95 protein-coding genes, 5 tRNA genes, 2 other RNA genes and 7 pseudogenes (1 of these 109 cut by a window edge) are annotated in these 115343 nt (G+C 63.0%); 39 read left to right on the forward strand and 70 right to left on the reverse strand.

Annotated elements, in window-relative coordinates; genetic code table 11:
- On the reverse strand, positions 1-1780 hold the 5' portion of the coding sequence (locus tag KWO_RS11275; protein ID WP_010378833.1) for an efflux RND transporter permease subunit. Its footprint begins 1733 nt before the window's first position; only the first 1780 of its 3513 coding nucleotides appear in the window; it begins with the start codon at positions 1778-1780; its stop codon lies off the left edge, out of view.
- Positions 1777-2910, reverse strand: a pseudogene (locus KWO_RS11280) (efflux RND transporter periplasmic adaptor subunit). The gene KWO_RS11275 and the pseudogene KWO_RS11280 overlap by 4 nt, the downstream one beginning before the upstream one ends.
- Before the next feature lie 204 nt (positions 2911-3114).
- On the opposite strand from KWO_RS11280, the gene KWO_RS11285 reads away from it, so the two are divergent.
- The 6 genes from KWO_RS11285 (at position 3115) to KWO_RS11315 (ending at position 5236) form a co-directional block, all read left to right on the forward strand.
- Positions 3115-3513, forward strand: coding sequence for a c-type cytochrome (locus KWO_RS11285; protein WP_033006673.1), 399 nt, complete (start codon positions 3115-3117; stop codon positions 3511-3513).
- An 8-nt stretch (positions 3514-3521) separates the two neighbouring features.
- Positions 3522-3983 (forward strand): c-type cytochrome, encoded by a 462-nt coding sequence (locus KWO_RS11290; protein ID WP_010373262.1) that lies wholly within the window; start codon positions 3522-3524, stop codon positions 3981-3983.
- A gap of 91 nt (positions 3984-4074) precedes the next feature.
- Positions 4075-4150 (forward strand) — tRNA-Ala (locus KWO_RS11295).
- A 47-nt stretch (positions 4151-4197) separates the two neighbouring features.
- A tRNA-Glu gene (locus tag KWO_RS11300) sits at positions 4198-4273 on the forward strand.
- Positions 4274-5036: 763 nt separating this feature from the next.
- Positions 5037-5112 (forward strand) — tRNA-Ala (locus KWO_RS11310).
- A 48-nt stretch (positions 5113-5160) separates the two neighbouring features.
- Positions 5161-5236: transfer RNA gene (locus KWO_RS11315), tRNA-Glu, on the forward strand.
- 296 nt (positions 5237-5532) lie between these two features.
- Here KWO_RS11315 and KWO_RS11320 read toward each other — a convergent pair.
- A complete protein-coding gene (locus tag KWO_RS11320; RefSeq protein WP_010373260.1) occupies positions 5533-5709 on the reverse strand; it encodes a hypothetical protein in 177 nt (58 codons plus the stop codon).
- Between the two features lie 378 nt (positions 5710-6087).
- A tRNA-Leu gene (locus tag KWO_RS11325) sits at positions 6088-6174 on the reverse strand.
- A 138-nt stretch (positions 6175-6312) separates the two neighbouring features.
- Here KWO_RS11325 and KWO_RS11330 point away from each other — a divergent pair.
- Both KWO_RS11330 and KWO_RS11335 read left to right on the forward strand, forming a co-directional pair.
- Positions 6313-6693, forward strand: coding sequence for a response regulator (locus KWO_RS11330; RefSeq protein WP_010373258.1), 381 nt, complete (start codon positions 6313-6315; stop codon positions 6691-6693).
- A gap of 212 nt (positions 6694-6905) precedes the next feature.
- On the forward strand, positions 6906-10307 hold the full coding sequence (locus KWO_RS11335) for a hybrid sensor histidine kinase/response regulator (protein WP_017113576.1): 3402 nt from the start codon (positions 6906-6908) through the stop codon (positions 10305-10307).
- 792 nt (positions 10308-11099) lie between these two features.
- On the opposite strand, the gene KWO_RS11345 is transcribed toward KWO_RS11335, so the two are convergent.
- Together KWO_RS11345 and KWO_RS11350 are read right to left on the reverse strand one after the other, a co-directional pair.
- Positions 11100-13463 carry a Tex family protein gene (locus KWO_RS11345; protein WP_010378839.1) on the reverse strand — a complete coding sequence of 788 codons (2364 nt, stop codon included), beginning with the start codon at positions 13461-13463 and terminating at the stop codon, positions 11100-11102.
- A gap of 103 nt (positions 13464-13566) precedes the next feature.
- Positions 13567-13794, reverse strand: a complete 228-nt coding sequence (locus tag KWO_RS11350) for a hypothetical protein (RefSeq protein ID WP_010373249.1) — start codon at positions 13792-13794, stop codon at positions 13567-13569.
- 190 nt (positions 13795-13984) lie between these two features.
- Here KWO_RS11350 and KWO_RS11355 point away from each other — a divergent pair, with 190 nt between their 5' ends.
- On the forward strand, positions 13985-15196 hold the full coding sequence (locus tag KWO_RS11355) for an NAD(P)/FAD-dependent oxidoreductase (protein ID WP_010373246.1): 1212 nt from the start codon (positions 13985-13987) through the stop codon (positions 15194-15196).
- Here the strand turns inward: KWO_RS11355 and KWO_RS11360 are convergent.
- The 5 genes from KWO_RS11360 to KWO_RS11380 form a co-directional block, all read right to left on the reverse strand.
- Complete coding sequence (locus tag KWO_RS11360; protein ID WP_010373243.1) at positions 15154-15642, reverse strand: hypothetical protein; 489 nt, start codon at positions 15640-15642, stop codon at positions 15154-15156. The genes KWO_RS11355 and KWO_RS11360 overlap by 43 nt on opposite strands.
- Positions 15639-15836 carry a PspC domain-containing protein gene (locus tag KWO_RS11365; protein ID WP_010373240.1) on the reverse strand — a complete coding sequence of 66 codons (198 nt, stop codon included), beginning with the start codon at positions 15834-15836 and terminating at the stop codon, positions 15639-15641. Before KWO_RS11365 ends, KWO_RS11360 begins: the two co-directional genes overlap by 4 nt.
- A 114-nt stretch (positions 15837-15950) precedes the next feature.
- Positions 15951-17027 carry a class III poly(R)-hydroxyalkanoic acid synthase subunit PhaC gene (locus tag KWO_RS11370; RefSeq protein ID WP_010378847.1) on the reverse strand — a complete coding sequence of 359 codons (1077 nt, stop codon included), beginning with the start codon at positions 17025-17027 and terminating at the stop codon, positions 15951-15953.
- The gene (phaE, locus tag KWO_RS11375) at positions 17024-18247 is read right to left on the reverse strand and encodes a class III poly(R)-hydroxyalkanoic acid synthase subunit PhaE (protein ID WP_026113245.1); all 1224 of its coding nucleotides are present in this window, start codon (positions 18245-18247) and stop codon (positions 17024-17026) included. The genes KWO_RS11370 and phaE overlap by 4 nt, the downstream gene beginning before the upstream one ends.
- A gap of 55 nt (positions 18248-18302) precedes the next feature.
- Entirely contained in the window at positions 18303-18917 is a 615-nt protein-coding gene (locus KWO_RS11380; RefSeq protein ID WP_010373231.1) for a CDP-alcohol phosphatidyltransferase family protein, read from the reverse strand.
- A gap of 132 nt (positions 18918-19049) precedes the next feature.
- Between KWO_RS11380 and KWO_RS11385 the strand changes: the two genes are divergently transcribed.
- Entirely contained in the window at positions 19050-19808 is a 759-nt protein-coding gene (locus KWO_RS11385) for a 3-hydroxybutyrate dehydrogenase (protein WP_010373229.1), read from the forward strand.
- Between the two features lie 367 nt (positions 19809-20175).
- Here the strand turns inward: KWO_RS11385 and KWO_RS11390 are convergent, their stop codons facing one another.
- The 3 genes from KWO_RS11390 to ppsR form a co-directional block, all read right to left on the reverse strand.
- On the reverse strand, positions 20176-20664 hold the full coding sequence (locus KWO_RS11390) for an NUDIX hydrolase (protein ID WP_010378864.1): 489 nt from the start codon (positions 20662-20664) through the stop codon (positions 20176-20178).
- Positions 20665-20750: 86 nt separating this feature from the next.
- Positions 20751-21260: a DUF1249 domain-containing protein gene (locus tag KWO_RS11395; RefSeq protein ID WP_010373224.1), complete on the reverse strand. Its 510-nt coding sequence runs from the start codon at positions 21258-21260 to the stop codon at positions 20751-20753.
- A 206-nt stretch (positions 21261-21466) separates the two neighbouring features.
- Positions 21467-22288 (reverse strand): posphoenolpyruvate synthetase regulatory kinase/phosphorylase PpsR, encoded by an 822-nt coding sequence (ppsR, locus tag KWO_RS11400; protein WP_010373220.1) that lies wholly within the window; start codon positions 22286-22288, stop codon positions 21467-21469.
- Between the two features lie 142 nt (positions 22289-22430).
- Here ppsR and ppsA point away from each other — a divergent pair, with 142 nt between their 5' ends.
- Both ppsA and KWO_RS11410 read left to right on the forward strand, forming a co-directional pair.
- Positions 22431-24809 carry a phosphoenolpyruvate synthase gene (gene ppsA / locus KWO_RS11405; protein ID WP_017113190.1) on the forward strand — a complete coding sequence of 793 codons (2379 nt, stop codon included), beginning with the start codon at positions 22431-22433 and terminating at the stop codon, positions 24807-24809.
- Positions 24809-25795, forward strand: a complete 987-nt coding sequence (locus KWO_RS11410; RefSeq protein ID WP_010373215.1) for a mechanosensitive ion channel family protein — start codon at positions 24809-24811, stop codon at positions 25793-25795. Before ppsA ends, KWO_RS11410 begins: the two co-directional genes overlap by 1 nt.
- 210 nt (positions 25796-26005) lie before the next feature.
- Here KWO_RS11410 and orn read toward each other — a convergent pair whose 3' ends face one another.
- The 3 genes from orn to mntR all read right to left on the reverse strand — a co-directional run bounded on the left by orn (position 26006) and on the right by mntR (position 27650).
- Entirely contained in the window at positions 26006-26590 is a 585-nt protein-coding gene (gene orn, locus KWO_RS11415) for an oligoribonuclease (RefSeq protein WP_010373214.1), read from the reverse strand.
- Positions 26591-26661: 71 nt separating this feature from the next.
- Positions 26662-27117, reverse strand: a complete 456-nt coding sequence (gene tadA / locus KWO_RS11420; protein WP_116678119.1) for a tRNA adenosine(34) deaminase TadA — start codon at positions 27115-27117, stop codon at positions 26662-26664.
- Between the two features lie 65 nt (positions 27118-27182).
- Positions 27183-27650, reverse strand: a complete 468-nt coding sequence (gene mntR, locus KWO_RS11425) for a manganese-binding transcriptional regulator MntR (protein WP_010373212.1) — start codon at positions 27648-27650, stop codon at positions 27183-27185.
- 142 nt (positions 27651-27792) lie between these two features.
- On the opposite strand from mntR, the gene KWO_RS11430 reads away from it, so the two are divergent.
- From KWO_RS11430 to KWO_RS22565, 3 genes are all read left to right on the forward strand, one after another.
- Positions 27793-29127, forward strand: a complete 1335-nt coding sequence (locus KWO_RS11430; RefSeq protein ID WP_010378875.1) for an Nramp family divalent metal transporter — start codon at positions 27793-27795, stop codon at positions 29125-29127.
- Between the two features lie 554 nt (positions 29128-29681).
- Complete coding sequence (locus KWO_RS11435) at positions 29682-30506, forward strand: alpha/beta fold hydrolase (protein WP_010378881.1); 825 nt, start codon at positions 29682-29684, stop codon at positions 30504-30506.
- A 155-nt stretch (positions 30507-30661) separates the two neighbouring features.
- Entirely contained in the window at positions 30662-30877 is a 216-nt protein-coding gene (locus KWO_RS22565; RefSeq protein WP_159102204.1) for a hypothetical protein, read from the forward strand.
- Positions 30878-30984: 107 nt separating this feature from the next.
- Here KWO_RS22565 and KWO_RS23005 read toward each other — a convergent pair.
- The 6 genes and pseudogenes from KWO_RS23005 to KWO_RS11465 all read right to left on the reverse strand — a co-directional run.
- Positions 30985-31186 (reverse strand): annotated as a pseudogene (locus KWO_RS23005) (xapx domain-containing protein); the annotation flags it as partial.
- 5 nt (positions 31187-31191) lie between these two features.
- On the reverse strand, positions 31192-32820 hold the full coding sequence (locus KWO_RS11445; RefSeq protein ID WP_017113192.1) for an MFS transporter: 1629 nt from the start codon (positions 32818-32820) through the stop codon (positions 31192-31194).
- Positions 32821-32914: 94 nt separating this feature from the next.
- Positions 32915-34762, reverse strand: a complete 1848-nt coding sequence (locus KWO_RS11450) for an amidohydrolase (protein WP_010378888.1) — start codon at positions 34760-34762, stop codon at positions 32915-32917.
- Between the two features lie 113 nt (positions 34763-34875).
- On the reverse strand, positions 34876-35304 hold the full coding sequence (locus KWO_RS11455) for a DoxX family protein (RefSeq protein ID WP_017114469.1): 429 nt from the start codon (positions 35302-35304) through the stop codon (positions 34876-34878).
- A pseudogene (locus KWO_RS11460) lies at positions 35301-35940 on the reverse strand (hydrolase). The gene KWO_RS11455 and the pseudogene KWO_RS11460 overlap by 4 nt, the downstream one beginning before the upstream one ends.
- Positions 35937-36377 (reverse strand): helix-turn-helix domain-containing protein, encoded by a 441-nt coding sequence (locus tag KWO_RS11465; protein ID WP_026112475.1) that lies wholly within the window; start codon positions 36375-36377, stop codon positions 35937-35939. Before KWO_RS11465 ends, KWO_RS11460 begins: the two are co-directional and overlap by 4 nt.
- Positions 36378-36883: 506 nt before the next feature.
- Here KWO_RS11465 and KWO_RS11470 point away from each other — a divergent pair.
- From KWO_RS11470 to KWO_RS11485, 4 genes and pseudogenes are all read left to right on the forward strand, one after another.
- Positions 36884-39977: pseudogene (locus KWO_RS11470) on the forward strand (sensor histidine kinase).
- Positions 39970-40611, forward strand: coding sequence for a response regulator (locus KWO_RS11475; protein ID WP_010378904.1), 642 nt, complete (start codon positions 39970-39972; stop codon positions 40609-40611). The pseudogene KWO_RS11470 and the gene KWO_RS11475 overlap by 8 nt, the downstream one beginning before the upstream one ends.
- Positions 40612-40968: 357 nt before the next feature.
- The gene (locus KWO_RS11480; RefSeq protein ID WP_026113244.1) at positions 40969-42123 is read left to right on the forward strand and encodes a Cache 3/Cache 2 fusion domain-containing protein; all 1155 of its coding nucleotides are present in this window, start codon (positions 40969-40971) and stop codon (positions 42121-42123) included.
- A 42-nt stretch (positions 42124-42165) separates the two neighbouring features.
- Positions 42166-42780, forward strand: a complete 615-nt coding sequence (locus KWO_RS11485; RefSeq protein ID WP_010373184.1) for a DUF8082 domain-containing protein — start codon at positions 42166-42168, stop codon at positions 42778-42780.
- Between the two features lie 207 nt (positions 42781-42987).
- Here the strand turns inward: KWO_RS11485 and KWO_RS11490 are convergent, their stop codons facing one another.
- Positions 42988-43911, reverse strand: coding sequence for a LysR family transcriptional regulator (locus KWO_RS11490; protein WP_010378912.1), 924 nt, complete (start codon positions 43909-43911; stop codon positions 42988-42990).
- 114 nt (positions 43912-44025) lie between these two features.
- Here KWO_RS11490 and KWO_RS11495 point away from each other — a divergent pair, with 114 nt between their 5' ends.
- Complete coding sequence (locus KWO_RS11495; RefSeq protein WP_010378915.1) at positions 44026-45144, forward strand: YeiH family protein; 1119 nt, start codon at positions 44026-44028, stop codon at positions 45142-45144.
- Positions 45145-45163: 19 nt separating this feature from the next.
- Here KWO_RS11495 and KWO_RS11500 read toward each other — a convergent pair whose 3' ends face one another.
- Positions 45164-45946: an SDR family oxidoreductase gene (locus KWO_RS11500; RefSeq protein ID WP_017113196.1), complete on the reverse strand. Its 783-nt coding sequence runs from the start codon at positions 45944-45946 to the stop codon at positions 45164-45166.
- Positions 45943-46269 (reverse strand): nuclear transport factor 2 family protein, encoded by a 327-nt coding sequence (locus KWO_RS11505; protein WP_010378921.1) that lies wholly within the window; start codon positions 46267-46269, stop codon positions 45943-45945. The genes KWO_RS11500 and KWO_RS11505 overlap by 4 nt, the downstream gene beginning before the upstream one ends.
- A 101-nt stretch (positions 46270-46370) precedes the next feature.
- Between KWO_RS11505 and KWO_RS11510 the strand changes: the two are divergent.
- Positions 46371-47281 (forward strand): annotated as a pseudogene (locus tag KWO_RS11510) (LysR family transcriptional regulator).
- A gap of 37 nt (positions 47282-47318) precedes the next feature.
- Here the strand turns inward: KWO_RS11510 and KWO_RS11515 are convergent.
- Positions 47319-48209 (reverse strand): LysR family transcriptional regulator, encoded by an 891-nt coding sequence (locus KWO_RS11515; protein ID WP_010373162.1) that lies wholly within the window; start codon positions 48207-48209, stop codon positions 47319-47321.
- 109 nt (positions 48210-48318) lie between these two features.
- Here KWO_RS11515 and KWO_RS11520 point away from each other — a divergent pair, with 109 nt between their 5' ends.
- Together KWO_RS11520 and KWO_RS11525 are read left to right on the forward strand one after the other, a co-directional pair.
- Positions 48319-49890, forward strand: coding sequence for a proton-conducting transporter transmembrane domain-containing protein (locus KWO_RS11520; RefSeq protein WP_017113197.1), 1572 nt, complete (start codon positions 48319-48321; stop codon positions 49888-49890).
- Between the two features lie 23 nt (positions 49891-49913).
- Positions 49914-52352 carry a YbcC family protein gene (locus KWO_RS11525; RefSeq protein ID WP_026112473.1) on the forward strand — a complete coding sequence of 813 codons (2439 nt, stop codon included), beginning with the start codon at positions 49914-49916 and terminating at the stop codon, positions 52350-52352.
- A 247-nt stretch (positions 52353-52599) separates the two neighbouring features.
- Here the strand turns inward: KWO_RS11525 and KWO_RS11530 are convergent, their stop codons facing one another.
- The 7 genes from KWO_RS11530 to mads1 form a co-directional block, all read right to left on the reverse strand.
- On the reverse strand, positions 52600-52797 hold the full coding sequence (locus KWO_RS11530) for a hypothetical protein (RefSeq protein WP_010373154.1): 198 nt from the start codon (positions 52795-52797) through the stop codon (positions 52600-52602).
- A 61-nt stretch (positions 52798-52858) separates the two neighbouring features.
- Complete coding sequence (locus tag KWO_RS11535; protein WP_010373152.1) at positions 52859-54034, reverse strand: RNA-binding domain-containing protein; 1176 nt, start codon at positions 54032-54034, stop codon at positions 52859-52861.
- A complete protein-coding gene (locus KWO_RS11540) occupies positions 54016-56643 on the reverse strand; it encodes a TrlF family AAA-like ATPase (protein WP_010378939.1) in 2628 nt (875 codons plus the stop codon). Before KWO_RS11540 ends, KWO_RS11535 begins: the two co-directional genes overlap by 19 nt.
- A gap of 38 nt (positions 56644-56681) precedes the next feature.
- Complete coding sequence (locus KWO_RS11545) at positions 56682-57893, reverse strand: GIY-YIG nuclease family protein (protein WP_010378940.1); 1212 nt, start codon at positions 57891-57893, stop codon at positions 56682-56684.
- Complete coding sequence (locus tag KWO_RS11550) at positions 57890-59929, reverse strand: DEAD/DEAH box helicase (protein WP_010378941.1); 2040 nt, start codon at positions 59927-59929, stop codon at positions 57890-57892. Before KWO_RS11550 ends, KWO_RS11545 begins: the two co-directional genes overlap by 4 nt.
- A complete protein-coding gene (locus KWO_RS11555; RefSeq protein ID WP_010378942.1) occupies positions 59926-62700 on the reverse strand; it encodes a class I SAM-dependent DNA methyltransferase in 2775 nt (924 codons plus the stop codon). The genes KWO_RS11550 and KWO_RS11555 overlap by 4 nt, the downstream gene beginning before the upstream one ends.
- Positions 62701-62758: 58 nt before the next feature.
- Positions 62759-62959 carry a methylation-associated defense system helix-turn-helix domain-containing protein MAD1 gene (gene mads1, locus KWO_RS11560; RefSeq protein ID WP_010378957.1) on the reverse strand — a complete coding sequence of 67 codons (201 nt, stop codon included), beginning with the start codon at positions 62957-62959 and terminating at the stop codon, positions 62759-62761.
- A gap of 329 nt (positions 62960-63288) precedes the next feature.
- On the opposite strand from mads1, the gene KWO_RS11565 reads away from it, so the two are divergent.
- Both KWO_RS11565 and KWO_RS11570 read left to right on the forward strand, forming a co-directional pair.
- The gene (locus KWO_RS11565; RefSeq protein ID WP_010378959.1) at positions 63289-63657 is read left to right on the forward strand and encodes a helix-turn-helix domain-containing protein; all 369 of its coding nucleotides are present in this window, start codon (positions 63289-63291) and stop codon (positions 63655-63657) included.
- Positions 63654-64013, forward strand: coding sequence for a helix-turn-helix domain-containing protein (locus KWO_RS11570; RefSeq protein WP_010378961.1), 360 nt, complete (start codon positions 63654-63656; stop codon positions 64011-64013). Before KWO_RS11565 ends, KWO_RS11570 begins: the two co-directional genes overlap by 4 nt.
- A 245-nt stretch (positions 64014-64258) precedes the next feature.
- On the opposite strand, the gene KWO_RS11575 is transcribed toward KWO_RS11570, so the two are convergent.
- The 10 genes and pseudogenes from KWO_RS11575 to KWO_RS11620 form a co-directional block, all read right to left on the reverse strand.
- Positions 64259-64489 (reverse strand): type I toxin-antitoxin system ptaRNA1 family toxin, encoded by a 231-nt coding sequence (locus tag KWO_RS11575; RefSeq protein WP_010378963.1) that lies wholly within the window; start codon positions 64487-64489, stop codon positions 64259-64261.
- Between the two features lie 62 nt (positions 64490-64551).
- Positions 64552-64824, reverse strand: coding sequence for a hypothetical protein (locus tag KWO_RS11580; protein ID WP_227479913.1), 273 nt, complete (start codon positions 64822-64824; stop codon positions 64552-64554).
- A gap of 2 nt (positions 64825-64826) precedes the next feature.
- The gene (gene trbL, locus KWO_RS11585) at positions 64827-66407 is read right to left on the reverse strand and encodes a P-type conjugative transfer protein TrbL (protein WP_017113203.1); all 1581 of its coding nucleotides are present in this window, start codon (positions 66405-66407) and stop codon (positions 64827-64829) included.
- Positions 66404-66673: an entry exclusion lipoprotein TrbK gene (trbK, locus tag KWO_RS11590; protein WP_017113204.1), complete on the reverse strand. Its 270-nt coding sequence runs from the start codon at positions 66671-66673 to the stop codon at positions 66404-66406. Before trbK ends, trbL begins: the two co-directional genes overlap by 4 nt.
- A gap of 15 nt (positions 66674-66688) precedes the next feature.
- Positions 66689-67489: pseudogene (gene trbJ / locus KWO_RS11595) on the reverse strand (P-type conjugative transfer protein TrbJ).
- Positions 67490-67643: 154 nt separating this feature from the next.
- Positions 67644-68063, reverse strand: a complete 420-nt coding sequence (locus tag KWO_RS11600) for a type II toxin-antitoxin system VapC family toxin (RefSeq protein ID WP_010373126.1) — start codon at positions 68061-68063, stop codon at positions 67644-67646.
- Complete coding sequence (locus KWO_RS11605; RefSeq protein WP_010373123.1) at positions 68064-68318, reverse strand: FitA-like ribbon-helix-helix domain-containing protein; 255 nt, start codon at positions 68316-68318, stop codon at positions 68064-68066.
- Positions 68319-68385: 67 nt separating this feature from the next.
- Positions 68386-70194, reverse strand: coding sequence for a TraI/MobA(P) family conjugative relaxase (traI, locus tag KWO_RS11610; protein WP_017113207.1), 1809 nt, complete (start codon positions 70192-70194; stop codon positions 68386-68388).
- 34 nt (positions 70195-70228) lie between these two features.
- Complete coding sequence (traJ, locus tag KWO_RS11615) at positions 70229-70600, reverse strand: conjugal transfer transcriptional regulator TraJ (protein WP_010378981.1); 372 nt, start codon at positions 70598-70600, stop codon at positions 70229-70231.
- A 786-nt stretch (positions 70601-71386) separates the two neighbouring features.
- Positions 71387-72489 (reverse strand): IS3 family transposase gene (locus tag KWO_RS11620; protein ID WP_100243780.1). Its coding sequence is split into 2 segments (ribosomal slippage): positions 71387-72231 and positions 72231-72489, totalling 1104 coding nucleotides; the frame shifts between segments, so codons are not numbered across the junction.
- A gap of 141 nt (positions 72490-72630) precedes the next feature.
- Between KWO_RS11620 and KWO_RS11625 the strand changes: the two genes are divergently transcribed.
- Both KWO_RS11625 and KWO_RS11630 read left to right on the forward strand, forming a co-directional pair.
- Positions 72631-73677, forward strand: coding sequence for a hypothetical protein (locus KWO_RS11625; RefSeq protein ID WP_020434441.1), 1047 nt, complete (start codon positions 72631-72633; stop codon positions 73675-73677).
- A gap of 103 nt (positions 73678-73780) precedes the next feature.
- Positions 73781-74026 (forward strand): helix-turn-helix transcriptional regulator, encoded by a 246-nt coding sequence (locus tag KWO_RS11630; RefSeq protein WP_026113189.1) that lies wholly within the window; start codon positions 73781-73783, stop codon positions 74024-74026.
- A 92-nt stretch (positions 74027-74118) separates the two neighbouring features.
- Here KWO_RS11630 and KWO_RS11635 read toward each other — a convergent pair whose 3' ends face one another.
- The 4 genes from KWO_RS11635 to folD all read right to left on the reverse strand — a co-directional run bounded on the left by KWO_RS11635 (position 74119) and on the right by folD (position 79872).
- Positions 74119-75321: a tyrosine-type recombinase/integrase gene (locus KWO_RS11635; RefSeq protein ID WP_010382153.1), complete on the reverse strand. Its 1203-nt coding sequence runs from the start codon at positions 75319-75321 to the stop codon at positions 74119-74121.
- A gap of 306 nt (positions 75322-75627) precedes the next feature.
- The gene (gene guaA / locus KWO_RS11645; protein ID WP_010382157.1) at positions 75628-77193 is read right to left on the reverse strand and encodes a glutamine-hydrolyzing GMP synthase; all 1566 of its coding nucleotides are present in this window, start codon (positions 77191-77193) and stop codon (positions 75628-75630) included.
- A 121-nt stretch (positions 77194-77314) separates the two neighbouring features.
- A complete protein-coding gene (gene guaB / locus KWO_RS11650; RefSeq protein ID WP_010373039.1) occupies positions 77315-78772 on the reverse strand; it encodes an IMP dehydrogenase in 1458 nt (485 codons plus the stop codon).
- A 188-nt stretch (positions 78773-78960) separates the two neighbouring features.
- Positions 78961-79872, reverse strand: coding sequence for a bifunctional methylenetetrahydrofolate dehydrogenase/methenyltetrahydrofolate cyclohydrolase FolD (folD, locus tag KWO_RS11655; RefSeq protein WP_010382160.1), 912 nt, complete (start codon positions 79870-79872; stop codon positions 78961-78963).
- Positions 79873-79921: 49 nt separating this feature from the next.
- On the opposite strand from folD, the gene KWO_RS11660 reads away from it, so the two are divergent.
- A complete protein-coding gene (locus KWO_RS11660; RefSeq protein ID WP_010382162.1) occupies positions 79922-80242 on the forward strand; it encodes a DUF1244 domain-containing protein in 321 nt (106 codons plus the stop codon).
- Positions 80243-80403: 161 nt separating this feature from the next.
- On the opposite strand, the gene KWO_RS11665 is transcribed toward KWO_RS11660, so the two are convergent.
- The 10 genes and pseudogenes from KWO_RS11665 to cmk form a co-directional block, all read right to left on the reverse strand.
- Positions 80404-80478: non-coding RNA, sX9 sRNA (locus tag KWO_RS11665), on the reverse strand.
- 59 nt (positions 80479-80537) lie between these two features.
- A pseudogene (locus KWO_RS23015) lies at positions 80538-80827 on the reverse strand (monovalent cation:proton antiporter-2 (CPA2) family protein); the annotation flags it as partial.
- Between the two features lie 166 nt (positions 80828-80993).
- Positions 80994-81887: a UTP--glucose-1-phosphate uridylyltransferase GalU gene (gene galU / locus KWO_RS11670; protein WP_010373029.1), complete on the reverse strand. Its 894-nt coding sequence runs from the start codon at positions 81885-81887 to the stop codon at positions 80994-80996.
- The gene (locus KWO_RS11675; protein ID WP_010382166.1) at positions 81887-83794 is read right to left on the reverse strand and encodes a polysaccharide biosynthesis protein; all 1908 of its coding nucleotides are present in this window, start codon (positions 83792-83794) and stop codon (positions 81887-81889) included. Before KWO_RS11675 ends, galU begins: the two co-directional genes overlap by 1 nt.
- A 13-nt stretch (positions 83795-83807) precedes the next feature.
- Positions 83808-84776 carry an MraY family glycosyltransferase gene (locus tag KWO_RS11680; RefSeq protein ID WP_010373023.1) on the reverse strand — a complete coding sequence of 323 codons (969 nt, stop codon included), beginning with the start codon at positions 84774-84776 and terminating at the stop codon, positions 83808-83810.
- The gene (gene lapB, locus KWO_RS11685; RefSeq protein WP_010373020.1) at positions 84776-85954 is read right to left on the reverse strand and encodes a lipopolysaccharide assembly protein LapB; all 1179 of its coding nucleotides are present in this window, start codon (positions 85952-85954) and stop codon (positions 84776-84778) included. The genes KWO_RS11680 and lapB overlap by 1 nt, the downstream gene beginning before the upstream one ends.
- A 6-nt stretch (positions 85955-85960) precedes the next feature.
- Positions 85961-86266, reverse strand: coding sequence for a lipopolysaccharide assembly protein LapA domain-containing protein (locus tag KWO_RS11690; protein ID WP_010382169.1), 306 nt, complete (start codon positions 86264-86266; stop codon positions 85961-85963).
- A gap of 67 nt (positions 86267-86333) precedes the next feature.
- Complete coding sequence (locus KWO_RS11695) at positions 86334-86645, reverse strand: integration host factor subunit beta (RefSeq protein WP_010382171.1); 312 nt, start codon at positions 86643-86645, stop codon at positions 86334-86336.
- Positions 86646-86733: 88 nt separating this feature from the next.
- Positions 86734-88419 (reverse strand): 30S ribosomal protein S1, encoded by a 1686-nt coding sequence (gene rpsA / locus KWO_RS11700; protein WP_003489652.1) that lies wholly within the window; start codon positions 88417-88419, stop codon positions 86734-86736.
- Positions 88420-88602: 183 nt separating this feature from the next.
- Complete coding sequence (cmk, locus tag KWO_RS11705) at positions 88603-89286, reverse strand: (d)CMP kinase (protein ID WP_010373008.1); 684 nt, start codon at positions 89284-89286, stop codon at positions 88603-88605.
- A gap of 172 nt (positions 89287-89458) precedes the next feature.
- Here cmk and ykgO point away from each other — a divergent pair, with 172 nt between their 5' ends.
- The 7 genes from ykgO (at position 89459) to KWO_RS11745 (ending at position 94363) form a co-directional block, all read left to right on the forward strand.
- A complete protein-coding gene (gene ykgO, locus KWO_RS11710; RefSeq protein WP_005913193.1) occupies positions 89459-89584 on the forward strand; it encodes a type B 50S ribosomal protein L36 in 126 nt (41 codons plus the stop codon).
- 241 nt (positions 89585-89825) lie between these two features.
- Positions 89826-90167 carry a hypothetical protein gene (locus KWO_RS11715; protein WP_010372985.1) on the forward strand — a complete coding sequence of 114 codons (342 nt, stop codon included), beginning with the start codon at positions 89826-89828 and terminating at the stop codon, positions 90165-90167.
- A 235-nt stretch (positions 90168-90402) separates the two neighbouring features.
- Positions 90403-91437, forward strand: a complete 1035-nt coding sequence (locus tag KWO_RS11725; protein WP_010382177.1) for an agmatine deiminase family protein — start codon at positions 90403-90405, stop codon at positions 91435-91437.
- A 62-nt stretch (positions 91438-91499) separates the two neighbouring features.
- Positions 91500-91576, forward strand: a non-coding RNA gene (locus KWO_RS11730) — sX9 sRNA.
- A 144-nt stretch (positions 91577-91720) separates the two neighbouring features.
- Complete coding sequence (locus KWO_RS11735) at positions 91721-92605, forward strand: carbon-nitrogen hydrolase (protein ID WP_010372975.1); 885 nt, start codon at positions 91721-91723, stop codon at positions 92603-92605.
- Between the two features lie 4 nt (positions 92606-92609).
- A complete protein-coding gene (locus KWO_RS11740; RefSeq protein ID WP_010382179.1) occupies positions 92610-93131 on the forward strand; it encodes a GNAT family N-acetyltransferase in 522 nt (173 codons plus the stop codon).
- A complete protein-coding gene (locus tag KWO_RS11745) occupies positions 93131-94363 on the forward strand; it encodes a TraB/GumN family protein (protein WP_017112707.1) in 1233 nt (410 codons plus the stop codon). Before KWO_RS11740 ends, KWO_RS11745 begins: the two co-directional genes overlap by 1 nt.
- 99 nt (positions 94364-94462) lie before the next feature.
- Here KWO_RS11745 and KWO_RS11750 read toward each other — a convergent pair whose 3' ends face one another.
- The 10 genes from KWO_RS11750 to KWO_RS11795 form a co-directional block, all read right to left on the reverse strand.
- On the reverse strand, positions 94463-95374 hold the full coding sequence (locus KWO_RS11750) for an endonuclease/exonuclease/phosphatase family protein (protein WP_010372966.1): 912 nt from the start codon (positions 95372-95374) through the stop codon (positions 94463-94465).
- Positions 95375-95436: 62 nt separating this feature from the next.
- Entirely contained in the window at positions 95437-98571 is a 3135-nt protein-coding gene (locus KWO_RS11755; RefSeq protein ID WP_010382185.1) for a discoidin domain-containing protein, read from the reverse strand.
- 26 nt (positions 98572-98597) lie between these two features.
- Positions 98598-99434 (reverse strand): carbohydrate ABC transporter permease, encoded by an 837-nt coding sequence (locus KWO_RS11760; RefSeq protein ID WP_010382188.1) that lies wholly within the window; start codon positions 99432-99434, stop codon positions 98598-98600.
- The gene (locus tag KWO_RS11765; protein ID WP_017112706.1) at positions 99431-100315 is read right to left on the reverse strand and encodes a carbohydrate ABC transporter permease; all 885 of its coding nucleotides are present in this window, start codon (positions 100313-100315) and stop codon (positions 99431-99433) included. The genes KWO_RS11760 and KWO_RS11765 overlap by 4 nt, the downstream gene beginning before the upstream one ends.
- A complete protein-coding gene (locus tag KWO_RS11770) occupies positions 100312-101682 on the reverse strand; it encodes a sugar ABC transporter substrate-binding protein (protein WP_026112471.1) in 1371 nt (456 codons plus the stop codon). The genes KWO_RS11765 and KWO_RS11770 overlap by 4 nt, the downstream gene beginning before the upstream one ends.
- Positions 101683-101685: 3 nt before the next feature.
- A complete protein-coding gene (locus tag KWO_RS11775) occupies positions 101686-103305 on the reverse strand; it encodes a glucoamylase family protein (protein WP_017112705.1) in 1620 nt (539 codons plus the stop codon).
- 103 nt (positions 103306-103408) lie between these two features.
- Positions 103409-106387: a TonB-dependent receptor gene (locus tag KWO_RS11780; RefSeq protein ID WP_010382195.1), complete on the reverse strand. Its 2979-nt coding sequence runs from the start codon at positions 106385-106387 to the stop codon at positions 103409-103411.
- A 136-nt stretch (positions 106388-106523) separates the two neighbouring features.
- Positions 106524-107546 (reverse strand): LacI family DNA-binding transcriptional regulator, encoded by a 1023-nt coding sequence (locus KWO_RS11785; RefSeq protein WP_010382198.1) that lies wholly within the window; start codon positions 107544-107546, stop codon positions 106524-106526.
- 620 nt (positions 107547-108166) lie between these two features.
- Entirely contained in the window at positions 108167-108436 is a 270-nt protein-coding gene (locus tag KWO_RS11790) for a BolA family protein (protein WP_010382200.1), read from the reverse strand.
- Positions 108433-108732, reverse strand: coding sequence for a YciI family protein (locus tag KWO_RS11795; RefSeq protein WP_010372935.1), 300 nt, complete (start codon positions 108730-108732; stop codon positions 108433-108435). Before KWO_RS11795 ends, KWO_RS11790 begins: the two co-directional genes overlap by 4 nt.
- A 366-nt stretch (positions 108733-109098) precedes the next feature.
- Here KWO_RS11795 and KWO_RS11800 point away from each other — a divergent pair, with 366 nt between their 5' ends.
- The 3 genes from KWO_RS11800 to KWO_RS11810 are packed head-to-tail and all read left to right on the forward strand — an operon-like array spanning position 109099 to position 112868.
- Positions 109099-110004 carry a segregation and condensation protein A gene (locus KWO_RS11800; protein ID WP_010372932.1) on the forward strand — a complete coding sequence of 302 codons (906 nt, stop codon included), beginning with the start codon at positions 109099-109101 and terminating at the stop codon, positions 110002-110004.
- A gap of 13 nt (positions 110005-110017) precedes the next feature.
- A complete protein-coding gene (gene scpB, locus KWO_RS11805; protein WP_010382202.1) occupies positions 110018-111220 on the forward strand; it encodes an SMC-Scp complex subunit ScpB in 1203 nt (400 codons plus the stop codon).
- Positions 111213-112868: a pseudouridine synthase gene (locus KWO_RS11810; RefSeq protein ID WP_017113700.1), complete on the forward strand. Its 1656-nt coding sequence runs from the start codon at positions 111213-111215 to the stop codon at positions 112866-112868. The genes scpB and KWO_RS11810 overlap by 8 nt, the downstream gene beginning before the upstream one ends.
- A gap of 207 nt (positions 112869-113075) precedes the next feature.
- Here KWO_RS11810 and KWO_RS11815 read toward each other — a convergent pair whose 3' ends face one another.
- Positions 113076-113513, reverse strand: coding sequence for a hypothetical protein (locus tag KWO_RS11815; RefSeq protein ID WP_010372925.1), 438 nt, complete (start codon positions 113511-113513; stop codon positions 113076-113078).
- A gap of 163 nt (positions 113514-113676) precedes the next feature.
- Between KWO_RS11815 and KWO_RS11820 the strand changes: the two genes are divergently transcribed.
- On the forward strand, positions 113677-114447 hold the full coding sequence (locus KWO_RS11820) for a glutaminyl-peptide cyclotransferase (protein ID WP_278023071.1): 771 nt from the start codon (positions 113677-113679) through the stop codon (positions 114445-114447).
- 79 nt (positions 114448-114526) lie between these two features.
- Here the strand turns inward: KWO_RS11820 and KWO_RS11825 are convergent, their stop codons facing one another.
- Positions 114527-115339: an amidohydrolase gene (locus KWO_RS11825; protein WP_010372920.1), complete on the reverse strand. Its 813-nt coding sequence runs from the start codon at positions 115337-115339 to the stop codon at positions 114527-114529.
- Between the last annotated feature and the right edge of the window lie 4 nt (positions 115340-115343).

The raw sequence follows: 115343 nt of genomic DNA on the forward strand, positions 1-115343 counted from the left end.
CGCGCCGCCCGGCCGCCACCGGCTTGAGCCAACGCTGCTCGGGACGCCAATCCGGATGGCTCGGCTCGTCCGGGAACGCCATCGGTGGCGCACCCTTGAGCGAGCTCAGCATCGGGATCAGGGTCATCGACACCACCAGCGAGATCGCAATCGCAATCGCCACCGTCAATGCCTGGTCGCGGAACAACTGCCCGGCGATGCCTTCGACGAACACTAGCGGCAGGAACACCGCAATCGTGGTCAACGTGGAGGCCATCACCGCCATGCTCACTTCACGGGTGCCGGCAATCGCCGCATCCAACACGCTCAAGCCCCGCTCGCGCGCCTTGGCGATGCTTTCCAGCACCACGATCGAATCGTCCACCACCAAGCCGGTGGCCAACGCCAACCCGCCCAGCGACATCACGTTAAGGCTCAGTCCCAGCTGGCCCATGAAGAAAAACGTAGTGATGATCGACACCGGCAACGACAGGCTGATCACGAACGTGCTCCAGCCATCGCGCAGGAACAGGAAGATGATCAGGATCGCCAGCACGCCGCCGATCACCGCATCTTTTTTGACATCGCTGATCGCATGTTCGATGAAGTGCGATTGGTCTTCGATGGTGGTGATTTCCACATCGCCCGGCACCGTCGCCTTGAGTTGCTCCAGGCGCTTGCGCAGCGCCGCCGCGGTGGACACGGTGTTGGCATCGCCTTCCTTGTAGATCGCCAGTTCCACCGCTTCCTTGCCGCCCAGGCGGATGATGGCCTCGCGCTCCTTGTAGCCTTGGCGCACCTGCGCCACGTCTTTCAGCCGCACCGGCATGCCGCCGGCGATGCTGCTACTGGACGACGAGGACGTGCTTTGCACTTCGGCCGCTGCCGCCAACGCCGCCTGCGAGCCAGTGGACGCCGCAATGGCATACATCTGCTGCATCGCCGCTTCCGCCGCGCTGCCGCTGCTGCTCTGCGTGGTCACCAGCATGTTGCGGATCTCGTCCAGATCCACGAACTGATTGACCGTGCGCACCAAATAGCGCTGCGCGCCTTCTTCCAGACGGCCGCCAGAGATATTGACGTTCTCTTCCTTGAGCCGGGTGATCACGTTGTCGATCGGCAGGTTGAGCTGGGCCAGCTTCTGCTGATCGATATCGACCTGGATCTCGTCTTCCAGTCCGCCACCCACCTTCACCGCCGCCACGCCGGCCACCGGTTCAAGCTTCTTTTTCAGGTCTTCGTCGGCATAACGACGCAAGCTGGTGAGTTGGCGGATCGCATCGGTATCAGAAGCCGGAGCCTGCTTGGGTGACAACGCCAGCCGCATGATCGGCTCGGTGGAGGGATTGAAGCGCAGCAGCACCGGCGGCTTGGTTTCCAGCGGCAGCGACAAGGCTTCCATCTTGTCGCGCACCTCCAGGCTGGCCTGGTCCATGTTGGTTCCCCAGGCGAACTCCAGCACCACGTCGCTCTGACCGGTGCGCGAGATCGACTTGAGCTTGCGCAGGTTCTTGACCACACCGACGGCTTCTTCCACCGGCTCGGTCACCAGCGTTTCGATTTCTGCCGGTGCCGCACCGGTGTATTCGGTGCGCACGGTGAGCGTGGGATAGCTCAGATCCGGGAGCAGATTGACCTTGAGGCTGCGCAGCGCGATCAGGCCGAACAGCAGCATGGTCACGGTGATCATGGCGATGGTCACCCGCCGCCGCGTGGCGAAGGCCACCAGGCCGCCACCACCGTCAGGCAGTGGCGCGTGCGGATGATGCACGGGTCCGTGCGGCTTGCCGTGGTCGCTCATGCGTGCGTCTCGTCGTGCGCGTGCACAGCAGCCTTGGTCGCGACCGGCTTGCGATCAGGCTGACCGATCACTTGCACAGCAGTGCCATCGCGCAGCGCCACCTTGCCGGCCGTTACCACCTGATCGCCTTCCTTTAGACCCTGACGCACTTCCAGCCACGGGCCTTCGGCATAGCCCAGCTTCACCGGTACCCGGCTGGCCTTGCCATTGCGCACCACGAACACCGCCGGCTCGCCATCGTCCAACAATGCCAGGCGCGGGATCATCAAGGCATCCTTGCGCTGGTCGTAATCGATGCGGATGCGCCCAAACATGCCGGGCTGCAGCGCTTCGGCACCCTTCCCGAACGCGCACACCACACGGAATGTACCGCTGCCCGAATCCACCACCGGCGCAATGCGATCCACCTTGCCGACGAATTGCTGACCCGGCAGCGCATCGGCCAGCAGAGTCACCGGCTGGCCGGATTTAAGCGTGGCCAGTTCGCGCTCGGGCACATTGAGCGTGGCTTCTAACTGCGAATCGTCGACGATGCGGAAGATCGGTGTGTTGATCTGCACGAAGTTGCCGGTCTTGATCGAGCGCGATGCGATCACGCCGGAGATCGGCGCCTGCACCGTGGTGTAGGAGAGTTCCAGCGACGCAAGCCGATGCTGCGCCCGGCTGTTCTCGACATCGAATTTGAGCTGGTCTACATCTGCGGCGCTGACCAACTGCTGGCCCACCAATTGCGTGGCGCGGCGATAGCTATTTTCCAGCTTGCGCAGTTGCGCTTAGCTCTGCGCCACCGCCAGATGTGCACGATCCGGATCCAGCCGCACCAGCGCCTGGCCTGCCGAAACCTTCTGCCCTTCTTCCACCATCACCGACAATGCGACCCCCGAGGTCTTGGCCACCACCTGCGCCTCGGCGCGCGGCTCCAGCGCGGCGGTGCCCGTGTAACTGGCGGCCACCGCACGACGCGCGGCCTTGGCAATTTCCACCGGCACCGCATCCACCGCCTTCTTTTCCTCGGCGGCCTTGGCCTCGCCCTCTCCTGCCTTGCAACCGCCCAGCAGCAGGCTCGTGATGATCAACAATGCAGCGGCGCAGGTTCCGCTGCGGCCCGGCAAAAAGGAGAGTGGCGACATCGTCGTGTCCTAGTGGATGCGTGAACAGGTGTTGTAGGCAAGTAAACCACCCGAATGTACATGTCGCCAATGCGCCAAAGGTCATGGTCTGTTCAAGTTGGCCTATTCACCCGGTTTGCGCCGCGCCAAATCGCAGGCATACTCGGTCCGGTTCCGTCACGCCCCCACGTGCGGACGCTCAATCAGTCTTCCGGATACGAAACCATGCGCCCGCAGCCGCTCGCCGCTTGTCTCGCTCTGGTCGTCTTCCTGCCGTTTGGGGGCGCATCAGCAACACCATCAGCCACACCTGCAGCTCCGGCCACGCCGGCGCCCGCTGCCGTGGCGGCAACACCCGCCGCCACATCGCCGACCGGCAATCCTTCCAATGGGCGCCTGCTGGCCTACACCTGCCAGGGCTGCCACGGCGTCACCGGCTATAAGAACGCCTATCCCAGTTATCGCGTGCCCAAAATCGGCGGCCAGACTAGCCAGTATTTGACCCAGGCGCTGACCGAATATCGCCAGGGCAAGCGCAAACATCCGACCATGCAGGCACAGGCGCAGAGCTTCTCCGAGCAGGACATCGCCGACATCTCCGCCTACCTGTCCACCCTCAAATAAGCGCCCACATGCCGAACGCCCTAAACGCTCCGCGTCTAGCCATCGCTCTGGTCGCTGCCCTGATGATGGCGGCCTGTTCCCAATCCCAGGTCGAATCCACCGACCATTCCGCTGGCGATGCCGGCCACGCCAGCGGTGAGCACGGCTCCGGCTCTTCGGCAGGCCTGCCCACCGGCCGCGCCGAAGCCGGCGACAAACTCGCGCATGCCAAGGGCAAGGCCACCGGCCAAAGTTGCGTGGACTGCCACGGTGCCGACGGTAATGCGCCGATCGATCCCAGCTACCCCAAACTGGGCGGCCAATATGGCGACTACCTGGCGCATGCGCTGCAGGCGTACCGCAGCGGCGACCGTCAGCATCCGTTGATGACGGCGCAGGCCACTGCGCTGAGCGATCAGGATATCGCCGACCTGGCCGCGTATTTCGGCGCACGCCAGACGCAGTTACGCGATCTGCACGGCGTCAACTGAGCCCATCGCGCACGCCGCCCGGTCTTATTCGGAATAAAAAAGCGCTTGCGCGCACATTAACAGGCCGCTATCATTTCGTTCTCAGTTTCGTGGGGCCATAGCTCAGCTGGGAGAGCGCCTGCATGGCATGCAGGAGGTCGGCGGTTCGATCCCGCCTGGCTCCACCACTCCAGACATTAGGCCGTCTGGAATGGACAACGAGGTTTTGATACGCGTCCCCATCGTCTAGAGGCCTAGGACACCACCCTTTCACGGTGGACACCGGGGTTCGAATCCCCGTGGGGACGCCAATCATCTGAAAGCCCTGGCACTGCCGGGGCTTTTTTTTGCGTGTTTTGGTGGCGTAATCGACTGCGGCGCAGCGTCGGGCGCGCCACTATGCATGCGCGTGACGCGATGGATAGAGAGTTAAATCTCTTTGCTTGGATGGCACAGCGCCTTGGTGCGATATCGGCTCGCCGGCACGTGTGCAAGCCATCGCTTTCACTCTGCCAACCGACCTCCATTCAAGCGCGACGACTTCGCCACATCACTCAAACGCACAAGCATTCGCACGTCAGTTCTTTTGCCGTCTAAAATTTCTGCCAGCGCATTGCCGCTGCTGCGTTGACGTCATCATTGCGAACGATCGTGCCGCTAGAAAGGCAACGTGCGCGATGGCGATGCTGCACGCATGCAGTGAATGGCAGCGAGCACAGAACGCGACATCCATCGGCGCTCGCAAACAAGATGCATCGGACGCGACCCGCTGCGCTGCACGGCAAACAGCTGGCGGCGCGCTACATTAATAGATGTCGAAACAAACGCGCACTCACGTTGAAGCTCATGTGTCGATCACACCGTGACCGCAATCCGCTGCGCAGAGGACACTGAGAAACTACGGTTGATCTAGACGCACTGCGGGGGCGCTGCCCTGCGGTTCGATCTTCGCACTCCACGGGTACGGCCTTGCAGCTCGCCTGACAGATGACATCGCTTGCTCAGTACAACTTTTGCATAGACCACTTCCCATGACGTAAAGATATCGCTATGATTGCCGGCTCGCAGCAACGCGGGGCCATAGCTCAGCTGGGAGAGCGCCTGCATGGCATGCAGGAGGTCGGCGGTTCGATCCCGCCTGGCTCCACCATTTCAGACATTAGGCCGTCTGAAAATGGACAACGAGGTTTTGATACGCGTCCCCATCGTCTAGAGGCCTAGGACACCACCCTTTCACGGTGGACACCGGGGTTCGAATCCCCGTGGGGACGCCAATCATCTGAAAGCCCTGGCACTGCCGGGGCTTTTTTTTGCCTGTGCTTGGCCTGGGCATCAGGCGGATATGCGGCGATTGCGAGATCAGACCAGTCGCACATAGCCGCGACCCATTGTTGCGGCTCGTCTGCAATAACGCCGCTACAGCCACACGCGTTCGCACCGTCGGCGCGATATCAGCTAATTCCCACTCGATACGCACAACTGCGACTCCAACCCCACCACCAACCATCGCGCTGCATCAAAGCTCTGCTCGATTTGTACGCCGACTGAGTGGCGTACCGCACGCAACGCTTCAGACCTGCCCGCTATCCAGTGCCTTGCGGCCTTCGTGGGTCAGATCGATGTCGCCATCTTCGGCCTGCGTGGCATAGCCGGCGCGTACCGCCCAATTCCCCTCTTCGTCGGCCACCGGCTTGGTGTCGTGGATGTCACGCAGGATGCGCAGCTGTTGCGAAGAATCAAAGTCCATGGAGGCCACCTACTCGAAAGAGACGTCCAAGGTACGCACGCAGCGTGATGGTTGCGTGCCTGCAACGTCATCCATTGACTGTGCACCGCATCGCACGTGTGCACAGAAGCAGTTGTGTTCCTGATGCACTTGCGCGGCAATGGAGGAACTCGGTACACAAGCATTCGCATCCTGCAGACAGGTTCGCTAGGCGCTGCATTCCTGACGACCACGAGTGCATCCCACGATCTGCACTCTGCCCTTATCCAACAGACTGACGGTCGTCAGCGTCGCGGATTGCATCGCCGCTAATCGCGGCCTGCATCCCGCCAAAACGATACACAGCAAAAAGCCCCGCAAGATTTCTCCAGAAGGGCTTTCGCTGATACTGCAACAACTTGGTGCCGAAGGTGGGACTCGAACCCACACGCTTTTAAGGGCGGCGGATTTTGAGTCCGCTGCGTCTACCGATTCCGCCACTTCGGCGTGGCCACGCAGTATAGCGACTTGTTGGTGAAACGAACAGTGTCAGTTCGCGCCTGACGAATTCAGGTGCAAGCGGGGTCTGCAGCGCTGGGGAGAAGCAGTCTCGATATACTGGCGAACTTGGTGAAGGAGTAAGCAATGTCGGTGTTGCGTGGAGTTCGGGTACTCGTGGTCGAAAACGATGACATGAATGCCATGCTGCTCGACCTGCAGCTTGTCCAGGCGGGTGCCATCGTCATGGGGCCGGTCGGCGAAGTGCACGATGCCTTGCAGCTGATCAGCGCCGACGCTCCGGACATCGCAGTGCTGGACTATCGCCTGGGCAACGGCGAAACCAGCGAACCGGTTGCACGCCTGTTGTCCGAGCGCGGTATCCCGTTCGTGCTGGCGACTGGCGTAGCCACAGGCAGCATTCCGAGCGGTTTCGACCGCGGGGTCGTTCTGACCAAGCCTTACCTGTCCGAAGAACTGGTTGGCGCATTGTCCAGGGCGCGCGAGTTGAGTGGCGCCAATGGCTGAGCTGCGCGACCTGCTGCGACGCTAGCCCGCTAATGTACGAGTGCCTGGGCCGGCGGCATGCCACCTCTTTACCACCCTACCCTCGCGCCTACAGCGTGCTTGATGGCCTGCGCAGCAAGCCGCTTGGCTGAATCGTGACCTCCTCGACGCCGCCGTTGCCATCCCGGTTGCTACTAGAATCTGGCATCGAAGAATGTCGGGCGGGTCGTTGGATGGATATCGCCGTGTCGCCGTTGGCCGGCTTGCTGCCGGAGACGAGCGAAACTGCAGCATTGCTGACCGCATCCGCGCACGCTGCGGACGCCCTGCTGTGCGAAAGCCCCGCACTGCGCACAGCGGTGTCGGTCTGCTTGCATGCGCAAGCTCCGATGCTGTTGATATGGGGCTCCGACGCTCGCTGCATCTACAACGACGCCTGCATTGCAGTGCTTGGGCCGCGCCATCCGGCGGCGTTCGGGCAGCCGCTTGCGGCGCTGACGAACGCAGGCGATGGCGATGGCGAAAGCGAGCAAGTGACCACAACAACCCTGGATCTGGCGACCTGGTCATGCAGCCCGGTGCTGCAAGCCGGCGAGCGGTTGGGTGCCTTGTACGTCGGCGTTGCGGCTTCAACTACTGACGTCAGCGAACAACGCCACAGTGACTGTCGCGACAGCTTTTTATTGATGCTGGAGGACGCGCTACAGAACGTATCCGATCCGCGACAGATCATCGACACCAGCGTGCGCTTGCTCGGTGAACACCTGCACGCGAACCGTTGCGCGTTCGGACTGGCAGCCGCCGATGGCAGCACCATGCATGTGATCAGCGACCATGTGCAGGACATGCCGAGCCTGCAAGGTGACTTCCCCTTGGAAGCGGCGCAGGGCCTGCGCGATGCGTTGCTGCAAAATCGTCCCTGGTTCACCACCGATGCCATGGCACCGGGCGCACCGGACTATGTGGCCGAGCAGTACCGACGCTCCGGCTTGCGTGCCTCGCTGGCCATTCCATTGCACAAACACGGCCGCCTGGTGGCAGCGATCGGCGTGCATCAGCGCGCACCGCGGCAGTGGCTGTCAACCGAGATCGAACTGGTGCGGTTGGTGGCGGCACGCTGCTGGGAGTCAATGCAACGGGCCATGGCGCAGCAGCAACTGGCCGCGAACGAAGCGCGCCTGCGTCGCCTCGCCAACACGCTGCCGCAGATTATCTTCATTGCCGATCCAGACGGGCGACCGCACTACTTCAACCAACGCTGGTACGAGTACACCGGCCTGTATCCTTCTAACAGCGAAGATGCCACGTGGCACCGCGCGCACACTGCCGACGGCCTACGCCTGTCCGCGCAGGCCTGGACACTGGCGTTGAGCGGCGAACGCGCATTCGAGGTGGAATGCGAACTGCTGCGTCACGATGGGCAGTCGCGCTGGCACCTGGCGCGCGCCCTGCCGGTGCGCGGCGACGATGGCAGCATCAGCGAGTGGATCGGCACCTATACCGATATCCATGACCGGCGCGCGTTCGAACAGCAATTGCGCGAGAGTGAGGTGCGCTTCCGTGCGCTCTGCGAAACCGTGCCGGCAATGATTTGGATGTCCGACGCGCAAGGGGATTGCGTGTACTGGAATCCACGCTGGTACGACTTCACCGGACAGGGCGAAGATCAGGCGCTGGACCAGGGCTGGTGGGATGTGATGCATCCCGACGACGCGGCCCGCGTGCGATATGCCTTCGAACAGGCACTCAATCAACGCGGCGAATTCCTCGCCGAATACCGCGTGCGCCGCCACGATGGGCAATACCGTTGGTGTATCGATACCGCATCGCCGCACTTCGCCAGCGATGGACGCTTTCTCGGGCACATCGGCTCGCTCACCGATATTTCCGAACGCAAACATATCGAAGATGCCACTGCATCGGACCGGGCAATCCTGAGTTTGATCACCACCGGCGCGCCATTGCCGGTGGTGCTGGACGCGATTGCGTTGAGCGTGGAGGCACGCGGCGAAATCCCGCTGTACTGCTCGGTGATGGTACGCGATGAGATCAGCCACACCTTGAGCTTCGGCTCGGCAGCCCATTTTCCAATCGAATACCGCGGGCACTTCGAACCATCGCCGATCGGTCCGGATGGGCCGCCCTGCGCGCGTTCGGCACATCTGGGCCGTCAGTTGATCTGTGCGGACATCCAGGCTGATGCCAGCTTCGCTAGCCATCATGCGATCTCGGCGGCGATGGGCATCGCAGCGTGTTGCGTCACTCCGATCCTGGCCAGCAACGGGCAGGTGCTGGGCACGCTCAACATTTATTACGACCGCCCGCACCTGCCTTCGTTACGCGAACAAGCAATGGCGCGCTCGGCGTCGCATCTGGCCGGCATCGTGATCGAACGCACCCGCGTGGATGCCAAGCTCAAGTTGTCGTTGCAGGCAGAAACCGCCGCACGCGGCCAAGCCGAGCATGCCAGCCGGGTCAAGGACGAATTCCTGGCCACGCTTAGCCACGAGTTGCGCACGCCGCTCAATGCGATTCTGGGTTGGTCGCGGTTGATGCAATCCGACGTGGCGGAATCTGCCAATCTGGGCCGGGGTCTGGTGATCATCGAGCGCAGTGCGCGTGCGCAGAAGCAGATCATCGACGACCTGCTGGACATGAGCGCGATCATGTCCGGCAAGATCCGCCTGCAGGCTGAGCATTTCGACATCGCCGGGCTGGTGCGCAGCACGCTGGAACTGATGCAGCCGACCGCGTTAGCACGCGGAATTGCGCTGGAACTGGACGCGCCTTGCGATGGCGAATTGTGGTTCTTCGGCGATGCCGGGCGACTGCAGCAGGTGCTCACCAATCTGCTCAGCAATGCGCTCAAGTTCACCCCGACCGGCGGCACCGTGCGAGTGGCGATGGACATCGAAGACGAGCGCCTGCGCCTGTGCGTACAGGACACCGGCATCGGCATTGCGGCCGAGTTTCTGCCGCATGTCTTCGACCGTTTTCGGCAGGCCGATGCCGGCACGACACGCCGTGTCGGCGGCCTCGGGTTGGGCTTGTCGATCTCACGTCAGTTGGTGGATCTGCATGGCGGCAGCCTGGGTGCATCGAGCGCGGGCGAAGGCCAGGGCGCGCTGTTCACCATCGTGTTGCCGTTCCGGAACGGGGTCAGCGACTTGCGCCCTGCGTCGGCAGACACCGCACACGCGGGCACGTTGCCGGACGACTGCCGTCACCGTCTGGCTGGCGTGCGCCTGTTGCTGGTCGACGACGATCAGGATTCGCGCGAAGCAGTGATGCAGTTCCTGATGCTGGCCGGTGCGCAGGTGCAGGCTGCCGGCTCGGTGGATGCGGCTGAGCAGTGTTTGGCAAATGCGCACTTCGATGTCTTGGTGAGCGATATCGCAATGCCATTGCGCGATGGTTACGACCTGATCCGCACGGTACGTTCGGGAAGCGCCGATCTACCGCGGCACATTCCGGCCATCGCACTCACCGCGTATGTCCGCGAAGAAGACCGTGACCGCGCGGTGGTGGCCGGCTTCGACGCGCACATGGGCAAGCCAGTGGAACCGCCCGGCCTGGTCGATCTGATCGAACGTTTGATCTTGCCGACGCGTGCGGTGCGGGATGCGGTGGAATAGCGCCGCAGCGTGCTTGGTCGATGACTTGGTCACCGATCGGCACATTGAGGATGCTTGCCTGCATCGACGGCTTTTACTTACTACAGGGCTGAGATGGTGGAACGCTCAGTGAGTCTAGGGCGTGATGCCCCGCCACTTGCGGAAAATGCTAAGCAAATTACTTGTCACTGATCGGCGAAATTGACGAAGCCTAGCTGCACCGCGTGTGCGCTTCCGATAGCGCTCAGAGAGCGAAAAGCTTGGCTGCTCGAGCGTGCGGTGCTCTCGCCGCTTGCGGGACACACCGCGAACCCGTGGGGCCTCAATAGTGGTATCCATGCCGCAAGCGGCAAGGACACCGCACCAGAGACTGTGTTGGTAGCTTAAAAGGCTAGCTTGTCATGCGGAGAGATATCCGCTTCTTGCTTGGGCGCTCCTAACCTGCCGCCCCTAGTGACATCGTCAGCGAACGTCGTCTGCCGCTCCCACCGACCTGCCCACCATCTTGACTGGTCCTTGCCCGCTCACTGTCGCACGACCCTTGGCGGCATGGATGCCGCCAAGTTTACAAGGACGTCCTTGCAACGTGTCCCGCGATGGTGGGCCGGCAAGGGGCCTGCAACCAAGCCGCAGATCTACCCAGGACGTTGGGCGGCCTACCCGCTAGCAAAGAGACCAACTAGAGCTGCTCTCCACCTATCTCATCATGATCTGCGGCGACATCTAAGCCAAACCGCAGACCAGTCCATTGCGATGTAGATCCATGCCGCGCTACCCAACCACGCCGATCAACCAAACAATCAAAAGCGCGCCTTAACTACGCTTGGCACGTGCAAACGCCGCCGCCAACGCATTGTCGGCCGGCGGCGCGGTGATACGCGGTTTGCTGTTGGCTTGCACCTGACCACGCCCGCCACCGTCGCGCCTGCCCTGCCCCGGGCCGCCATTGCCGCGGGCCTCGCGCGGTTGCGCAGAGCCATCGGCCGGTGGCGGCGTGTCGGACAAGCGGCAGGTCAGCGCGATGCGCTTGCGCGCCACATCTACTTCCAGCACCTTGACCTTGACGATGTCGCCGGCCTTGACCACATCGCGCGGGTCTTTGACGAAGCTCTCTGACAATGCCGAGATGTGCACCAAACCATCCTGGTGCACGCCGATATCGACGAACGCACCGAACGCGGCCACGTTACTCACCACGCCCTCGAGCACCATGCCGGGCTTGAGGTGCTTGATGTCCTCGATGCCTTCGGCGAACTGCGCTGCCTTGAACTCGGGACGCGGATCGCGACCGGGTTTTTCCAGTTCTTTGAGAATGTCGCGCACGGTCGGCACACCGAATTGTTCGTCGGTGAACAACTCCGGCTTCAGGCTACGCAGAAAACTGCCGTCGCCCAGCAATGCCTTGATCGGCTTGCCGCTGCTGCTGACGATGCGCTCGACCACTGGATAGGCTTCCGGATGCACCGCCGACGCGTCCAGCGGCTCGTCACCATCGGCAATGCGCAGGAAACCGGCGCATTGCTCGAAGGTCTTGTCGCCCAGGCGCGGCACCTTGAGCAGATCCTTGCGACGCTTGAACGGGCCATTGTCGTCGCGGTGACGCACAATATTTTCCGCCACCGTGCTCGACAGCCCGGACACGCGCGACAGCAACGCCGCCGAAGCGGTATTGACGTACACGCCGACCGCGTTGACGCAGTCTTCCACACGCGCTTCCAGCGCCTTGGCCAGACGATACTGATCCACATCGTGCTGGTACTGGCCTACGCCAATCGCCTTGGGCTCGATCTTCACCAGCTCGGCCAGCGGATCCTGCAGACGGCGCGCGATCGACACGGCACCACGCAGCGATACATCCAGATTCGGGAACTCCTTGGCCGCGAACTCGGACGCCGAGTACACCGACGCGCCCGCTTCGCTCACCACAACCTTCTGCAGCTTGGCCGCGCCGCACAGCGCAATCGCCTCGCCGGCCAGCTTGTCGGTCTCGCGGCTGGCGGTCCCGTTGCCGATCGCGATCAGCTCCACGTTGTGCTGCATGCACAATTTTTTGATCGTCTGCAGCGACTGATCCCACTGCCGCTTGGGCTCGTGCGGGTAAATAGTTTCGGTAGCCACCAGCTTGCCGGTGGCATCGACCACGGCGATCTTGCAACCGGTACGGATGCCCGGATCCAGCCCAAGCACCACGCGCGGGCCGGCCGGCGCCGCCAGCATCAGGTCCTTGAGGTTGTCGCCGAACACCGCAATCGCCTCGGCCTCGGCCTTTTCGCGCGCCTGGTTGAACAGGTCCAGCAGCAAATGCATGTGCAGTTTGGCGCGCCAGGTCAGCCGGCAGGCATCCAGCAACCAGCGATCGGCCGGGCGGCCTTCGTTGGAAATGCCGGCATTGCGCGCCACGCGGCCTTCGGCATATTGGTGTCCGGCCTCGGCATCGCTGCCAGGGTCCAGATCCAGGTACAGGATTTCTTCGCGGCGTGCGCGGAACAGCGCCAGCAAGCGGTGCGATGGAATCTTCGCCAGTGTTTCGGCGTGATCGAAGTAGTCGCGGTACTTGGCACCGGCCTCTTCCTTGCCTTCTGCGACGCGCGCGCGGATCACCCCGTTGTCGTTCAACCAACTGCGCAGCTCACCGACCAATGCGGCGTCTTCACCCCAACGCTCCATCAGGATGGCGCGCGCGCCTTCCAGCGCGGCCTTGCTATCGGCAACGCCCTTTTCGGCGTCGATGAAGGCTGCCGCAGCGACTTCCGGGGTCTGCGTCGGATCCGACAACAGGCCATCGGCCAATGGCTCCAGCCCGGCTTCGCGCGCGATCTGTGCGCGGGTGCGGCGCTTGGGCTTGTAGGGCAGATACAAATCTTCCAATCGCGACTTGGTGTCGGCCGCCACAATCTCGTTGCGCAATTCATCGCTGAGCTTGCCTTGCTCGCCAATGCTGGACAGGATCGCCGCGCGGCGTTCTTCCAGCTCGCGCAGGTAGGTCAGGCGGGTTTCCAGATTGCGCAGCTGGGTATCGTCCAGCCCGCCGGTGGCTTCCTTACGGTAGCGGGCGATGAACGGGACGCTGGCGCCCTCATCGAGCAGTGCAATGGCGGCGCGCGCCTGGGCGGGCTGGGCACCGATTTCGTCGGCGATGGTGCGAGCAATCTGCTGGGCAAGCTGGCTATCGTGCATGACGGCGCGGCGTGAACCGCTTCACTGAAAAAAAGCATTTTCGCAGTGCAGGCCCGCCACGGAAACCCGTTGACAGCGCCGTCGTAAACCTATGCCGCCGCGCTCAGCTGACGCGGCGTGCGTAATGGGTGGCGGCGCGTTCGACCAGGATGCTTTCCTGCAGCGATTCCAGCGCCATCACGCGAATCTTGCCGACGTCCTTCAGCGGCACCATGCGTTCGACATACACCTCCGGGCCAGCGTCGGTCATTGCACGCGACTTGCTGAAACCGTAAGGCACCACGCCCTTGTCGCCATCTTTGCTGCCACCGACGTACAGGACAATCGACATACCGACACCCTCTTCTGCTGCTGTTGCTGCGTTGTGGCGGAAGGATAACCAGCGCGCCGTGAGGAGCTTTCCACGCACGTTAACGCCGGCTGTTTGCGGTTTGGTGACGGCAGCAAGGCCGGGCTCGCCTCACGGCCGCTTCACCCCGGTTGGCCGTCAATCGCGGTCCGCCCACTCTTTACGACACCGCATGGACCTCAAAAGTGGCTATCCGTTCTGGTCGATCCGCAATGGATTGATGCGCGCTTACCCGCGCCTGGAGCAAGACACCCAATGCGAGGTCGCCATCGTCGGTGGCGGTGTCACCGCCGCGCTGATTGCGCATGAACTCCTGCGCCACGGCCATGAAGTGGCGGTGATCGAACAGCGCGACATCGGCTGGGGCAGCACCTCGGCCAGCACCGCCTTACTGCAGTACGAAATCGATACGCCGATGATCGAACTGGCCAAACAGCACGGCATGCCGGCAGCGGCGCTGGCGTATGGCGCTTGCGCGCAAGCCATCCTCGACCTGCAGGGCCTATGCAACACCCTTGGCGGCACCGATTTCACGCGCCAGGACAGCCTGTACTACGCCAGTCGCGCGCGCGAGTTGAAGGACCTGCGTAGCGAGCTGGAGACCCGCAAAGCACACAAGTTGCCGGTGGAATGGATCGAGCGCGCGCCGCTCTGGCACAACTACGGTGTGCATTCGGAAGGCGCGATCCTTAGCCGCCTGGCCGCCAGCGTGGACCCGTACCGGCTGTGCTACCGCCTGTTTGCCGAGTGTGAGCAATACGGTGCACGCATCCACGACCGCACGACCATTGCCGCGATCGATCCGCACGACCAGCACGTCGAACTGCGCACAGCAGAGGGCGTCAGCGTGCGCGCACGTCATGTGATCCTGGCGGCAGGCTATGGCAACCAGCGTTGGCTGTCGCAGCAGGTGGCGCGCAACCGCAGCAGCTACGCCTTCGTGACGGACCCCTTGCACGATAGCGAGATGGGCGCGCTCAAGCACACGATGATGTGGGAGACCGCGCGCCCGTATTTGTACGTTCGCAGCACCCCGGACGGACGTGTGGTCGCCGGTGGCGAAGACGACACTATCGACATCCCCGCGCGCCGCGATGCGCGGGTGGAGAGCAAGCTGAAAACGCTGCTGAAGAAAATTGCCAAGACCATGCCCGATGTGAGCCTGCGCCCCGCGTTCGCATGGGCCGGTACCTTCGCAGAAACTGCCGATGGGTTGCCGTTCTTCGGGCCGCATGCCGAACTGGGGCCACGCGTCTCGTTCGCCATGGCCTATGGCGGCAACGGCATTACCTACAGCGCGATTGGCGCGGGATTATTACGCGCCCAATTGGAGGGCACGCATCACCCCTTGTCCGAGTTGTTCGGCTTCTCGCGTCTGAGTTGAAGGCGCCACGGCCACCAACCGTGGCCATGCATCGCGTACATATCGGCGGCCCGCTCCAGCGGGTTGCGCACATGGATGCCGCCGCACAAAAAATACACCGGTAAAAACAGCGGCCCCAGCAGCATGTACTGATAGACATGCGCGCGCTCGTGGTCGCCCAGGCGCACCGCTGGATGTTTGCAACGGCCTGCGGCGTGCGCGTAAGTGCTGCACTGCAGGTCGAGCGAGGCACCTTTGAGCAGAATGACGTTTCCCAACGTCATCGCCCCGCCCGGCCCCCATGGCCAGGCGTGGAAGACCACCGCATATTCTCGCGGGGACCAGACTGCGCGTGCGCCAAAGCAACACCCGGCCGCGCCGATCGCCAGCCCGAGCAAGGTATTGGGCAGCGTCCATAACGCGCCCAGCGCCTGCAGTGCAGGCCGCCCGCGCGTTGCCGGATTCAATCGGCCTGGTTGGGAATCAGCAGCCACAGGATCAGGTAGACCAGGATGCCGGGGAATGCGGCCGAGGCAATCGACACGATGACGAACAACACCCGCAGCAACGTGGAGCTCCAGCCAAAACGATGCGCGATGCCGCCAACGACACCGGCGATCATGCGGTCATTGAGGGAGCGGGACAGTGTGGTGGTGGACATGACAGGACTCCTGCAAACGTAGCCAACAGTCTAAAAATCGCGACAGCAGCACATGGTGATGGCTGCACGACCTGCTCAGCGCAGCGTCACCTGCGCGTGCGGCAGGCCGCGATGTCACCCATTCCCGCCACGTTCCTGCAACCAGCGATGGATCGCCACCGGCACCTCGCGCTGCGCACGCCCGGAGACGTAGATCCCGATATGTCCACCGCGGAAGCTCAGTTCACTGTAATCGTCGCTGCCGACCAGAGCACCCAGTGCCCGCGAGGCATCCGGCGGCACCAGGTGATCGTGTTCGGCATAGATATTCAGCACCGGCATGTCGAGCGCCTGCAGGTCGACCGCCTGCCCGCCGATGCTCACCTGCCCGGTGACCAGCCCATTGCGCTGGTAGAACAAGGTGACGAATTCGCGGAAGGCTTCACCGGCGAGGTCCGGCGAATCGAAGATCCATTTTTCCATGCGCAGGAAATCTTCCAGCGCCTGCTTGTCGTCAAGGATGTCGAGCAGGCCCACATATTTCTGCAGATTGAGCCGGAACGGCTTGAGCATCATGTAGCTGGCGTTCATCAGATCCGCCGGCACGTTGCCCATCGTTTCCACGAACAGATCCACATCGACCATGCGCGCCCAGTTGGACAGCATGTTGTCGGGGGTGTGGAAATCCACCGGCGTCACCATCGTGATCAGGTTGCGCACCTTGTCGCGTTGCAGCGCGGCGTAGCACAGCGAGAACGTGCCGCCCTGGCAGATGCCGAGCACATCGACCGCCTCCAGCCCGGATTGCGCGCGCAGGTGATCCACTGCGCCATCGATATAGCGCAGCAAATAATCTTCCAGCGTGAGGTAGCGCTCGGAGCGGTCCGGGTAACCCCAGTCCAGCACGTAGACGTCCTGGCCGTGACTCAGCAGCCCCTTCACCAGTGAGCGATCCGCCTGCAGATCGACCATGTACGGGCGATTGACCAGCGCGTAGACGATCAGTAGCGGCGTCTTGGCCACCGGGGCCTGCTCGCCGATGAAGCGATACAGCACCACCTTGCCGTCGCGCCAGATTTCTTCGCGCTCGGTGACGCCGTAATCCACATCATCCACGCCGGGCAGCAGCTTGAGCCCTTCGCGCAACTTGCGTTGCATCGACAGGGTTTCCTGCATCAGATCTTCGGCGCTGAATCCCAACGGGCCTTTCATGCCTGCGCTCCACGTGGCTTGTGTGCACCGGATTTGCCGGCCGCAGGCTTGGTCGAGTGCTTCGCGCCAGTGCTCTTTTTAGCCGGCGTCTTTTTCGCTGACTGAGTGATGGCCGAAGTCTTTTTAGGTGAAGCCTTCGGCGCCGCAGACTTTTTGACGGACGCCTTCGTCGATGCGCCCTGCTTCACCGCCTGCGCAGCCGTGGCCGGCCGCGCTGCGCTGCGCTGCTTGGCGGCCGACGCACGCTTGCCGGCGGCTGGTGCGACCGGATCAGCTTCGGGCGCTGTGGGCTTGCTCGGCGGTGACGCTGCGGTGCGCAGCATCCGCCTGACCAGGCGTTCCAGTTCAGCGATGCGGCGATGCGCAGCGTCCATCTCCGAGCGCGTCGGCATGCCGACGCGTTCGCTGAGCTGCTCGATCTCTTCCTGTAGCGCAGCGCGCAGGCGCATGTGCGCATTGGCGAAGCCGCCATACACCTGGCGAAACTGGTCCGACAAGGCGACGTCGGCATAGGATTCTTCGGCCGCTTCGATCCACAGGTCGAACAAGGCGCGGGCGCTGGTCAACTGGCTGCCACTGCTCTCGTGTTCGCTGAGCTTTGACGCAAAACGGGCAAACGCCTGTTCGATCGCCGCCTTGAGTTGCTCGCCATAGGCCTCCGATTGGGCCTGAAAATCCTGCTGCGCGCGGGCCAACTTTTGTAGGCGCGACTGGTGATTGCGGTTCAAACCAAACGCCGGCATGTCCAGCCACGGTGCGTTTTCCTCCCGCCACTTTTGCAGCGTCTGCGCCGCTTCCTGCAGCCACGGGTCGAACCCGCCCGGGCTACCACCGCGCAGCGAGCCCAGCGTCCACTGCATCAGCTGTTCGCCCTGCCCTTGCACGGCCTGGCGCCAGGCATCGGCCACTTCATTGGCCGAGGTATCGCGCCCGGCAAACTGCGCGGCCACTTGCTGCATGGTGCCGAACCAATCGCCGGCGTGGGTACGGAAGCGGTTGATCGCCTCCTGCGCCTGCGGTGCGGCCTGCGTGGGCAGCAACTGCGACCACCAATCCACCGCCTTGCGCCAATCCTGCGGGGCGTCGCCACCGGACGCAGGCGGCGGTTGTTGCGCAGCGGCGCCGGCCTGGCCGTGGCGCATGGCATCTCCCCAGGCAGCCCAGTATTGGCGCGCCTTGTCATCGAAGTTGCCGTTGTCCGAACCGTTGCTTGCCATCATTCCATCCCGTGACCGTTCACCAATCCATCCTACCGCGTGCATACCAGCGTGCCGCTCAGGGTTTGGGGATTCGCAGCGTCTTGCTGATCATCAGCGAGCCGGACACCGCAAACAACAATACCAGTGGGTGGAACTGCCACGGCCCCAGCTGCCACTGGCCCCACCACAAGGTCTCGCCGATATGCCCGCTGCTGGCGGCAACCGCGAGCAGGATCACCAGCAGCAGGCTGGTGGGAATGGGCGTGCCTTCGAAATACGGCACCTTGTCGGCCTCGCCGGCGATCTCCTCGGCGGTGACGTTGTAGCGCGCCAGCCGGCTCACGCCGCAGCAGACGAAATAGCTCAGCACCAACCAATCCCAACCGCCACGCATGCCGCAGGCATACCCCAGCGCTGCCGGCGCCACGCCGAAGGAAATCACGTCCGCCAGCGAATCCAGCTCACGGCCCAGGGTGGAAGACGCCTTGCGCCAGCGCGCCACGTGCCCGTCCAGCGCATCGAACACGAATGCCAGCGGAATCAGCGCCATCCCCAGCAACAAATCGCCACGATGCCCTTCTTGCAGGAACCGCATTGCCGCAAACACCGCGCCGGTGCCGCAGAACGCGTTGGCAAGCGTGAACCAGTCCGCCAGTTGGAAATCGCGCAGCATCGAAAAATGGCGTTTCATGCGGAGCCTGAGGTGAGCAAGACACGAAGGGTAACGCGCGCGCGCGATGCAGGCGACCGTTTCGCCACACTCGGCTAGGCTGGCGATCCGCGTGACCGCTCCAGGCCGCGCATGACTTCGTGAGGACACCCGATGCGCAGCATCCTGATTACCGGCGCGGGCAGCGGCATTGGCGCCGGTATCGCCACCCAGCTGGCGGCCGACGGCCATCACCTGATCGTCAGCGATATGCAGCTGGCGGCCGCCGAGCGCACGGCGCATACGTTGCGCCAGGCCGGCGGCTCGGCCGAAGCGCTGGCGCTGGACGTCACCGACGCAGACAGCATCGCGCAGGCACTGGCAGGCGTATCCCGCGCGCCGCAAGTGCTGGTGAACAATGCCGGCCTGCAGCACGTGGCCGCGCTGGAAGAATTCCCGATGCAACAGTGGGCACTGCTGCTGGATGTGATGCTCACCGGCGCCGCACGCCTGAGTCGCGCCGTGCTGCCTGGCATGCGCGCGGGCGGCTATGGCCGCATCGTCAACATCGGCAGTATCCACTCGCTGGTGGCCAGCCCGTACAAGAGCGCGTATGTCGCCGCCAAGCATGGGCTGGTGGGCCTGGCCAAGGTCATCGCCCTGGAAACCGCCGATGACGACATCACCGTCAACACGCTGTGCCCCAGCTACGTGCGCACGCCGCTGGTGGAGCGGCAAATCGCCGATCAGGCGCGTATTCGCGGCATCGCCGAAGACGCGGTGATCCGCGAGGTGATGCTCAAGCCAATGCCCAAGGGCGCCTTTATCGACTACGACGAGCTGGCCGGCACCGTGGCGTTTCTGATGTCGCATGCTGCACGCAACATCACTGGGCAATCCATCGCCATCGACGGCGGCTGGACGGCGCAATAAACGCGCTGGCGAAATTTTGACCAGCCGTTGCGCCCGCCAGCTGGCGCAACGGCTGCGCGCTTGTCCACAGACTTGCGCAGCGTCCATCCACAGGGGGTGTGGAGAACTGACGGACGTTCGCCGTTCCATGGAGAGCCGAGATGCTCCCGATGATCGAGGTTCAAATGGAACGGTTGAGCTTGGCTGGTGACAGATGCTGCGCTGCTAGTCGGCACTGCACGCCGATCTGGCGCCGAGTGCTAGATCGCTGCCCCACATCGCTGGCAGAAGGTCGAAACGCTGCAGTCGCGTTCGGCTAACGTCCTACTGGCGCGGTATCAGCAACGCGTATCTCACGTACTGCGCAAGCCGCTGGCACGCAAACCGATCAGATGCGCGAATACGTCCACGACTGCATGCGCCCGTCGCGATACGGCATGACACCGTGGAATGGGCGCGGGTCGCCATCGAACACCAGCGGCAGGAAATGGCGGTCGCCTTCCCACATTGGCACCTCGTCCATGCGGTCGATCGCGATCCATTCCAGCGTGCCCTCCGGATTGGAAGTGTGCGGCGTGCCTTCGAAGCTGCGGATCAGGAACACGAAGCCCAGCCAGTCTTCGCCCTGCTTGCCGAAGCCCGGCCAGCTGATGGTGCCGCGTAGTTGCATCTCGCCGCAGTCGACCCCGGCTTCTTCGCGAATTTCGCGGCGCATGCAGGCCAGCACGTCTTCTTCCGGTTCCAGCTTGCCGCCCAGGCCGTTGTATTTGCCCAGATGCTGGTCGCCGGGACGGGCATTGCGGTGAATCATCAGCACCTGGGTGCCGTCCGGCGACAACAGGTAGCCAAGCGTGGCGACAATCGGGGTATAGGGCATGGCACGCGATCTGAAACGAAGCGCATCAGTATGACTGAAGCGGTTGACCGAAGCGGCCTGGCGCACGTCCGCCGGAAAACAACAGCTCAGCTGACGGCGGCCTGCGGGTTCGGCCGCGGCGGTGCCACATAATCGGTATCCAGGCGCAGCGTCGCAACGCCGTGGCCACGCTCGGCCAGGTACTCCAGCCACTTGCCCAGGAACGTATTCATCCGCATGCGGTGGCTGATCAGCTCGGCCGGCGGCGGGAACATACCCATCACGTCTTGCCAGCGACGACCGACATAGCAATGCGTGGTCTCTGCCTGACGCGCGTCGCGGTACAGGCGCACGTACGCAGACGGGTCCGGCTCGCCGGTGACCGGGTCACACAGGTCGTAGGTCAGCCGCAGCTCCACCGTGTAGCGATGGCATTCGATCACGTCCAGCCGCAGGTTCAAACCGTCGCCGATCGACGACACGTAGGAGCCGGGGGCCAGATCGGCCGGAGCGAATAGCCGAGTCAGATGCTGGAAGTTTTCTGCGTACAAGCCCATCAGCCAGCCAAAGCGGCTCAGTTTGGGAATGCGTTCGAGTTTGCTCAGTGCTTGGGCCATGGACCGATCCTACACGCTGCGCCGCCGCACGGGCAGCATTGACGAGGGCCCAACCGCAGGCCTACCTTGGCGGAGCACTGCCCCGCCCGCTTCGTTTCCCCCAGCCGCCGACGGAACCGCGTTGGCAGCTCTTTCGAGCCGATGTGCATTGCGGCCGAACGCAAGTGACGGCCACTAATCCCGACTGTCCAATCCCCACTGCCCGCTCAAAACATTTCGCGCTGCAGTCCCAACGTAGACAACACCTTGCTGGAAATTTCTTCGATCGACGTATTGGTGGTGCTGAGCGAGGGAATGCGCTCCATCTGGAACATGCGCTCGGCAATCGCTACTTCGCGACGGCAGGTTTCTGCTGCGCTGTAGCGCGAATTCGCACGCCGCTCCTGCCGAATCTGCTGCAGCCGCTCCGGATCGATGGTCAGACCAAACAACTTGCTGCGGTAATTGCGCAACCGCGGCGGCAGCTGTTCGTTTTCCAGATCTTCGTCGGTGAGCGGATAATTGGCGGCGCGAATGCCGTAATGCAAGGCCAGATAGATGCAGGTCGGCGTTTTGCCCGCGCGCGACACCGCCACCAGGATCACGTCGGCCTCATCGTAATTCAGTGCAATGCCATCGTCGTGACTCAGCGCGAAGTTCATCGCGTTGATACGGCGGTGGTAAGTCTCGAAATCCACCATGCCGTGCGCGCGACCCACACGCGAATGACGCGGCGCGTTGAGCTCGCGCTCCAACGGCTCGATGAAGGGTGCGAACACATCCAGCATCAGCGCGCCGCTTTCGGCCAGGATCATGCTCAATTGTGGGTCGACGCACGAATTGACCACCACCGGGCGCACTTGGTACCGCTCGCCTGCAGCGCGCACACGCATCGCGGCATCACGTGCTTTTTCTGCATCATCAATGAACGACATGCGGTCGGTGACAAAATTGAATCCGCTGAACTGTGTGAGCAGGCTATGCCCAATCGTTTCAGCGGTGATACCGGTTCCATCGGAGACGTAAAACACCGGCCGAATTGTTGACATCAAGACCACCTCTTTGAACTAGTGTCCAAAACTTACGGGTTCATGCTTGTGCATATTCCGCTGTGCACTGCATCATAGCGGCTTCTTCCTACGGTCGCGGCCATTCAGCCCGCTCGGGCGATGGCCTTACGGAGCATCGCGCTTGAACGAGAATATCCTGTGGTTGCATGAGCTACGCTTGGCCGACCTGGCCCGCGTAGGCGGTAAGAATTCCTCACTTGGCGAGATGATCGGCAACCTGGCTGGGTTGGGCGTCTCGGTTCCCGGTGGATATGCAACCACCGCGGAAGCTTTCAAGGACTTCATCGCGCACAACGATTTGTCCAAGCGCATCTTCGACAAGTTGGCGACGCTGGATGTCGAAGACGTCAACGCACTCACCCTCGCCGGCAAGGAAATCCGTGGCTGGGTGATCGACGCACCGCTGCAGCCGGAACTGGACCGCGACATTCGCAGCGCTTACGAGCAGCTATGCGCCGAAAACGGCGGCGGCGATGTTGCGGTGGCCGTGCGCTCCTCGGCCACCGCCGAAGATCTACCGGACGCCTCGTTTGCAGGCCAGCAGGAAACCTTTCTCAATGTGACCGGCGCCGACGATGTGGTGCACAAGGTCAAGGAAGTGTTCGCCAGCCTCTACAACGATCGCGCGATTGCCTATCGCGTGCATCATGGCTTCAAGCACGAAGACGTCTTCCTTTCGGCCGGCGTGCAGTTGATGGTGCGCTCGGGCGTCGGTGCGGCCGGCGTGTTGTTCACGCTGGACACCGAATCCGGTTTCCGCGATGTGGTGTTCGTCACCTCGAGCTTCGGCTTGGGCGAAATGGTCGTGCAAGGCGCGGTCAACCCGGACGAGTTCTACGTCTACAAGCCCACGCTCACCGCGGGCAAGCCGGCGATTCTGCGCCGTTCGCTCGGTAGCAAGGCCATTCGCATGGTGTACTCGGATGTGCCGGGCGAACGCGTGCGCACCGAAGAAACCCCGGTGGAATTGCGCAGCACCTTCTCCATCAGCGACGAAGACGTGCAGGAGCTTTCCAAGCAAGCGCTGGTGATCGAAAAGCATTACGGCCGCCCGATGGACATCGAGTGGGCAAAAGACGGCGTCAGCGGCAAGCTGTTTATCGTGCAGGCGCGCCCGGAAACGGTGAAGTCGCGCAGCCACGCCACCCAGATCGAACGTTTCTCGCTGGAAGCCAAGGACGCCAAGATCCTGGTCGAAGGCCGCGCCGTCGGTGCCAAGATCGGCAGCGGTGTGGCGCGCGTGGTGCGCTCGCTGGACGACATGAATCGCGTGCAGGCGGGCGATGTGTTGATCGCTGACATGACCGACCCCGATTGGGAGCCGGTGATGAAGCGCGCTTCGGCGATCGTCACCAATCGTGGCGGCCGTACCTGCCACGCGGCGATCATCGCGCGTGAACTCGGTGTGCCGGCCGTGGTGGGCTCGGGCAACGCCACCGACGTGCTCAGCGACGGCCAGGAAGTGACTGTGAGCTGCGCCGAAGGCGACACCGGCTTCATCTACGAAGGCCTGCTGCCGTTCGAGCGCACCACCACCGATCTGGGCAACATGCCGCCTGCCCCGCTCAAGATCATGATGAACGTGGCCAACCCGGAACGTGCATTCGACTTCGGCCAGCTGCCGAACGCCGGTATCGGTCTGGCGCGTCTTGAAATGATCATCGCCGCGCACATCGGTATTCACCCGAACGCGCTGCTGGAATACGACAAGCAGGACGCCGACGTCCGCAAGAAGATCGACGCCAAGATTGCCGGTTACGGCGATCCGGTGAGCTTCTACGTCAACCGCCTGGCCGAAGGCATCGCGACGCTGACCGCGTCGGTAGCGCCGAATACGGTGATCGTGCGTCTGTCGGACTTCAAGTCCAACGAATACGCCAACCTGATCGGCGGTTCGCGTTACGAGCCGCATGAAGAAAACCCGATGATCGGCTTCCGCGGCGCCAGCCGTTACGTCGATCCCTCCTTCACCAAGGCGTTCGCGCTGGAGTGCAAGGCGGTGCTGAAGGTGCGCAACGAGATGGGCCTGGACAACCTCTGGGTGATGATCCCGTTCGTTCGCACGCTGGAAGAAGGCCGCAAGGTGATCGAAGTGCTGGAGCAGAACGGGCTCAAGCAAGGCGAGAACGGGCTGAAGATCATCATGATGTGCGAGCTGCCATCCAACGCGCTGCTGGCCGATGAGTTCCTGGAGATCTTCGACGGCTTCTCGATCGGCTCCAACGACCTGACCCAGCTCACCCTGGGCCTGGACCGCGATTCGTCGATCGTGGCGCACCTGTTCGACGAGCGAAACCCGGCGGTGAAGAAGCTGCTGTCGATGGCAATCAAGTCGGCGCGCGCCAAGGGCAAGTACGTGGGCATCTGCGGCCAGGGGCCGTCGGATCACCCCGAACTGGCCGAGTGGCTGATGCAGGAAGGCATCGAGTCGGTGTCGTTGAACCCTGACACCGTGGTCGATACCTGGCTGCGCTTGGCCAAGCTCAAGAGCGAGAGCTGATGGGACTGTTCGGTGCAGTGTGGGCGGCAGCTGCGGGAGCAGCTGCTGCAACGCCGGCAGCGGGAGCCGCGGTTGCGAAACCGGCGGCGGCCACCGAGCCGGCGTTCAATTGGGCCACCATCCCTTGGGCGCAGTACGCAGTCAATTGGGGCGTGGCACTGCTGATCGTCGTGGTCGGCATGTGGCTGGCCAGGCAACTCAGCCAATGGTTGCACCGTGCGCTCACCCGCGCACGCGTGGAGATCACACTGACCAACTTCCTGCGCAACGTGATGTATGCGTTGTTGCTGGTGTTGGTGTTCGTCAGTGCGTTGAGCCAGATCGGCGTGCCACCGACCTCGCTGATCGCAGTACTCGGTGCGGCAGGCCTGGCAGTCGGCCTGGCATTGAAGGATTCGTTGTCCAACATCGCCGCAGGCGTGATGCTGATCGTGCTGCGACCAATGCGCGATGGCGACCACGTGTTGATCGCGGGCCAGGAAGGCGTCGTCGACGAGATCCGGATCTTCCAGACCCGCATCCGTTCGTTCGACGAACGCATGATCACCCTGCCCAACAGCACCATTACCACTGCACCGATCGTCAACTACAGCACCCTGCCCAACCGCCGCCTGGAAGTCACCGTGGGCGTGGGCTACCAGGACGATTTGAAGAAGGCGCAGCAGTTGTTGCTGCAGATTGCCAAGGACAACCCGAACATCCTGGAATCGCCGGCTCCGTTTGTGCAGGTCACCAACCTGGGCGAAAGTACGGTCGATCTGATGTTGTTCGCGTATGCCACCAACGGTAACTTCGGTGCAGCCAAGAGCACCACGCTGGAACAGATCCGCAATCAGCTGCTGGAAAATGGACTCAACATCCCCTACCCGCAGCGCGATCTGCACGTGTATCACCACGATGCCGATGGCAAACCGATCGCCGATCTATTGCTCAACGGCGTCACCGACGATGGCGATCTGAACAAGGGACCTTCGTTGGCGCGTTGACGCGATCAGACAGGCAATACCGGAGTGGAAAACAAAAAGGCCGCATCGGATGATGCGGCCTTTTTTCCGGTGTGGATGGCTACGGGTCGTGTTGACGAGGGATGCGAAAAACTAAAGCTGAAATCGCTTCAACTGCGCGCTACACACCTCATCCAACTTCACGGTTCACGAGGCTGCCCCCCCCTATACGCAACACGCGCCTGCAGGTTCTCAGCCTTCCACGCCCGCAGCGATATCGCCACCAAGCGCGCCCATGAACTGACGATAGTGACGCAGCTCGTCGATCGAATCGCGCACATCGCTCAGGGCGGTGTGGGCTGAGCTCTTGGCGAACCCATTGGCCACCGTCGGCGCCCAACGCCGCGCAAGTTCCTTGATGGTGGACACATCCAGATTGCGGTAATGGAAATAGCGCTCCAGGCGCGGCATCTGCCGGTGCAGGAAGCGGCGGTCTTGGCAGATCGAGTTGCCGCACATCGGCGAGGCGCCAGCGCGGATCCACTCGCTCAAAAATGCCACCGTCTGCGCTTCGGCCTGCGCATGTGTCACCTGGCTATCGAGCACACGCTGCCACAGGCCCGAACGGCGGTGCTGGTTGCGGTTCCACTCGTCCATCGCTTCCAGGGTTTCCAGCGGATGCGCGATGGCCAGTTCCGGCCCCTCGGCAAGCACATTCAACTGCGCATCGGTCACGATGGTGGCGATCTCGATGATCGAATCGCGATCGGTATCCAGGCCGGTCATTTCCAGATCGATCCAGATCAGTCGGTCGTTGCCTGCAAGGTTCTCTGCCATATCGCCGTCCTGTGGAAGGCCGTCGCCGGCCGGGTGCTGAAAAAGGCGCGATCATACCGCGGCCACGTCGCTCAGGGCGCAAGTGGCGGCTTGCCGCGCTTGGCCCTGAAATAATTGGTCAGCCGCAAGCTCGCCTCGGCCGCAAGCACGCCACCGCTGACCCGCACATGGTGATTGTGGCGCGGGTCGGCCAGCAGGTCGAACACGCTGCCGCAAGCGCCAGTTTTGGGGTCGCTGGCGGCGAAGACCACGCGCGCGATCCGCGCATGGATCATCGCCATCGCGCACATCGCGCACGGCTCCAGGGTGACGTACAGCGTGCAGCCGATCAGGCGATGATTGGCCAGCCGGCGCCCGGCTTCGCGCATCGCCACGATTTCGGCATGCGCGCTGGGATCGTGGCTGGCGATATTAAAGTTCCAACCTTCGCCCAGCACGTTGCCTTCGGCATCGACGACCAGCGCACCAACCGGAATCTCGTCATAGTCGCGCTCGGCACGCTCGGCCAAGTGCAGGGCGTGCTGCATCCAGTGGAGGTCGATCGCCGAATGTGGCGTATCGATCGGCGCATCGGTGGGCTCTGCAGGCAAGCTCACGTGGCTGAACCGCCTTGACGTTCCAGGAACGCGGCAAACGCAGCAACCGTCGCCTCGCTCACATGGTGCTCGATGCCTTCCGCGTCGCGGCGCGCCGTGGCTTCATCGATACCAAGCGCAAGCAGGAAGCGCTCCACGATCTGGTGCCGCTGCCGGCTGGATGCCGCCAACGCTTCGCCGGCCGGGGTCAGGAACACGCCACGGTAGGGCCGCTGTATCACCCAACCATCGCGCACCAGCCGCTTGAGCATCTTGGCCACGGTGGGTTGCGCCACGCCCAGGCGCGCAGCGATGTCGACCTGACGCGCTTCACCGCCATCGACCAGCAGATCGGAGATCAACTCCACATAGTCTTCGACCAGCTCGGCGCGGCGCGCTTCGCGCACCTGACGGAAGCTTTCCACGTGCACCTGCGCATCGATCAGGACCGGCGCGGCCGCTTCCCCCTTTTCGCTCTTGCCCACCCTTGTCCTCGCTATCGTCGCCGGCGTCGTGCCGGGATGCTTAGTTTGAAGCACGCGGCCGATCAATACGATTGAGTTTGCCAATGCTCAATAGCATAGCATTTGCTATATCATTCTCGTCGACCCGTCCTGGCCTCCCCGCATGTCCGCCGACACCACCGCCTCAGCGCCATCGTCAGCTACCGCCACCGGTGGGCTAGGCGACCACCACGCCAGCGTCTCCGTGCCCAAGGGCGGCCATTGGTGGTTCCGGCTGCTGGCGTTTCTGGGGCCGGGCTACATGGTGTCGGTGGGCTACATGGATCCGGGCAACTGGGCCACCGATCTGGCGGGCGGTTCGCAGTTCGGCTATCTGTTGTTGTCGGTGATCCTGTTGTCGAACCTGATGGCGATCGTGCTGCAGGGCCTGTCGGCGCGGCTGGGTATCGCAACCGGGCTGGACCTGGCGCAGGCCTGCCGCATGCGGTATCCGCGCGGCGTCAATCTGGCGCTATGGGGCATTTGCGAACTGGCGATCATCGCCTGCGATCTGGCCGAGGTGATCGGCACCGCGATTGCATTGAAGCTGCTGTTCGGCCTCCCGCTCACCGTGGGCGCGATCATCACTGCGGTGGATGTGGTGCTGGTGTTGTTGCTGATGAACCGCGGTTTCCGCGCGCTTGAAGCGTTCGTAATCGCACTGCTGCTGCTCATCTTCGTGTGCTTCGGCATCCAGATTGCGTTGGCCGCGCCGCCGATCGCGGCGGTGCTGGGCGGTTTCGTTCCGCGTGCGCAGGTGGTCACCGACCCGCAGGCGCTGTACCTGGCAATCGGCATCATTGGTGCAACGGTGATGCCGCATAACCTGTATCTGCATTCGTCGATCGTGCAGACACGCGCGTATCCGCGGACCGATGTCGGCCGGAAATCGGCGCTGCGCTGGGCGGTCACCGACAGCACCATTGCTTTGATGTTCGCGCTGTTTATCAATGCCTCGATCCTGATCCTGGCGGCGGCGGTGTTCCATGCGCATGGCCGCACCGACGTGCAGGAAATCGAGCAGGCGCATGCGCTGCTGGCGCCGATGCTGGGTGTTGGCCTGGCCTCGACCCTATTCGCGGTAGCGCTGCTTGCTTCCGGCATCAACTCCACCGTGACTGCCACGCTGGCCGGGCAGATCGTGATGGAAGGCTTTCTGCAGTTGCGCCTGCCGCCATGGGTGCGGCGCCTGCTCACCCGCGGCATCGCCATCGTGCCGGTGGTGATCGTGACCTGGCTATACGGCGAAGCCGGCACCGCGCGGTTGTTGGTGCTGAGCCAGGTGGTGTTGTCGATGCAATTGCCGTTTGCGGTAATTCCGCTGGTGCGCTTTGTCTCCGACCGGCAATTGATGGGCGCATTGGTGGCGCCGGCCTGGCTGGTGCGCATCGCCTGGGTGATCGCGGCGGTGATCCTGTGCCTGAATCTGAAGCTGCTGTGGGATACCGCGCTGCACTGAGCGACGGCCTCTTCCTTAGGCGCTGCGCTTGGGTTCGATTAGCTGCGCTGTGCGGATCGGAAGCTGAAAGAAGACCTTTCGCACGGCTCGCTTCAATACGCACCGTGACTGATGGCCGTGATTTGCCGCGCCGTAAGCGGCCGTGTGCGTTGCCGCATCTTCCAGTTTGGCCTGCGCATCGCGCGAACCCATCACAGTCCACGCGCTAGCAGGTGCACTGCGCACGCGCATGCAATCTGCGTGCATGCCACTCGCGCTCTACTTGGCGCATGCACCGGTTTGTCTGTTGCCTGCGATGGCCTTGCGCCGCGTGGGCACGCCGGCATGACGCGTTTGCGCGCGCATGCGACCGCCGGGCTGCATGCCCTCGCCCTGCAGGAGTTTTTATGGATCAGCTCGAGACGCATCCGGCCGATGCCGGACGCCGCAGCTTTCTCATTTCCGGCACGGCAGCCGTGGCAGCGTTATCGCTACCCACTTGCGCCAGTGCTGCCGTGGCCACGCGTGCGCAATCCACCTTGTCTCCCCACTCGTCCACTCAAGGAGTCCACCCGATGTCCAATTTCGTCAAACGTCCCGACGGCGCCAACATTTTTTACAAGGACTGGGGCAAGGGCCAGCCGGTCGTGTTTTCGCATGGCTGGCCGCTCAGTGCCGATGCCTGGGATGCGCAGATGCTGTTCATGGGTCAGCACGGCTATCGCGTGATTGCGCATGACCGCCGCAGCCACGGCCGTTCATCGCAGACCTGGGACGGCAACGACATGGATACCTACGCAGACGATCTGGCTGCGGTGATCGAGGCGCTGGATTTGAAGGACGCGATCCTGGTCGGTCATTCCACCGGTGGCGGCGAAGTAGCGCACTACGTCGGCCGCCATGGCAGCAAGCGCGTCGCCAAGGTGGTGATGGTCGGCGCGGTGCCGCCGCAGATGGTGAAGAGCCCGACCAACCCGGGCGGCTTGCCGATGAGTGTGTTCGACGGCATTCGCGACAGTGTGGCCAAGGATCGTTCGCAGTTTTATCAGGACCTGACCACGCCGTTCTTCGGCGCCAACCGCGCCGGCAGCAAGGTCACCCAGGGTATGCGCGATTCGTTCTGGCTGCAGGGCATGTTGGGTGGACACAAGGGCCAGTACGACTGCATCAAGGAATTTTCCGAAGTCGATTACACGCCCGACCTGAAGAAGATCGACGTGCCGGCGCTGGTAGTACACGGTGATGATGATCAGATCGTACCGATCGATGCATCCGGCAAGGCTTCGGCCAAGATCATCAAGAATGCAGACTTAAAGATCTATGCCGGTGCACCGCACGGCCTGACCTTCACCCATACCGATCAGTTCAACAAGGATCTGCTGGCGTTTGCAAAAGCCTGATCCGCTCAAACGGATCCGCAAAAGTCTGGCTCGTGAGAGTCGGCTTTTTTGATTCTGGCGTTACTGATGGTGTATTCATGAGCAGCTGGCGAAACAAGCAGACAGTCGTCAGTCGCCTAAACCCCGCGCCCATACCGGCAGCGGAAGAGTGGCGCATGTTGCTTTCCAACGCCAGCCAGGCCCGCCTGGTGACAAGCGTCGGAGTGGTTCGCCGCTCTTCCTGGAATCAGTCAAAAGCTCAGTTGATCGAGGTCGCGGTGCCCTCGCCGCTCGCGGGACACGCCGCAGTAGGTCCATGTAGGTTCGTTGGCGGCATCCATGCCGCCAACGGTCCCGCGAGCGGCGAGCGCGGCGTCTCGGTTGGGCACTGAAGGCTTGGCGTTCCTTGTTACGTAGCAAGTGAACCGAGCAAGCGGCAGCCGATGCGAGCAATACACGGAGTAATGCCAGCCTCATGCGTCGCCCCCACCGCCGTGTGGCCGCTGGGTCCGCCGCGATGCACCAGATTACGTGCAGCACGACGCCCCAAAAAGCGGTCGTCCAATGCCTAGCCGCATGCCATTGCCAGCACCGGTAGCGCGCAGGCAAGGGCTATTGGTCCAGGCGATGGAATGCCTGCCGCACAGCAACCCAAGCCGCTTGCTACGCAGCACAACACCGCCGATGAACTTCCAATGCATGGGCATCAGATATCCGAATGCGCATGCGGCGGCAGCGCCACACCGCCGCCACCGACGAAGTGGCGCACTAGCGGTGCGCGTTCGCCTTGATGCAGGGCACGGATCTGCTCCTGCAAGTGGCGGTCGTCGCCGGTGATGCGTTCGTGTTGGCGCAGATGCTCCAACCACGAAGCGACGATGAAGTACTCCAGTTGCACGCCAGGTGTTGCAACGTCTTCGGCAATGCCCCAGACCACGGCGCCATCGCGCCGACGCGCATTGCCCAGTTGCGTCATCAACTGTAAGAACGGGCTGCGTGCGTCGGCAGCGATACGGTATTCCACCGTCACCAGCACCGGCCCGCGGTCATGCTCAACGCTGTCCGATTGCGCAGGTGCAGGCCAATGCCCGCCGGGCGCGAGATCCAGCTGTTCGGTTCCGGCAATGCGTGCGCGTTTGACCAGCAACGCTGCGATTACTGCACCCACGGCGGCGATCTGCAGGGCTGTCGCAATCGACGTGCGTTGCGCCAACGCACCCCATAACAGCGAGCCGCTGGCCATGCCGGCAGAAAACACCACGATGTACAGCGACAGCGCACGTGCACGCACCCATGCAGGCACGGAGGTTTGTGCGGCGATCTGCAACGACGACAGCACGGTGATCCAGGCCAGACCGTTCACCACCATCACCACGCACAACACGCCGATCTGCCGCGATAGCGCCAACCCCAATAGCGATGCAGCGCAGACCAGGGTGGCGACAAACACCAGCATGTCGCGGTCGTAGCGCGCACGCAGGCGCGGCAACAGCAAGGCACCGCTGATTGCGCCGATACCGATGCAGCCCAGCAGAATGCCGTAGCTGCCGGCGCCCAGCTGCATATCGCGGCGCACTACCAGCGGCAACAACGCGGTCAATGCACTGGCAAACAGGAAGAACCCGGCGGCCTTGATCAGCACTGCCTGCAGGCGGCCGGCCCGCGCGGCGTAACGCAAGCCGGCACGCAGGCCTGCGCCGAAGCTCTCCGGCGGCAAGGCCGAGGCATGCACATCGCGGTGCCATCGCCACAACACGCACAGCATCAAGCCGAACGTCAGCCCGTTGAGCAGGAATGCCCATGGCGGGCCGAATTGCGCCACGACCATCCCGCCCACGGCCGGCCCGATCGAGCGGGCGATATTCATGCCGATGGAATTGAGCGCCACCGCGGAGGCCAGCATCGGACGCGGCACGAGTTCCGAGACAATCGCCGCCTGCGCCGGCATCGCCATTGCTGCGCCCATGCCCATCGCGAAGGTCAGCGCAACGAGCAACCACGGCGTCAGCAACTGCAGATGCGCCAGCATGGCGAGCGTGCCCGCCACCAGCAGCATCCAGCCCTGGGTGAACATCAGATAGCGGCGTCGGTCGACGATGTCGGCCAGCGTGCCGGCGACCAGCGCGAACAGCACCACCGGCAAGGTGGTGGCCGATTGCACCGCCGCCACCATCAACGGTGAGCCGGTCTGTTCGGCCATCACCCAGGAGGCGGCAACATCATTGATCCAGGTGCCGATATTGCTACCCAGAATCGCCAGCCACAACGCACGAAACACTGGCTCACGCAGCGGCGCCCAGGCACCACCTTCGGCAGGTGCGGCAGAAACAGTCATCGCGGCAAGGTTCCAGGCAATGGGATGAAACAGACGATGCGAAGGTGTGCGGCGTTCAACGCGCGTGCACGCATGTGTGGTGGCGATAGCGCCATCAAAACGCGAAACATGCGCAGCCCAATGCGCCCCAGAAACCGCGCAGGTCGTCGGTAGGTGCAGCATGCTGCGCTGCGTGTCCATGCGCGCCGTGGGCGCTACAGCCGTGGCCGTGGCCGTGCACGTGCGTTGCAGCGGACAGCCCGCTGCCTAAGCCACCGACGTGATAGCCGCCAAAGCGATTCACCGGCGACCAGTCCGGCATGGCCGGTGGCAGCGTGGGTGCCAGCGCGGCAAAGTCGCCGTCACCGTGCACAACACGCCCGCCCAACACGGTCAGCACACTGGTGATGTCGGCGATGGCCGCATCGTCAACACGAAAATAATCGTCGGACAATACGATGAAATCGGCCAACCGCCCCACCGCCAGCGTGCCCTTGTTGGCCTCGTCGCCGGAAAACCAGGCGCTGCCCTGCGTCCAAAGCCGTAACGCCTGTTCGCGATCGAGCAGATTCTCTTCGCCGTATAACGCCAGGCCACCCACGGTGCGGCCGGTGACCAGCCACGACAGCGCCACCCACGGGTTGTAGCTGGCCACGCGCGTGGCATCGGTGCCTGCGCCGACCGCAATTCCCGCAGCCAGCATGCGCCGCACAGGCGGTGTTTGTTTTGCGGCTTGCACGCCATAGCGCTGCACGAACGCTTCGCCCTGATAGGCCATGCGATGTTGCACGGCGATACCGCCATTCAATGCGCGGATGCGATCGATGTTGCGCGGGGTAATCGTTTCGGCATGGTCGATAAACCAGTGCAAGCCGTCGAACGGGATGTCTGCGTTGACCTTTTCGTACACGTCGAGAATGCGCGCGATGCTTTCGTCGTAGGTTGCATGGATGCGGAACGGCCAGCGCTTTTCCACCAGCAGTCGCACCACCTGCTCCAGCTCGGGTTCCAGTTCCGGCGGCAGCTCAGGACGCGGCTCGCTGAACTGCTCGAAGTCAGCAGCGGAAAACACCAGCATCTCGCCAGCGCCATTGTGGCGTAGCAGATCATCGCCCTTGCGCACCGGCAGTAACTCGGTCCAGCCACGGAAGTCTTCGACCTCCTTGCCCTTGTTCTGGGTGAACAAGTTGTAGGCGATGCGCACGCTTAGTTGATCGGCCGCATGCAGCTGTTCGATGACCTGGTAGTCCTCCGGATAATTCTGGAAACCACCGCCGGCATCGATCACCGAGGTGATCCCCAACCGGTTGAGTTCGCGCATGAAATGGCGGGTGGAATTGGCTTGATATTCCAGTGGCAGGCGTGGGCCTTTGGCCAGGCTTGCGTAGAGGATCAACGCGTTGGGCTTGGCCAGCAGCAGGCCGGTGGGATTGCCTAACTTGTCGCGCTCGATGCGCCCGCCCGGCGGATCTGGCGTGGCCTTGTCGTAGCCGCAGGCACGCAGCGCCGCGCGGTTGAGCAAGGCGCGGTCGTACAGATGCAACAGAAACACCGGCGTGTCTGGTGCGATGGCGTTGATTTCGTCCAACGTGGGCAGCCGCTTTTCAGCGAATTGATAGGCGGTGAAGCCGCCGACTACGCGCACCCACTGCGGCGCCGGCGTGCGGTCGACCTGCGCCTTCAACATCGCCATCGCGTCGGCCAGCGAGCGCACGCCGTCCCAGCGCAGCTCCAGGTTGTAATTCAAACCGCCACGAATCAGATGGGTGTGGCTGTCGTTAAGGCCGGGCAGCAGGCGCCGCGCCTGCGCATCGATGCTGCGTGCACCTTTCGCCAGGGCCATGATTTGCGCGTCGTCGCCGACTGCCACGATGCGTCCGTCGGCAACCGCAATGGCAGTGGCGCTGGGCTGACGCGGATCGAGTGTGGTGATGCGCGCATTGCAAACGACAAGATCGATCATTGGAGATGTCCTTGAAGCAGACGAAGCAGCGGGCAAGGCGCCCAATGCAAGACCGGCTGCGGCGCCCTGCATCCACAGGCGCCGCCCGGCATCGTGATCGCCCGGCGTGCGGCTCATGCCGCGCTGCGCCGACGCAGGTGGTCCAGCGACCACGCTCCACCGCCGGCTGCAGCGACTGCCAACAACACCAGCAGCCACATCAGCGGGTATTCCATACCGCCCTGCATCCAGAACCAGCCTTTCGGCATGGCAACCAGCACGGTGGTCGCGATAAACAGCGCTGCCAGTGCCGCACTGGCACGGGTCCATAGCCCCACCAGCCCGGAAAGGGTCTGCACCAACGCCAGCAGCAGCGGCAACGGTGCGACGGAAGGAAAGCCGAACTGCTGCAATTCAGCAGCAAACCCGGGCAAGCCCGGTCCACCGAACCAGCCCAGCAACTTGCCCAACCCGTGTGGCAGCAGGAAGCCGCCGCCAGCGATGCGCAGCATCAGCAACGCGAGCGAAAGCCCGGCGGTGTTGCGTGGTGCCGATGCGTTCAATGCCCGCCTTCCTGCGCACCGAACATGCTCCTGGCGTACTGGATGCCGATGCCATAGCCACCAGCATGTGCGCGTGCAATACCGGTGGTCAGCTCGTAGGTCGCGCTGCAACTCCAGCAGGTACTGCACGCTGGTGATGGGTGCGGCGCCGGCCTGCACCATGCGCGTCACGGCACGTTCGTGTGCTTCATCGCTCACATCGCCGCAGGCATCGGTGATGACGTACACCTCGAAGCCTTGTTCGATCGCCGACAGCGTCGGGCCCACGATGCACACGCTGGTCCACAGACCGGCGATCACCAGGCGCCGCTTACCGATGGCGTTGACGCGATCGATCACGCCCGTGTCTTCCCAGGCGTTCATGCTGGTGCGATCGAACACCGGCTCGCCCGGAAAGATCTCCGGCAACTCCGCAAACAACGGGCCGGAGAACGACTTTTCTGCAACGGTGGTCAGAATCACCGGCACCTTGAAGCCTTTGGCGCCCTTGGCGATCAACGCCACGTTGTTGCGTAGCGCCGAGATATCGATGCTATGCGTGGCGAACGCCATCTGCGATTGATGGTCGATCAAAATCAGGGTGTGATCGCCGGGCGATAGCAAGGAGGCGCCAGGTACGGCAGTTGCAGTGGTCATGCGTGTTGCTCCAGGGATAGTGAAACGGAATGACCACCGCGCCGCTGCGCAGGTGACATGTGTGGATTGCTGCATGGCTCCATCGCCGTCTGCGCGGCGAAGCGTGCAGGGGTACAACCGGTCGCATTGCGAAAGCTGCGAACGAAGTGGCTTTGGTCGAAGAAGCACAGATCGGTGGCGATCTGGCTGATGGTGTGACGGCCTTCGCGCAGCAGCGCCTGTGCACGTTCGAGCCGACGACGGCGCAGGTATTCCATCGGGCTGGCACCGATCGCATCACGAAACACGCGCGCGAAATGGAAGCGGCTCATGCAGGCGGCTTCCGCCAGATGCGCCACGCTGACAGGCTCATACAGATGCGTGTCGATGTACTGCATTGCACGCGCAACAGCGCGCGCACGCGGCCCCTGTGTTTGCATGAGTGCTGCAGCACGCACGTCGGGAGCACCAACAGCAATCAGAGGTGCCATGTGGCGTCTCCGCGGGGAATGGCCCTATGGTGCGGGGGACATCCTCACTGCCCTACCCCTGATGGTGAGGCGAATCGCCCCCCCTTTTGGGGTAGCGATGTCTGTGTCCGCCATGGCGGCAGCGTGGGTGGGATGCACGTTCGGTGCAGCGTTGCGTTGTCCACCAATACAACGTGCGTCGAATCGAAATGACGCAACGCATTGCAGAACATCCGCATCGCACCAGGCAGCTGATGCATCCCCCCTCGACAGCGCGATCAAAATACACAACAAGCCAGCGCGGCCACCAAGCGAACGCCACTGCGAGTCGTTGCAGCAGAGTTGCGCAATACCGATGCGTCGCGTCCTACCTACAGCTCACGCAACACGCACCCGCGTCACAGGTGCAGCACCCACTAACCGATTTCGCCGCGCACGTCCCTCCCCCGAAAGAGGTGGTGGTGCTTCCCCCGATCCCGCCTGACAATGATGCGATGCCGCATGAGCCTGCCATCCGTTCGCCGTTCTTGTCGCGCCTGCGCGCGGCTGCGGTTGTGACGCTGTCCTGGGCACTTCTGCTCTGCGCGCCAGCCTGGGCGACCGGCATCGCGGCGACGCGCGACGGGCTACTGCAGTTTCACCACACCGCCTGGAGCATCGAGCGCGGTGCACCGGCCGATATCTGGGACATCCAGCAAGCCGATGGCGGTGCGTTGTGGCTGGCGACCGGCTTCGGTCTGTTCAAGTTCGACGGCGAACACTTCACCCGGCAGGCAGCACCGGAGGGCGAAGCCTACGCATCGCACAACATGACGGCGCTGTCGCTGACTGCGGACGATGGCGCGTGGATCGGCTATTTCAATGCCGGCATTGATCGCCTGGCCGACGGCCGCCTCACCCACTTTATGCCCGGCAAGGATGTGCCGGACGGGATGGTGTTCCGCATCGAACGCGATGGCAGTGGCCGCCTGTGGGCAGCCATCGATGGCGGGCTGTGCTGGTTCGACGGACAGCGCTGGCACCGCGCCGGTGCCGACTGGAGCTACCCGGCAGCATGCGCGCAATGGCTGCTGCGCGATCGCCGCGGCATTCTGTGGGTGAGCGACGGCAGCCGCATCCTGTTGCTGCGACCCGGTGGACAACGCTTCGAACCCACCGGCCAGCAGGTCGGGCACTTCACCACCATGGCAGAGCATCCGGACGGCACGATCTGGGTTGCCGATCCGCATCGCGGCGTGTTTGCGCTGACCGATGCGCATGGGTGCGGTGTTATCTGCCACCGCACGCGACCAGCTGCAGTTTCCCGGTCTGTCTGCGGGGCGCATCCGGTTCATGCGCGACGGCGCGCTGTGGGGCAGCGACTACAGCGCAGGCGGCGTGTTCCGTGTCGCCCAACCGACATCAAAGGCGCCGGTGCTCGAGCGCTTCGGCCCGGTGCAGGGCCTGACCTCGTCCACCGCCGGCCCGCTGCTGGAAGACCACGAAGGCAATCTGTGGGCCGGCACCAATCTGGGGCTCAACCGCTTCCGTCATCGCGCCCTGCTCCCGCTTTCGGCGTTGCTACCCGGCCAGTCCACGGCGGCCGCAATCTTCGCAACCGCCGCCACCCCGAGCACCCCGTTGTTACTGGCGGTCCTGCGCGATGAGCGCAAGCTGGCATTGACGCGGACCGGGATCGAACGCCTGCAAGCCGGCGCACCCGCGAGCGTGCTGAAAGTGCCCTCCACCGCCGGCGGTTGGCTACTCGGCGACAACCATCTGCTCCACCTGCAGCAAGGACGCACCCACTCCTTGCCCTTACCGCAGAACGTGCCGACCGGCTCGATCCGCGGGTTCGCCGTCGATGCCCAGGAGGCTCCCTGGGTGTGCCCCGACGCCAGTGGGCCGCAGCGTTGGGATGGCAATCGCTGGCAGGCGATCACCGGCCTGCAGGACGAACCCTGTTCGGTGCTCGTCGCCACGCCCGATGCCGCGCTGTGGGTAGGCAGCGTCAAGGGCGAGCTCAGCGTGCTGCGTGGCGGGCAGGTGCGGCACTACACCGCCAACGACGGCCTGGCGGTCGGCCCGATCACCGCGATCTGGCACAGCGCAGCCCTCACCCTGGTGGCTGGCGAAAGTGGGCTTGCCGCGCTCCGCAGCGATGACCGCTTCCAGCAGGTGGCCGATCAGGCCAATCCGCTACTGCAGGGCATTACCGGCATCGTGCGCGATCGCCACGACACCTTCTGGTTGAACGGCAACCGCGGGGTGGTGCAAATCGGCCGGCTGGCGTTGTTGCGCAGCTTGCGCACCGGGGTGGCCAGCCCAACGCTGCGCGTGTACGACATCATGGATGGCCTGCCCGGCGTCGCCCAACAGGCCACCCCGGTATCTACCGCGGTTGCCGCCACCGATGGTCTGCTCTGGTTCACCACCAACCAGGGCCTGGCCTGGCTCGATCCCGAACAGACCTACCACAACCCCACCGCGCCGGAGGTGTTCGTCACCGACGTGGTCGCCAACGACCGGCACTACCCGCGTCAGGATGGCCTGCACCTTCCTAAGGGGACAGACCGCCTGCGCATCGGCTACGACGCCATCAGCCTCACCCGCCCGGAACGCGTGCGGTTCCGCTACCGGCTGGAAGGCGTCGATGCGCACTGGCAGGATGCCGGCAACCGCGGCGAGGCGTTCTATACCAATCTGGCGCCCGGGCGTTACCGCTTCCGCATTGCCGCGGCCAACAACGACGGCCTCTGGAATGAGCGCGGCGACACCCTGGACTTCGTTATTGAGGCCGCCTTCGTGCAGACCTGGCTGTTCAAGGTGTGCTGCGCGCTGGGCCTGCTGCTTGCGCTCGGCATCGCCTGGCGCATGCGCACCCGGCACGTGGCCGAGCGCCTGCGCGCGCGCCTGGAAGAGCGTTACCGCGAACGCGAACGCATTGCCCGTGAATTGCACGACACCTTGCTGCAAGGCACCCAGGGACTGATCCTGCGATTGCATGCTGCCAGCCGCTCGCTGCCCTGGAACGACCCGCGTCGGCTGGAGCTGGTACAGGCGGTCGACCTGGCCGAAAACGCATTGGCCGAAGGCCGCGATCGCGTCAACGGGTTACGTGACAGCCAATCGTTACATCAAGATCTGGCCGCTGCCCTGCAACGGGCGCGCAACGCCACCATGCCGCCGCCGAGTGCCGAACTGCAGGTGTCTGTCGACGGCCGGCCCCTGCGCTTGCACCCCCTGGTGGCAGACGAGCTATTCCAGCTCGGCCGCGAAGCACTGGCCAATGCCGACCGGCACGCCGATGCCACCGGCATCGCGCTGGAACTGCGTTACGGCTCACGTGACTTCACGCTGCGCATCCGCGACGATGGCCGCGGCCTCGACCCGGACGTGCTGCACGGCCACGCCCGTACCGGGCACTGGGGCCTGACTGGCATGCAGGAACGCGCGCAGCGCATCGGCGCCAAGATGCAGGTGTGGTCGCGCCCCGGCAGCGGCACCGAAATCCAGATCACCCTGCCTGCCCATGCCGCTTACGTGCGCGCCAAGCGATGGTGGTGGCCATTTCACACAGCACGATCCACGGAGAGCTCCAATGGTTGAAATGGTCCGCCCAACCGAGGTACTGGTGGTCGACGACCATCCACTGCTGCGCGATGGGCTAAGTGCCATGCTCGCCGCCGAACAGGACATGCGGGTGGTCGGGGAAGCCGAAGATGGCGAACAGGCGGTGGCCTGCTACACCCGCCTGCGCCCGGACGTGGTGCTGATGGATCTGCAGATGCCGGGCGTGGACGGAGTCGAAGCGATCCAGCGTATTCGCCGTGTCGATTCCGCTGCCAAGGTCATCGTGTTGACCACCTACACCGGCGACGTCCGCGCGGTGCGTGCCCTGCAGGCCGGCGCCTGCGGTTACCTGCTCAAGAGCGCGCTGCGCCGCGAGTTGGTGGACACCATCCGCGGTGTACGCCGCGGCCAGCGCCGGCAAGTTCCAGCCGCGGTGGCTGAAAACATCGCCGCCCATGTGCTCGACGATGCCCTGTCCGCACGCGAGACCGAGGTGCTGAACTTGGTCGCCACCGGCTGTTCCAACAAACAGATCGGCAGCGCCTTGAGCATCTCCGAAGAAACGGTCAAGGCGCATATGAAGAACATCCTGGCCAAGCTAGGCGTGCGCGATCGCACCCATGCGGTCATTGTCGCGCTGCGGCGGGGGATCCTGTCGTTAGACACCTGAGCGCACGAACGGTCGCCGAGCGCCCGCACCCAGACCAAACCAAACCAAACCAAAAAGCTGATTGGCCCGCCCCATGCGGAAGCGAATGTTGAATCAACGCCCATACAGAAGCCGGAAGCGTATCCCAACATGGATCTGCTTACGTTACCTTATACCTCAGTTGCGGCTGGGGAGCCGCTTCAGTATGGCCTTCATCAGCCGCTAACTACACATCAACCATCGCACTGCGCCGCGAGCGCAGTGCGGCTGGGGAGCCACTTCAGTATGGCCTTCATCAGCCGCTAACTACACATCAACCATCGCACTGCGCCGCGAGCGCAGTGTCGTACATTTTCTTAATGCGTTCAGGGGAATGCAATGCTTCGTCACTCTTTGCGGGTACGCCTGCTGCTGCCGGTATTGGCCTTGGGGCTGACCGTGATGTCGGGACTAACGGTGATCCTGGCTGTCACCGAAGCAAGACGTATCGAGTCTGAAACCGCAGCGGTCATCCGACGTACCTCGGTTCTGACCCAGACCATGTTCTCGCTTACCCGCGAGATGCTGCTCGATCGCGTCGGGGCATCTATGCACAATCTGCGCAGGCAAGTCGATGAGCTAGGCCCAGCCAGTCAAGGGAACCAAGTCCGCGTCGGGCGCCGCACTGCCAACGACATACTGCTGGGTCAGAAGTCGCAGGCCAACGTGTTTGGCTTGGTCGACGCCGCCACTTCCAGCTTGGTCGACGACGGCGCTTCCATCAGTAAGCAGGGCAACGCAACGATTTTTTCTCGTGTCGGCGACGACTTCGTTCGTATCTCCACCAACATCACCAATGCCGACGGCAGTCGCGCCGTCGGCACCGTGCTCGATCCGAACAGCAAGGCCGCTGGCAAGCTGCGCAATGGAGAGAGCTTCTCTGGTGTGCTCGATGTTCTCGGCAACCCATATGTTGCTCGCTACGAACCGATCTTTGCCGGCAACGACAAACGCGTCATCGGTGCTTTGGCTATCGCCTACAAGGCCGATACGGTTGAGCTGGCGACCGTGATCGGCAGCCGTAGCATGCTCTCGTCTGGCTTCGTCGCGGTGTTGGACAGCAAGAATAAAGTGCGCTTCCAGTCGACCACCGGTTCCACCACCGATAGCGCCACCATCGAGCGGATCGTCAAGGAGAGCCCGGAAGACTGGGTGGTGGTTAAAGAAGAGATACGCAATTGGGGCTTCACCTTGGCATCGGCCTATCCCAAGAGCGACATCAACGCCTTGATCTTGCACCAATCGTTGTGGATTGCCGGCATCGGCTTGCTCGTCTGTGCACTCATGGTCGGCGTGCAGTCCATGCTGATCTGGAACCGCGTGTTGCGCCCCGTCCAGAACCTTACCGCCGTAGCGGAAGAACTCAGCATGGGCAAGTGGAACCACACCATCGCCGAGGTCAACCTCAAGGACGAGATCGGTACCCTGGCACGGGCGATTTCGCGGCTCTCCAATAGCGTGCGACTGGCGATGGAGCGGCTCAGCAAACGATGAGCCGCCCCTCCCCATCCGAACGAATGAGGCAAGAAAGACGCCATGTCCACTGAATTCCGTCCGCTGATCGAGATCCTGCGCGAGCTCAGAGCGCTGGCATTGAAGAAGGCATCCGGCTTTCTGTTCATCGTCACCGAGGAGAACCACTCCTGCATCGTCCGCATCAACAGCGGACTGATCGAAGAAGTGGTCTTCCGCATGCTGCGCAATGATGAGGCGGTAACCCGCCTCACCATGGTCAACGCGGCGAAGGCGCGCTTCCAGATCGACCCCGGTGCCGCCCTGGGCAAACCCTCGCTGTTGAGCGACGACTCGCGGCAATGGTTGATGGGTGGCTTCGAACAGGATCTGGGCGGCGCACCCGCACCGGTTGCGCCGGCACCGACACCGGCACCTGCGGCACCCGTTGCAAGCGCGAGTGCAGCGCCGGTGTCCAGGGGCGGTAACGCCAGGCCCGACGATCGCGTCCGCGATGCACTGGAAAAAGTCGCGCTGAACTATCTCGGCCCGATCGCAGGCATGCTCTGCGATGAAGCCTGGGACGCCTCCAGCGACATCGAGCAGGTGCTCAGCCAGCTCAGCACCCAACTGGCAACACCGCAGGAAGCACAGAAGTTCATGGACGACGCCCGCGTGGCATTGGCCGAGGTCCGCTGAAGACACGCTTCAGTCCGGGTCATGCATCAAGCCGCGCACTGCGCGGCTTTTTTATTGGTGCGTCAGTGGCGCTGACCGAGCAGTGCAACGCCAGGAGGTGCTGGCGCTGGCAAGACGTCGCTAGTGCACTAATCGTCGGCACACCATACGCGGATAGGTGCGTGGGAAGAGGTCATATAGTCCAGCGCCCGCTCAGCACCCCAGCCATCAGGAAGATTCCACGTCACGCCGATCGCAATGCGCGACAAAGCGCTGCAGGTTGCCCGACAGCCGTTTTTGCCGGTGCTGGATGCGGTAGAAGCGCCGCGTCAGCCGCGGCAATGTGGTGGGTAGAATCACCAGGCGACCCAGTGTCACCAGGTCCTGCACCGCACACAACGACAGGCATGCCAGCCCCAGCCCTTCGGCCGCTGCCTGCTTGATCGCTTCGGTGCTCCCGGGCTGCATCTCGCTATCGAGGTGATGCAAGTGCGGCAGCAGGACGTGCTCCACCGCCTCACGCGTGCCCGAGCCCGGCTCGCGAAGCAGCCAGCGCGCCTGTCGCAAGGCCTTCAACGGCACGCGTGCATGCGCGGCGGCCTGCGCCAATGCATGCGTCGGTGCTGCAACTATCACCAACGCGTCTTGTCGCCAAGGCACGACCTCAACATCCGACTCATGGCACGGGCCTTCGATCAAACCGATATCCACCTCCAGCCGGCTCACGGCGGCGGCCACCTCACGCGTATTGCCGATGACCACGTCCACCGCAGCGCCCGGCCATGCTGTTCGATAGCCGGCGATCAGCGACGGCAACACGTAGTTGCCGATGGTGGTGCTGGCCCCCACGCGAAGCCGCGTGAGCAACGGCGCTGTGGCCACACCGGCGGCCCCGAGCCCGAACTGGCTTTCGATCTCCTGCACGCCATCGAGCAAGGCCCTGGCCTGCGGCAGCAATGCGCGGCCGTTGTCGTTGAGCAGCAAACGCTTGCCGATGCGGTCGAACAGCTGTGCGCCGAGCAGGCTTTCCAGTTCATTGAGGGCGCCGCTGGTCGCCGATTGCGACAGCGCCACGCGCTCCCCCGCCGCAGTCGTGCTGCCGGTATCGGCTACGGCCGTGAAGATCAGCAACTGCCGCAGTGTCAGACGCATGCAAAGACTCATTACCTGTTTTTGTGATTGCTTATAGCGGAATAATCCGTTTGCTGGATAGATCGCTGCGGTCCACAGTGCGCGCACGCCTTCCGCAAGATGCGATCAACCGCCATGCACACCACCACTGTTCCGGCCGAACTAGCGCAGCCGCCTGCTACCAACGCATTTCACCGCATGCGCCAGTGGGTGCCGGGTCTTGCATTAACGGGCGTACTGGCCGGTGTATCGATGCAGCTGAGCAAGATCGGCTGGCTGCAGGCTAACGGCGTCAGCGCGCTGACCCTGGCCATCGTGCTCGGCATGCTGGTCGGCAACACTGCCTATCCACGCCTAAGCGCGAAAGCTGGCGCAGGTGTGCGTTTTTCCAAGGCTAACCTGCTGCGTCTGGGCATCATCCTGTACGGCCTGCGCCTGACCTTTCAGGACATCGGCAATGTCGGCTGGACCGGCGTGGCGATCGACGCGACGGTGCTGTGCAGCACCTTCGGCTTGGCCTGCTTCCTCGGCGTACGCGTGTTCGGCCTGGACCGCAACACCGCGATGCTGATCGGCGCAGGCAGTTCGATCTGCGGTGCTGCCGCCGTGATGGCTACCGAACCTGTCGTGCGCGGCCGCGCCGAACAGGTGATGGTCGCGGTGGCCACGGTGGTGGTGTTCGGCACGTTGGCGATGTTCCTGTATCCGGCGCTGTATCACCTGATCGCCCACTACCGCTGGTTCGATCTGTCGCCGACGGAGTACGGCATGTTCGCCGGCTCCACCATTCACGAAGTGGCACAGGTGGTCGCTGCCGGTCGCGCCGGCAGCGAGCAGGCCGCCAATACCGCAGTGATCGCCAAGATGGTGCGGGTGATGATGCTGGCGCCGTTTCTTGTGGGCCTGTCGGCCTATCTTTCTCGCGCCGATGGCACGCACGCAGAGGCGTTAGATAGCGATCGTGGCAATGCCACTCAACGCAGCGGCATTTTGATTCCCTGGTTCGCGCTCGGGTTCGTGGCGGTCGCCGGACTCAACTCGCTGGCACTGCTGCCCCATGCGCTGGTGCAGCAGGTAATCGACATCGACACCGTCCTGCTGGCGATGGCCATGGCCGGCCTTGGGTTGACGACCCACGTCTCGGCCATCCGCACGGCAGGCATGAAGCCGCTGGCACTGGCGGCCATCGTGTTTGCCTGGCTGGTGTGCGGCGGCTTTGCCATCAACGCAGGCATCACCGCACTGCTCAACTGACGCAGCACCGGATTCGAGCCTACAACGTAGGAACCGTGCCGCCGTCGATCCGATATTCAGCCCCCGCAATCGAGGCAGCGCGCGGAGACGCCAAGAAGGCGATCAAATCGGCCACCTCCTGCGGTTTGGCGGGACGGCCCACAGGAATGCCTCCCAACCACTCCATCACGATTTTCTTGCCGCCTTCGTAGTCTGTTCCGGCGTCTTCCCCCATCCGCTGCGCAAATGCCACGGACGCCTCGGTCTCGATCCAGCCTGGCGCAACGCTCAACACGCGCACGCCTTGCGGCGTCACTTCGCGTGCCAGCGACTTGCTGTAGGTGGTGAGCGCGCCCTTGGCCGCCGCATAGGCGGTGGTGGACTCTGACAACGGCAGCACCCGCTGGATGGAACTGACGTGGATGACGACACCGGAGCCTTGCACCAGCATCGTTGGCAGCAGTGCGCGATCCAAGCGCACCGCGGGCATCAAATTCAGGTTCAACTCGGCAAACCAGTGCGCATCGCTGATCGCGGCAAAACCGCCACCGGGCGTATTTGAACCGCCGAGCACATTGATCAGGATGTCGACGCCGCCCCACTCCTGCAGGACAGTTTGGGCAAGCTGCTGCGTGCCCTCGGCCGTCGATAGATCGGCCGCCACGTACATCACTCCCGCCACCGGCTGGGCTGGCAGCGTGCGCGCGGAAGTCGCCACGCGCGCGTCGGCCTCCACCAGGGAGTTCACAACCGCAGCGCCCAGACCCAGCGTTCCGCCGGTAACCACGGCCCGCAGGCCGGTCAGTTGCAGGTCGAAGCTCATACCGTGACCTGCAGCGATGCGATCAGGCCGCGTTCGAGGCGAAAGCGATACGACAACACGACCGGGCTGCCGGGAAAATTGCCGCTGACCTTGGCACGCACGCAGTGGATGCCGTCCTCGCGCTCAATGGCAAACGGCACGCTCAGTGCGTTGTACTTGGCCGATGCCTCGGCCATGAAAGTCTTGATCGCGTCGATACCCGTATAGCTGTGACCGTCGTCGGTCATGACAGCGTGCGCAGTGAAGCACTGCGCCAATGCGTCAGGGTTGTGCTCGGCCGCAAAGTAAGCGGCAATCGGCTCGGGAAGGGTCGGGATGCCCATGTGGCTGGCTCCGTAGGTGAGTGGAGACCTCAGCATGCGCACCAGAGCGAATTCAGTGAATACTCTAGAATCCGGACGGGCTATGCAGAAAGGAATGCATAATGCGCGGATCCGATTTTGCTGAGTTGAAAGCCTTCGTGGCTGTGGTGGAGCGCCAGAGCTTTGCGCGGGCCGCAGAGCACCTGGGCCTGTCACCGTCGGCACTGAGCCAGACCATTCGTCAGTTGGAAGGCCGCATCGGCGCGCGGCTGTTGAACCGCACGACGCGCAGCGTGGCACCGTCGGCAAGTGGCGAACTGCTCTACAACCGCATCGCGCCGTTGTTTCGCGAGATGGCGGCTGCCGTCGCCGAAGCCAGTGAAGCCACCGGCCAGATGCGCGGCACTCTGCGCATCAACACGCTGGGGATTGCCGCGCGAACCATCATTGCGCCCCGGCTCGCGCGCTTCCATCACGCACATCCCGACGTTGTGCTCGACATCGTGGTCGACGACGCACTGGCCGATATCGTCGCTGGCCGTTTTGATGCCGGCATCCGTGTCGGTGGCCAGCTTGAGAAAGACATGGTGGCGGTGCGCCTGACACCGGATTTAAAGATGGTGGTCGTCGCGTCGCCAGACTACCTGGCACGCAGAGGAACGCCCAAATCACCTACCGAACTGCATGACCACGCATGCATCAACTGGCGGCTGCAGATGGACGGCAGGCACTATCGCTGGAGTTCGAAAAGCGCGGGCAACGCATCGAGGTGACGGTGGATGGCCCGGTGGTCACCAATCACGCCGATATCGGCATTGCTGCTGCGGTGAATGGGCTCGGCATCGCCTATCACTTCGAGCGGGACGGCGTGGGCGCGTTATTGGCCCAGGGGCGCTTGGTCCAACTCCTGACGGACTGGTCGATTTCGCGCCCGGGGCTGTTCCTCTATTACCCGAACAGACAGCATCGGCCAGCGCTTCTGGGTGCCTTCATCGACTGTCTGTTGGACCGAGCACCGTTCGATCCGCTTTAGCTTCGGGTCTATACGCCATCGCGAAATCGACGTGGAGCTACAGGTTTGCAGACGTGGCCGCGGGCTGAAGCAGAAGCCTTACCAGCGGATTCGGAAAGCGCCGCGACATGGTGACCGCATGGAACGTCTCCACGATGTCCGGCAATTGATCGCCTTCCATCAACGCGCCCGCGGCAATCTCGTCCTTCACCACGATCGGCGGGAGAACGGCCAGGCCAATGTCCTCGCGGGCAAGCAGTCGCATCATCGCCATATCCTCCACTTCCGCCACGATCTGCGGCTGCACGCCCAGGCGATCGGCCAAGGCGTCGAAGCCGATGCGCACGCTGCTCTCCGCCGTGGGCAAGATGATCGGGTGGTTGCGAAGGCGGTCGGCGAAGCTGGCGGCATGGCTCAACCGATCCGGCGTCCCGACCAGGCTGACCGGGTACTCGGCAAGCCGTTGGGTGACGAATGGCGACAGCGCATCACCGGCCGGTGCCCGATTGAGCAGCACCACATCGAGGTTGAGCGCCTCCAGCGCCCGCAGCAGCTCGCCCGCGCTGCCCGAACGCAGAATCAGATCGATATCGGTGCGGCCGAGCAGCGGACGCAGGAACTCCATCTGGAAGTTGCGCGACAGCGTGGCCAGCGAGCCGACCCGCAGTGCCTGTCGCGCGGCACCTGTCTGGCGCAGCGTGCCAAGCAGCTCATCGCCGGTGGCAAAGATCGCATCGGCATGGTCCAGCACGATCTGCCCCGCCTCGGTCAGATGCAACTGCCGCCCGCGGCGTTCGAACAGCGCATGACCCAGGCGCTCTTCCAGTTTGCGGATCTGCACCGACAACGCCGACTGGGTGAGGTTGAGGCGCTCGGCCGTGCGGGTGAGGTTGCCCTCGTGCGCGACGGCCCAGAAGTAGCGCAGATGGTTGTAGTTCAAGGCTGCCATATCGTTCGATAATAACGAACGATATGGAAAGAACAATGAATTTTTTTTCTAACCCTCCGATATTTAATATAGTCCAGCCCGCCACCGCACTTGTTCTTAGGGGATTGCCTTGTCGCTCTATCTACTGCCACTGTTTGCACCACTCCTGCTGCTTGCCGCCGCCGTCTTCGCCCTGCTTCGCAGCGGCCGCCGTCCACGCGGGATTCCCCTGTTCGCTGAAGGCGCCGCGCTCGGCGCGCTACTGATCGCGATCGCGTCACTTGCACTATTGCTGTTGCGAGGCACCGGCGACAGCGGGCTGATCGGATGGAGCGGTATCGGCCTGTCCGCACGGCTCGACCCGGTCAGCGTGACGATGCTGCTGCTGGTGGCCTTCGTCGGTTGGATCGTGGTGCGATACGCACGCACCTATCTCGACGGCGAAGCGCGCCAGGGCTACTTCACCGGCTGGCTATGCATTGCGCTTGCGGCGGTCCTGCTGCTGGTGCAGGCAGGCAACGTGGTGCAGGTCGTCGTTGCCTGGGTCGCCACCAGCATCGCGATGCATCGCCTGCTGCTGTTCTACCCCGAGCGCGTGGAAGCGCAGCGCGCAGCACGCAAGAAGCGCCTGTTCTCCACCACCGGCGGCATCGCCCTGACCTGCGCCGCCGTGCTGCTCTGGAAAAGCATGGGCACGACCGATATCGCCACGATCAATGCGCTGGCCCGGAACGGTCAGCACTCCTGGGCGCTGGTCGCGGCGGCCGCCCTGCTCGCACTTGCTGCGGTGCTGAAATCGGCGCAGTTCCCGACCCACGGCTGGCTCACCGAGATGATGGAAGCACCCACGCCGGTGTCGGCGCTACTGCACGCCGGTGTGATCAACGGTGGCGGCTTCCTGCTGATCCGTTTTTCCGACCTGATGCTGTCTGCCCCGGGCGTGCTCGCCGTGCTGGCCATGCTGGGCGGGTTTACCGCCTTGTTCGGCGCGCTGGTGATGCTGACCCAGCCGGCGGTCAAGACCTCGCTGGCCTGGTCCACGGTCGCGCAGATGGGCTTCATGATGCTCCAGTGCGGCCTGGCACTGTTCCCGCTGGCCTTGCTGCACATCGTCGCGCACTCGCTCTACAAGGCGCACGCCTTCCTCGCATCTGGTGGCGCGGTCGAGCAGGTCGCGGCCATTCGCCGGCCCGGGCCGGTCGCGGTTCCGAATGGGTCGGCGGTCGGCCGCGCGTTTCTGATCGCAGTGGCGATCTATATCGGTATCGGCACGGCCTTCGGGTTCGTCTTCAGCTTCGAGCACAAATCGCCACAGGCCCTGGCACTGGGCGCGATCCTGATCTTCGGTGTCGCCTACCTGCTGGCCCAGGGCCTTGCCGATGCCGCGCCGCGCCCCCTCACCCGCAAGACGGCGATCTACGCCAGCGCCGCGGCGATCGGCTACTTCGCGCTGCAGACCGCCGCCGAATGGCTGACGGCCGGCGTGCTGCCAGCGACACCGGCGCCGGGACGGCTGGAGTGGACGCTGATGACGCTCGCGGTGCTGAGCTTCGGGCTGGTGGCGGTGGCGCAGGCGCTGTTTCCACTCTGGGCCCCGCATCCCGCTGCCGCCGGGCTCCGCGTCCACCTCTCCAATGGCCTGTATGCCAACGCCACGATCGATCGCCTGCTCGGCGGCTGGTCTGTTCGCAAGACCTCGTGACCCTCTCTCCCTGCCAGGCCCCCATGCTGATGACCACGACGACTACCGCCATGTCCCTCTCCCACGCTGTGATCATCGCCGCCGCGCAGCGTGCGGCACGCACTATCCCCCCGCTGTGGCCGCTCGCCTCGAGCGTTGCGGTCAACCCCTTCCTCGGCCAGGCCGGCGAGCCGCTGGAAATGGCAGCCGCACGACTGCGGCGCGCGTCCGGTATCGCCGTCACCATGCCGCGGCCCTGGTATGCAGAGCGGCTACAGTCCGGCGAGATCACCGAAGGCGATCTGCAGGCGGCCTTGCAGAGCGCGCCGGCCGCGCTGCGCCCGCCGACCTTGTCCGCACTCAAACACGCCATCGAAGCCGCACGCCCTGCCACGCAGGCGATCCCGACGGTCGCCGAGCTGGCCCGCGACGTCGCTGCGATCGACTGGCCCGGCATCGTCAACGAGCGCATCGGTCACTGGGCCGCCGGCTATTTCGATCAGGGCCAGGCGCTCTGGGCTGTCGGCCAATCCGGCGGTGCCTACAGTACATGGCGGATCATCGCGACCCACGATCTGACACCTGAAATCGCCGGCCTTGCAGGTTTTTCCCAGTATGTGGCGGATGCACCCGCCACTGCCGAAGACGCGCTCGTCGACTGCGTCGCCCGCCTCGGTCTTTCCGAGGACGCGCTGGACAGCTATTTCCACCGCTTGCTGACCTCGCTCGGCGGCTGGGGTCAGGTCGCCCGCTATCGGCTCTGGCAGGCGGAGTTGAACGGCGGCACCGATGCATGCGTCACCGATCTGCTCGCCATCCGCATGCTCTGGGACGCCGCACTGTTGCACAACGGCGGCTCCGCACTGGTGCCTGGCTGGCACGCGGCCATCGCAGCCTACGCCGAGCCGGTCGCAGCATCTTCAGACGATGTTGTCGACAGCATCCTGCAGGAAGCGGCCGAACGCGCCGCGCAGCGCAAGCTCAACACCGTACTTGCCGCACCTTCGTCGGCGCAGCTCTCGCTCGACCGCTTGAAGCTGCAAATGGCCTTCTGCATCGACGTGCGCTCGGAAGTGTTCCGCCGCGCGTTGGAAAGCCTCGATTCCGGTATCACGACGCTCGGCTTCGCAGGGTTCTTCGGCTTTGGCATCGGCCATCGGCGCTTCGCCTCGGACGTGGTCGAAGCGCGCCTGCCCGTCCTGCTGAACCCCGGTGTCATCACTTTCGCAGGAGACGCCACACCGGCTGCGAACGCGGCAGACCTCACCGCGCGGATCACCGCACGTGCCAAGCGCGCCTGGGGCCGCTTCAAGCTGGCGGCCATTTCCTCCTTCGCCTTCGTCGAAGCAACCGGCCCGATCTACATTGCCAAGCTGCTGCGCGATGGGCTCGCACTGGCCCGCCACCACACACCGATCGATCCCGCGCCGCACCCGGCGCATGAGCTGGACCTGGACACGCGGTTGACCATGGCCGCGCGCATCCTCAAGGCAATGTCCTTCACCAGCGACTTCGCCCGGCTGGTCGTCATTGCCGGCCATGGCGCCAAGGTCGTCAACAACCCGCATGCCAGCGCACTGCATTGCGGCGCCTGCGGCGGCTATTCGGGCGAAGTGAACGCGCGGCTGCTGGCGTCGCTGCTCAACGACAAAGAAGTGCGCGCCGGTCTTTCCGAGCACGGCATCGTCATTCCCGCGGACACGTTGTTCCTGGCCGCACTGCACGACACCACGACCGACGCAGTGACGCTCTTCACCGAAGACCATCCCTCCCCCGAGCATGCGCAGGATCTTGTCCAGGTGACGCAGTGGCTGGCCGCGGCCGGTGCGCTGGCACGCGGGGAGCGCGCCCTGCGCCTGCCTCGCGCCAATCGCGGCCAGGACATCGCACATCGCGCCCGCGACTGGGCCGAGATTCGCCCCGAATGGGCGCTTGCAGGATGCCAGGCCTTTATCGCCGCGCCGCGCTCGCGCAGCGCCGGCCGCGACCTGGCGGGACGTGCCTTCCTCCACGACTACGACTGGCGGTGCGACGAAGGCTTCGGCGTGCTGGAGTTGATCCTGACAGCACCGGTGGTCGTCGCCAGCTGGATCAGCCTGCAGTACTACGGATCGACCGTCGCACCGGAGAGTTTCGGCGCCGGCAACAAGCTGCTGCATAACGTCACCGGCGGCATCGGTGTGGTCGAAGGCAACGGCGGCATCCTGCGCACTGGGCTGCCCTGGCAGTCGGTGCATGACGGCGAACGGTTGATCCATGAACCACTGCGGCTCTCAGTGCTGATCGAGGCACCACCGGAAGCCATCGCCGTGATTCTCGAACGGCACCCGCAGGTGCGCGCCCTGTTCGACAACCGCTGGTTGCACCTCTTCGCCCTGGACGACGAAGGCCGCATGGCACGTCGTTATATCGGCAACCTGCAGTGGGAGACGTGTTTCGGTGATGCGTCTTCTGAAAGCAAGCGCACGCCCACCGCTGCGTAAAGCGCCTTCTTGCCCAGCCAGCGCCCTCTGCTCTTCAATGGCGAGGGCGAACCTAAGATCTACTACCGAACTCGGAGAAACGCCGCCCGATCAGCTCATCGGTGCGGCGATTTCGATCGCCAAACGCGTGGGTCAGACAGACCGGTTGTCACTCCCACTCGATTATCCATAATCACAAAATCGTGTTAAATATCAATGACTTAAAATAAGGCGTCCAACTAATGCCATGAATAATGCCATGCTCATCTCAAGAGGATGAACACTGCCTTCGCTGTTGACGGGCAATGGCCTGCTCCAGAGTCTCCCCGGGCTGCCATCCGTACAGGTCGCGGACGCTCTTCGTTCTGGCATGGCCGGGGGGCTTGAACTCGTAGCCGGCAGCAGCCATCTCGGCGGCCATGTCATCGGTGATGAAGAACGGTTCGTTTTCTTCGTGCAGTTTCATGCTGACACCATAGCGACGTTCTAAAACCAGAAGTCTATCCACCTCCGTCCCAGCCGATCGGTCAAGATCTTCCGGCCGGCTCCAGCACACTGGGACGCGCCACAATAGCCTTGAACAGATTGCCAGCCCGATCATCGATGAGTTCGATCTGCGGCCATGCCCGCAGTGAGCGCAGCAGGCCGCTACCCAATCCGCGATAAGGCAGGAGCTTGGCGGCAAAGGACGCCAGGATGGGGTTGCGCATATTTGAGTTGCCGGCCTTGATGTTCGCGATCGTCAGGTTGTTAGGTAGGTGGCCGGGGCTGATGATTTCGACCCGATCCGCAAACACCAGTACGCGGATCGGCGCACTGACGAAGTAGTCGCGGTGAATGAGGGCGTTGGCGACCAGCTCTTCCCAGACGATGCGGGGAATCTCAGGCTGCCCCTGGGAGTTGAAGCCCTGCTCGCCCTGCGCAGCGCGGGTGTTGGCGACAATAAAGCCCAGCGTCTGCTGGAACACGTCAGCCAGCTTGCCGACGATGTCGCGGCTGTCAATGTAGCGTTCGTCTTCAATCTGGGTGCCGACAAAGGCGACGGCCTTGACGATGAAGGCGGGTAGCGCGTAGTGCGGTGATTTGGCGAATAGCAGACCGCCCGCCACGTTGAGCTGCCCCTGGTTCATCAGGTTCATGTTGGTCAGCAACTGCGGCAACGGCTGGTTATGCTGGGCGAGCGGCTCACCGAATTGCTGCACGAAGAAGGCTTCGAAATATGGCATGTCCACATCGCCCGCGCTCAAGCCCGCCACGGGCGTTTCGTCGGCGTGCACCAAGCCCGCCTGCTGGAACAGGCGCTGCAATTCCTCGCGCGAGGTCGCGCGGCGCTTGTCCGAGCCATTCTTCACCCAAATCGCGCCGTTCTTGTCCATGTAGGGCTTGTTGACGCCTTCAGCAATGGACAGCACTAGCACCGTGCCTGCCGGGTGAGCCACGTTTTCCGTGAGCGGGTTCACGGCGGGACGCACGACCTGTGAGGCCACGTTGGCGATGAGCATGTTGAGACGAGCAACGTCAGCGCCGGATAGGCCGCGCACCGAACCGTCGTCGTTCACCCCAATGAAGATGCGACCACCAGCGGTGTTGCTGAAGGCAACAATCTCCGCTGCCAAGGCGTCAGCATTGTTCATGTCCGTCTTGAACTGCTGCCGACTGTCCTCGCCCCGGCTGAGCAGGTCGATCAGCTCTGTGGTTTCCATAGGTTGTAGACCTCTTTGCGACGGTTGAAGGCTTCCTGGCCTCCTTCCATGATGTTGATGATGGCGTCCTGCACCGGACGGGCGTCGATGCTGCCGCTTCGCGTGGCGACCTTTTCGTCCTGGTATTGGCAGGCGTGCACCTGTTCCGCGTCACCCAGCACCGGGAAGTTGGCGTTGTGGGTGGCGAAGATGAATTGGGCGTGAGGCTTCATTTCCCGTAGCAGCTTGATCACATCGTCGTAGATGGTCTGGTTGTCCAGATCGTCTTCCGGTTGGTCGATGATGATCACGTCGTTCTGGCGTTGGCTGAGCACGTACAGCAACAGCGCCGAAGCGCGCTGCCCGAGAGAGTGGTGCTTCAACTCTTTGCCGCGATAGCGGATGACGAAGCGGTTGGGCACCTGCCAGGTGACGAACTCGGTCAGATTCTGCATGAAGGTCCTTTCGAAGACCTCGGGGGTGCTGCCGGCCTTCGCCAAGGCTCCCGGCAGAGCACGCAGTAGGCCGCCGAAATCTGGATAGTCCTCCATCACTGTGCGCAGCGTGGTTTCGCGGATGTTGCTGCCCTTAAAGAGCTGCTGCATGAAGCTGATGGCGGCTTCCTTGTCACCCTTGAAGTCCGCTTCGATCTGCAGGGCGGTGTGGCCAGCGTTCACGCGGTCCAGCTCTACCTTGATTGTGTTGAACTCGCTCAGCCATAGTTCATTGAGTTTGTCGATCTCGGCAAACAGCGCGTCGCGAATGCTAGTCTGCTGTGATTCCTGCTTGGCCAGCGCCTGAAGCATTTGCTCCGCCTTGGTTTTGCGCTGCTGCTGGGCCAGGAAGTCATCCGGCTGGATGGCAGTCATGCCGGTTTGTTTGAGCTCCTGAGCCAGTTGGCGCTCGACTTGTGCGAACTCCTCCTGAAGGCTCCTGCTTGCGCCTTCAAATTCGCCCTGTTTGGTCTTGAGGCGAGCTGCAATGACGTTCGCTTCTCGCTCGATGTGCTTGAGCTGATCGACCTTGGCAACGAGGTTGGAGAACTCGGCGTAGTAGGCCGTGAAGAAATCCGGGTTCTGCTTGGAAACGTAGCTCGTTGCGTTCCGCAGCTCGTCCTCATGCTCGGCAATCAGACTTCCTAGAGCGAGGATGAAGCTGTCTGCCCGCTCCATCATGCGCGCGAGCGCTGTGGCGTCCTGCTGGAAGCCAAGTCGCTTTTGGAGCTTATCGGCAACACCGTGCTCCGCGAACTTGGTCAGACGGAAGTTGGCATCATTTAGTTGGGTCTCGAAGTCGCGCTTGAGTTCGGCCGTGTTGCTGAGCTTGAGCCAGCGCTGAGCAGCGTCACGCACGCGCTGGCGTTGAACCTCTATTTCGTCACGCAGCACACGCAGCTTATCGCCAACCAGCTTTTCCACCAGATCGGTCTCGAAGCCTTCGCCGGTGCTGGAAAGATCCTTCTGGCCGAAGTAGATCGGACGGCGCAGTACGGTCTCCCGGATCGACACGCCGGGTTGCAACTTGCCGCCCAAATAGACATTCGGGGCTTCGCGGAAGATGCGGGAGATGGTGAATTCCTGTCCGTACACGTCACATGCTGTCAGCGTCACCTTGCCGCCGCTGCCAAGGGTATGGCGGATCAACTCATCCTTGTACTTGGTGTCCTGCGCCTTCTCGCCGCGTGGAATGTCGAGGGCGTAGCGCACTGCCTCCAGGATGGATGATTTGCCGCTGCCCCGGATGCCGATCAACGTGTTGAGTTCGGAAGAGAAATGCAACACCTGCCCGTCGAGAATGCCGCCGTCGAAGCGGATGCTGCGGATGTGCGACGCTTGATGTTTTGGCGGCTCCATGGCTACCCGCCCAGCCGGATCGCTCAAGGCAAACTTGACCGCCTCGAAGGACAGTTCGCCCAGCTTCAGGTAGCTGGCTTTGCCTCGACCGATTTCATCGACACTCTTGGGGTCGCTGCCTTCCAGTTCGGCGGGGTACCAGTTCTGTAGCCAGCTTTGAATCTTGGTGCGGCAGGGTTTGTCTTTGCCTGCGCCGTCGTGCGTGCGTACCTTCTGAAAAGCCAGCGTTCTGCGTCGGAAGAACTCGTTTTGCCCCAACTCAGTCAGCCGGCCGCCATCCAGCTCCGCCCACAGGCCACTCGGGGCTTCGACATGGGCAAAGACAAGAAAGAAGTCCCGGTGATAGCCTTCCAGCTTCTTGATGGTCTCCAGAAGCGACCATGAAGTGCGCCCGTTCTCCTGCTCGTACTGCGCGGGCGTTTTGCCTTCGAATGCGCTGGTCAGGAAGGGGTTGATGTAATTGTGTTCATCGATCCATTCGTCGGAGAACACAACAAGCGTGTGGATGCCATTAGCCCCGTCATTGACCGACAACTCGACGCCTGGCAGCAGCGCAATACCCTTCTTCTGGGCCGTCTTGCGCAGTGCTTTGAATTCTTCGAAGTCGAACTTGTTGTGGTTGGTGATGACGCCCAATCGGATGCCCGCTTTCTCCAACGCATCCACATAGTTGCTGTTGTAGAAGTTGTCATCGCCCGTGAACTTGAATTCACGGTCCGCTCGGGTATGCAGATGAAAGTCAGCGCGGACCCACTGCGCCCCTTCTGCAAAGACCATGGATCGAGCCTCTGACTGCTTCGGTCGCAGACTTTCCATCATGGTTCATCCTTATAGTGAGTCCGCGCGTAGCCCACCAGTCGAGCGGTCTTCGGGTCATAGATAAACTCGGTAATCGATCCGTCTCGAATGCGCTGAACCGCCTCGTCGATCACATGAAGTGGCACTAGGAACCATTCCTCAGGCTGCACAGGGTGACCGAAGCGGTCGTTGATGGTGATGTTCAACCGCGCGGGCGCGAACAGTCTGTGGAACAGGTTCTCCATCCGGGTGCGGTTGATGCCCGCGAGCTTGTAGGTCGCCACCACTTCGACCTTCGCCAGCAGGTAGGTGGAGTCATGTTCGGCGTTGGCAATGCGCGTCTCCACCCTGCCCCCGGTCACGCCCACCTTGTGAATGATGTCGCGGTGCTGCGCGACATAGGGATGATCGGAGAGGGAGCGCAGGACGTAGATCGTGCCGCTTTCGACATCATCGGCCTCAAGCTCGCCGCCGAAGGAGAGTTGTCCACTATCGGGCGAGGCCAGCCGCCGCGCGGCGGGGTCGTTGTAGAACGCTCGCTGGAGCGAGCGCAGCAGCAGATTGCTTTCGGTGCCGTTGGAGAAGATGAGGCGCAGGCGGCGGTCCACTTCCCCGGCGGTGGTTTTCAGCGGCTCGCCGACCTCGGCAACGAAGAGCGTGATGCCATCGAGAACGAAAAAGTCCCCGGCCTCAATCGCGCGGCGGCCCGCCTCTATGGGCTGGGACTGGCGCAAGCCGGTCTTGACTTCCTTCGCTACGCGCTCGAACAGTGGCTTGAACGCCTCGAAGTCTTCGCAAGGCTTGCGATCCGCGATCTCCTCGGCGGCGCGCTTGTCGGCGCTGGTGCGGACATGGCGTAGAACCGTGATGTCGTCCGCGTCCGCTACGCCCGCCAGCTCGGCGGCCAGGTCGTCGATGTCGATGGCCTCATCCGCCGAAGCGGCAACGGTAGGCGCCCCGGCAAGCAAGCCCTGATGGTCCAGCGACTCCAGCAGGGCGCGGCAGTCCGGGAGCGCGCGCAAACGGTCCAGACGCACGGCGTAAAGGCGCTCGAATATGTCGCGGTCTTCACCGTGTTGCGGCGCACGGCCGTGCTTTTCGGTGAAGCGTTGGATTTCCTCGAAGCCCGCTATGACGCGCTCCTCATTGGCCGGCCGTCCGCCCTTCTTCTCACGCGGTGCGAACTCGGCAAGCTCCGCAGCGAGTTCGTCAAGATCGGAGTTACTCATAGCGTCCCTCCGCCTTGAAGCGCCGCGCCTTCGGCCATGCGTCGCTCCCAGGCATCCTGGGAATCGAGCGCCGGAATGCGGCCGCGCTCCTTCTTGAACTGAACGGCGCGAACGGCCATCTCCTTCGCCTCGTCCGGCGTCAGGCTCGTGCGCTTGGCCGAGATGGCCGCCGCGACCTGCTTCAAGCTGTCCTCGCTCATGGTCTTGGCGAGGATGGCGTAGGCTTCGCCAAAGGGGTTGATGCGGCCGATCAGGTCAATGTCCAGCTCGCGCACGTCCATCGCGAACCGGCGCACGCCGTCGATCAGCGCGGTGTTGGGTGATCCATCGCTCTCGCCTTCGGTGACAAGCCGCTTGGCTTGTTGCGTGAGGTTGAGGGCGGCGATGGCATGCTGGCGCACGGCCTCCTGATCTTCGGCGTCAAGCTCGGGATACTTGTCCTTGATGATCTTGCCCATGCGAACCTGCGTCAGCTCCTCGGGCACCAACTCCTCATCGAACAGGCCGCGCTCAATGGTGGGCTTGTCCTGCACGAAGGCCGCGATGACTTCGTTCAGGTCTTCCTGACAGATTCGCGCCGCCTCCTTGCTCTTGGGCTCGGCGATGCCCTTGATCTCGATTTGGTACGCCCCTGTCTGCTCATTGACGCCGACATTGCAGCGGTCCGAGTCGTAGCCACCCTCGCCGTAGTTAAAACCCGGCGTCGGGCCGCTGTCGGGGTTCTTGGGCTTGAACTCGAAGCGTGGAGCAAGAACCTGCTCCATCAGCAGGCTTGCCGCGATGGCCTTCAACGTATCGTTGACGGCCTCGGTGACAGCTTCCTCGGCTGCATCCGGCTCGGCGATCAGGTTGGTGAACCTCGCGCGGGTCTTGCCGGGCGCGTCGCGGGTAGCTCGGCCGATGATCTGCACGATCTCGGTCAGGCTGGCACGGTAGCCCACGGTCAGCGCATGTTCGCACCAAATCCAATCGAAGCCTTCCTTCGCCATGCCCAGCGCGATAATGATGTCCACATGGTCGCGGTTGTTCTTCTGCGCCGCGTCTTTGAGCGCGGCGGACACGCGGTCGCGCTTGGCGGCATCGTCATCGACGAGATCGGCGATCCGTAGCATGCGGCCATCGGGACGCTTGACGAGCTGGAAGCCGGTGGCGGCGTCGATGCCCTGCCACTCCCCCAGTGCCTCGATGATGTGTTCCACCTCGCGCATCTTGTCCTTCGTGCTCTCGCGCGAATTGACATTCGGGATGTGAATGATGGTCTTCTCGGCGGGATCGAGGACATTGAGGATGTCATCAACGTAAGACCCGCTGTAGAAGAAGTAGCCGATGTCGAGTTGCTTGAGGTACTCGTAGCCGTTGAGCTGCTCGTAGTAGGTGTAGGTGACGGTATCGAACTTCGACTCATCCTGCGGTGCGAGCACGGCCTCGGCGTCGCCACGAAAGTAGGAGCCGGTCATGGCAACGATGTGCGTCTTGCCCCGCGCGAAGAACTGCCCCAGGTGCAAGCCGAGCTTGTTGTCCGGGTTGGCCGAAACGTGGTGGAACTCATCGACCGCGATCAGTCGGTCGTCGAACGCCTCCACGCCGTAGGCATCGACCGCGAAGCGGAAAGTCGCATGGGTGCAGACCAGTACCTTGTCGTCACCTTCGAGGAATGCGCCGAGAGACTTGACCTTGCCACCGTTGTCGTTACCTGGCGCGTTGCACAGGTTCCACTTGGGTTCGACCTGCCAGTCGGACCAGAAGCCGTACTTCGACAGCGGCTCGTCGTTGAAGCTGGCACCGATGGACTTCTCCGGCACAACGATAATGGTCTGCTTGACGCCCTGGTTCCTGAGCTTGTCGAGTGCCACGAACATCAGCGCACGACTCTTGCCCGATGCCGGCGGTGACTTGATGAGCAAGTATTGCTCACCCCGCTTCTCGTAGGCCCGCTCCTGCATGGGTCGCATCCCAAGAGCATTGGCCTTGGTCGATGCGCCGTTGCGGGCGTAGGTGACAGAAACGGAGGGTACGGACTTGATCTTGTCGCTCATGCGTTGGCTCCCGCTTTGCGTTTCTTGCCCTTGGCCGGTGCAGCCGAAGCGGTCATCTTGGTGTAGAGGTCGAACAGCTTCTCAAGCCGCTCGGTGTCGTTCTTGAAGCGACGGCCGATGTAGATTCGCTCCAGCACTTCATCGTTGCGATCATGCGCCGCCCGCAGGTCGGCGGGCATGTTCTCAGGGTCGTACATGTCCGCGATGGTCGCAGGGAAGTGATGCTCCCGAGCCAGCAGGATGTCCTCCGCGCAGCGCGTGAGATCGGCCTTGTTCTTGTCAGTCAGCGTCGGTACGGGGAACGTGTTCCAGCCGATGGTGTTGGAGTAACGGTAGCGTGTTTCCAGCTTTCCGCAGACGGTGGCGATCCAGACCAAATGCAGACGGCTGGCGATGAACGCCATGTTCCATAGAGGGGCGTCGTAGAGGGCGAATGCGAGGTCGCTAACAATGGTGTCTGCGGTCACGAAACCCACGGGCAGATATTCGCGTGATTCGGAAGAAACTTTAGGAACAACGATTGCAGTTTCCTTGGCGGTTCCAGCAATTTGCACGAACCGATGCGGCTTCTTTGCGAAACCGCGCGTGGATTCAGCCGGCGAATTGCTGCGGTTTTCCACCACCAATTTCAACCGTTGCGCGATGAACTCGCTTGCGTTTGCTGCATCAACTTCATCATCCTCAATCCAGAAACAGTATCGGAGTTTGCCGTTGATCAATTCTTCTGAGCCGATAAAGCGTTTGATGAAAGGACGCGCCACCGCATCGTCGGCCATGACCTTTCTCGCCAAACCTGTGTCCATCAACAAGTTGCCACCATCGCGCGGCATGTTTCCAAACAGCATGACGGATTGCTCGCCAATCGAATCGTTGGCTTTTTGAACATAGGCTAAGCTATCAGGTACGAGATAGGGACCGATGGCAGTGCATTGCTTGAGCATGTCATCCTGATACAACCGTTTAGGCTGATTGGATTTTTTTCCCAAGCCGATGACTACGACGGTCACACCCGCATTGTGAGCAGCCAGATTGGCCCACTTAAACGAGGTGTGAGCGAAACGGATTTCACATCCGCGCTCAAAAGCGGCAGGCCATACCTCGCTGGCTTGCTGTCCTTGGCAAACGCTGTTGGTTGCAACGAAAGCAGCGACGGCATCCGGCACCTTGTCTGCGTAATCGAAAAAACGTGCAAACCAACCAGTCACGAAGTCGGTAGTCTTCGCCAGCTTGGGGTGCTTGGCCCAAGCATTCGCCAAATCAGCTTTCTGCTCGTCGCTTTGCCATTTGCTGCCCCTGTATGGCGGGTTCCCGCAGATGTACGTTTCCCCACCTTCATTCTGGAAGTCGATCTCAGCCTGGTCGAGCGGCGTCTCGAACAGATCATCCCCCTGCAACTTCACGTCAGTACCGGTGGGCGGACACACGCTCAACCAGTCCAGCCGGAGCGCGTTGCCGCAGGTAATCCAGTTCTCGTTGCGCAGGGGCAGGAACTCGGCCAGCGCCAGCTTTTGCCCTCGGTACAGCACGTCGCACTGGTACTCGGCGATGACCAGCGCAAGGCGGGCGATCTCCGCCGGAAAGTCGCGCAGTTCGATCCCGCGAAAGTTGGTGAGCGGGATTCCTGATGCACGATCCGGCTCGCCGCGCCGCTGGTTGATCTCGGCCTCGATAGCGCGCATTTCCTTGTAGGCGATGACCAGGAAGTTGCCCGAACCGCAGGCCGGGTCGAAGACCCTGATCTTGGCGATGCGCTTGCGTAGGTTGAGCAACATGCGGGCGTTATCGCCCGCTTCCTCCAGCTTCTCCCGCAGGTCGTCAAGAAACAGCGGATTCAGCACCTTCAGGATGTTGGGGACGCTGGTGTAGTGCATCCCCAGCTCACCGCGCTCCTCGTCCTCGGCGACGGCCTGGATCATGGAGCCAAAGATGTCCGGGTTGATCTTGATCCAGTCCAACCCGCCAACGTGCAGCAGGTAGGACCGGGCGATCTTGCTGAATCGCGGCACCTCGTCGCCGCCGGAGAACAACTGCCCGTTGACGTAGGGGAAGTCTTCGGCCCATCGGGGAACCTTGGCTGCGGCCCGGTCCTCGCGCTTGGTGTTCATCGTGCGAAACAGCGTGGCGATGACTTCATGCGTGTTGGACGAGTCTTTGGCGCTCATCTGAGCGATGGTTTCGGTGAAGCGCCCTTTGCCGACGAAGATGTCGGTGTCCTCGGCGAAGAAGCAGAAAATCAGCCGCGCCATGAGCTTGTTCATGTCGTGCCGACGCTCCGCCGTGCCCCATTCCGGGTTGTCCTTCAGCAGTTCGACGTACAGGCGATTCAGGCGGCTGGTGGCCCGGATGTCGAAGGCGTTCTCGCTGATCTGGCGGACGGTGCTGATGCCCGCCAGCGGCAGGAAGAAGCCGAAGTGATCGGGAAAGTCTTTGAAGGCGCAGGCGACTGTCTCGCCGCTGGTCAGGTCTTCGGCCTCGAAGTCCGTGCCGTCCGTAGCAAGGATGAACTTCGCCTTGGCCTTGGCCGTCGCAGGGCTGGCCTTGAGGGCGGCCAGCGTCTGCGTGACCCGCCCTGCGTCGCAGGTCAGGATGTGGATGTTGCTGGTCTGGAGAACACCGCCAAGATCGGACTTGTTCGACGCTCCCGCGCGCAGGCGTTTGATGGTGGTCGGCTTGTTGCCAAAGGCTTCGAGGAAGGCGTAGGGGAACTCTGCGGGGTCAAAGGGCCGCTCCGCAAGGTCGGTGATGGCCTGTTCGATTTCTACGGCGTTCATGGGCGTGCAGCCCCCTCTCGGGGCGAGGCCGCCTGGTTGCTATCGTTTTTCGGGGCGCTCATGTCTTGTCCTGCGTTTTCTCGGCTATTTGCGCGGCAATCCAGCGATCCAACTCGCTGCGACGAAACCGCCAGGTGCCGCCCAGCTTGAATCCCGGTATCTCCCCCTGCTGAGCCAGCCGGTAAACGGTCTTCTTCCCCGCCTTGAGGTAGACCGCCACTTCATCCAGCGTGAGGATTTCGCTATCAGGTTGGTTCATGTCAGGCGGCTCGCTTGGTGTCTCACGGCGAAGTTTTCCAAAGTTTGGCCAAGTTTACCATCTGATCCACCCAAATGAACCCCGAATCTCATGTGCGCAAAGCCATAGATTCGGCCGGCGCCATGCGTTGCGGCAGGCTCGCGGCACCAGCTCGATGGCAAGGCCATGTGCTTTAGCCACCAGGTCGTAGATGGTTTACGCCAAGAAGGTGGTCGGCGTGTCTTTTTCCGGGGAAAACACGCAACGTAGTACCCTTTGGCCTTCACAGCCGTGCTCTCTGTGGCCTCATCTGGATGAGACGGGCTAGGCAAATCAGCGTGAGGTGTGCGATGGGCAGGAAGGAAACCGAGGAAGCAATTGCAGACAGCCGCGCCGGCCGTGTCTCGGGGCGGTTCGCCACAGTCGCCGAGTTGCTGGCCGACCTGAACGCTGACGACACCCCGAACATTCAGCAGGGCAGCGCCAACGTCTATGCCGACCTGGGCTATCCCGACGCCGGCGAAATGCTGGTAAAGACCCGACTCGTCACCAAGATCGGCGAAGCCATCAAGGCGCGACAGTTGTCAGCCGAGCAAGCGGCTACGCTTCTCGGATTGACGCCGGCCGCGCTGCACGAGCTGCTGACCGGCCGCTTTCGCTCGCAATCGGTCAACGACCTAGAGCGCCTGGCATCCATGCTTGATGAGGCCAGCCGATGACAGGTTCGAAGAACCTGGAGAACTGGCTGCATGAGAAGGTCGGCCCGGCCTATGACGCCTTGAAGGCCGACCCGGCCCGCGCCGTCACGCCTGGCCAGGTGCGCTACACCCTGGCCGAGCTGCTGGCCGAGGCCGAAGCCGCCGGCGTGTATCCACTGCCACCGGAACAACGCGAATGGGTAGATGCGCCGGCCGTTGGCCGTGAGCTGACGCCTTTCGACCCGGCCGAGACGCTGACCTCGGCCGAGGCGATCAGCACCTTCCTGGCCGAAGCCGAGGCCACAGCCGACCCGGCCTATATCGAACACGCACAGGCCGTCGCAGCGCGGGCGAAGGCCATGCACGGCATCGAGTAGGAGAGCTGGCCAGCATCGCCATTCCTGGCGGTGCTGCAGCTCGACGTGCGCCGTTCTGGTGCGCTGGATCTCATCGCTAGAAACGACGATGCGAGATCCACGCCAAGGGAGAAGGCCAGAGCGGCCGTTATCGTCCGATCTGGCGATGCTCGAGCACGCCACCGCACATCGTCACCTTTGACGATGCAGGCCCGGAAATGACAAGGGCGGCAAATGGCCGCCCTTGCTGCTCCTGGTGCGCGTGCCTACGCGGCGCCGAGTGACTGCCGCACCGCGTCCAGGGCCTCGCGAAAGTCGGCAGGTGTCGCCTGGCCCGTCTCGGCCTGGTAAAACACGACCATGAAAGCGTTCGCCACGGCCTCGGCGAGCGGCCCGAGCTGCCGCGCCGCGTCCTGGTCTAGCCAGTCGAGCGCGGCGAGTTGCACGGCTGCATGATGAACGGCCTGCGTTGCATTGGTAGGATTCAGGGTTGCCATGATTCACCTCTCTAACAGGTGGGTTGTGGAAGTGTCGGCCGGCCCCACGCCGGCCGACGCGCTTATCGGCTGCCGGTGCCGTAGAAGCCGGCGGCCTCGGCCAGCGGCGTACTTCTCGCGCTGCTGCCGTAGCTGCTGACGTTGCCGCCCGACCTGGCCGCCAGCTTGGTGGCCTCAAGGACGGGCGGAGCAGGTCGATCAACAAAGGCCGCAACTTCTGCCGCCGGGTCTGCATCAGACGATTGATCGTCGACCGGCTCAGCCACAACCGCCTGCGTCTGGCGCTGTTCGGCAGCGGCAAGGTCCAGGCAGTCGAAAAATCCTCTCGGCGTCATCGTCATACCTCCTTGTCGCGGTTGGCGAACGCGGCCACTTCATCATCAGGATCAGCAGCAGCCGAATCGACCCCTGCCAGGCTGTTGCCGCCGAAGCTGGACACATCCTCGACCGCCTGGTCTGTCTGGCTGCTCGCCCGGATCGCGGCGGCGATCTTCCCGCCGGTGGTGTCGGCGATGCGTTCGGCGGCGGCGTCGCGGATGCTGGCCGCCTTGGCCTTCGCAACGTCGCCAATGCCTTGCGCCAGGTTCGCAGCCGTCGCAGCGACAAGGCCTCCCGCACCTCGGCCGGCTTGGCCGCCGGCGTCGCTGCCGCCGCCATCACCGCTACCCTTCGAGCTGGAGCCGGCTTTGTCGCCGCCCCTCGATTCGCCGCCGCTGCTGCCCGAACTGCTGGAGCTTCCAGAGCTGTAAAAGCCGGCCGCCTGGCCGAGCGGCGTACTTGTGCCGGCACTGGAACCGCCGCCACCAAAGCCCGCCGCCTGCGCGAACGATCCAGCATCGGAATCACCGCCAGCACCACCACCAAACATGGGCACTCCGCCCGATTCGCCACCGGCGCTAGCCCCTGCTTTCTCGAACGCCGCCTTAATCGCCGACATGCCGCCGGCGGCCGAGGCCGCACCGCCCATCACGGCCGCGCCAGCCACGCTGGCCGCTCCGGCGGCCATACTCGCCGCGCCCATAGCCGCACCGATGGCGGCACCTGCACCGAAGTTGCCAATGCCGCCAGCGCCACCGATCCCCGGGCCGGTAATGATGCCGGCGACAAGCGGGGGCACACGATTGACCAGCATGAGCAACGCCACGCAGAAAACCAGCATCACGCCCAGCTCTTCAAAGTTCAGGGTGCCGGTGTTCATCCTGGCGTAGAAGCTGGAAAGCAGGTCGTTCCCGATGCCGACCAGGAGCACCATCGTCATGATCTGCACGGCCACGCCCAGCACGGTCTTGTAGTAGTTGATCGCCATGTCGGAAGTCCAACGGCTTCCACCGAAGCCGAGGAAGAAGATTCCGGCGTACATCAGCAGCCAGCCCGATACGAGCAGCAGCAACATATTCACGGCGACAACAGCCAGCAGGATCAGGATGCCGACGCTCAAGGCCACGCCGGTGAAGCTATCCACGGGCGACCAGATCGACGAGTTCGTGAATGCCTGTTTCAAGATCATGAAGCCAATATCCACGATGCCCGAGGGTGTCACCGATGCCACCCCGGACGCCTGCTCACCAAGCCGGGCCAGTGACTGGATGATCGAGTTGCCGAAGGTCGGGCCATAGCGCAACAGCCAGAGGAAGAAGCCGAAGAACAGGATGAACCTGATGAACTCGGCGAAGAACTCGCCAATGTCGGCCTTGCGCAGCGCCATGAAGCCGAACGTGAAAACCAGCGAGATCGTGCCCAGCGTCCAGAACAGGAACATCGCGGCATTCATCACCACCGTCTGCCAGGACGTGGCCCGCGTGGCGAACTCCGTCACCACCTGGTCAAGCATCCCCTGGTTGGTGAGCTGGGCCGATGCGGCGGTGGAGTAGAGCGCGATGGCGACGCCGATCAGCGCCGCCTTGTGCAGTGCTTTCATGGCTTCACCTCCTTCTGGTCTTTCGGGTCGGCCAGTTCGAGCCAGTTCATCGGCTTCTCGGTCGGCGCGATGCCGCCGGCGGCCGGCGACCGGCGCGAGCACAGCCCGGCGAATTTCTCGCGCGTGGCCCTATCCTCGATCTTCGTGATCGCCTCAATCTGGCAATTGGTGTCATTGACCTCGGGCATGGGCGGGATGGCTGGCTTGTTGTCGCAACCAGCCACCAGCACCACCACGAGGCCGGCAAGCAGCATCGTTTTCTTCATGGTGCAGGGCCTCCGTCAGCGGGTCAGTTCGAGCCAGTTTCTTGGGTTGGCCGTGCGCTCGATCCTGGATTCCCTGGAAGTCGCGCCGGCGGCCTGTTGTTGCGCCTCGACGTCGGCCTGCGCCTGCATCCTGGCGGTCGCGGCGTTCTGCTGTGCGATCAGCAGGCCACGGATTTGCAGGAGCTGGTTTGCCTGGTTGGCGGCGAGCTGGTTGGCGTAGCCGATGGCCTGCATCTGCCCGGTCGCGCCCTGCGCGGCGGACTGGAGCCGTTCGAGCTGGCGAGCATCGGCGGAAAGGTTGCGCTGCTGTTACTCCAGGCCCTTGAAAAGCGCGTCGTTCGCCTTCTTCTGACTCTCACTCGCCAGGCTGCGGTTTTGCTCCATCGCGGCGCGCTCGGCATCCGAGCACCCGGCGGCCGAGAAGCACGGCGAACCACGATAGTAGGCCACGTCCTGGAACTTGCCCAGGTAGTTGTCGAGACTGCCGAGCTGGTTCTTGTAGTAGTCCAGCGTGTTGACGGCATTCATCAGCCCGTTGATGGTGGACTGAGCCTGATCCCAGATATAGGCCGCCGGGGCCATCGTGTTTTGCAGCATGTTTTCGTACTGCTGCAATTGGGTCTGGTACTGCTCGATCTGCTTGAGCGTCTGCGCCACCGACTCGATGGCCGTCATGACGTTCTGCACCAGGTTGCCGCCGTCGATGACGGGGATGCCGGCCTGCGCCGGGGTGATGATGATGCTGCCGGCCAGGACGGCAGCGAGCGCGGTTTTAGCCGCTAAAAAACGGACGTGCTGCATGGTCGCAATCTCCATTCGATGAAAGAAAGGCAATGCCTTGACCAAGCTCGCGCTTGCCCACGGCAAGGTTTCATCGAAGAGCTACGCCACTAGCTAATCGGTATCGCCCTTGGCACTGAGGCCCGGACTTCGGTGATTCTGTTCTCGGCCCTTACGGCTGTCCCTGGCCCTATACATCCTCCCAAGGGTTGATGACATTCACGCCAGCCGCTTCATAGGGCGATGTGTCGCGCGATGCCACGATGAAGCCCCGCGAGGCTGCAACGGCCGCGATGTAGCCGTCTGGCGTCGGGAAGCCGCGCCCGCCGTTCTTGGCCGTCACGGCCAGGTCGGCATAGTGGCGCGCTGCATCCGTATCGAACGGCAAGACCCGATCCTTGAACAGTTCCAGCAGCTCGGTCAGAGCGCGGTCGAGCATGTTCTTGCGCTTGCCCGCCGGCAGCGCCCGGATGCCAAACAGCAACTCGGCCAGCGTGACGCTGGACAGGTACAAGGTTTCCGCCGCTTGGTCGTTCAGCCAGGCCCTCACGGCCGCGTCCGGCTCCGGCTTCATCGCCTCTGAAACGACGTTGGTATCCAGGACGATCATTCACTCGAAGCTCAACGGTTTGGCCGGCGTCTTGTCGCGCACGCTCTCGAACACGGCGAAATCCTCATTGGTCAGCCCGATCTTGCGGCCGATGGCGGCTAGGGCTTCACCCACACGCACGCGCTTCTCCGGCTTGACCACGGCCGCCAGAATCTCGCGCACCTCCGCTTCCGTACTGCGGCCATGTTGGGCCGCCCGCACGCGCAAAGCGCGATGCACGTCATCCGGCACATTCCTTACAGTCAGAATTGCCATAATTCAAAACCTCTCATTTGCTTTCCATGACTGCAATCATAGAACTATGCAGTCACCCATGCAAGTATCAAACGCCGCGCCCCTTCCTACCCTGGCGTTTCGCCTTCTTGGCTTCCATCTGCGCCCGTAGCCGCGCCTCGCGCTTCTCCAGCTCGGACGGTGCCAACTTCTGCATCTTGGCCACTGGCGGAGTCGGGATATGGGCGGCCTGAGTCAGCCGCTGGGCCCTACCCTCGATGTGCAGGCTGTCGAGCTGGCCAAGCGTGCACAGGCCGTGCCGGCGATGTGGCGGCGGTTCCTGGCCGACTGCCGACACACTCGGCCGGCGCTTGACCTGTGCCTTGGTGACCTCGGCCTGCCGCCGGCTCTCCAGGGCCGGATCGGCGAACGTGATGGGAAGCTGAGCATCCACGGCCGCCCGGATCACGGCGGCCTTGAACTCCACGCTGCCTCTGACGGTGATGCGCTCGCCGTAGCGTTCCATCGCTAGGCGCAGCGCTGCCACGACGCCGGCGCGGCCGGCCTGGCTGGATACGGCCAAGCGCTCGCCGTCATCGCGCACGGCCGAGCTGCCGGCGCGGTAGATGATCGTGCCCTTCTTCGTGATGTTGTCGATCGCCGGGGCATGGCCGGGCTTGGCGGGGCCGTTGCCCTGGATGGTGTCGCGTTTGAGGCCCTGGGCCGCCTCGCGGGCGCGCAGCGCATCGAGCGCCTGGCCGTCGCCGGCCTGGGCTTGGTGCTTGAGCCAGTCAGCCCAAGTGCGCCGGCTGTGCGCTTGGTAGATCGCCGTCCGCTCCTGGTCGTAGCGCTTGTGGATCGTCTCCAGATCGGTCCGCAGCGCGGCGCTGGCCTGGCTGTAAAGCAGCCGCTTGGTCAGCCGGCCGTCTGTCAGGTGTTTGATCGCCGCCCGTCTGGTGGTCGCCGCCTTCTTGGCGTTCTCGACGGCCCGAACCTTCCGGCGCTTCGCCTCCGTCAGCGCGCCGGCCCTGGTGGCCGTGAGGTGCTGCTGTGCCTCCTTGTACCGGGCGTACAGCTCGACGGTGTTCACGCGCAAGCGGATCGGGTCTTTCTGGTACTGCCGCTTCGCTTTGGTTCGTGTCTGCCGTTCGGGCGCAGCCTCGAACGGGCCAAGCCGGGCCTCCAGCTTCGGCTTGGAAAGGTCGCGCGCTAGGGTGCTCGCCTTGACCATCGTTCCGTCGCCGGCCTCGATCACCAGGCCGTTCGCACGCTCGCGCAGTTCCAGGCCGTTGTCGCGCATGACCTGGTGCAGCTCCTGCCAGGACTGCGCGCCCTTGATCTCGTCCAGGCATTCCCGCTTGATCCAGCCGACCAGGCTTTCCACGCCCGCGTGCCGCTCCATGTCGGCCGCCCTGCCCTCGGCACCGCGCTGGCGTGGTTCGTGGTTGTCCCGCTCCAGCCCGTAGTCGCGCTCCAGGGTCGTGCAAAGCTCGGCCAGCGCCCGATGCGAGTAGTACGGCTCGTGCATCGTGTTCCGGGTCGGGTGAATCTTGTTGATGGCGATGTGGATGTGCAGGTTGTCGGTGTCGTCGTGAACGGCACTGACGCGCTGGTGTTCGCCATAGCCCAGCCCGCCGCAGATTCGTTCCTCAATCGCCCGCAGGGTGTCAGCGCTGGGCTGCTCGCCGGCCCGGAAGCTGACGATCAGGTGATAGGTCTTGTCGCCCTTGGCCCGCGTGTTCGTGTGCTGGGTCGCCAGAACCTCCGTGATGGCGTCCTGCACGGACACGGCATCGCAGTTCGTGATCTGCACCTGGCCCAGCCGGTGATCCTTGCTCTGCGCGTCGGTGACGTAGTTCACCAGGCCGGCGAAGTCGGACTTGCCCAGCGAGCGCATGGGTACGTGCTTGGCGATCATCGGCCGGCCCCTGGCTTTTTAGCCGCTAAAAAGCTCAAGGCTCGGCCCTCGGCTGCACCACCGACTTCATGAGCCGGCTCATTTCGTCCTGGGTGGCTTCGATCCGGCCCAGCAGGGCAAGGATCGTGGCGTCACCGAAGCGGGCCGTGCGCGGGTCGTCGGTCAGCCATAGCTTGAGCAAGCCGCCCAGCCGGCCAAGGTCACCATTCACGCGCACCAGCTCGCGCACGTATTCGTAATCCATGACGCCCTTGATTTGGTAGCCCTGGCCCACGTCGCGCAGGTAGCGCGCCACGCTAACCCCGGCCCTTTTGGCGTTCGCCTCGATCAGTTCGCGCTCTTCAGGAAGGCAGTACACCTTGATGGGCGAGCTGCTCTTCCGCGTGACTCTCTTCTCGTCGTCCATTCGCTCTCCAGCCGGCGGTAGTCAGCAGCCTCGCAGAGCAGGATGCCCCGTTGAGCGCCCCCGGCGCGAATAAGGGGAAGTGAAGAAGGACAACCCGCTTGCGGGTGGGCCTACTTCACACATCCTGCCCGCAGTTCAGCCCCGAATCTCCCACGTACGGAAGTTGGAAAAGACCGCTATTTCTCTGCAATCGCTCTGTAACCGACATGGAACCGGGAGAATCGGCCTAAATCGGGAAGAAATCGGGGTGAAATCGAGTTCCAGTAGTGGGGAAATAGCGTTCTTTCCTTGCGGTCTCCGCTTGCTATCCACGCACTGAATACAAGGCCTTCCACGCTCTTTCCGCCCAGTGCGCGGCTGGCGCACGAGCCGCACAGCCAGTTGCCGTTCGATCTTTGTCGCCATGTCCGTAAACCTCCGTTATCAACTGAACTACTCCGAAGGTTACGGAGAGCCGGCCCGCACAACATTCCAATAATTGGCCGAAATGGTTGACATCGCGCCGATGACACAGGCACGCCTATCGAAACAGGGATGACAGACCATTAGGCATGGAAAGTTGAACGCCAAGAGGGAGAGGCCGGAAGAATCCCCGGCGCTCGGCCCCTCAAGTGTCAAAGAGCGGATTGCATCGTCAGAAGCGGCGATGCGAGATCGAGCACCGGGGTCCGTCATCGTCAGAACTGGCGATGGGGCCCCTCGGGGCATCGTCGGATGTGGCGATAGTCGACCGTGGCCCGGACATGACCAGCCCCGACGTCCCCCCGCCCTGAGTAGCGGCCGCGTTTAGAGTCCGGGGTTGATGATATCGGTGTTTGCCAGATGTTGGGCATAAGCGGACGGCGTCATGCCGCCAATTGCGTTCTTGGGTCGGTCCTCGTTGTATTCGCGTCGCCAGCGTTCGATCTCATTGCGTGCATGCAGCAGCGTTGGGAACCAGTGTTCGTTGAGGCATTCGTCGCGCAGCCGGCCGTTGAACGATTCGACGTAGGCGTTCTGGTTTGGTTTGCCCGGCTGGATGAGCCGTAGCTGCACACCCCGGTCATGCGCCCAGGCAACCATCGCTTTGCCGCAAAACTCCTTGCCGTTGTCGGTGCGGATCACCTGCGGCAGGCCGCGACTGTGTGCCAACCGATCCAGCACGCGCGCAACGCCGTGCCCGGAGATCGCGCGTTCCACCTCGATGGCGACCGCTTCGTGCGTTGCGTCGTCCACGATCACCAGACACTTGATCACTCGGCCGTCGGCGGAGCGGTCGAACACGAAGTCCATCGACCACACCTGGTTGGCCTGCGCTGGCCGCAGCAGCGGCTGACGCTCGCCAACCGGTACCTTCTTGCGCTTGCGGTGCCGCACTTGTAGCTGCTGCTCGCGATACAACCGCTCCACGCGCTTGTAGTTCACCAGGCGTCCTTCCTGTCGCAGCTTGAGATAGATCATCCCCACGCCGTAGCGGCGATGGCGATGCGCCAACGCAAGAATGCGCTCGCGCAGTTCGCCATTGCGGTCTTGGCGTGGGCAATAGCGCAGCGCGCTGGCGCTCATGCCAATCGCCGCCAAGGCACGACGCTCGCTAGCACCACGCCCGATCCACTCGCGCACCAGCGCACGACGCGCCGGTGCGCTCACCACTTTTTTCGCAACGCATCCTTGATCAGGTCATTCTCGAACAACTGCTCGGCCAGCAACCTCTTTAGCCGCGCGTTCTCGGCCTCAAGGTCCTTGAGCCGCTTGGCGTCGGGCACGCTCATGCCGCCGAACTTGCTGCGCCACAGATAGTACGAGGCCTCACTGAAGCCATGCCGCCGGCATAAGTCCTTGATCGCTATGCCCGCTTCGGCTTCGCGCAGGAAGCCGATGATCTGCTCTTCGGAAAAACGCTTCTTCACGTCCAATCTCCTTGGGGTAGGGAATTGGACTCCAAACTGAGGTGCTACTCAAAATTGGGGGGACGTCGCCTCCGTTATCAACTGAATTGCAACGAAGGTTACGTAGCACCCGGCTTGATTGAAGCCTATTTGTTGTCGATAATGGTTGACATGGACAGCGAAGAAGACGCGCAGAAACGCCTTGGCCCTTACTACATTGCCATCTGGGAAGGATGCGCCCCTGGCGTTTCTCAGGCTATCAAAGACTTTCGCGAACGCTGGAAGCCATACTCCATATCCTCGAGACGCTACCCTATCTGGCGACTGATCTACGAAGTGATCGACCCCGCCGTGGGCGCGTACTTGGCCACTCTACCGGCACGCTATTCTGGCTATGTCCCCGGCGCGGGAACAGGAGTCGGCGTCAGCGCAATCATTCGACTGGTCGGGTTTGATGCGATGGTTCGTATGCAACGGCAGTTGCTACGCCAGTTCATCAAGACGGAAGACAAGCAAACCGCCAGAGATCAACGCTTTGTTGCCTCGTTCGAATCATTGATCGACTTGGTTAGTGACTGCGGCCGAAAGCGTCCAAAGACCTCAACTGCCGTCAGGGGCGTCAGTCTCAATGCAGAACGTAAACACGGCTTTTGCGATCTCTGCGGAAATCTTTCGGAGTTTTCGGCCTTCATGGCCATAGTCGCCGAGGAGAAGGTCAATGATGTGGAGCTTGAAAACCGCAAGAAGCTTGAACTCAGCCATCAGTATTGCAACAAGCATCGTCCCAAACTTCCGAATGGCGAATGGAACCCTGTGTACAGACAAGCGAAGCGGTCGCTCAGTCAGTTTGAAGTCGAAGTAGCGAGGCTCAGCCGCCAATGCGCCAAGCCATCCTCACCACAGGCAGCGGCGTCGGGCGATCCGCTGGTAGATAGCTACTACTATCGGTATTTGCTGCACAAGGGAGCGCAGCCGACAGACAAAGCCGCGCTGCGCAATCTGGCCCGGTTGATGGTGGACAAAAAGCTGTCGGACACCAAGAAAAAAATGCTGGTTCTTCTACATTCCGGGTTCAATCAGTCAGTGATCGCAAGCAAGTTGCAAGGCCATGGACAAAAAACCCTGACCCGCCAAGCGGTATCTAAAGCACTGGCATCGATTTCCGAAGTATTTGACCTGAGGAAACCCAATAAGCACTTCGTTTTTTGACCCTCATCTTGTCAACCATAATAGCCAACAATTGATCCGACTCAACCTGCTTCGCCAGGCACCATCAGGCACATGTTCGCAAGTGACTGAAAGAGGCCAGGAGATGCAGGCAACGACAAGCAAGACGCTCATCAACCGCAAGAAGCTATTGGCGATGATCCCGCTGTCTGAGCGCACGATTTTCAACATGGAGCAGCGCGGGGAGTTCCCGCGCCGGATCGCACTCACCAGCCGAAACGTCGCCTGGGACTTGGCAGAGGTCGAGGAATGGATCGAGGCGCGCAAGTCATCGGGCACCCAGGCCATGCGGCCGGGCTTCATTCAGACGGTCGAAGCCGCCACTTTTTAGCAGCTAAAACGCCGCGCCCCTCATGTGTCAATGACACCCGAAGCCATACCTCGATGCTCGGGCGACACCGCTGAATTCGCTCTCCTCCTGACCTACGCCTTCGGCCGTTTCAGCGTCCATTCGTCGATCATGTCCGCCCAGTCCTGCAACATCGCCGTGCGCTGCTCGCGATACTCGGCCTTGTTGTAGACGGCTCTGACGCCCTTCTGTTCGTGGGCAAGGCACTTCTCGATCCAATCGGTGTTGTAGCCAGCTTCGTGCAGTAACGTGCTGGCCGTGCGCCGCAAGTCATGTGGCCCGAACTTAGCGAGCGACTTCCCTTCCTTCTGCGCCAGCCGATACGTCAGCGTCAGCACCTGGTTTAGCGTGGCGCTGCTCATGGGCAAGTCCGAGTCATACCGCGACGGCAACACGTAGTCCGATCCGCCAGCAAAGGTCTTGAGGGCAATGAAGATGTCCAGCGCCTGCCGGGACAGGAACACCAGGTGCGGATTGCGTCGCTTCATCCTCTCCTTCGGGATGGTCCAAAGCGCCTCGCTGAAGTTGATCTCGTTCCAGGTCGCGTTGGTCAGCTCGCTCTTGCGCACCATCGTCAGCAGCAACAACTTGGCGGCAGCCCGAATGGATGGCGTTGTGCCGATGCGCTCCATGTACTGATACATCAGACCGATCTCGTCGGGCGTCAGCGCACGGTCGCGCGGCTCGAACTTGGCGATAGTCGTCGGCCGCACCAGCTCTGCCGGGTTCTCGACCCTCTGGCCGCGCTCGATGGCCCAGCGAAAGACCTGCAACATCACCTCGCGAGCATGCACTGCGGTCGCCGGTGCACCGCGCTCCACGATGGCATCGGTCAGCGCCCGCAAGTCCTCGTGGGTGATCTCCACCAGCTTCTGGTTGCTGAATTTAGGCTTCAGCTCGCGCTCGTAGATCGAACGGCGCATGTCGCGGGTGGAGTCAGCCATCTGGTAGCCGCGCAGCCACTTTTCCGCCCACGCCCCGAACGTCTCCGCATCCTTGACGCGGGCCTTGTTCCGCGCCTTCTCTTTGGCCGGCGACTTCCCGGCCGCGATCATCTTCTTGGCCTCGCCCAACCGCTCGCGGGCTTCCGCAAGGGTGATGCCGCCAACGCCATAGCGGCCGAAGGTGATGGTCTCCTGCCGGCCGTGGATCGAGTAGTTGTAGCGGAACGAGATCGCCCCGGCGGGCGTGACGGCCACATAGAGGCCGTCACGGTCGTTTTCCTTGTAGAGCTTGTCCCTCGGCTTGAGGTTACGCAGCTTGGTATCGGTCAGCATGGTTCTCACCCTGATTCGGCTCAAATACCATGATCTGGAACCAGTCCATTCTGGCGTAAAAACGCAATAAAATCATTGCGTTAAGAAAGATAAATACCATGAGCACCAGAAAGTTGGCTACATGGTATCGATGGCATCTCATGGCATCGAAGCATTCAATGCCATTCATCGTGCCATGAAAAAACGGTGCTTGGCGATGCCAAAGATTGCCTGACAGTGCCGAACAAAATCACAAAAAAGCCCGCAATGACGCGGGCTTAGGAATGTTTTGGTGCCACTCAGTGCCAGCCGATGCCAGACGCCGGATCATTCCCATTCAATCGTCGCTGGCGGCTTGCCGGAGATGTCGTACACCACCCGCGAGACGCCGCGCAGTTCGTTGATGATGCGGTTGCTCACGGTGCCGAGGAAGTCGTACGGCAAATGCGCCCAATGCGCGGTCATGAAGTCGATGGTTTCCACCGCACGCAGCGCGATCACCCATTCGTAGGCACGCGCGTCGCCGACCACGCCCACTGACTTCACCGGCAGAAATATCGCGAACGCCTGGCTGGTCTTGTCGTACAGATCAGCCTTGCGCAGCTCATCGATAAAGATCGCATCGGCCTTGGCTAGCAGTTCGGCGTATTCGCGCTTCACTTCGCCCAGAATGCGCACGCCCAGGCCAGGGCCGGGGAACGGGTGGCGATAGACCATGGTGCGTGGCAGGCCGAGTTCGACACCGAGGCGGCGCACTTCGTCCTTGAACAATTCGCGCAACGGTTCGACCAGGCCCAGCTTCATGTGTTCCGGCAAGCCACCGACATTGTGATGGCTCTTGATCACGTGCGCTTTGCCGGTTTTACTGCCGGCCGATTCGATTACGTCCGGATAAATCGTGCCCTGCGCCAGCCATTTGGCATTGGCCAGCTTGTTGGATTCTTCGTCGAAGATATCCACGAACAGGTTGCCGATGATCTTGCGTTTGGCTTCCGGGTCGCTGACGCCTTCGAGCTTGGCGAAGTAGCGATCGGACGCATTGACGCGGATGACCTTGACGCCCATGTGCTCGGCGAACATCGCCATCACCTGGTCGCCTTCCTGCCAGCGTAGCAGGCCGGTATCGACGAACACGCAGGTCAGCTTGTCGCCGATCGCCTTGTGCAGCAGTGCGGCTACCACCGACGAATCGACGCCGCCGGACAGGCCCAGGATCACTTCGTCATCGCCCACCTGCGCACGCACACGTGCAATCTGGTCGTCGATGATATTGGCTGCGGTCCACAGCGTCTGACAGCCGCAGACATCGACCACGAAGCGACGCAGCAAGGTCTGGCCTTGCAAGGTATGCGTCACCTCCGGGTGGAACTGCACGCCGTACCAGCGCTTGTCTTCGTTGGACATCGCCGCGACCGGAATGCGGTCGGTCGTGGCGGTAACGGTGAAGCCCGGCGGCACCTGCGACACGTGGTCGCCATGGCTCATCCACACATTCAAACGCGCAACGCCGGCATGATCGGTGAGGCCGGCGAACAAGGCATCGGCCGCCACCACATCCACTTCGGCATGACCGAATTCGCGCTGATCTGCGGCTTCCGTCGCACCGCCCAACTGCGCGGCGAGTGTCTGCATGCCATAGCAGATGCCGAACACCGGCAGGCCACTATCGAACACTTCCTGCGGCGCCACCGGTGCGCCTGGCAACGTGGTCGATTCCGGGCCACCGGACAGGATGATGCCCTTGGCGCCGAAGCCGGCAATCTCCGACGGATCGTGATCCCACGCCCAGATCTCGCAATAGACCCCGATCTCGCGGATACGCCGCGCAATCAGCTGGGTGTACTGCGCGCCGAAATCGAGGATGAGGATCTTGTCGGTATGGATGTTGGTCATTGAAGGCCGGGAATCGAGAATCGGGATGAGGGAATCGCAACAGCAAACGCGGCGCCGACCGCTATCGGACGAGGGAGCGGCGGGCTCTTACGATTCCCGATTCGCAATTCCCCATTCCCGGTTATCCGGCGCGATAGTTCGGCGGCTCTTTGGTGATCTGCACGTCGTGCACGTGGCTTTCGCGCTGGCCGGCGCCGGTGATCTTGACGAACTTGGGCTTACTGCGCATGTCTTCGATGGTGGCGCAGCCCACGTAGCCCATGGTCGCGCGCAGGCCGCCGATGAGCTGATGGATGATGCCGCCGACCGGGCCGCGATACGGCACGCGCCCTTCAATGCCTTCTGGAACCAGCTTGTCGGCATCGGAAGCGTCCTGGAAATAGCGGTCCTTGGACCCCTTTTCCATCGCACCCAGGCTACCCATGCCGCGGTAGCTCTTGTAGCTGCGGCCCTGGAACAGTTCCACTTCGCCCGGCGCTTCTTCGGTACCGGCCAACAGGCCCCCGACCATCACCGTCGACGCACCCGCCACCAACGCCTTGCCGATGTCGCCGGAGTAGCGAATACCGCCATCGGCAATCAACGGAATGCGGTCCTGCAGCGCTTCGGCCACCATGTCCACCGCGGTGATCTGCGGCACGCCCACGCCAGCAACCACACGCGTGGTGCAGATCGACCCCGGACCCACGCCAACCTTGACCGCATCGGCGCCGGCATCCATCAACGCCAGCGCGGCATCGCCGGTGACGATGTTGCCGCCGATCACCTGCAACTGCGGATAGGTCTTCTTGACCCACGCCACCCGATCGATCACGCCCTGCGAATGGCCATGCGCGGTATCGACAATCACCACGTCCACGCCGGCTGCGGCAAGCAGCTCGATACGCTGTTCGGTATCGCCGCCCACGCCCACCGCCGCACCCACCAGCAAGCGCTTGGCGCTGTCCTTGGCGGCATTCGGGTTGTCGGTCTTCTTCTGGATGTCCTTGACCGTGATCAGGCCACGCAGCTCGAAACTGTTGTTGACCACCAGGACCTTTTCGATGCGATTGCGATGCAGCAGCTCGAGCACTTCCTCATCGCTGGCGCCTTCGCGCACGGTGATCAGGCGATCCTTCTTGGTCATGATGTGGCGGACCGGATCGTCGAGCTTCTTTTCGAAGCGCATGTCGCGGCTGGTGACAATACCGACCAGTTCGCTGCCATCCACCACCGGAACACCGGAGATGTTGCGCGCGCGGGTCAACGCCAGCACTTCGCCGATGGTGGTGTCCGGGCTGACGGTGAACGGCTCGGTGATCACACCGGATTCAAACTTTTTGACCCGCGCCACTTCGCCCGCTTGCTGCTGCGGGGTCAGGTTCTTGTGGATGATGCCGATGCCGCCCAACTGGGCCATGGCCACCGCAAGGCGGTGTTCGGTCACTGTGTCCATTGCCGCCGACAGAATCGGCAGTTTCAAGCGCAGGTCGCGCGTCAGCCGGGTTTCCAGGCTGACGTCCTTGGGCAGGACGATCGAATGAGCGGGGACGAGCGAAACGTCGTCGTAGGTGAGAGCTTCAGCCTGGATGCGTAGCATCGGCGGACCCGAGTTTGGGGAAGCGCGGCATTTTAACGCATTGGGGCCGGGATTGGGGAGTCGGCATTCGGGACAGGCAACAGCACCGCCTCGCACCGCCCGCCGTCGCCTGTTTTGTCAGGATGCCGATAGCCGGCCGATCTCGGATGCACTCCGAATCAGCCGATGCACGCGCCTCGCCGTTGCCTTTAACGAATCCCGACTCCCGACTCCTGAATCTCGGCCGCATCAGCGGCCTCGATGGTGTTCTGCATCAGCGTAGCCACCGTCATCGGCCCTACCCCGCCCGGCACCGGGGTGATCCAGGCCGCGCGCTGCGCGGCGGCGTCGAAACCGACGTCGCCCACCAGCCGGCCGTCATCGAGCCGGTTGATGCCGACATCGATCACCACCGCGCCCGGCTTGACCCAGTTGCCCGGAATCAGCCCCGGGCGGCCCACCGCCACCACCAGAATGTCGGCGTTGCGCACGCTGGCTTCAAGCACATCCGGCGGAGTGAATTTGTGGCAGCTGGTCACCGTGCAACCCGCAAGCAGCAGCTCCAGCCCCATCGGCCGGCCGACGTGGTTGCTCACGCCCACGATGGTGGCATTGCGGCCACGCACCGGCTGGTCGGTGTGGCCGAGCAAGGTCACGATGCCGCGCGGCGTGCAGGGGCGCAGCCCGAATTCGCGCAAGGCCAGATGCCCGACATTCTGCGGATGGAACCCGTCCACGTCCTTGCGCGGATCAATGCGCTGAATCAGCCGATTGGCATCGGGAATGCCAGGCAGCGGCAGCTGGATCAGAATGCCGTGGATCTTGGGGTCGGCGTTGAGCTGATCGATCAGCGCCGCCAGCTCGGCTTCGCTAGCTCCGTGCGGCAGGTCGTAATCGAAGGATTCTATGCCGACCTTCTCCGCCGCGCGCCGCTTGTTGCGCACATACACCGATGATGCCGGATCGCCGCCGACCAGCACCACCGCCAACCCGGGGCGCGCCTTGCCGGCCGCCAGCCGCGCATCCACCCGCAGCTTCAAACCGTCGAGCAATTCCTCGGCAATGCGGCGACCATCGAGAAGGCGGGCCGAAGCGGAGGCAGCTGGCGCGGAAGCGGTCATGGGGCGTCAGGTGTAGAGTCGAAGGCCGTCTATTGTCCCCGATTCCGTCATGACCGACACCACATCACGCACTGATTCGAGCATCACTTCCATCGAAGCGGCAGCATTTCGCCGCCTGCTACAGCATCTCAACCAGGAACGCACCGATGTGCAGAATATCGACCTGATGATTCTGGCCGGCTTCTGCCGCAACTGCCTGGGCGACTGGTACCGCGAAGCGGCCGAAGCGCAAGGCCAGACCATGAGCAAGGAACAAGCGCGCGAGGCGGTCTACGGGATGCCATTTGCCGAGTGGAAACAACAGCATCAAAAAGACGCCACGCCCGAGCAGTTGGAAGCCTTCGCAGCCGCCCAGCGTAAGCATGGCTAAGGCAGGCATCACTTCGCGCTGCTGCCAAATGACCGCGCGCGGTCATTTGGCGGATGTGGCGTGCTGAGGAGCCAAAGCGCATGAGTGACGATCTACACCGCATCGAGCACCTGATGCCCAGCAAATGCCCGCGCAATTGGTGTGTGACCCGCTTTTAGAGCGGCTAAAACAAAGTAGCGAGCAGTCATCAGGCGGGTCAGGGCGGCGCACAGAGCCGAGCCGGATGAGTGGTACATGCCGCATCGACAACGGCCGCGCCTGCCTGGTGCGTGCGCAGTGGCTCTGTGCGCCACTCTTAGTCGCGGCCTGACGGCTCCGCCTCTTCGGCCTGCGGCACCGCATCGGGATTGAGCGTGCGGCTGCCGCGACGCGGCCGTGTGAACGGTGTGGGCCGCGACGTGGCTGGCAAAGTGTTGCCATACATAGCCTGGCTCCGGCGCGTGCGTCCCCGGCAGCGATCTCCAATTCGAAACGCTCGGCATCGCGTCGGCGGATCTGGCGCGAAATCATGCCGGCTTCGCCCTCGTCCATCCCCAGCCCCTCCAGCGCGACCCTGCCGAAGATAACCGCCGACTCGAAAGTCTGGATTCTAGCGGTACGCACGCGGCATCGGCCTGCACCTAGGTGCGCACCTGCGGGTCGCGTGGCCTGCTATTCGGAGCTCTGCCAGCGCAGCGGTCCGTATGGCGAGCCCCTAAACGACGAACGACGCCAGTTGGCGTCGTTCGTGGAAACAGCAATTAAGCAGCAATCAACCGTGCGCGTCAGCCTGAGCCAATGCGCTACGCAGGATTTCCTTCGCTGGGCCGCCATGCTTTTCGTGCTCGAGCGCGAAATGCACGGTGGCTTCGATCAGGCCGATATGCGCACCGCAATCGAAACGGCGACCTTCGAAACGGAAGGCATCGACCTGCTCTTTCTTCAGCAGCTCGGCGATCGCGTCGGTCAGCTGGATCTCGCCGCCCGCGCCTGCACCGGTAGCCTCAAGAAATTCGAAGATCTTCGGACTCAGCACGTAACGACCGACCACGGCCAGATTGCTCGGCGCCACTTCCGGCTTGGGCTTCTCGACGATCGCATTGATGCGGCCCTTGCGGCCATCGAATGCATCGGTAGACACGATGCCGTAGCTGGCGGTTTTTTCGTGCGGCACATCTTCCACAGCGATGACGCTGCCGCCGGAGGCTTCTGCAACATCGGCCATCTGGGTCAGCGCAGCATCGCCGCGGTTCCACATCAGATCGTCCGGCAGCAGCACCGCGAACGGCTCGTCACCGACCACGGCCTTGGCACACAACACCGCATGGCCCAGGCCGAGCGCTTCTGCCTGCGTCACAAAAATGGCACGGACACCCTCCGGCAATGCGTTGCGCACCAGCTCTAGCTGTTCAAGCTTGCCTGCACGCTCCAGCTTTTGCTCCAGCTCGTAAGCCTTGTCGAAGTAATCGGCGATAGAGTGCTTGTAGCGGTTGGTCACGAAGATCAACGTATCGCAACCAGCCTGGATGGCTTCGTCGACGGCGTACTGAATCAATGGCTTGTCGATGATTGGCAGCATTTCTTTCGGCACCGTCTTGGTTGCCGGAAGAAAGCGGGTTCCAAGACCTGCGACGGGAAATACTGCCTTGCGAATACGCTGGCTCATTACAGTCTTCTGACCTCACGTGCGGGGAATGGAACGACCGTATCAGATCGCGCGTCGACTTTCCGTCGAGCAGCCGCGAAATCCGGCATCAGACTGCCCAGCACAGTCTCCATCGCGTTGATGTCATAGCGGTTAACGGCCTCGCGCAAGCGCGTCACCAGCTGCAACACTTGCTCATGCGAGAACTCGCGCACGCCGGCTTCGAGAATTTTCGGATGCGCGGTGGGACGATAGTCTTCGTCGGAATAGAACAGCGTCTCGTGCAGCTTCTCGCCCGGACGCAAGCCAGTGTAGAGAATCGCTACGTCCTTGCCCGGCTGTTTGCCGGCCAGACGGATCATCTGCTCGGCGAGCAGGCGAATCGGCACAGGCTCGCCCATATCCAGTGTATAGATCGCACCATGCGATGCCGACGCCGCCGCCTGGATCACCAGCTGGCAGGCTTCGGGGATGGTCATGAAGTAACGCGTCACATCCGGATGCGTCACCGTGACCGGGCCGCCCTGACGGATCTGTTCGCGAAACAACGGCACCACGCTGCCGGCCGAATCCAGCACGTTGCCGAAACGCACGGTGATGAAGCGCGTCTGCGCATCGCGCGCGTCCAGGCTCTGGCAGATCATCTCTGCATAGCGCTTGCTTGCACCCAGCACGTTGACCGGCTCGACCGCCTTGTCGGTGGAAATGAAGACGAAGGTTTCGATGCGTGCACGCTGGCAGGCGCGCGCCACGTTCTCAGTTGCCAGCACGTTGTTGCGCACCGCCTCGCGCAGTTGCTCTTCCAGCAACGGCACCTGCTTGTAGGCAGCCGCGTGGAACACCGCGTCCGGAGTCGCAGTGTTCAGCGCATGCGCAACCACCGCCGGGTCACCGCAATCGCCCAACACGCGCACCACTTCGATATCCGGGAAGAGCCGCCGTAGATCCGAATCAATGGTCAGCAGGGCCAGTTCGTCGATTTCTAAAAGCACGATCCGGCGCGCACCGTGACGTGCACACTGGCGGCAGACTTCCGAACCGATCGAACCGCCGGCGCCGGTCACCATCACGGTCTTGTTGGTCAGCCAGTCGCGGATGAGCCGCCAGTCGGGTGTGACCGGTTTGCGGTTGAGCAAGTCCTCAATCGCGACCTCCTTCAACTCGCCCGGCAGCGAGCGCCCTTCCAGCACGTTGATCAGCTTAGGCACCATGCGGAACGGCAGGCCGGTGCTTTCGCAGATCGTCACCACGCGCTGCATGCCGGAGGCATCCAGCGATGGGATCGCGATGACCAACAGCTTGGCGGCGGTCTCCTTGGCAATCGCGGCGGCTTGATCCAGATTGCCCAGCACATTGAGACCCTGAATCTTGGCGCCATGCAGTTTGTTGGCGTCATCCAGATAACCAATCGGCACAAACGCGCCGGTACGGCGCAGATCTCGCACCAAGCCTTCGGCCGCGCGCCCTGCTCCGAGGATCAGCACGCGCTGCCCGGCGTCACCGGAATGTGCGATCTGGTAGTCCTTCCAAGCGCGATACAGCAGACGCGGCGTACCCAGCATGGCCGACAACGCGAACGGATAGACCACTAGCACCGACAACGGCACGCCATCCAGGCGGTCGTATGACAGCGCCAGCACGATCGCGGCCAAGCCGAGAAAGCTCGACTTGAAAATGTTCCATAGGTCCGGCACCGAGGCGAAGCGCCACAGTCCGCGGTACAACCCCATGTTCCAGAACACCAAACCCTGCGCCACCAGGACTACCGCGGTGCGCCAGTCCCACAGCGGCAGATTCGGCGCCTCGCGTAACATGGAATAGCGGCCGGCGTGCAGTAGCTGCCAGCACAACCACACCATCAATAGGTCGTGTACCACGACCGCTATTTGCGGCAGGGCCTTGGTCAAACGGTCACGCCAGGAAATCATAAAAATCCATTACTCAGGAATTGCGCAGTCCATCGCGCAGAAAATGCCAGATTGCAGTGGCGCCAATGCCCCAAACCAGAGCTCCGGACACCTGCTGCCAAAATGCATCATGACGGATTAACGCATACAAGCAGACGGCAGCGACGCTGAAAGCGAAATAAACGCTGGTTACCGTAACGTGCGTCTCAAGCCGACGCGCCAAACGTTGGTAAACGTGCTGAGCATGCGGCTCCCACCAGCGTTGCCCGGCGAGCATGCGAGCAAGCAGCGTGAAGCCGGCGTCTACAAGAAACGCCGTCAACGGCAGCCAGCTGATCCACCAACTCACCTGACCATTCGCCACGTTCAGGGCAAGCAACGCCGCCAACACATAGCCGAGCGCACCGCTGCCGCCATCGCCCATGAAGATGCGGGCGCGCGGAAAATTGAACGGGACAAATCCCAGGCACGATGCCGCAACTGCCAGCCCTGCCCATGACCATCCCTCTGGCGCCACCAGCGAAAAACCGAAGGCAGCCAACGCCGCCTGGCTGCTAGCCAGCCCATTGATGCCGTCCATAAAATTCCAGACGTTGATCAACACCACCGACGCCGCAGCAGCCAGCACCCCATCCCACACATTGCCGGTGTAATGCCAAACCAAGCCACCCAACGAGGCCGATGCGGCCAGGTGGATCGCAAACCGCAGTCTGGCCGAAAGCGGCCGATGGTCGTCCCACCAGCCCACACCGGCCACTGCAATCAACCCTGCAGCGAACCAGCCCAGCATCAAGCGCGCCGCTGGCCACAGCACACTTGCCGCGACGCAACCCAGCAAGATCGCCGCCACGATCGCCATGCCACCACCCCGCGGCGTCGCCACCAGATGGCTGCGCCGTTCACCGGGATGGTCAAGCAGGCGGCGCTGCAAGGCATACCGCCGCAACAGCCAGGTCCCGAGTGCCGCGACAAGCAGGTGCAGCACGCACCACAGCCACACCATCAGACCACCGCGTAGTTCAACAGCGGTTTGACCGTACCCCATTCCTTGCAGCTCGGGCATTGCCAATGATGCGTCTTGGCCCCGAAGCCGCAACGCGTGCACCGATAGCTCGGATTGCGCACCAGCAGCTGGTCGGTGATGTGCTTGAGGTCCTGCAGCGTCCCGACCGGGTCGCTTCCCTCGGCAAGGGTAAGGTCGATCAGCGCCGACTCCCCGCGCACCGACGGGCGATCCTTGAGCTGGCGGCCGAGATAGGCCAACGCAGGCGCCACGCCATCCTGGGCTTCCATCAACTGGGTCAGCGCCAGCACCGGTGCGATGCCGCGATAGTGCTCGGTCATCTCCGAGAGGAAGTTGCGCGCACCCGCGATATCGCCGACTCGCCGATAGGCGGACATCAATGCGGGAATGATCTCCGGCAGATACTCCGGATCATGCCGGGCAGCACGTTCAAATGCGCGCACTGCTGCTTCGTCGTGACCGCGCTCGGCTTCGATGCGCCCTTCCAGAATGCCGGCGCGCACCGAGGTGCCATCGGCCTGGTAGGCACGCGCAATTGCCTGCAATGCGTCGTCGGTCTTGCCCAGGCCACGATTGCGGTCGGCCAGTTCGCATTCAAATTGCGAGATCAACTTGCCCATCGGCTCGCCGGTCACTTCTTCGTAGCGGGTGGCGTTGTCGATCGCCTTTTCCCAATCGCGTTCGGCCTGGTAGATGCCGATCAGATGGCGCAACGCCTGCGGCGCGCGCTGGTCCAGCTGCGCCAGTTCGGTGAACACCGTTTCGGCACGGTCCAGCAGGCCGGACTTCATATAGTCCTCGCCGAGCGCCAGCAGGGCCTGGACGCGCTGCTGATCGGTCAGGTCACCACGCTGCACCAGGCCCTGGTGCAGGCGGATCGCACGGTCCACTTCACCGCGGCGGCGGAACAAATGCCCCAGCGCGACCTGGGTTTCGAAGGTTTCCTTGTCCAGTTCGGCGATATGCAGGAACAGCTCGATCGCCTTGTCCGGCTGCTCGTTGAGCAGATAGTTCAACCCACGGAAATAGGTGCTGGAAAGACGACTGACCTGAGTGTCGCCATGACGCTGACCGCCTCGACGCCCGACGATCCAGCCGCCCAGCGCAGCCAGCGGCACAAACAGGAAAAACCAGATCCACTCGGTCAGAAAGTCCATACGTACTTACAGTCCATCGATGGGGCGCGGCTCGACGGCGGCAGGCGTGACAGCCCTGGCGTCGGCGCGACTGACCGCAACAGCCTTATTGGCCTGGCGCAGTTTGGAATAGAGGGGAATGACCACACTGACCAGCACCATGCCGGCACCGATCAACACACCGACCAGCAGTGCGACGATGATTGCGACACCTGAGCTGGTGTGCACACTGGAGAACAGGAAATCGAGCGTGATGTCCTGGGAATTGACAGCACCGATGATCAGACCGACCAACAGGAAGGCCAACATCACCAGCAAGCGAAGCACCTTCATGGCGAGACTCCGTCGGGAAGCGGGCTAGCTTAACCGAGACGACATAAATACAGCGCCAGAACGGGCTTCAGTCCGTCGCATCGGACATGTCGACGGGCACCACGGAGCTAACGCGCTCACGCAATTCCTTGCCCGGCTTGAAGTGGGGAACATGCTTGCCCGGCAACGCAACCGATTCGCCGGTCTTGGGATTACGCCCCAGACGTGGCGGACGGTAATGCAGCGAAAAACTGCCGAACCCGCGAATTTCGATCCAATCACCGTCGGAAAGCGCCTGCCCCATCATTTCCAGCAGCGACTTGACTGCCAGATCTACGTCGTCCGACTTCAGATGCGCTTGGCGTCGCGCCAGGATTTCAATCAATTCGGACTTGGTCATGGGAAGACTTGCTTTTTTCGACTGACACATCGGAATCGGCCCGGGCAAGCCCGGGCCGATCCATCACGCTCTTGCGAGCGCTACGCGCTTACTCGGACTTGTTGTTGTTCAACTGTGCACGCAGCAGCGCACCCAACTGAGTCATACCGCCCGACGCGGAGGCGGACTGGTAGTCCTCCAACGTTTCGCGCATTTCGGCATCGTCCTTGGCCTTGATCGACAGCTGCAGGGTGCGGCCCTTACGGTCCATGCCCACGAACTTGGCTTCGATCTTGTCGCCCACCTTGAGGTGCTGGGTTGCATCGTCGACGCGCTCGTTGGCGATGTCGCGTGCAGCGACGTAGCCTTCGATGCCATCGGCCAGGTCGATCGTAGCGCCCTTGGCATCCACTTCACGCACCACGCCTTCGACCTTCGAACCCTTCGGGTTGGACGCCATGTACTGACCGAACGGGTCCTGCTCCAGCTGCTTGACGCCCAGGCTGATGCGCTCACGTTCCGGGTCAACTGCCAGCACAACGGCTTCCAGCGTGTCGCCCTTCTTGTAATTGCGCACGACATCTTCGCCGGTGGTGTTCCAGCTGATGTCGGACAGGTGCACCAGACCGTCGATGCCGCCGTCCAGACCGATGAAGATGCCGAAGTCGGTGATCGACTTGATCTGACCGGACACCTTGTCGTTCTTTTTGTGGGTAGCAGCGAAGGTTTCCCACGGATTGGCAGCAACCTGCTTCATGCCCAGCGAGATGCGGCGACGCTCCTCGTCGACATCCAGCACCATCACTTCGACTTCGTCACCAACCTGCACAACCTTGGACGGGTTGACGTTCTTGTTGGTCCAATCCATCTCGGAGACGTGCACCAGACCTTCGACGCCCGGCTCGATCTCGACGAATGCGCCGTAATCGGTGACGTTGGAGACCTTGCCGAACACGCGGCTGTTGGCCGGGTAACGTCGCGCGATGTTGTCCCACGGATCTTCGCCCAGCTGCTTCAGGCCGAGGCTGACGCGGTTACGCTCGCGATCAAACTTCAGCACGCGCACGTCCAGCTCGTCGCCGACGTTGACGACTTCGGACGGATGACGCACGCGCTTCCAGGCCATGTCGGTGATGTGCAGCAGGCCGTCGATACCGCCCAGGTCCACGAATGCGCCGTAATCGGTCAGGTTCTTGACGACACCCTTCAGGATCGCGCCTTCCTGCAGCTTGTCCATCAGCTGCTCGCGCTCTTCCGAGTGCTCGCTCTCGACCACTGCACGACGCGAAACCACCACGTTGTTGCGCTTGCGATCCAGCTTGATCAGCTTGAACTCAAGTTCCTTGCCTTCCAGATAGGCCGGGTCGCGCACCGGGCGCACATCCACCAGCGAACCAGGCAGGAACGCGCGGACATCCTTGATGTCCACGGTGAAACCACCCTTGACCTTGCCACTGATGCGGCCGGTGATGGTCTCGTTTTTTTCCAACGCTTCTTCCAACTCGTCCCACACCATTGCGCGCTTGGCTTTCTCGCGCGACAGCACGGTTTCACCGAAGCCGTTCTCGATGGAATCGAGGGCAACCTTGACCTGGTCGCCTACGCCGACATCGATCTCGCCAGCGTCGTTACGGAACTGCTCGATCGGCACGATGCCTTCGGACTTCAGGCCAGCGTTGATCACCACCACGTCGCCGCGGACTTCCACGACGGTACCGGTGACGATCGAGCCCGGCTTCAGCTTCGCCAGATTGGCTTGACTGGCTTCGAACAGTTCTGCAAAAGATTCTGTCATTTGAATTTACTCAGTTGAACACACGGGCGCCGATTGTCGGAATGCGACAGATACGAACCGCCCAGCCTGTTGGTCGACTCCGGACAGCGAGTCGGTTTAGAAGTAATAGAACCGCCACGCAGGATGCGCGACGGAGCTTTGGAACGCCTTACGGTCGGCGGGACAGGCCCGCTTGCGGAACGCTTACGACGGCGTGTGGTCTGCGAGCAACCCGACCACACGCTGGACGACATTCTCGATCCCTATTCCGCTGGTATCGATCAGCACGGCGTCTTCGGCCGGCCGTAATGGCGCCACCACCCGCTGCGCATCACGGGCATCACGGGCCATGATCTCGCGTAGCAGGTCGTCAAAGATAACCGAAACACCCTTTTCCATCAACTGTTTATGGCGACGGCCCGCACGTTCTTCGGCACTGGCGGTCAGAAAAACTTTGAAGACGGCATCCGGGAAGATCACCGTCCCCATGTCGCGCCCGTCGGCAACCAGCCCGGGCGCCCGCCTGAATGCGCGCTGGCGCTCTTTCAGGGCGCTGCGCACCTCGGGAATGGCGGCAATTGCCGAAGCCAGTGCGCCAGTGGTTTCAAGGCGCAGCTCGCCGGTGGCATCCACGCCGTTGACCAGCACCCGCAGCCCGGATTCGCCGGCGTCGTCGAACTCCACCCTGGTGTCGAAGGTACAGCGCACCAATGCCGCAGCATCGGACACATCCAGATCGGCCCAGCTCGCTGCAACGCCTACCGCACGGTACAGTGCGCCCGAATCGAGGTAATGCCAGCCCAGCCGGGCAGCCACAATCCGGCTCACAGTGCCCTTGCCGGCACCGGAGGGGCCATCGATGGTGAGGACGGGCGACAGGTCGGTCATTCAGGTTTCCGGAAGGTCATCAGGCGTTAGTGTAGCGCCGCTCGCAGCAACCGCGCTGCAACCACTTGAAAGCACGACGAAAAGCCGGTTAGAATTGCCGGCTTAATTCTGGGTGCACCCTCGACCGTGGGCACTCTTCCATCGAATCCAACCGTTTACGCCGAGGTGTGCCATGAAAGTCCTGTCCTCCCTGAAGTCTGCGAAGACCCGTCACCGCGACTGCAAGGTGGTCCGCCGCCGCGGCAAGGTCTTCGTGATCTGCAAGTCGAACCCGCGTTTCAAGGCGCGTCAGCGCTAAGCCTTTGCGGCGCGTGCAAGACCCGAGAAAGCCGCCTCCGGGCGGTTTTTTCTTGGCCGCTGCTTCACACCGGTTGTTGCCACATGCGCCCGCCGGCCCAGCCACGGCATTAGCCGTCTCTACACCGACGCGCCGCCCGGGCAATCGCGTTGCTGCCAGGCCAGCCGCGTCACCGCAGCGGCTATCGTGGTTTTTTGCTGTAATCACCATCTGAAATCTTGTCCACTGGGGAGTAGATGACATGCGCAACCGTTTGTTTTTGATGCCGCCGATCGTGCTGACAATCGCGCTGATGGGGATCAGTGCCGTTGCTTCGGCCGATACGCTGCTGGTCGACCGTGCACAGCAGAAACCTGCTGCTGCCCTGCCCTTGCGTGGCGAGAGCATGAGCCAGGTCGAAGGCCGCTACGGCGCGCCGCAGGAAAAGCTCGACCCACGCGGTGGTCAGAAGCGTCAGTGGCCAACCATCCATCGCTGGGTGTATCCGGCGTTCACCGTGTACTTCGAAAAGAGCAAGGTGATCGACGTGGTGGCCAACAAGGCCGATGCCAACGAGATAGGGCCGAAGCCGCCGATTCGGTAATGCGGCGATGACAACGCCGCCGGAGGCGTTGGCGTCCGTTCGCCGCGCCAACAACCGTCACGGACGCATTGCACTGTGTGCTGCGTCCGTCAGCAGCCGGACATGGGTTGCTGCGATTCTGTCACAAGGCCAGGCGCACCGATGCGCGCCTGGATCGCAAGAGCCCGCATTCGCATGTGGGATATCGATGAACCTGCGGGCGATGGCCTGCACACCAAGATGAGTACTGCCTGGCATGACCGACCGTCTTCGTTTTCCCGCCGAGTGGGAACCTCAATCAGCCGTGTTGCTCGCGTGGCCGCATGCCGGTACTGATTGGGCCGAGCGCCTTGCCGATGTGGAAGAGACCTATATCGCGCTGGTCACGGCGATCTCCCGCTTCGAGCCGGTGGTCATCTGCGTCGCCGACGACGACCTGCAGATTTATGCCGAAGCACGGCTGCGTTCGGCGCGGGTGGATATGGCGCGCGTGCGCTTCGTCATCGCCGCATACAACGACACCTGGCTGCGCGATTCCGGCCCGATCACGCTGCGCCAGGACACCGGCTTCCGCTTGATGGATTTCCGTTTCACCGGCTGGGGCGGCAAGTTCGAAGCCAGCCTGGACGATCAGTTGGTGAGCTCGCTGGATGCCGCACGGGTATTCGTGCCGGCACAGGTAGAGACGGTCGACTTCGCCCTGGAAGGCGGCGCGGTCGAGACCGATGGTGCCGGCACATTGCTGACCACTTGGAAGTGCCTGCATGAGCGTCACCCGCAGCGCACGCGCGAATCGCTCAGCCGCGATCTGGCCACGTGGCTGGCCCAGGAGCGCTTGCTGTGGCTGGATCACGGCTACCTGGAAGGCGATGATACCGACGCACATATCGACACGCTGGCGCGCTTTGCCGGCCCGGATGCGATCGTCTATCAAGGCTGCGATGTGGCCAGCGATTCGCACTACACCGAGCTGCAGGCCATGGGCGCCGAACTGGCTGCGCTGCGCAGGGCCGACGGGCAGCCGTACCGCCTGTTTGTGCTGCCGTGGGCAGAACCCATTCTCGACCAGGGCCGCCGGTTGGCCGCGTCGTATGCCAATTTCCTGATCATCAACGGGGCAGTGCTGATGCCGGCTTATGGCGATCCGGCCGATGCGACTGCGCAGGCGGTGTTGGCGCAGGCGTTCCCGCACCATGAGATTGTGCCGGTACCGTGCCGTGCGCTGATCTGGCAGAACGGCAGCCTGCATTGCTTGACCATGCAATTGCCAGCCGGCCTGCTCGCCGCTTGAGAGCGGCTAACAAAAGGACCGCGCTCACCGCAAGGCGGGCGCGGCCTATGCTCGGAAGCGGCATGCACCACTCGTACACTGCGGTTCTGAGCGCGCCGTCCACGCCCACCTGACGACTGCTCGCTATGTTTTGTTAGCAGTTCCATGAGCAACTCCAGAAGCAGCTCTAAATCTTGCCTGCGTCGCGGCCGCACACCCCGCGCGTGGTTTCCTGTTCCGGCCGGCAGGCCGGTGTTACGCCATGGCGCGCTACCTTAATGCGCCACTTACGTTGGATGCTGCCATGACCCGTCATCTCCTTTCCGTCGCACTGATCCAGGAGCGCAACCACGGCGACGCCGAGGCCAATCTGGCCGTCATCGAATCGCGTGTGGCCGAGGCAGCCGCGCAGGGCGCCAAGTTGGTGCTGCTGCAGGAACTGCACAACGGTGCGTATTTTTGCCAACACGAGTCGGTGGAGGAATTCGATCTGGCCGAGCCGATTCCCGGCCCAAGCACGGAACGTCTGAGCACGCTGGCCAAGCAGCATGGCGTGGTGCTGGTCGCCTCGTTGTTCGAACGTCGCGCGGCCGGGCTATATCACAACACCGCGGTGGTGTTCGAAAAGGACGGCCGCCTGCTCGGCAAGTATCGCAAGATGCACATCCCCGACGACCCGGGTTTCTACGAGAAGTTCTACTTCACTCCTGGCGATCTCGGCTTCACGCCGATCAATACTTCGGTGGGTCGCCTGGGCGTGCTGGTGTGCTGGGATCAGTGGTACCCGGAGGCAGCGCGTTTGATGGCGCTGGCCGGTGCGGAACTGCTGCTCTACCCCACCGCGATCGGCTGGGATCCGGACGACCAGCAGCCCGAGCAGGAGCGTCAGCGCGATGCCTGGATCCTCAGCCATCGCGGCCATGCGGTGGCCAACGGCGTGCCGGTGCTGTCGTGCAACCGTGTCGGCCATGAGCCCTCGCCGCTGGGCGCATCGGGCATCCAGTTCTGGGGCAACAGCCATGTGCTGGGACCGCAGGGCGAGTTCATTGCCGAAGCCGGCCAGGATCCGACCGTGTTGATCTGCGATGTGGACCTGCAACGCAGCGAGCACGTGCGCCGGATCTGGCCGTTCCTGCGCGACCGTCGTATCGATGCGTACGGCGATCTGCTCAAGCGCTACATCGACTGACCGCATGCCCGTCGAGCTGCGCGCAGTCCGCGATGCGGACATCCCGGCGATCACCGCGATCTATGCGGATCAGATCTGCGGGGTCAACACTTACGAATACAGCGCACCATCGCTCGATGAAATGCGCGCACGGGTGAGCGCGATTGTGGATGCGGGCCACCCGTATCTGGTCGCCGAGCTCGATGGCGCAGTCGCGGGCTACGCTTATGTCAGCGCATTTCGCGCACGCGCGGGATATCGCTGGACGGTGGAGAACTCGATCTATTTAGCCGCCGCGATGCAGGGCCGCGGCATCGGCAAAGCCCTGCTCGGCGAGCTGATCGCGGTGTGCGAGCAGCGTGGGTTTCGGCAGATGATTGCGGTGATTGGCGATGCCGGAAACCTGGCATCGCGACAATTGCATGAACGTTTTGGATTTCGCACGGTCGGAGTACTCACCGGAATCGGCCGCAAACACGGTCGCTGGTTGGACGGCGTGCAGATGCAACGCGCGCTTGGCTCTGGCGACACCGCCCCTCCCTTCTGATGAAAACCCCCATGACTGAGCAGACCACCCACGTTCTGGACGATGCGCTATCCGGCCAGCCGCACCGCATCGTCCAACGCGACGGCGTGCGCTATACCTTGCTCGGCACCGCGCATGTGTCGCTTGCCAGTGTGGCCGCCGTGCAACGCGCGATCAGCAGCGGGCGTTACGACGCGGTGGCAGTGGAACTGGATGCGCAGCGCCTGCAGGCGCTCAGCGACCCGGACGCCCTCGCCCGCCTGGATCTGGTGCAGGTGATCCGCAAGGGGCGCGTGGCTTTGTTTGCGGCCAATTTGGCGCTTGCCGCGTACCAACGCCGGCTGGCCAAACAACTCGGCATCGAGCCGGGTGCGGAATTGAAAGAGGCGGTGAACCTGGCACGCGCGCAGGGCTTGCCGGTGCATCTGATCGATCGCGAGGTCGGCCTGACCTTCAAGCGCGCATCCGGGCGGCTGGGATTCTTCGGCAAGATGAAACTGGCCGGTGGATTGCTCGGCGGCCTGTTCGCTGCCGATGAAGTGGGCGAAGAGGAAATCGAAAAGCTCAAGCAAGGCGACATGCTGGAAGCGAGCTTCGGCGATTTCGCCAGCGAAAGCCCGGAGCTGTACGAGACGGTGATTGCCGAGCGCGATCAGTACATGGCCGCACGTCTACGCGAAGAAGTCAGCGCAGATCAGCGCGAGATTTTGGCGGTAGTCGGCGCCGGGCATCTGGCCGGCCTTGCGCGCCATCTGGAACAAGACACAGCGGCGCCTGGCCCGCTGCGCGAATCGCTGGAATACGTACAGCAGCGCAAGCGTATTCCGTGGATCACGCTGGGCATCCTTGCGGTCATCATCACCGGCATCGGCATCGGGTTCTGGCGTGGCGGCCTGAGCATGGGCGCTGACCTGTTGCTGCAGTGGGCGATGTATACCGGCGGCATGGCTGCACTCGGCTGTTTGCTTGCCGGCAGCCACCCGTTGAGCATTCTCACTGCCGCCGTCGTGGCGCCGTTCAAGCCGTTCCGGCTGAGCGTGCCAACCGGCGCATTTGCGGCGCTGGTCGAAGTGCATATGCGCAAGCCAGCCTATGGCGATTTCCTGTCGCTGCGCGACGATGCGCAGACGCTGCGCGGCTGGTACCGCAATCGCGTCTCGCGCGTGGTGCTGACATTTCTGTTGACCAACTTCGGCAGCATGGCCGGCGTGTGGCTGGCCGGCGTGCAGATTTTCAACCGTCTCCATGGGTGAGCACAGCGGCGCTGAAGCCGCCAGATCCAGACCGCTCGTAAGAGCGCACCCGGGCGCGATGAGGCCATACCGGTCATCCTATCGCGCCCAGGTGCGCTCCTATGGCATCTGGTGGGTGGGTGGAGGCTCCAGCGCAAGCTGCAGCCGCACCCACACGCCGTAGTGATCCGATGCCCAGCGGCCTTCGGCGTAAGGCGTATCGAACAGGATGCGGGCTTCGCGGGCCAGTAGGCGGTTCTGCTGAAAGAACACGTGGTCGATGCGTGCGGGTTTGTCGAAGACCTGCATGTTCAAGGTGCTAACCGTGGCGTCGCTATTGCGATGCACGCTGCCGTAGCTGTCGCCGTAACCCTTGCGTAGCGCTTCCAAATCGAGCGTGTCGGCGGCGGTGTTGAAATCGCCAGCGATCACCACCGGCGCTTGCTCGCTGTTGGAGGCAACGAAGTCGAGTAGATCGGTTACCTGGCGCTTGCGCGTGGCGGTGCCGCGCGCATCGGTGCGTTCGTTGAGATGGGTGACGTAGACGTTGACCGGCTGGCCATCGACGTCCACCTGCAGATGCGCGGCGACGCGGTAATCGTCCAAGGGCTGCAACAAGCGCTGGTGCGTTGCCAACACATTGCGGCGACTCAGCAACGCATTGCCGTAGCGTTTGGGCGCGCCGACCGGATCGACCGAAGCGAAGGTGTAGTCGTAGCCGAGTTTGCGCGCCAGCCAGGCAGCCTGATTTTCCACGCTGCCGCGGCGTTCGATCACTTCCTGCAGCGCAATCACATCCGGCGCCAGTTGCTTGAGCTCTTTGGCGATGTAAGCGCGTCGTGCCGGCCAGTCTTCGCGGTCGTGATGCAGGTTGAGCGTGACCAGGGTCATCTCGCGCGGCGCTGTGCTCGATGGCTTCGCGGCTTGCGCGGCCGGATCGATGGTGCCTCGCTGCACAGCTTCCGAAGGCTGCATGCTCTGAGTGGCCTGCCCGGCCTGCACGCCGGTGGAGCAAAGCAGCAGTGCGAGCAAGGCGACCGGCCATCCCGCACCTCGCCGTGCTGGCGCTGCCCGGGAAAGCCGGCACGCCTGACTCATTGCGTGGCGCGCTCGGCCCGCCGCACCGCGCCAGGCACATCGATTTGCACGTTGGCCGGCAGTTGTTGGATGCGCAGTTCGCCGTTCTGCCACTCGGCCGACTCACCATTGACCGTGGCCTTGCCTGGTGTGCCTTGATACGGCCACGGCAACACCACGCCACCCGGCGGCAGGATCAGCCCGGGCTGCAGCTGCAGCACCAATTGCTTGTCGGTACGTTGCAAGGTGTAGTTGAGGCGCCCGTACGGTGTCCGCAGTTCGGCAATGCCAATCCCCTTGCCCTCGAACCAACGGGTCGGCGTGCCGGCGGCGATGACCAGGCTGGCGTCGGATTCGCGGCCGTAGGCGAACATGTCCAGTACCGAGCGCACGAAGTCCGAGGCGACCCAGGCGTGCGGCAGGTCGCCGACGAAGAACGGCGTGCGCGGCGTGCGCGAGACCACTTCGGCCCACTGATTCCACGGCTGCGGTGCGCGGTCCTTGAAGAAGAACGCGGTGGCGTCCCAGGCGCGATCGCGCCAGCCCAGGCGCACGAATGCGGCCACGTTGCGCCATTCGTAAGGCGTGTAGTCCTTCCATTCGCGCTTGCCGTCGCGGCGGTCGGTGAACTCTTTCCAGTAGCGCTCGAAGGTGTTGGTCAGCAGATCCTGCGGCAGACGTTGCTGCTCACCGCCCGGGGTCAAGCCAATGGTGGTCGAGGTCGCATCGAAGTCGCCGAGTTCCGCAGAACCCGGCAGGAAATCCAGGTTGTGCTGACGCACGGCCGCACCCAGCGAGGCAATCAGGTCGCCACTGAATTCATCGCGCGCGGTGCTGAACCGTGCGGCGTCTTCGGACTTGTCCAATGCACCGGCCAGCATCACCGCGTCCTTGTAGCCGCGCAGCGCCCAGAAGTTGTCCCAGTACGAATGCACCGGCTTGGCCGAATAGCCCTCGTGGCTGATCGACACCGGCATCATTCCGTAGAAGGCCGGGTTACGCATGAAGTTCTCTTCCGTGCGTTCGCTTGCGCGCAGCTTTTCCATGTAGTCGTAAGCGCCGGTGACATGCGGCCACATCTTTTCCAGGAAGGCCTTGTCGCCGGTGTAGCGGTAGTACTCGGCGATGTTGTAGATCAACTCACCGTGGCTGTCGTTCTCCGGCACCGGGTCGCTGCCGCGGTCGTCCACGCAGCACGGCACCATGCCGTCGGCGAACTGATACGGAGCGAACCAGTCCACGTAATCGCGCGCCACGTCTTCGCGGCCGAGCCGCAGCAGGCCTTCGGAAATCATGGCGCCGTCGCGGATCCAGCTGCGCGAGTACGAGCGGGTGCCCGGCTGCAAGCGCGGGCCGATACGCGAAATCAACATGTGCGCCAGCGCCGTGCGCAAGGTGTCGACCACCGGCTTGCCTTCGGCCGGCACGCTGATGCGCACGCGATCGAGCTTGCTGCGCCATTGCTGGGCAACCTGCTGCTGCGCTTTGTCGGCATCGAAGCCAGCCGGCAACTGCGCGGTGCCGGTCTGCGGAATGACCAGCGCCACTTCGCGGCGTTGGCCAGGCTCCAGCTTCCAGCGATACAGCAGCACGCCCGAGGCCAGGCCGGTTTCGTCCTTCACCTGTGTCACCGTCGGCGGCGTGGCCGCACTCAGATGGCTGACATCCATGCCGCTGTCGAAGGCACTGGCGAAGCTGGCATCCGGGCGCTGCGCGGCGAACACGCGCGGCTTGCCGTTGACGCTGACCTGGCCGCCATCTATGGCCAGTTGGTCGATGCGGCTGACGCCACCCAGGGTATTGAGGAACTGCGCCGGCGGGTTGACCTGGAACGGACGCACGGCCAACGCCAGGGTGAAATCGCGCGCTTCCTTGCCGGTGTTATGCAGCTGGTAACGCGCGACCAGTTGCGCTTGATCGGGGGTGCCCTGCACGAAGGCAGTGACACGCAGATTCATCAGATCGTGGTGCCAATCCACGCTGGGAATCGGCAGGTAGTCGTCCTGCAAACTTTGTTCGCTGCTGACATCGGACCAGTGCAGCACCTTGCCGCCGGTGACCACGAACGGTTCGATGCTGAAGCCGCCCTTACCCACTTCCACCGCGCCATCTTCGCCAATCAGGCCCTGCTCGGTGCCGCCATCCAGACCCAGGATGGTCCAGTACGGCTGCTCGCCGGAGAAGCCGCGCGGATAACTGCCACGCGGCAGCTGCGCAGCCAACGACTTGATGAAGTCATTCGGCGTTGCGGCGAATGCCAGCGGCTGCAACTGCACTTCCTTGATGCCGTAGCGCCAGTTGGGGCCGTGCTTGAGATCGAAACGCAGATAGCGCGCTTCGGTATCGGGAAGCGCCAGCCAATCGGTGCCACCGGCGCCGGCAGTGACGGTGCGTAGATCGCGCCAACTGCGTCCGTCGCCGGAAGAGCGCACCACATAGTGCGAAGCCTGCAGACCCGGCACCCACTGCACGATGGCGCCGCCGAATTCGCGCACCTTGCCCAGATCCAGCGTGACCGTCTGTTGCTTGACCGCGCCGCTGAGCCAAAAGGTGTCCGGCTTACCGTCGGCCAGGCGTTGCTCCAGCGCAGGCGCAGTGTCGGTAATGGCCTTGGCCTGCAGCGGTGAGGTGTCTTCCGGCGGCAGCGGCGTCAGCGTCAGGCGGTCGAAGCACACCGTGCCCTTGCCGCCGACCTTGTTGTAAATGGTGAATTCCACATCCGCGCTGCTGCGCAGCTGCTTGTCCTGGCCCGGTCCCCAGGCTTTTTCGATGTTGCGCTTGCGGTAGCTGAAAGTGGTCCAGTTCTTGGGGAAGGCAAAGCCGGGGCGGTTGACCCACCACACATTGTCGCCGCTGGCATCGATCAACTTAAGCTGCAGATCGTTGGACGGCGAGTCGCCGCGTAGCGTGAAGCCAAGCCGGTAATTGTCCGGGTACTCGACGGGCAAATTGCGGCGGATGCCCACGTAGCCGGACACGCCGTTGAAGTTGTAATCCAGACACAGCGCATGCCCACCAGAGGGCGTGGCCACCGGGCGCAGCGAACCGCTGACCTGATTGGACACCACCAGGCGCCAGGCGCCGACGTCGTTGAAGCCGTCGAGCACGCGCTCCTGCGCCTGCGCCGCGCCCGCGGCGGCAATGGCGGTCATGGCAAACAGTCGCAGGAACGCTCGCCTCACCCCTTCACACTCCCCAGCAGAAGACCTTGGATGTAGTAGCGCTGCAGCGCCAGGAACAATAGCAGCACCGGAATCACCGTCACCACGGCGCCGGCCATCATCAATTCCACGTCCATGATGTGCTCGCGCGACAGCGCCGCCAGCGCCACCGGCAAGGTGTATTGCTCCTGGTCGGTCAGCACGATCAGCGGCCACATGAAGTCGTTCCACGAGCCCATGAAGGTAAAGATGGTCAAGGTAACCAGCACCGGCTTGAGCATCGGCAGCACAATCTGGAAGAAGATGCGCATCTCGCTGGCGCCGTCGATGCGCGCGGCTTCGATCAGTTCATCCGGAATGCTGCGCGCGTACTGACGCACCAGAAAGATGCCGAACACCGTGGCCAACGCCGGCACCACCACCCCGCCGATGTTGTTGACCAAATGCAACTGCTTCATCAGCAGGAACAGCGGCAGCATCGCCACCTGCGCCGGGATCACCAGCGCCGCAATCAGGATCTTGAAGATGCGCTCGCGGCCGACGAACTGCAGTTTGGCAAACGCATAACCGGCCATGGTGTTGATCAGCAACGAACCGAGCGTGATCAACCCGGACACCAGCAGGCTGTTGGCGAAGTTGCGCGCCATGCCGGTGCGTGCAAACAACTCGTGGTAGTTGGCCATGGTGAATGCCGAAGGCAGCATCGGCGGCGGGAAGCGACTGGCTTCGCCGGTGGGCATGAACGACACCGACAGCATCCATAGCAGCGGCGCCAGGCTGATCAACGCCAGCACCAGCAGGCCGCCGTTGATCAGCACGGCATTCCAGCGCGATTGGCCAACATCACGGCTCATATCAGGTCCTTCTTGCGGCCAAAGCGCAGCATCACGGTGGTCACCGCCAGAATGATCAGGAACAACAGGAACGCCACTGCCGATGCGCGGCCGAGGTTCCACCACTTGAAGCCTTCTTCGAACATGAAATACAGCACGCTGACGGTGCTTTGCAGCGGGTCGCCGCGGGTCATCACATAGGGCTCGGCGAACAGCTGGAAATAGCCGGAAATGGTGATGACACCGACCACCATCAGCACCGGGCCAAGCATCGGCAGGGTGATATGCAGGAACTGCTTCCAACGCGAAGCGCCGTCGATGCGCGCGGCCTCATACAAATCTTGCGGGATCGCCTGCAGCCCGGCCAGAAACATCACCATGTTGTAGCCGAAGTTCTTCCATACCGCGAACAGCATGATGGTGGGCATCGCCCAGCGCGGATCGCCCAGCCAGTCGATCGGGGCGATCCCCAAGTGGCTCAGGCCGAAGTTCACCAGGCCGTATTTGATATGGAACAGGTAGCGCCAGATCACCGCCACTGCCACTAGCGTGGTCACCACCGGTGCGAACAAGGCGGTGCGGAACAGCGCCTTGAAGCGCGAGGCCTTGGCGTTGAGCAGCAGGGCCGCGCCCAGCGACACGCCGATCGACATCGGCACGCCCAGCAACACGAAGTAGGTGGTATTCCAGAGCGACTTCCAGAACAGCGGCGTCTGCAGCAGGTCGATGTAGTTGCCCAGGCCGACAAAGCGCAGATGGCTGCTGTCGGCCAGTGCGTAGAGGTCGAAGTCGGTGACGCTGAGCACCAGCGCGGCGAACACCGGCACGCCGAAGAACATGCCCAGCACCATGATCGACGGCGCGGCGAACACCCAGCCGGCGACGGAATTACGCTTCATCATCGTGCGGCTCCCTGGTCCGCGGCAGCGGCAGGCGCGGCGGTGTTTGCAGCAGCCGGCTTGGTTGCCGGCGTGGCCGTCTCAGCGGCCGGGCCAACATGCCCGCCCTCCTGCTCGAAGATCCAGCGGCGCTTGGCCAAAATTTCGTCCACACGTTTATCCAGTTCCTGCACGGCGGCTTCGTGCGATTGGCCACCACGCACCACGCGCTCGGTCACCAGACGCATTTCCTGCACGATGCGCTCCCACTCCAACACCTTGGGCGTGGCCTTGACCCGCTCCAGCTGGTCGCCGAAGGCATGCGCCAATTCGTCGTTGGCCAGCGAAGGCAACTTCCAGGTACTGCGACGCGGCGGCAGGTCGCCGATGATGGCGTGGAAACGCGCCTGCACCTGCGGCTGCGAGAGATATTCGATCAGCTTCCAGCTGGCGTCCTTCTGCTGCGACGACTTGAAGATCACCAGGCTGGAGCCACCGGCAATGCCGGCACCCAGGCCATTGGGGCCCGGCAACGGCGCGGTGCCCCACTTGCCTTCCATGCCCGGCGGCTGGCGCAGCTTGAACTCGCGCACGTTCCAGGGGCCGGACAGATAGAACGCGTAATAGCCGTTGAAGAATTCGTACCAGACATTGGACACCTGGGTTTCGGAGACCTTCGGCGCCCAGCCCTTTTGATACATGTTGTCGTAGAAGCCCAGTGCCTTGCGGAAGCCAGCGCCACGGAAGTTGCCGTAGTTGTCGTGGTCGCGCAGCAGGCGGTCGTCCTGCTGCAGCGCGAACGACAGTTGCTGCTCGAATTCGTTGAGCGGCATCAAGATAGCGAAGCGGTCCGGGCCGACCTTGCGCTTGATCGCGGCCATTACCCGTTCCATCTCGGCCCAAGTTTTGGGCATTTCGCTGTAGCCGGCCTCGCGCAGTAAGTCCTTGCGATAGAACAGCAGGCGCGTGTCCACATACCACGGCACGCCGTACAGCGTGCCATCGACTAGATTGGTGTCCCACACGCCGGGGAAATAATCGGCCTGGTCGACGATCCTGGAGCGCGCCACATATGGCTGCATCGGCTCCAGCGTGTCCAACAACGCGAATTCCGGCAGCCAGGTGTTACCGAGCTGGCACACATCCGGCAGGCCATCGGCGGCGAAGGCGGTGAGCAGTTTTTCGTGCGCGGCGGTCATCGGGATGTTTTGCACATCCACGTGGATGGTGGGGTTCTGCTTTTCGAAGTCGGCCACCAGCTCGGAGACCACTTCGGCCTCCTTGCCCATCGCCCAGAAACGCACGGTGGTCTTGCCCGGATCGGAGCGTTCGCATCCCGCCACACCTGCACACAGGGCGGCGGCCAATATCAACAGTTTCAAAAGGCGCACGGATTACTCGGGTTTTTGGCGTTGCGAGGGGTCTTGTTGGGCCTGGGCGGCGGCGGCACGCGACTCGGCCATGCCCAGCGAGCGCGCAGCGGCCTTCTGCTCATCCTTCTGCGGCGCCGGCTGCGGCTCGCCTTCCGGGGTGAGCCAGCCGCCGGTGAAGCCGGCGCGTTCCAGACCGGCGCGGATGTAGGGGTTCTTCTTCATGACGTTCCAGACGAATTCGTTCTGGTAGTTGGCAATCATCGCCAGGATCGGGCCCTGGTCGATGGCGATGTAGTCGCTGGCCACCCAGCCACGGTCCGGCACCATGCGCCCGGTCTTGAGCGGGATGTCGTAGTTGAAGCTGGGGTTGAACGAATCCAGGAAGCCATAGCTGGAATACAGGAAATCGCCGTAGCGCTTGTGCATTTCCTCGGTGGCCGGGATGACTACTTCCGGGGCGAACACGATCGAGGAGATGGCCGCCGACGGCACGATGGTGCCGTCGTCGAAGTTCTCGCGCAGGCCGGCGCCGCGTGAGGAGTAATGGCGGAACTGGCGCTGCTCGCCCCGGTATTCCTGGCTGGTGTTCTGCGGACCGTCGCCGGCGGTGAGTCCCCAGACGTTTTCGCCGTAGTCCTTCCACTTCATCGGGTTGTCGATGGCGTAGTCGCGCTGCGCCAACGTAGCGCGGCGGCTGTTGAGGAAGTAGTCGATGCCGCGTTCGCGCATGTACTGGTCCTGGATGTCGCGAAAATCGATCCAGACATGGCTGTATTGGTGGCCGAACAACGGGCCGAACGATAGGTATTCCTGGCCTTGGTAAACGCCCCAGTCGTTGTTGTAGGTGCGGGTCCAGCTGGTCCAGGCGTCCGGGTCGACGCCATGGGTGGGCGAGCCCAGCGCGAGGAGGTACAGCATCATCGCCTCGTTGTAGCCCATCCAGTCGTGGTTGATGAAGCCGCTTTCGGGGAACCAGCCCATCGAGATCAGCGGCGCACGCTGTTGCAGCCAGCGCCAGTCCACGCGCTTGTACAGCGTGTCGGCGATCTGGCGGATCTCCTTTTCGCGCGGGTCGTCGCCGTCGTAATACGACTGGGTGAACAGCACGCCCATCATCAGCAGTGCGGTGTCCACGCTCGACAGCTCAACCCAGCTGTCGTAACGGTTGCCCTTCTGCATGTCCAGAAAATGGTAGTAGAAGCCTTTGTAGCCGGCTCGACCGGTCTTCTGCGGGCCCATCGGCGCGTCGCGGAAGAATTTCAGTGTGGTCAAGGTGCGGTCGATCGCCTGATTGCGACTGACCCACCCGTTTTCGATGCCGATCGGATACGCGGTGAGCGCAAATCCAACCGACGCAATGCTGGCGAACGGACGCGACGGAAACCGATCCGGCGCCAGTCCGTTGAGTTCGTTGGTGGTGTCCCAGAAAAACTGGAACGTGCGGCGTTCAATATCCGAAAACAGCGGCGGCAGCGGCGGTTTGACCGGCTTGGGGGGCAGCTGCGCCTCGACCAGGATGACTTTTACCGGCGCCTTCTTTTCGGCCACCTTGGGTTCCTCGGCTTGCTTGCACGACGCCAACACCAGCGCGCCCAGCAAGAGTGGAATCGTCAACCATCGCGACGTGTTACCCCTGTCCATCCGCCCCCCACTTGTGTAATCGATTACATCTCGCACGCAAACCTACCCTATCCAGGCGCCGAGTACGACCGCCCGGGCATGGCAGCCAGGGCGGTCGTGCACATCACCAGTTCAGGCCAAAGGCCAGACGGAAGGTGCGCATCGGCGACGCCAGCACACCGGTCGGTGTGCCGTAAGCCGTATTCAAGTCCTGCAATGTTCCGGTATCGCCATTGAAGGTGGCGTAATTCACCCAGTTGAACACGTTGAGGATATCCGCACGCACATTGAATTTGACACCACCGCCGGTGTCCCATTCTTTATTCGCGGCAATGCTGAATTCCTTGTAGCCCAGCGTGCCATCCGGCTTGAACTGGATGATCTCGCACTGGTCGTTGCCGGCAAGGCAATTCTGGCCGTAGCGTGCGGTCTGGCTGGCCAGCGACAGCTTGCCGGACAGCTTGATCTCGTACGGCAACTCGTAGATGCCGGTGACCACCAGGCGGTTCTTCGGAATGCCGCCAGCCTCACGCCAGCCGTAGTCCTGGATGCGTTCGCGGTCCAGGGCGTAGTGCTCGCCGAACTGGCGGTTTTCCTTTGCATCGGAATAGGTATAGGCCACGGTCAGGCCCCAGCCGGATTCTTCGTCGAAGGGTTTTTCCACCTGCAACGCGAGCTGGTTGTTGCGGGTCTCTACACCGTTGGTGCCCAGCACGATGGCGCTGTAGCCGTCCGGGCCGTCGGTCGGCGCGCCGGAGGTGGTGCCCGGCTGGAAGAACGACCCGTCGGGCAAGCGGTTGCCGCGCACGAAGGCAAAACCGTCATGGCTCTCGATGCGGCTCAGGGTCACATCGGTAAACCAGTCCTGGCCCCACAACGGCACCATGTTGCGCATGCCGATGCTGAATTGGTCGGAGTACGGGGTCTTGAGGTTGTTATCGATCAGGTAGACCTCACGTCCGCCACCGCCCGTGCTGTTGGCGGTAAGCGTGTTCAGGCCCTCCTGGCTGTTGTAAGCCGGATTCCAGGCCGTGCATGGGTCGCCGAGGCAGGCATCGTTGTTGGCGCTGGTGAAGTAGTAGCTATACGACTTGAAGGAGTTGTTGAGCTGCTCCAGTGCCAGGTAATCAAAGATGTTGCGGTCGTACGCACGGCCGGCGCCACCATAGATCACGTGCGCCTGATCGCCGAACAGGTCGTACGAAGCGCCCAGACGCGGCTGCCAGGCATTCTTGAACGCCTTGCGGTTGTTGCCGGTGCTGATGAAGTCGTTGATGTTGTAGTTGGCATTGCGCAGATTGGGCCAGTTCTGCAACGCGCTGGCGACATCCGAGGGGGTGACGAAATCCAGGAACGCCGGGGTTTCTTCGTAGTCGTAGCGCACGCCCAGGTTCAAGGTCCAGTGCTCGTTGACCTCCCAATCGTCCTGCAGGTAGATGCCGTACTGCTTGTTCTTGGACACAACCGAGCCGCCACCTTCCACCAGCGGCGCACCGAAGCGCACGCGGTACGGCGTTTCGACGTCGGTGAGGATGTTGTAGTAGTACTGCGGGTTGGCCGGGTTGAACTGGGTCGAATCCAGGTCGATGCTCTTGAACTTCACGCCCATCTTGACGGTGTGCGCCCCATGCCATTCCAGGCTGTTCAAGGTGAGGTCGTCCTGGAACGTCCAGCCCTTCTGCCCCTTGCGCTGAAAGCTGCTGCCGGCGCCCGCCGCCAGGATGTCGGTTTCGTTGCCGCGCACCGGTGCGTAGCTGAGGATGTAGCCATTGCCGTTGTTGATCGGCGCCTGGTTCCAGAACGCGCTTTCGTAGCTCAGGTTGGCTTCGTTGAGGAAGCTGGCGCCGCTGTACTGCCAACGCAGGTTGGCGCGCTTTTCTTCCTGGCCGTTGATGCTGCCGTGCTCGTAGGTCGAGGTCTGGCCGACGTCGTTGAGCTCGTCTTCCTTGCGGTACTTGCCGGTCAGCTCGAACAGGCTGTTCTCGCCAATGGTCCAGTCGATCTTGCCGAAATACAGGTCTTCCTTGAATGGCGTGCTGGAGGTCACCACCAGCGGCTGCAACTGCGCCGGCAGTTGGTCGACGCGGTCGGAGTAGATTGAGCCGGGAATCACCACGTTCGGGGTGGTGTATTCCTTTGCTTCATAGGCAATGAAGAAGTGTGCCTTGTCCTTGAGGATCGGGCCGCTGAAGGTGGCGCCGTACTGGGTTTCTTCGAAGTCGTCGCGCACGCCGGCCTTCTTCTCCAGCGGGCTTTCTTCGCGCCAGCTGTCGTTGCTGGTGTCCCAGAAGAAGCTGCCGTGGAAGTCGTTGGTGCCGGACTTGGACGAGGCCACGATGGCCGCGCCGCTGACCTGGTCGAACTCGGCCTTGTAGTTGGAGGTGATGACCTTGTATTCGCCGATCGCCGACTGCGGGAACGGGTTGCCGCGGCTGGAATCCTGGCCGCTCACGCCGCCGGTCAGCACGTAGTTCTTCTGGCTCACGCCGTCGATGTAGACGTTGGTGCCTTCGGCCGAGGTGGCGCCGGTGCGCACCTTGGTGGTGCCGTTGGCCTCGCGGGTGAACTGCACGTTCGGCACGGTGTCGGCCAGTTCCAGGAAGTTGCGCGTGGCACGCGGCAAGTTTTGGATCTGCACGTTGGAAATGTAGGTGGCGTTCTCGGAGGTGCGCGTCTCGACCAGCACCGGCGGCGCCTTCACCTGCACCGCGTCAAGCGTGGTGGCGTTACCACCCGCGGCCGTGGCCGGCTCGCCGCCGACGCCCAGGTTCAAGGTCGCCGTCTGGCCGACCTGCACGGTGACGTTCTGCGAGCTGGTCTGGTCATTAGCGGTGACATCGATACGGTAGGAACCCGGCGGCAGACCGCCCACCGAATAGCCGCCGTTGCTGACCTGCACGGTGCGGGTCAGGCCGGTGGCCAGATTGGTGGCGGTGACCTGCGCCTGGGCGGCAGGTGCGGCATCGACGGTGACCTGGCCGCGGATGGTCGCAGCGGTGCTCTGTGCGAAAGCAGGTGCGGCGCCGAGCAGCAGGCAGCTGGCAAGCGCACAGCTGAGCAGCTTGCGCGCCGGACGGGCGGAATGGGGGTGGTGGTGGCGCATGGTCGTCCCTCCAGGGATCGGTACAGATTGTTGTTGTGTTAGTGCAGTGGTGCGGGAACAGCCGCTGCGGGGGCAGCGGGAGCGGACAGAACGTCCGCGAAAGGGTCGGCAGCCTGAAAACGTAGGGCCGGAGAAGTTATTGACCAGCTTCGCCAGCAGCGCAGGAGGCGCGGATCACCAGCTCGGGCGTAAGCAATTGACGGATGCCGTTGTCGCGGTCGGGCGTTTCAACCAGGCGCATCAGCCGGGTCATCGCCTGCTCGCCCAGCCGCGCGATGCTCACGCGCATGGTGGTCAGCGCCGGGTGGACGAACCGGGCCAGCGGAATGTCGTCGAACCCGGCCAGCGCCACGTCGCCGGGCACCGAGACATCGGCCTGGGCGAACGCATACAGGCAACCCAGCGCGGCCATGTCGTTGGCGGCGAAGACCGCATCCGGCAATGCACCGTCAGCCAGCATCGCCAGCCCGGCGCGGTAGCCGGAGGCTTCATCGAAGTCGCCCGGGTACTCCACGCCCTGCGCCTGCGCGCCAAACGCAGCGAGCGCATCGCGGAAGCCGCGCAGGCGTTCGCGCGCATCGAAGTTCAACGCCGGGCCACCGATAAAGGCGATGCAGCGGTGCCCGGCCCGCAGCAGATGCTCAGTCATGGCCATGGCACCGGCGTGGTCGTCGATGCTCAGTACCGGGTAGTCGGCACCGGGCAGGTGTGCATTGATCAGCACCGTTGGCAGCGACTGCGGCAGGTTGTCGGTGAGAAATCCCGGCTGCTCGGCATACGGCGACAGCACCAGCAGGCCATCGACGCGCCCGCGCATCGAGCGCAGCGCCCTGCCCTGAGCTTCCGGATCGCCGTGATAGCTGGAAACCAGCAAGTGCTGGCCGGCCGCACGCGCTGCGCCATCGATGCCGCGAATCAATTCGGAAAAGAACTCGCCGTACAGATCCGGCAGCACCACGCCAAGGGTCTGGGAGCGTCGGCTGCTCAGGCTGCGCGCGGCCGCATGCGGGCTGTAACGCAGACGCTCGGCCACTTCCAGCACCTGCTGGCGTACCGGCGCGGCCACGTTGTCGTGCCCATTGAGCGCACGCGACACCGTTGCCACGGAGACCTGTGCTTCCCGAGCGACATCTTTGATGGTGACCGCACCCTTGGCCATTCGTGTCGCCCTCCGCGACCGACTTCTCAAAACTGGCGCGGACTGTAAGCGTTTTCATACAGAGGCGTAAACCCCTATCTTCACACCCATGAAAACGCTTACAGATCAAGCAACTACAGGTGATCAACCTGTGAAAGAATGTGTTGCGACGCAACAAATCCACACCAACGAGTCCACAAATGAAGCAAGACGCGGGTCACGGTTGTGCACGGCGCGCTTGGCGCGCTGCTGGATGCGCCACCTGATGTGCTTGGTCAGGAGGTCCAACTGACGGTCCTCGGCCGAACTACGGCGCGTGCTCAGACGACACCGCTGCATTACCCCTATTCAGAAAGCTTGCTCGACGCCCGCGTGCTTTGGCTGCGACGAGGCTTGTCAGCGCGAGCACATCAAACTTGATCGCGTCAGCGTGTGGTCCTCTTGACCCTGCCCACTTCAGAGCGGCCGCCAGCCTGACGACGCAAAACATGCTCCATGAACGTCGGGCCTTGTCGCTCAACGCCGTTTTCGCGTGCAAGAGCGGCCACGGGCGCGAAAGGCCTAATCGTGCATCCCGCCGCGCGCAGGAGCGCTCTTGGCAACCGCAGGCGATCAAGCGAAAGCGCCTGCTCCGCGCCTGCCTACCCAGACTCGCCCGGCGCCAAAGCCTCGATCGACAACGCATGGATATCGGTCTGCATCATCTCGCCCACCGCGGCGTAGACCGCGCGGTGCCGAGCCAATGGCGGCTTGCCGGCAAAGGCGGTGCTGACCACGCGCACATTGAAATGCCCACGCCCGTCGCGCGCGCCGGCATGGCCGGCATGCCGGGCGCTGTCGTCCACCACATCGAGTTCGGTCGGTGCCAGCGCGGCCTGCAATGCCGCACGAATCTGCTCGACCCGGCTCATGGCAGCACCCGGCGGAACGGCCGGACCTCGGTGCGCGTATACACGCCAGCTTCCACATACGGATCGGCATCGGCCCAGGCACGCGCGTCTTCCAGTGCGTCGAATTCGGCAATCACCACGCTGCCGCTGAAACCGGCCGGGCCCGGATCTTCGGCATCGATGGCCGGGCATGGGCCCGCCACCAGCAACCGCCCCGCGGCCGCGAGCGCCTGCAAACGCGCCAGATGGGCCGGCCGCGCCTGCTGCCGTGCGGCCAATGCGTCCGCCCGGTCATACCCTTCGATTACGTACCACACACGCCACCTCGTCTCAGACTGGAAGATCAACCCGCAGATTCTAGCCGCGTCGGCGCTGGACACCGCCCCCGCGCACGCATTACCCTTGTCAACACTGCACACGCAACCGGACGCAGCGGCCCGTCGGCCCAGGCTCAACGCTGTTCTCGACGGCAGATTCGCTGCCCACCGCCGGCTCGCGTAGACGACCTCCTCAGCTGTTCCGTCGCCGCATGCCACGCGGCGCCTGCTTGCATGTCGATTGGCGTATGTAAATTTGTGGGATCGTGCCTGCACAAGCACGACATTGATCGCAATAACTCAAGGCAAGCCCTGCAGGCGCGGCTCAGACCGCGGCCGGCGACCGTAAGACCCGATGTCGACCTGATGAATTCCGAACTCGCGCACGTCGCGACTCCGCCAGCCACGAGCGCGCCGCCACAGCAGCAGGAAATGCCGCTGGCGGTGGTGCATGGGCAACCGGTGCTGCAGATCCCGCAGGATCTGTATATCCCGCCGGACGCTCTGGAAGTCATCCTGGATGCCTTCGAAGGTCCGCTGGACTTGCTGCTGTACCTGATCCGCCGTCAGAACCTGGACATCCTGGATATTCCCGTCGCCGAGATCACCCGGCAGTACGTGGACTACATTAATGTGATGCAGGAGCTGCGCTTCGAACTGGCCGCCGAATACCTGGTGATGGCCGCGATCCTGGCCGAGATCAAATCGCGCATGCTGTTACCGCGCCCGCCGAGCCAGGATGGCGAAGAAGACGATCCGCGTGCCGAACTGGTCCGCCGGCTGCAGGAATACGAACGCTTCAAGCAGGCCGCCGAGGATCTGGACACCCTGCCCCGCATGGGCCGCGACAGCGCGCCGGTGCAGGCGCATCTGCCCGAGCGCGCGGCGGTTAAGCTGCCGCCGCCGGTGGAATTGAAAGAAATGCTCATGGCACTGTACGACGTGCTCAAGCGCGCCGAGCTGTTTACCGGCCATGCGATCAAGCGCGAGGCACTGAGTGTGCGTCAGCGCATGGGCGATGTGCTGAGCCGCCTGGACGATGGCAAGTTCTACCGTTTCGAATCGCTGTTCACTGCCGAAGAAGGCAAGCTCGGCGTACTGGTCACCTTCCTGGCGCTGCTTGAATTGGCCAAGGAGCAGCTGCTGGATATCGTGCAGGAAGCGCCGCTGGCGCCGATCTACGTGAAGTCGCTGGCGTTGGGCAATACCAATGCGCCGTTGCAATTCTCCAGCGAATTCGACGACAGCGATGCCGCCAACGAACCCCTCTGAAGCCGATCACCGAATGGATCAAGCGCTGATCACCCGCATTATCGAAGCAGCCCTGCTGGCGAGCAGCCAGCCGTTGACGCTGGCGCAGCTGCAGGGCTTGTTTCCGGAAGAAGAACCGGCGCCGCCCGGCAGCGTGGAGCGCGCACTGGAATTGCTGAGCGAGGCCTGCGCCGAGCGTGGCGTGGAACTGGTCGAGGTGGCCTCCGGCTTCCGCTTCCAGGTCAAGGCCGACGTGCATGGCTGGGTCGCCCGGCTGTGGACCGAGCGCCGCACCAAGTACACCCGCGCCACGCTGGAGACCCTGGCGCTGATCGCTTACCGCCAGCCGATCACCCGCGGCGAGATCGAGCAGGTGCGCGGCGTGGCGGTCAGCAGCAACATCATCCAGGCGCTGGAAGAACGCGAGTGGATCCGCGTGGTGGGCCACCGCGACGTGCCCGGCAAGCCGGCCCTGTTCGGTACCACCAAAGGCTTTCTGGATTACTTCGGGCTCAAGCGATTGGATGAGCTGCCGCCATTGTCTGAATTGAAGGACATCGCTGAGCTGGAACCGCAGCTGCCGCTAGACCGCGACGGGCAGCTGGATGGCGCAGTGCCGGCCTCGGCGGCGATGGATGCGGCGCAGGGTCAAGCCGATGCGGCTGATGCTGAAGGCGCTGGTACGGCTGCAGCGGCTGACGAAGCAGGTGCTGATACTGCGAGCGCGGATGCAGAAGCCAACGCTGGCGCCGAGGCCAGCAACAGCGGCAGCAGCGATTCGCAAGATGGTTCGGAAGCGGACGAGGCCGATGCCTCGGCGACTCTGGCCGGCAACATCGACCCAGCGAGCGGTCACCAGAACAACGCCGAACCCGATCCTGAAAGTGAAACCGACATCGACACCGATGCCGACCAGCACACGCAGGAACCCGCCAGCGATGCCGGGTTAGACCAGCAAGACCACGATCTGGACAATGCAATCGACACTGAAGCGGCCGACGCAGTGAGCGAGCAGACACCGCAGCACCCCGAGCATGGCTCGGCGCACGACCAGAACACGCAATACCCAGATGACGCCCGTGAGGGCGACCCCGACACCGCGCCGGGAACGCGCGCGGATGCAGTGAACGAAGACGAAGACAACGCCGTCGCGACGACGACCGTGGCTGTTGACGAAGCCGATTCCGACCCAGAGGCCGACCCAAAACGCGTCGGCCGGAGCCAGACACATGAGTGACACCCCCCGCAAGCTGTCGTTGAACAAGCTTTCCCTCAAGCGCGACAGCGCGACAGAAGCCCCCAAGCTGGAAGAGCGCCTGCACAAGGTGCTGGCTCAGGCCGGCCTGGGTTCGCGCCGCGCGCTGGAACAGCGCATTGCCGATGGCCTGATCAAGGTCAATGGCGCTGTTGCGCAGACCGGCATGTCGGTGCGCAGCGGCGACAAGATCGAGCTGGACGGCCGCAGCTTCGTGGCCAGTGCACTGACCGAACCCTCGCGCGTGCTGATCTACAACAAGCCCGAAGGCGAAGTGACCACACGCGAAGATCCCGAAGGCCGCCCGACCGTGTTCGAGTCGCTGCCGGCATTGAAGGGCTCGCGCTGGATCGCGATCGGCCGCCTGGACATCAACACCACCGGCCTGTTGCTGCTGACCACCGACGGTGAGTTGGCCAACGCGATGATGCACCCCTCCTACGAGGTCGAACGCGAATACGTGGTGCGCGTGCGCGCCCCGGAAGGCGAAGAAAAGGTCTCAGACGCCATCATCGAGCGCCTGTCGCGCGGTGTGCTGCTGGAAGACGGCGGCGCCAAGTTCGACGAGATCGAACGCATCGGCGGCACCGATTCGCACGACTGGTTCCGCGTGGTGGTCAAGGAAGGCCGCAACCGCGAAGTACGCCGCCTGTGGGAATCGCAGGGTTGCCAGGTCAGCCGCCTCAAGCGCAGCCGCTACGGCAAGATTTCGCTACCGCGCGAACTGCTGCGTGGGCAGTCGGTGGAAGTGGCGCAGGAAAAGGTCGACGCCTTGCGCGCCGAACTCAAGCTGGAAGAAGGCGCACCTTCGGCGCTGACGCTGCAGCCGGTGATCGGCCAGCGCCGCGCCGCCAAGTCCACCGTGCACGTCTCGCGCGATGGCCGCAGCAATGCCTACGTCAACGGCCACACCTCCGGCGCCGATGAAGGCCGCGAGCTGCGTCGTTTCGACAACCTGCGCGAAGATCGCGGCCGCGGCGGTCGCGGCAAGCCGGGCGGTTTCAAGGGTGGCCTGACGGTCAGCGGCGAAGCAGCGGCCCGGCAGTCGCAGCAGCGCCCGTTCAAGCAGCGTGGCCCGGCCAAGGGCGACCGCGGTGCCTTGCCGGAAGGCAACCCTGCCGCGTTCCGCAGCTGGTATGTGCCCGATGGCGTGAGCACCGGCCCGAGCGGTCACCGCAATGCCGGGCCGAGCGGCCCGGGCACCGGCCAGGCACGCCCGTATGCGAAGAAAGGTCCGGGCGGCGCGCGTCCGGGGACTGGCGGTCCTGGTGGTGCCCGCTCGGGTGGTCCGGGGCGCGGCGGTGCCGGTGGTGGCGGGCAAGGTCAGTCGCAGGGTCAAGGCCAGGGGCAGCGCAAGCACCCGTATGGTCACCCGGGCAATGCACCGAGCTTCCCCTCGGATCACGCCAACCCGGGTTTCAGCCCGTACGGCGCGGCCTCTCCTGCTGGCCGCCCAAGCGGCGGCCGTCCGGGTCCGGGTGGTAACCGCGGTCCGGCATCTGCCAACCGTGGCCCCGGTGGTCCGGGTGGTGGCGCACGCGGCCCAGGTGGCGCACCGCGCGGTCCGGGCGGTCGCCCGCCGGGCGGCGGCAATCGTCGTCCCCCCGGTGGCGGTAATCGCGGTCGCTGAGTTGCGACGCGCGCATTAAAAAAACGGCCCTGCGAAGGGCCGTTTTTTTGTGGTGCTGAGGGCAGATTGCAGATCTAGGAGATGGCCCAAGCATCGGCAATGGCGTCTCGCGAGGCCGACGTGCACAAACTTCAGATACCTCTTCAGCCAGCCGCTGATCCCGTCATGCAGTGCTCGATCACTGAGCGCTGCTGCCGGATCACACGCTTACTTACGACGTTCGATCACGAAATTGCCGACCGCAACGCCCAGATCCACGCCCTCGCCCGTGCCTGCCAGCGCCAACGAGATATCGCCCTTGGTCACGACCTGGGCGGTGCTGGATTTGACCACGCCGGCATGCGCTTCGGCCGCGGCGTAGGTACCGAACAGATCGTTGAGGCTGTAGGCGCCGGAGAACGTGCCACGGCCGCCGACGATCTTGGACTTGCCGACGGTCAGGCCGCCGCCCTTGCTGGAAATCTTGACCGGGATGACCGCACCGTTATCGCACTTGATGGTGCCGGTGCCGCTGGCGGTCTTGTAGAACACCGACCAGCCGGACAAGTTGAATGACAGCTGGCAATCGATGTTGCCGGCGGCCTGCGCCTGCGGAGCCAGCGTGGCGGCGCCAAGCAGCGCCAACAGCGAAAGTGACTTGATCATATGAGCAGTGCCAGTGGTGGACATGGCGCGAGACTAGCAGCGCCGATGTGGCAGCCGCGACAAGGTCCAAGCGCGGCGCATGCGTTTGTTCAGCGAAGCCTTATCTGGCTTTGACATGGCGGCAGCGCTGCCACCTGCAGCCACGACGTGGGATGATCGCAGCATGCCACGCACCATTTACAGCCTGCTCTTCAGCGCCCTGCTGCTGCCCTCGCTCGCCCACTGCGGCGAGACGATTCCCACCCAGGGCTATACCGTCGTCAGGAGCTATCCGCACGACACCGCCGCCTTTACCGAAGGCCTGTTCTATCTCGACGGGCATCTATACGAGAGCACCGGCGAGTTGGGCCAGTCCAGTGTGCGCAAAGTCGACCTGGACACCGGCAAGGTCCTGCAGCAGGCCAACACGCCGCCGCCGTTCTATGGCGAAGGCATCGTTGCCTGGAAGGACCGCCTGATCCAACTGACCTGGCGCAATCAGCGCGGCTTCGTTTACGACCTGGCCACGCTGGCACCGCGCACGCAGTTCAGCTATTCCGGCGAGGGCTGGGCGCTCACCAGCGACAACCGCCAGCTCTACATGAGCGATGGCACCGCCAGCATCCGCCGGCTGGATCCACAAAGCCTGAAACAGATCGGCAGCATCAAGGTCACCGCCCGCGGCAAGCCGCTTGACAACCTCAACGAGCTGGAATGGGTGAAGGGCGAGCTGCTGGCGAACGTCTGGCTGACCACGCGCATCGCACGGATCGACCCGGCCAGCGGCAAAGTTATCGCCTGGATCGACCTCAAGGCACTGGTGCCAGATCCCGACACGTTGACCGACCCCACCAACGACGTGCTCAACGGCATCGCCTACGACGCCGAGCACGATCGCTTGTTCGTTACAGGCAAGCGCTGGCCGAAGATCTACCAGATCAAGTTGGCTCAGTAGCCGGGATTGGGGATTGGGGAGTAGTAACAGCGGATGGGCTGGCGTTTGCGCGGCAGTGGCGTGTACCAATCCCGAATCACTACTCCCTAATCTCGAACTGATCGGCATCCAGCATTGCCGGGAAGCGGGCGCGGTGTTCGGCCAGTGCAGTGGCGCTGATAGTGGTGGTGACAACCTGCTCGCGTTCGCGGATTTCCACCTGCGGCTGGCCAAGGAAATCGATCACTGCGCTGTCGCCGGCGTAATGCAGCTGATTGCCGTCCACGCCAATCCGGTTGACTGCGGCCACGAAGCACAGGTTTTCGATCGCGCGTGCGCGCAGCAGCGTCTTCCACGCATAGGCGCGTGCGGAGGGCCAGTTGGCCACGAAGAGTTGCAGATCGAAATCCAGCTTCCCCGGGCGTTCCACATCGAAGCGGTTGCGGCAGAACACCGGAAAACGCAGGTCGTAGCAAACCTGCGGATTGATCCGCCAGCCCTTCCATTCCACCGTCAGCCGCTCGCGCCCGGCCGCGTAGCGCAGATGCTCGTTGCCGAAGCGGAACAGGTGGCGCTTGTCGTAATACTGCAGTGCCCCGTCGGGCGTGGCCCAGAGCAGCCGATTGAACACACCTTCCTCAGCGCGCAACTGCACGCTACCGGTGACCGCCGCACCCAGGCGTGCGGCTTGCGCGCGCACCCACTCCACGGTCGGCCCGTCCATGCCTTCGGCCTTGTCGATGGCGTCGTTGGAGAACCCGCTGGTAAAGGTCTCCGGCAGGATCACCAGATCGGTCTGCCCGGCCAATGGCTCCAGCAGCGCACCGTAATACGCGCGGTTAGCGGCCGGGTCGTGCCAGCGGGTGTTGCCTTGGATCAGCGAAACTCTCAAATCCTGCGTGACGTGTGTCATCCCC

Source organism: Xanthomonas vasicola pv. musacearum NCPPB 4379, assembly GCF_000277895.2.
In the GTDB taxonomy this organism is placed as follows: Bacteria; Pseudomonadota; Gammaproteobacteria; order Xanthomonadales; family Xanthomonadaceae; genus Xanthomonas; species Xanthomonas vasicola.

What these genes read in the sequence shown, in the direction of transcription:
- KWO_RS11550 (WP_010378941.1), bottom strand. Translation starts at nt 59,929, where the DNA reads ATGAGCGACAAGATCAAGTCCGTACCCTCCGTTTCTGTCACCTACGCC.
- KWO_RS11755 (WP_010382185.1), bottom strand. Translation starts at nt 98,571, where the DNA reads ATGACCGCCATTGCCGCCGCGGGCGCGGCGCAGGCGCAGGAGCGCGTG.
- ppsR (WP_010373220.1), bottom strand. Translation starts at nt 22,288, where the DNA reads ATGTCAACAATTCGGCCGGTGTTTTACGTCTCCGATGGAACCGGTATC.
- KWO_RS11545 (WP_010378940.1), bottom strand. Translation starts at nt 57,893, where the DNA reads ATGAGTAACTCCGATCTTGACGAACTCGCTGCGGAGCTTGCCGAGTTC.
- KWO_RS11450 (WP_010378888.1), bottom strand. Translation starts at nt 34,762, where the DNA reads ATGATCGATCTTGTCGTTTGCAATGCGCGCATCACCACACTCGATCCG.
- KWO_RS11775 (WP_017112705.1), bottom strand. Translation starts at nt 103,305, where the DNA reads ATGGACAGGGGTAACACGTCGCGATGGTTGACGATTCCACTCTTGCTG.
- lapB (WP_010373020.1), bottom strand. Translation starts at nt 85,954, where the DNA reads ATGGACTTTCTGACCGAGTGGATCTGGTTTTTCCTGTTTGTGCCGCTG.
- KWO_RS11675 (WP_010382166.1), bottom strand. Translation starts at nt 83,794, where the DNA reads ATGATTTCCTGGCGTGACCGTTTGACCAAGGCCCTGCCGCAAATAGCG.
- KWO_RS11395 (WP_010373224.1), bottom strand. Translation starts at nt 21,260, where the DNA reads ATGGCCCAAGCACTGAGCAAACTCGAACGCATTCCCAAACTGAGCCGC.
- KWO_RS11490 (WP_010378912.1), bottom strand. Translation starts at nt 43,911, where the DNA reads ATGCGTCTGACACTGCGGCAGTTGCTGATCTTCACGGCCGTAGCCGAT.
- KWO_RS11335 (WP_017113576.1), top strand. Translation starts at nt 6,906, where the DNA reads ATGGATATCGCCGTGTCGCCGTTGGCCGGCTTGCTGCCGGAGACGAGC.
- KWO_RS11555 (WP_010378942.1), bottom strand. Translation starts at nt 62,700, where the DNA reads ATGAACGCCGTAGAAATCGAACAGGCCATCACCGACCTTGCGGAGCGG.
- KWO_RS11430 (WP_010378875.1), top strand. Translation starts at nt 27,793, where the DNA reads ATGTCCGCCGACACCACCGCCTCAGCGCCATCGTCAGCTACCGCCACC.
- KWO_RS11765 (WP_017112706.1), bottom strand. Translation starts at nt 100,315, where the DNA reads ATGATGAAGCGTAATTCCGTCGCCGGCTGGGTGTTCGCCGCGCCGTCG.
- KWO_RS11735 (WP_010372975.1), top strand. Translation starts at nt 91,721, where the DNA reads ATGACCCGTCATCTCCTTTCCGTCGCACTGATCCAGGAGCGCAACCAC.
- KWO_RS11800 (WP_010372932.1), top strand. Translation starts at nt 109,099, where the DNA reads ATGAATTCCGAACTCGCGCACGTCGCGACTCCGCCAGCCACGAGCGCG.
- KWO_RS11365 (WP_010373240.1), bottom strand. Translation starts at nt 15,836, where the DNA reads ATGTCCACCACCACACTGTCCCGCTCCCTCAATGACCGCATGATCGCC.
- KWO_RS11660 (WP_010382162.1), top strand. Translation starts at nt 79,922, where the DNA reads ATGACCGACACCACATCACGCACTGATTCGAGCATCACTTCCATCGAA.
- KWO_RS11780 (WP_010382195.1), bottom strand. Translation starts at nt 106,387, where the DNA reads ATGCGCCACCACCACCCCCATTCCGCCCGTCCGGCGCGCAAGCTGCTC.
- KWO_RS11565 (WP_010378959.1), top strand. Translation starts at nt 63,289, where the DNA reads ATGGGCAGGAAGGAAACCGAGGAAGCAATTGCAGACAGCCGCGCCGGC.
- folD (WP_010382160.1), bottom strand. Translation starts at nt 79,872, where the DNA reads ATGACCGCTTCCGCGCCAGCTGCCTCCGCTTCGGCCCGCCTTCTCGAT.
- KWO_RS11485 (WP_010373184.1), top strand. Translation starts at nt 42,166, where the DNA reads ATGTCCACTGAATTCCGTCCGCTGATCGAGATCCTGCGCGAGCTCAGA.
- KWO_RS11740 (WP_010382179.1), top strand. Translation starts at nt 92,610, where the DNA reads ATGCCCGTCGAGCTGCGCGCAGTCCGCGATGCGGACATCCCGGCGATC.
- KWO_RS11480 (WP_026113244.1), top strand. Translation starts at nt 40,969, where the DNA reads ATGCTTCGTCACTCTTTGCGGGTACGCCTGCTGCTGCCGGTATTGGCC.
- KWO_RS11410 (WP_010373215.1), top strand. Translation starts at nt 24,809, where the DNA reads ATGGGACTGTTCGGTGCAGTGTGGGCGGCAGCTGCGGGAGCAGCTGCT.
- KWO_RS11435 (WP_010378881.1), top strand. Translation starts at nt 29,682, where the DNA reads ATGTCCAATTTCGTCAAACGTCCCGACGGCGCCAACATTTTTTACAAG.
- KWO_RS11790 (WP_010382200.1), bottom strand. Translation starts at nt 108,436, where the DNA reads ATGAGCCGGGTCGAGCAGATTCGTGCGGCATTGCAGGCCGCGCTGGCA.
- cmk (WP_010373008.1), bottom strand. Translation starts at nt 89,286, where the DNA reads ATGACCGACCTGTCGCCCGTCCTCACCATCGATGGCCCCTCCGGTGCC.
- KWO_RS11390 (WP_010378864.1), bottom strand. Translation starts at nt 20,664, where the DNA reads ATGCCCTATACCCCGATTGTCGCCACGCTTGGCTACCTGTTGTCGCCG.
- KWO_RS11290 (WP_010373262.1), top strand. Translation starts at nt 3,522, where the DNA reads ATGCCGAACGCCCTAAACGCTCCGCGTCTAGCCATCGCTCTGGTCGCT.
- KWO_RS11630 (WP_026113189.1), top strand. Translation starts at nt 73,781, where the DNA reads ATGCAGGCAACGACAAGCAAGACGCTCATCAACCGCAAGAAGCTATTG.
- galU (WP_010373029.1), bottom strand. Translation starts at nt 81,887, where the DNA reads ATGAGCCAGCGTATTCGCAAGGCAGTATTTCCCGTCGCAGGTCTTGGA.
- KWO_RS11785 (WP_010382198.1), bottom strand. Translation starts at nt 107,546, where the DNA reads ATGGCCAAGGGTGCGGTCACCATCAAAGATGTCGCTCGGGAAGCACAG.
- KWO_RS11540 (WP_010378939.1), bottom strand. Translation starts at nt 56,643, where the DNA reads ATGGTCTTTGCAGAAGGGGCGCAGTGGGTCCGCGCTGACTTTCATCTG.
- tadA (WP_116678119.1), bottom strand. Translation starts at nt 27,117, where the DNA reads ATGCAGCACGCCCTGCACTTGGCCGAGCGTGCCGAGCGCGACTATGAC.
- KWO_RS11495 (WP_010378915.1), top strand. Translation starts at nt 44,026, where the DNA reads ATGCACACCACCACTGTTCCGGCCGAACTAGCGCAGCCGCCTGCTACC.
- orn (WP_010373214.1), bottom strand. Translation starts at nt 26,590, where the DNA reads ATGGCAGAGAACCTTGCAGGCAACGACCGACTGATCTGGATCGATCTG.
- KWO_RS11500 (WP_017113196.1), bottom strand. Translation starts at nt 45,946, where the DNA reads ATGAGCTTCGACCTGCAACTGACCGGCCTGCGGGCCGTGGTTACCGGC.
- KWO_RS11380 (WP_010373231.1), bottom strand. Translation starts at nt 18,917, where the DNA reads ATGAAACGCCATTTTTCGATGCTGCGCGATTTCCAACTGGCGGACTGG.
- KWO_RS11725 (WP_010382177.1), top strand. Translation starts at nt 90,403, where the DNA reads ATGACCGACCGTCTTCGTTTTCCCGCCGAGTGGGAACCTCAATCAGCC.
- rpsA (WP_003489652.1), bottom strand. Translation starts at nt 88,419, where the DNA reads ATGACAGAATCTTTTGCAGAACTGTTCGAAGCCAGTCAAGCCAATCTG.
- trbL (WP_017113203.1), bottom strand. Translation starts at nt 66,407, where the DNA reads ATGAAAGCACTGCACAAGGCGGCGCTGATCGGCGTCGCCATCGCGCTC.
- KWO_RS11605 (WP_010373123.1), bottom strand. Translation starts at nt 68,318, where the DNA reads ATGGCAATTCTGACTGTAAGGAATGTGCCGGATGACGTGCATCGCGCT.
- scpB (WP_010382202.1), top strand. Translation starts at nt 110,018, where the DNA reads ATGGATCAAGCGCTGATCACCCGCATTATCGAAGCAGCCCTGCTGGCG.
- KWO_RS11345 (WP_010378839.1), bottom strand. Translation starts at nt 13,463, where the DNA reads ATGCACGATAGCCAGCTTGCCCAGCAGATTGCTCGCACCATCGCCGAC.
- KWO_RS11320 (WP_010373260.1), bottom strand. Translation starts at nt 5,709, where the DNA reads ATGGACTTTGATTCTTCGCAACAGCTGCGCATCCTGCGTGACATCCAC.
- KWO_RS11570 (WP_010378961.1), top strand. Translation starts at nt 63,654, where the DNA reads ATGACAGGTTCGAAGAACCTGGAGAACTGGCTGCATGAGAAGGTCGGC.
- guaA (WP_010382157.1), bottom strand. Translation starts at nt 77,193, where the DNA reads ATGACCAACATCCATACCGACAAGATCCTCATCCTCGATTTCGGCGCG.
- KWO_RS22565 (WP_159102204.1), top strand. Translation starts at nt 30,662, where the DNA reads ATGTTGCTTTCCAACGCCAGCCAGGCCCGCCTGGTGACAAGCGTCGGA.
- KWO_RS11575 (WP_010378963.1), bottom strand. Translation starts at nt 64,489, where the DNA reads ATGGCAACCCTGAATCCTACCAATGCAACGCAGGCCGTTCATCATGCA.
- KWO_RS11580 (WP_227479913.1), bottom strand. Translation starts at nt 64,824, where the DNA reads ATGACGCCGAGAGGATTTTTCGACTGCCTGGACCTTGCCGCTGCCGAA.
- KWO_RS11820 (WP_278023071.1), top strand. Translation starts at nt 113,677, where the DNA reads ATGCCACGCACCATTTACAGCCTGCTCTTCAGCGCCCTGCTGCTGCCC.
- ykgO (WP_005913193.1), top strand. Translation starts at nt 89,459, where the DNA reads ATGAAAGTCCTGTCCTCCCTGAAGTCTGCGAAGACCCGTCACCGCGAC.
- traI (WP_017113207.1), bottom strand. Translation starts at nt 70,194, where the DNA reads ATGATCGCCAAGCACGTACCCATGCGCTCGCTGGGCAAGTCCGACTTC.
- mads1 (WP_010378957.1), bottom strand. Translation starts at nt 62,959, where the DNA reads ATGAACCAACCTGATAGCGAAATCCTCACGCTGGATGAAGTGGCGGTC.
- KWO_RS11515 (WP_010373162.1), bottom strand. Translation starts at nt 48,209, where the DNA reads ATGGCAGCCTTGAACTACAACCATCTGCGCTACTTCTGGGCCGTCGCG.
- KWO_RS11330 (WP_010373258.1), top strand. Translation starts at nt 6,313, where the DNA reads ATGTCGGTGTTGCGTGGAGTTCGGGTACTCGTGGTCGAAAACGATGAC.
- KWO_RS11535 (WP_010373152.1), bottom strand. Translation starts at nt 54,034, where the DNA reads ATGGAAACCACAGAGCTGATCGACCTGCTCAGCCGGGGCGAGGACAGT.
- KWO_RS11825 (WP_010372920.1), bottom strand. Translation starts at nt 115,339, where the DNA reads ATGACACACGTCACGCAGGATTTGAGAGTTTCGCTGATCCAAGGCAAC.
- KWO_RS11695 (WP_010382171.1), bottom strand. Translation starts at nt 86,645, where the DNA reads ATGACCAAGTCCGAATTGATTGAAATCCTGGCGCGACGCCAAGCGCAT.
- KWO_RS11680 (WP_010373023.1), bottom strand. Translation starts at nt 84,776, where the DNA reads ATGGTGTGGCTGTGGTGCGTGCTGCACCTGCTTGTCGCGGCACTCGGG.
- KWO_RS11635 (WP_010382153.1), bottom strand. Translation starts at nt 75,321, where the DNA reads ATGCTGACCGATACCAAGCTGCGTAACCTCAAGCCGAGGGACAAGCTC.
- KWO_RS11815 (WP_010372925.1), bottom strand. Translation starts at nt 113,513, where the DNA reads ATGATCAAGTCACTTTCGCTGTTGGCGCTGCTTGGCGCCGCCACGCTG.
- KWO_RS11530 (WP_010373154.1), bottom strand. Translation starts at nt 52,797, where the DNA reads ATGAAACTGCACGAAGAAAACGAACCGTTCTTCATCACCGATGACATG.
- KWO_RS11285 (WP_033006673.1), top strand. Translation starts at nt 3,115, where the DNA reads ATGCGCCCGCAGCCGCTCGCCGCTTGTCTCGCTCTGGTCGTCTTCCTG.
- KWO_RS11350 (WP_010373249.1), bottom strand. Translation starts at nt 13,794, where the DNA reads ATGTCGATTGTCCTGTACGTCGGTGGCAGCAAAGATGGCGACAAGGGC.
- KWO_RS11625 (WP_020434441.1), top strand. Translation starts at nt 72,631, where the DNA reads ATGGTTGACATGGACAGCGAAGAAGACGCGCAGAAACGCCTTGGCCCT.
- KWO_RS11745 (WP_017112707.1), top strand. Translation starts at nt 93,131, where the DNA reads ATGAAAACCCCCATGACTGAGCAGACCACCCACGTTCTGGACGATGCG.
- KWO_RS11810 (WP_017113700.1), top strand. Translation starts at nt 111,213, where the DNA reads ATGAGTGACACCCCCCGCAAGCTGTCGTTGAACAAGCTTTCCCTCAAG.
- phaE (WP_026113245.1), bottom strand. Translation starts at nt 18,247, where the DNA reads ATGATGGCAAGCAACGGTTCGGACAACGGCAACTTCGATGACAAGGCG.
- KWO_RS11505 (WP_010378921.1), bottom strand. Translation starts at nt 46,269, where the DNA reads ATGGGCATCCCGACCCTTCCCGAGCCGATTGCCGCTTACTTTGCGGCC.
- KWO_RS11690 (WP_010382169.1), bottom strand. Translation starts at nt 86,266, where the DNA reads ATGAAGGTGCTTCGCTTGCTGGTGATGTTGGCCTTCCTGTTGGTCGGT.
- KWO_RS11475 (WP_010378904.1), top strand. Translation starts at nt 39,970, where the DNA reads ATGGTTGAAATGGTCCGCCCAACCGAGGTACTGGTGGTCGACGACCAT.
- guaB (WP_010373039.1), bottom strand. Translation starts at nt 78,772, where the DNA reads ATGCTACGCATCCAGGCTGAAGCTCTCACCTACGACGACGTTTCGCTC.
- KWO_RS11525 (WP_026112473.1), top strand. Translation starts at nt 49,914, where the DNA reads ATGCTGATGACCACGACGACTACCGCCATGTCCCTCTCCCACGCTGTG.
- KWO_RS11600 (WP_010373126.1), bottom strand. Translation starts at nt 68,063, where the DNA reads ATGATCGTCCTGGATACCAACGTCGTTTCAGAGGCGATGAAGCCGGAG.
- traJ (WP_010378981.1), bottom strand. Translation starts at nt 70,600, where the DNA reads ATGGACGACGAGAAGAGAGTCACGCGGAAGAGCAGCTCGCCCATCAAG.
- trbK (WP_017113204.1), bottom strand. Translation starts at nt 66,673, where the DNA reads ATGAAGAAAACGATGCTGCTTGCCGGCCTCGTGGTGGTGCTGGTGGCT.
- KWO_RS11760 (WP_010382188.1), bottom strand. Translation starts at nt 99,434, where the DNA reads ATGAGCCGTGATGTTGGCCAATCGCGCTGGAATGCCGTGCTGATCAAC.
- KWO_RS11445 (WP_017113192.1), bottom strand. Translation starts at nt 32,820, where the DNA reads ATGACTGTTTCTGCCGCACCTGCCGAAGGTGGTGCCTGGGCGCCGCTG.
- KWO_RS11715 (WP_010372985.1), top strand. Translation starts at nt 89,826, where the DNA reads ATGCGCAACCGTTTGTTTTTGATGCCGCCGATCGTGCTGACAATCGCG.
- KWO_RS11385 (WP_010373229.1), top strand. Translation starts at nt 19,050, where the DNA reads ATGCGCAGCATCCTGATTACCGGCGCGGGCAGCGGCATTGGCGCCGGT.
- KWO_RS11355 (WP_010373246.1), top strand. Translation starts at nt 13,985, where the DNA reads ATGGACCTCAAAAGTGGCTATCCGTTCTGGTCGATCCGCAATGGATTG.
- KWO_RS11370 (WP_010378847.1), bottom strand. Translation starts at nt 17,027, where the DNA reads ATGAAAGGCCCGTTGGGATTCAGCGCCGAAGATCTGATGCAGGAAACC.